This window comes from Nocardia sp. NPDC057663 (assembly GCF_042799895.1).
Taxonomy (GTDB): Bacteria; Actinomycetota; Actinomycetes; order Mycobacteriales; family Mycobacteriaceae; genus Nocardia.
The window spans coordinates 1-113,325 of record NZ_JBHVHX010000006.1 but is presented as its reverse complement, the minus strand read 5'-3'; the positions used below and the strand labels follow the sequence as shown (position 1 = coordinate 113,325).

The window sequence follows — 113,325 nt, the reverse complement described above, 5'->3', positions numbered from 1 at the left end:
GCGATGGCGTGCACCGTGCTCTCCGAAGTGGCCGAACCACTTTCGGGCCCGAGCACACGGCGCCGGAACCCGAAGGCAAGTACCGCGCCGAGGACCGAGCCGATGCCACTGAGCGCCACCGCCACCGCCGAGGCGGCATCGCCTGCCCCGATCAGCGCGATCACCGCCACCGCCGCGGCGGCGCCGATGCCCGCGCACACCGAGGCCACCGTCGCCAGCACCGAGTTCATCGGCACCAGCCACCGCTGTTCGAGCACCCGGGGCAGCGCCGCCGAGACACCGGCCAGCACGAACCGGCTGATTCCCACGGTCGCGAGCGCCAGCAGCAACAGCGGCGTCTCCCCGATCCCCACCGACAGCCCGATCGCGGCCAGGCCGATCAGTACCGCCCTGGCCGCGCTGGCGGTCAGCAGGACGTTGCGCCGATCCCACCGGTCCAGCAGCGCGCCCGCATAGGGCCCGAGCACCGAGTAGGGCAGCAGCAGGACCGCGAAACCGGCGGCGATCGCCAGCGGATCGGTCTCGCGTTCCGGGTTGAACAGGATGGCGCCCGACAGCGCGGCCTGGAACATCCCGTCACCGAACTGGGCCGCGAACCGCAGCAGCGCCAGCCGCGGCATCTGCGGATTCCGCCGGAGCACACCGCGGCTCTCGCGGAGCAAGTTTCGCATCGACATCGGCCGCTCACCTGCCGGATTCGAGCCGTCATGGCGATCAGTCGACACCTCGTGAGGATAGTGGTGCCAGAATTGAGGCGGCGGTACGGGTGCGAGCAGGAGGAACGTCATGTCCACATCGACGACACCGCGGATCGAACTACATCGCGGCGGTGACCGGATGAAGACGCGGATCTCCTGGCTCGATTCCAAGCATTCGTTCTCCTTCGGGGAGCACTACGACCCCGACAACACCCATCACGGCCTGCTGCTGGTGAACAACGAGGACGTGGTGCTGCCCGGTGAGGGCTTCGACACGCACCCGCACCGGGACATGGAGATCGTCACCTGGGTGCTCGGCGGCAGCCTGGTGCACCAGGATTCACTCGGCCACAACGGCATCATCTACCCGGGCCTGGCGCAGCGGATGAGCGCGGGCACCGGGATCATGCACTCGGAGAAGAACGACTCGTGGCGCCTGGACGGCAAGCTTCCCGAGCACGACGAACCGGTGCATTTCGTCCAGATGTGGGTGGTGCCCGACGAGCCGGGCGTCGACCCGGGCTATCAGCAGCTCGAGATCGACGACGAACTGGCGCGCGGCGGCCTGGTGACGGTCGCCTCGGGGCTACCCCGCTACCGCGATCGCACCGCCATCGCGATCAATTCCTCGCACGCCGCCATGCATGTCGCGCGGATGCAGGCCGACAGTCCGGGTGTCACCCTCCCCGATGCCCCCTACCTGCATGTCTTCGTGGCGCGCGGCGAGGTCGACATGGAGGGAATCGGCACCCTGTCCCAGGGTGACGCGGTCCGGTTGACCCGCTCCGGCGGCCAGCTGGTGCGCCCGCACGGCGACGCCGAGGTGCTGGTGTGGGAGATGCACGCGCGCCTGGGCGGGCAGTGACCTCAGGCCGAGCCGGGTTCGGCCAGCAGCACCGCCGACCGCGCGTTGGTGCGGGTGGCGGCGACGATCTGGGCGAAGTCCGGCCGGTAGTCGCCGTCCGGCTCCTGCGTCCAGGTGCGGTAGCCGCTGCGTTCGTCGGAGGGTGAGGGCAGCACGATCTCGCTGCCGGGGAGGGCCACCGAGGCACACACCCGGAACAGCTCGGCGAACAGCACGGTGTCGAGATAGGAATTGTCGGTGGGGCCGGTGAGGAAGGTCCAGCGGCCGGAGCGGGGATGGGCGATGATCGGCCCACAGCGCTGGCCGCGCCCGATCAGCAGGCCGCGCACCCGCTCACCCAGCGTCGACGGCATGACCACGGCGCCGACCGCGCCGATTTCCAGCATGATGCGGCCCATCGAGGAGTCGACCACGCCGTAGAGGCCGTTGTGCTTGCGATAGTGACGACAGCGCGCCAGCGCATCCTGGGTGGCCGAGTATTCCTCGGCCGCGGTATACCCGCCTTTGTCATCAGTGCGCGACGTGCTCATCACGACCTCGTCTCTGTCGACGGTGACTCGATGTAGCTGTGGATTCGCTCGATCGGGGAGGAACTCTGCATCACGAACCGGGTAAAGCGGGAAACTTTTTCATAACGGCCGGTACCAGGGGAAATATGCCGTTCGCAACAGCCTAATGCCGCACAACCACGCTGACAATAGTCAGTAGCTGGCGTGTCGATCGGCGTACGATATTCGCCCATGGCACCCGTTTCACCGACGGCGGCGCGCTGGGAACTGGTGCTGCGCCTGCGTGAACTGCGCGAGCAGCGCGGCTTCGACTCGGCCGGCTTCGCCCGTCGGGTCGGGTTCACCCCTGCCAACTGGTCCCATGTCGAGAAGGGCAGGCGGGTGCTCACCCGCACCACCATCGAACCGGTCCTCGACGTGCTCGACGTCCCCGCCGATGAACGCAGGGAACTGCTCGCCCTGCTCGAGACGAGCAAGCAGCGCGGCTGGTGGTCGACCTCGTCGGCGCTGATCGGTCCCGAGTTGCAGCGCCTCTACGGCATGGAGGCGGGCGCGCTGAGCATCCGCAGTTACGACAGCCTGATCGTGCCCGGCCTGCTCCAGACCGAGGCGTACGCACGTGCCCTGATCAGCGCCGATGTGATGATCCGGCCGGTGCAGGTCGACCAGTTGGTCTCGATCAGGATGCGCCGTCAGCAGCGCCTGCGCGGGCCCGATCCGCTCGAGCTCACCGCGGTCCTCGGGGAGGCCACACTGCGTCAGCAGACGGGCGGCCCCGACGTGCTGCGCGGGCAGCTGCGCCGGCTCGCCGACCTGATGCGCGAACTCGACACCGTCGACGTGCGCGTCATCCCGTTCAGTGCGCCCGAGGGGGCGGTCCTCGGTGGCTCCAGCTTCCATCTGCTCGACTTCGCAAGCGATCAGCTACCTACCTTCGCGTGGGCCGAGAGCGCCGTCTTCGGCGGCCCGGTCGACGACCCCGAACAGGTCCGGGATCTCGGCTTCGCCTACCTGCGCGCCAGGGAGCAATCCCTCTCGCGCACCGAATCTCTGGCCCTGATCAGCGACTATGCGAGCGTGTAAGATTCGGGTCATGTCCACCACCGCTCGTCGCCGCCCGGCCGATCACGGCTGGTTCACCTCGTCGCGCTCCAATAACGGCAACCAATGTGTCGAGGTCCGTTTCGATGGTGACACGGTTCAGATACGTGACAGCAAATTCCGTCGCAATCCGATGAACGTCGGTCTGGACGAGCCCATCATCACCGTCGGCACCGAGCTGTGGACCGCGTTCCTGCACTGCCTGCTGAGCACCCGCCGCCACCCCGACCTGGTCGCCCACGTCGCCGCCGACGGCTCGGCCACCCTCCGCCACGACGATGTCCTGCTCCGTTTCACCGCCGGTGAGTGGGAGGCCTTCGTGGCCGGTGTTCGCGACGACGAGTTCGTCTGCGTCTAGCCCGCCCGCGGCGAGCAGTGTAGGGGCTCGCCGGGGTTCAGGTGGTGATGGTGGCGAGAGGTTCGAGGCCGTAGGTTCGGGCGTAGCCGTTCTCGGTGCCGACGAGGAGGTCGACGACCTCGAAGTAGCGGTCCCAGAACGGGGTTTCGCGCAGTGCGTCGATGAGGAGCTGGTAGGCGTGGTGGTCTTCTGCTTCCCATACCCAGATGTCGGTGACGCGTGCGGAGTAGAACTCGGTGTCGTAGAAGCGTGACCGTACGCCGGTGGTCTTGGCCTCGATGGCCGGCAGGACCTGGGTGGTGAAGGCGTCCACACGTTCCTGGACGGTTAGAGCGAGCCACTCGGGTGTGGTCTTGACGAGTATGAACGCCGTGACCGGTGGTTCGGTTCTTTCAGCGGGCATCAGGGTTCCTCCAAAGGTATAGATGCGCTGGGCAGCATGGGTCCGGGCAACTCAGGAGCGGACAGCGGGCATGAGGGTCTGGGCGCACCACTGCTCGAAGCTGGTGGGGGACGCGGTGTCCGGGGTGCGGGTGACTCCGGCGTCGAGGCCCTGGTCCTTGGCCCGCTTCATGTCGACGACACCCTGGACGAACTCCTCGTCGAGGCCATAGCCGACGAGGGTGGTGTGCAGCTCGTCGAGCGACTGGCGTTCGTAGCGGACCGGACGGCCGAGCTGTTCGGTCATGATGCGAGCCATGTCGTTGGGGGACAGGTCCTGCGGCCCGAGGACGGGGACGCTGTCGGTGCCGGTCCACGAGCGGTCCAGCAGCAGGCCGGCGGCGACGGCGGCGATGTCGGTGACAGCGACGAGGGGGGCTTTGCGGTCGGCGGCGACGACGTCGGTGAACACGCCCTTGTCGCGGATCGAGTCGACCTCTTCCAGGAGGTTCTCGAAGAAGGACGGGTTGGCTAGTGCCCGGTAGGCGACGCCGGTGCCTGCGATGAGGTCGTCCATGGCGAGGGAGGCGGTGACCAGGCCGGCGCGGTCGGCGACCGGGGTACCGCGGCCGAGCGCGGACACTCCGACGACATGGCCGACGCCGTGGGCGGCGAGTGCCTGCACGGCGGGGCGGGTGAAGCCGCTGTAGCCGTCGTGCGGGGTCTGGGAGGCGTCCGGGGGGACGAGCCAGAAGACGGCGTCCGCGCCCTCGAAGGCCCGGTCTAAGACCATGGCGTCTCCATGCGATCCGGTGATCACCTCGACGCGTCCGCGCGCCGCGCCCGGGAGCCGCGCGGGATCGCGCACGATCACCCGCAGTTCCTCACCTGCGGCGGGGGCGGACTCCAGGAGCTCGGAGAGCAGGAGACGGCCGATGTTCCCAGTGGGAGCAGTAATAACGATCATGAAAGCCTCGCGGGTCGTGGTGGATCGGTACACCCGTCATCCTGCGGAGAGCCAGGCGTTGCCACAATGGGAACTTCAGCACTGAATCATTGACTGAAATGGAATAACGCTGGTGAACAGCCCGGATCCGGTCATCGACGCCAATCTCGCCATCGCGCTGGACGCCCTGCTGGCCGAGCACAGCGTCACCCGCGCCGCCGCCCGCCTGCACACGTCGCCCGCCGCCATGAGCCGCACCCTCGCCCGCCTGCGCCGGATCCTCCAAGATCCCCTCCTGGTCCGGGCCGGACAGACCATGGTCCCCACACCGCGTGCCCAGGCCCTGCGCGACGAAGCCGCCGCGGTGGTGCGCAGTCTCGGCGCACTGCTCAGTCCCGGCACTGGCGTCGACCCCGCCGGCCTGAGCAGCACCTTCACCCTCCAGACCGCCGACCTGGTCGGCGCGGCACTGGTCCCCCGGCTGCTGCAACTGGCCCAGCGGGAGGCGCCGGGGGTCTCGTTCCGGCTCCGGGCCGAAGAGCTGGAGGCCGGATCTGCACTCCGCGAGGGCCGGATCGATCTGGAGATCGGAGCCATCGACCACGTAGACCCCGAAACCCGGGTCGAGGAACTGGTCAGTCTGCGCATGGTGGCGGCCGTCCGGCCCGGCCATCACCTCACCGAAGAAACCTTGACCCCGGCCCGGCTCGCTGCCGCCCAACACGTCGTGGTCAGCCGACGCGGCCGGTTCACCGGCCCGCTCGACACCGCACTGGCCGAGCAGAACCTCCAACGGCGGGTCAGCGTCGTCCTCCCCAGCCACCTGGCCGCCATGACCCTCGCCGCCCGCAGCGACATCGTCTGCCTTGTCCCTGCCGCACTCCCCGGTGCCGACCCGTCGCCCCTCACCGACGACGCGACCGCCCTCGGACTGCGCCTCCTCGACATCCCCCTGGCGCTGCCGCCACTGACCCTCAGCATGGCCTGGCACCCGCGACACACAGCCGATGGAGCCCACCACTGGCTCCGCAGCGCCATCCGCCGGACCCTTCGCACGCCCAGGAGCCCAACCACCTCGTCCGACACGCGAGAGCCCTGATCATGCCCTACAAGCGGCCGCACGTGTCGGCGGTTGTCGGCATACTGGAGCGCGTGACTTCCGACCTGAGCAGTCCTTCCGGTATCGACCTGTCCTTCCGCGACCAGGAGGTGCGGGTGCAGGACGATCTGTTCGCGCATGTCAACGGGCAGTGGCTGGCCGGGTACGAGATTCCGGCCGACCGCGCGGTCGACGGCGCGTTCCGGACGTTGTACGACCAGGCCGAGCTCCACGTGCAGGCGATCATCCAGGACAGCGCGGCAGGCGCGTCCGAGGACGCCGATGCCCGCAAGATCGGTGATCTGTACTCGAGCTTCATGGACACCGACACCGTGGCCGCGGCCGGGTTAACCCCTGTCGCCGCCGAGCTGCGCGAGATCGCCGAGATCGACGGCCCGAGCGCGTTCGCCGCGCTGCTCGGCCGGTTGCAGCGCACCGGGGTGCGCGGCGCGCTCGGCTACTACGTCGACACCGACGACAAGGACTCCACCCGCTACCTGGTGCACGCCACCCAGTCGGGGATCGGCCTGCCGGACGAGTCGTACTACCGCTCGGACGAGTTCGCCGAGATCCGCGACGCTTACCAGGCCCATCTCACGAAGATGTTCACCATCGCCGCCGCCGACCCGGCACTGGCCGGGCTGCTGCCCGCCGACCCGGCCGACGCCGCCCGCCGCGTGTTCGAGCTGGAACGCACACTCGCCGCGGGCCATTGGGACGTGGTGCGCCGTCGCGACGCCGAGAAGAGCTACAACCTCACCACTTTCGTCGCGCTCGCCGCCGAGAATCCCGAATTCGATTGGGCCGCCTGGGTCGAGGCAGTCGCCGCCGGACTCGAGCGCGGCGGCGCGGAGCTGTTCGCCGAGCTCGTGGTGCGCCAGCCCGACTACGTGCGCGCCTTCGCGCAGGCGTGGGCCGCTGTACCGCAGGCGGACTGGCAGGACTGGGCGGTCTGGCAGGTGCTGCGAGCCAGGGCGCCGTACCTGACCGAGGACATCGTCGCCGAGAACTTCGACTTCTACGGCCGCGTCCTCACCGGCGCGCCGGAGAACCGGGAGCGCTGGAAGCGCGGTGTGTCGCTGGTGCAGGAGCTGCTCGGCGAGGCGGTCGGCAAACTCTATGTGGCCAAGCACTTTCCGCCACAGGCCAAGGCGCGCATGGTCGAGCTGGTTGCCAATCTGCAGGAGGCCTACCGCCGCAATATCACCGACCTCGAGTGGATGGGTCCCGACACCCGTGCCGCGGCGCTGACCAAGCTGGAGAAGTTCACCCCCAAGATCGGCTACCCCGACACCTGGCGCGACTACTCCGCGGTCGAGGTCGACCCGGCCGACCTGGTCGGCAACTACCGGCGCGGCTACGCCGCCGACCACGACCGTGACCTGGGCAAACTGGGTGGCGAGGTCGACCGCGGCGAATGGTTCATGACCCCGCAGACGGTGAACGCCTACTACAACCCCGGCATGAACGAGATCGTCTTCCCCGCCGCGATCCTGCACCCGCCGTTCTTCGACATGAATGCCGACGACGCGGCCAACTACGGCGGCATCGGCGCGGTGATCGGCCACGAGATCGGCCACGGTTTCGACGATCAGGGCGCCAAGTACGACGGCGACGGCAACATGAAGGACTGGTGGACCGACGCCGACCGCGCCGAGTTCGCCAAGCGCACCAGGGCACTGATCGACCAGTACGACGTGCTCTCCCCCGCCGACCTGGCCGACGAGCACACCGTCAACGGCGAGTTCACGATCGGCGAGAACATCGGTGACCTCGGTGGTCTGTCGATCGCGCTGGCCGCGTACAAGATCTCGCTCGGCGGCGCCGAACCGCCGGTCATCGACGAGCTCACCGGCCTGCAGCGCGTCTTCTACGGCTGGGCACAGGTGTGGCGCACCAAAGCTCGCCCCGAGGAGGCGATCCGCCGCCTCGCCGTCGACCCGCACTCCCCGCCGGAGTTCCGGTGCAACGCGGTCGTGCGCAATATCGACAGCTTCTACGAGGCCTTCGACGTGACGACCGACGACCAGCTCTACCTGGCTCCCGGTGAGCGCGTGACGATCTGGTGACCGCGATGCGCTATCAGCAAGTCGCCGACGACGTCTTCACGATTCGTGGCACCGACGTCAACATGGTCCTGCTGCGCGACGGCCGCGACCTCACCCTGATCGACGCGGGCTGGTACGGCGACGCCCGGATCATCGAGCAGACGATCCGCGACCTCGGGCATCGCCCCGAGGACGTCGTCGCCATCCTGCTCACCCACGCCCACCTCGACCACGTCGGCGCGCTGAACCACCTGTACCACCGCTACGCGATCCCCGCCTACACCAGCGCGACCGAGGTGGCGCACGCCCGCGGCGAATGCCACGAATCCGCCACCCCCCTCGACGTGATCAAGCGCCTCACCGACCGCAACACGATCGCCTGGGCCGCCCGGATCACCGCCGCGGGCGGCCTCCGCAAGAACACCGTCCCCCACATCCAGCCCTTCCCCACCGAAGGCGCACTGGACTTCCCCGGCAACCCCATCCCCATCCCCTGCCCCGGCCACACCTCGGGCCACTCCGCCTTCCACCTGCCCGGCGCAGGCGCCATCGCCACCGGCGACACCCTGGTCACCGCCCACCCCACCTCGAAAATCACAGGCCCCCAGCCACTCCCGAATTTCTTCAACCACGACACCGCGGCCACCATCGCCAGCTATGCGGCGCTGGAATCGGTCCCGGCCGACATCGTGCTCCCCGGTCACGGCCCGGTATGGCGCGACGGTGTGGCCGCCGCGGTGGCGCGGGCGAGGGAAAACCCGGTCCACCAACGGGATTGACCCGCGATCAGCGCACGCGCAGGCGAAAGACACGCCAGTAGATTCCACGCGGAGGCTTATGCGTTGTCGCAACAAACACGACTACGATCGTTATTGATCGCGTTTGGCATAGTTAAAGTATAGTAAGAGGATGGATGCTGTACTTTTCGGGCGCTATTGACCATGAAATGGCCAAAGCACCGCATCGAAGAGCGGGCATGGGCACCACGTCATCGGCAGGGTTCCCGTGACGACCGGACGCTCGAACGGATCGCTGTGGCGATTCCTCCGCGCATCGCCGACCTCGATTGCGACCCGACGGGCAAGGTAGCCCGAGCCCACGAGAACGCGGTGATCGCGGTGGCGAGGCTCGAAGCGGGCCATGGCCAGTACCTCGCACCGTTGGGCGATTTTCTGCTGCGCAGCGAATCCGTCGCATCGTCGAAGATCGAGCACATCGACGCGGGGTGGCGTGCGTTCGGCAAGGCTATCGGTGGCGCCAAGGCCAGCGACGAGGCACGCTCGCAGCTTGCCGCGGTGCAGGCGCTGACAGCAATGGTCGACGCGGCAGGTAGAGGCCCGACCACGGTCGATGATCTGCTGGCTGCCCATCGCCTACTGATGGCTCCGGACTATTACGCGGCCAGGGATTCCGGCCGCTTCCGCGATGTCCAGAACTGGATCGGCGGCAGCGACTACACCCCGATCGACGCGCTGTATGTACCTCCACCACCCGAACTCGTTTCTGAACTCATGGACGATCTGCTCGCCTTCGCGAGCCGCCGCGACCTGCCGGTTCTCGCTCAGGCCGCGATCGCGCACGCCCAGTTCGAGTCGATCCACCCCTTCGTCGACGGCAACGGCCGCATCGGCCGCGCACTCATCAGCGCGATCCTCCGGCACCGTGGCCTGACCAGCCGGGTCACCATACCGATGGCGTCGGTCATGTTGGCGAACACGGCCCGGTATTTCGCCCAGCTGACGGCCTATCGAGCAGGGCGAGCAGACGATTTCGTGGAGTACGTTGCGCTTGCCGCAATGCATTCCAGTGCGGCCGCGGTTGATTCGGCCCTCGCACTGGCAGCGCTGCCACAACGCTGGCGCGACATCGCCCGCCCGAGGTCGGGTTCCTCTGACGAGACCTTGCTGGCCAACCTGCTGGACAACCCGATCCTCAACATCGAAACCGCCCACCGCCTCACCGGCACCACCGAGGCGAGTACCTATCGAGCTCTCGACCGCCTCACCACAGCCGGTGTCCTCGACGTGTTGTCGGAATCCAAGCGCAACCGAGTCTGGGCCGCCACCGACATCCTGGCCGAACTCGACGCCCTCAGCGCGGCAATTGGCAAACGCAGCGCTGAGGCGATTGCCTGAGAGCGCACTCGGTCTCGCCGGACAGCGTGCGCGGCACCGGGATTCGCAGCACGGTGATCGACAGGAAGAATGTCGTCGGACGCAGTTGTTGCAGAAGCGCTTTCGTGAAATTCGGCCACCGGCTCGCGCGCCGTCCATTTCGGCGGCTTCCATCAACGTGCAACACTTCTTGTACCAGACCGAAACTCGGATCGAAGATGAATGGGAAAGCGACCCCGATCGCCGCGCCCGAGATTACGAACTGCGGAAAAATCGCCGATCGAACAACATTGCGCCCGAACAGTTTTCGGTCAAGCAGCAGGGCCTGCGCCAGGCCGAGCGCCAAACTCATCACGACCGCAGCGACGGTGACGATCACCGTGTTGCCGACGACCTTCCACGAATCCTCGCGCTGCCACCATTCGAGGTAGTTGTCGAAACCGATCCCCTGAATATCGGGTGCACAAGGCCGAATACAGCAAAAAGCCGAACAACACGACCGTCATTGATCGTATTGTTCGGCTTTTGTTCAGCGAATCAGTTCCAGTCGCCCAGTCCGTCACCGGAACTCAGGGTGCCGCCCTGGGTGTTGGTGACGATCACCGCGTCGCCGCGGCGTGAGTTCTCCAGGAACCACTTGGCGTTCTCGGTGCTCACGTTCAGGCAGCCGTGGCTGGCGTTGGAGTAGCCCTGCTGGCCCACCGACCACGGCGCGGCGTGCACGAAGATGCCGCTGTTGGAGATGCGGGTCGCGTACTCGACCTCGAGCTTGTAGCCCTCGGGGTCGGTGACCGGCACGCCGTAGGTCGAGGAGTCCATCGTCATCTTCTCGAACCGCTCACCCACGATGTAGGTGCCGTTGGGGGTCTCGTAGCCGCGCTTGCCCAGCGAGGTCGGCATCTCGCGGACGACCTCACCGTTCACCGTCACGGTGATCATCTTGGTGTTGTCGTCGACGCTGGCGATGAACGCGTCGCCGATGCGGAACGCGCTGGTGGTGCCGCCGGCCGCGACGGTCACGTCGGTGTTGGCGGGCCAGAAGTCGGTGGGCTTCCAGCGCACCTGCTTGTCGCCGGTCCAGTAGAAGTGGCCGGGCGCGGACTGGCTCGAGGTGACCTTGATGGCCCGCTCGGCGGCCGCGCGGTCGTCGACCGGCTCCTTGAAGGTGATGATGATCGGCTGCGCGACGCCGACGGTCTCGCCGTCGGCGATATTGATGGTCGGCGGCGCGAACGGCGCCTGGGCGGCGGGCGCGTCCACCGCGGGCCGGCTGGAACCGGAGCCCGGGAAGGTCGGCTCGGCCTGCACGGGGACGGCGATCAGCGCGCCGGTCGCCGCGAACGCCGCCGACAGCAGCAGGCCCCGGCGAAGCCAGCGCGATTGCTGCGTATTTGCCTCGTAGTGCATAGGTTTCTCGTCCATTCCATCTCTCGTTCCGCCTGCGGCGGTGCGAGATCTTCGTGATCGACGCGGAGTCCGCGACGGGTCTCCACGGGGTAACGACGCGGGAAGACCCTGACCGTCCATTCCTACCCGTCCGAGGCGACAACGTGCCAGCCGCGTGGAACGGCGATAACGGAACGGCAACGCTGTGACTCAGGTCACATAACGCGTTGTTATCCATCGGCTCTCGTCAAACGCCACGCTCACACCGGCGAGTCGGAAGCGGTGATGTCGAGTAGGGCGGAAGCACACGCGTGTAAGCCTCAAACACCTGGTGACCGAAATCACGCCATCCGTGTGAAGTGGATCGCTCGATCAGGCGCGATGGCGATATTGCGCGGCACGGTCCGTGGGCGCCTGCCCAGGGCAAGGCCGGGGTCGAGGGACAACCGGACCTCGGTCAAGAGGGTAGCCAGCACGATGCGCAGCTCGTATTCGGCCAGCGTGACGCCGATACAGCGCCGATGCCCGCCACCGAACGGCGCGAACTCGAACGGCGAGACCTTGCGGTCGATGAAGCGGTCGGGGTGGAACAGCCGCGGGGCGGGCCAGGCCGACGGCTGACTGTGCAGCACGCCGACGGCGAGGCCGATCGTCTGCCCGGCGGCCACGTCGACCCCGCACCACCGCCACGGCTCCCTGAGCATGCGCAGCACGATGGGCACCGGGGGATGCAGGCGCAGGGTCTCCTGGCAGACGGCGCCGAGCAGCGGCAGCGCGGCCTGCTCGGCCGGGTCGTCACCCGCGGCCGCCAGTTCGGCGGTGACCCGCGCCAGCAGGCCCGGCTCCCGGTGCAGGTGATAGAGCGCCCAGGTCAGCGTCGTCGCGGTCGTCTCGTGACCGGCGACGAGCAGGGCGCGCAAGTGCTCGCACAGTTCGGTGTCGGTGAGGACGGTGCCGTCGTCGTAGCGGATGCTCAGCAGCAGCCCGAGCAGGTCGTCTGCCGCTGCGCCGCCCGCGCGCCGCCGTCGGGTGATCTCGGCCAGCAGCAGCCGGTCCAGCCGCGTTCGGGCCGCGACGAAACGCTGCCACGGGCCGAAACCGCCCATGCCACGGCGTAATACGGGCGCGACCAGCAACGGCGTGGTGAAAGTGGCGAGGAAATCGGTTATGGCACCGGCGTATTCGGGTTCATGGTCGGTCTCCGTGCCGAACGCGGCGGCCAGGATGACCCGCAGCGTGATGCTGTGTGCCGCGGCGAGCGCGTCGATCCGGCTGCCGATCTGCCAGGAACCCGCAGGGCCGCCATCGATCTCGCGGAGAGTCGCGTCCCTGATCACGTGCGCCAGCGCGCGCACACGCTGGGCGTGCAGGGCGGGCGCGAGCAGCGCGCGGTCGGTGCGATGGCGCTCACCGGAACTCAGAATCAGCGAGGCCCCACCGACCATCGGTTCGATCGGATTGGGCAATGGCGGTTCGACCAGCGCCACCGGCGCGCGGAACAGCTCACGCGCGCCGTCGGCCGTCCCGGTGAACAGCACGGGTGGAAAGCCGGGGAAACCGACCGCGAACGGATCGCCGTGCCGGGCGCGTCGCCGCAGGTAGCCCTCGAAATCCCAGCCCGCTGCCAGCCCGTGCAGCAGCGACCAGCGTGGCGTCGCCGGTGCCGGGCTCAGCGCTGTCATGTCCGGTACTACGGCGCGCACCGGTGGCCGGTTCGAAACGGCTATTCCTGCTCGGCGCGGAATTTGCGGACCGTGCCCTGGGCGATCGCCGACAGTTTGGCCAGCCGCGCGTCGCCGAGCGCGGTGACGGCATTGCCGAGCCGGTTCGTCACGAACGCGATCGACATCCGCAGATCGGGGTCGGCGTAGGCGCCGGAACCGCCGATTCCGTAGTGGCCGAACGCCTGCCGCGGCTGCTGTTTGGTCATCAGCACCGGCCGGTGATAGCCGAGGGTGAAGCGCAGCGGCAGGCCGAGGACGTAGTCGCGGCTGTCGGTCTGCTGGGTCCGGTTGACGGTCTCGATCGTCTCCGGCCGCAGGAACTGGACCGCCGGGTTGCCCCGTCGCGGCGGGTTCTCGGCATCGCCCGCGTAGACGACGCCGCCGTTGGCGAGCGCGCCGTACATCCTGGCCAACGCTCGCGCGGAGAAGACACCGTTCCAGCCGGGCATCACCGCGTCGTGCACGCGCGGGTCGCGGACCAGCTCGTCGAAACTCTCCGGCATGCCCGCCTCGGCCAGCCCGCGCGCGGGCCGCACCCACGACAGCACCGAGGACGCGGTGTTCCAGCGGATCCCCGGCGGCGCCAGGTGCGGGAAGATCTTGGCGATCCGGTGCCGCTGCGCGGCGGGGACCTGGTACCAGAACTCGTCGGTGCCGAGCGGCTCGGCCACTTCGCGCTGGAGTACCTCGGTGAACGGTTCCCCGGTGACCCGCTGCACGATCTCGGCGACCAGCCAGCCGAAGGTGATCGCGTGATAGCCCGAGGTGCGGATCCGGCGTGGATCGGCGGGACTCTCGGCGAGCGCGGTGACCACGGCGCCGTAGTCGAGAATCCCCTCGCGGCCCGGCACCAGCCCGCGCACCCGGTGCAGGCCGGCGCGGTGCGAGAGCACATCGCGCACGGTGATGTCGTGCTTGCCGTGCGCGGCGAACTCCGGCCAGTACTGCGCGACCGGCGCCTCGTAGTCGATGAGCCCGCGCTCGGCCAGCCGGTGCATGACCGTCGCCGCGACGCCCTTGCCGGTGGAGAAGGTGAGCGCGACGTTCTCGCCGTTCCAGCGCTGATTCTTGGCGGCCCAGCCTGCCCAGATGTCGACGACCGGCCTGCCGTCCAGATAGATCGCCAGCGCGCCGCCGCCGCGGTTGGGCTGCGGGAACAATCCGAAGAAATGGTCGGCCAACCGGATGAACCGCGGATCGACCAGCATCTGCCGCGGCGCCGCGAGCGGCCTACCGCCGGGATGTGTCAGGGGCCCGAAATCGCCCGCCGCTGCTGTCACCATCGGGTTCACCTCCTGATGCAGGGTCGGCCGGGGGCCGGAATCCCAAGGGTAGCCCAGTGCCCCGGCCACCGGGATCGAGTCGACGCCGGTGGCTCCGGTGGTGTATTCACAGTAGGTGTTTGCAGACCTGTCCATCGGCCGGCTCGTCGGGGCCGTCGCCATCACGGTGACGGCGTTCATCTCGACCGGATGCGGTGGCACCATCGATGGCCACGCACAACCGGCGATCGACGTCGTTCCCGCCACCGGCACCTCGCCCACCACCAAGCCGGGCAAACCCACCTCGGGTAAACCGACGACGAGCAAACCGTCGCCCACCTCGAGCCGTGGTGGCAGCACCGATTTCCAGGCGAGCATCGGCGATTGCGTCGCGCTCGGCGGCACGGTCGACGACGCCACCATCACCAAGGCGTCCTGCGGCAGCCGCTCGTCGAACTACAAGGTCATCGGTAAGGCCAAGAACAGCAGCGGGTGCGTCGGCGACCGCGACAACTTCTACGCCGAGACCCTCAACGGCATCGAGACCGGCGCGCTGTGCCTCGACATCGACTGGGTGGTCGGCGGCTGCATGGACGTCGGCGGTGACGAACCCAAGCGCATCGACTGTGGCGAAGCCGGTTCCGAGCCGGTCAAGGTCGTCACGATCAAGAACAACACCGACAGCGTCGACGACTGCCCCGACAGCGCCGACTCGGGCTTCAAATACCCCGAGCGCCGCGTCGTGGTCTGCGTGGAGAGTCTGTAACCCGCGCGAAGCGCCTCGGGGGCAGCTAGTTTGGAGAGGTGTCCCCGACCCGGACGGTTCGGCTGAACTCAGCCACGGGGCGGTGGATCCTGCTGGCCACCATCCTGGGCTCCTCGATGGCGTCGCTGGACGCCACCGTCGTCTCGGTCGCGCTGCCGCGCATCGGCGAATCGCTGCACACCGACGTCGCCGGGCTGCAGTGGACGGTCAACGGCTACACCCTCACCCTCGCCTCGTTCATCCTGCTCGGCGGCTCGCTCGGGGACCGGCTCGGCCGTCGGCGCGTCTTCGTCTGGGGGATCATCGGATTCGCGATCACCTCGCTGCTGTGCGCGGTCTCGGTGAACATCGCGATGCTGGTCGTCGCCCGGTTGCTGCAGGGTGTGGCGGGCGCGTTGCTCACGCCGGGCAGCCTCGCGCTGATCTCGGCGTCCATCGATCAGCGCGACCAGGGCAGTGCGATCGGGTTGTGGTCGGGCCTGGGCGGGGTGGCCGGCGCGTTCGGGCCGCTGCTCGGCGGCGGGCTCATCGATCTCGTCGGCTGGCGCGCAATCTTCCTGCTCAATGTGCCGTTGGCGCTGGTCGTGGCGATCGTCGCGCTCCGGTCGGTGCCGGAGAGCCGTGATCCGGACGCCCCGACACGCATCGATGTGCCGGGCGCGGTGATCGTGGCCGTCGCGCTCGGCACGCTCACGCTCGGCTTGATCGACGGCTATCCCGCCCTGGTGGTCGTCGGCGTCGTGGCGCTGGCCGGTTTCGTCGTCGTCGAGCTGCGCAGCCCGAATCCGCTGGTACCGCCGTCGCTGTTCGGTTCGCGCGTGTTCACCGTTGCGAACCTGGTGACCCTGTTCGTCTACGCCGCGCTGGGCGGGGTCTTCTTCCTGCTGGTGTTGCAGTTGCAGCTGGTCGCCGGGTATTCGCCGATGGCGTCGGGTGCCGCGAGTCTGCCGGTCACGCTGCTGATGCTCGTGCTGTCCGCGCCCGCGGGGCGCTGGGCGCAACAGCACGGGCCGCGGATTCCGCTGACGGCCGGTCCGCTGCTGGCCGCGGGCGGTGTCTTCGCGCTGCAACGGGTCGGGCCCGGCGCGAACTACCTCACCGATGTGCTGCCCGGCGTGCTGGTCTTCGGGCTCGGACTGTCGGTCCTGGTCGCGCCGTTGACCGGTGCGGTGCTGGCCGCCGTGCCCGTCGCCGACGCGGGCATCGCGTCCGGGGTGAACAATGCCGTCGCCAGGACCGCCCAGCTGCTCGCCGTCGCCGCGCTGCCCGGGCTGGCCGGTTTGTCGGGCGCCTTCAGCGATCCGGTCGCCTTCGCCGCCGGTTTCGACACCGCGATGCGCTGGTGCGCGGTGCTGCTGCTGATCGGCGCGGTCATCGCGGGTGTGCTGCTGCGGGTGCCCCGCCGCACGCCTGAGCCCGACCGGGTCGACTGCCTGCCGCACTGCGCCGGTGCCGACGGGCCTGCGCTCGCGCCGAATCGGCATTGACCACCACGTGTGCGGCCCGCCTCGCGTCCGAGGGCCGAGACGGAACGGCGAAGCCGCAGTATCGGCCCTCGGACGCGAGGGACAAGGGGGCCGCGAACCCGCGGCGCCGGCCGCCGATTACACCGGGCGGAAGCCTGATCCGACGCCACCGCGGGCATTGATGTCGTTCATGATCGAGTTCATGTTCGTGCCGACCTCGGGACCGAAGCAGGCCACGGCCAGGTAGGCGTTCACCATGCCGACCAGGGTCGATCCGACGACGACCGGTGCGCCGGAATCGCCTTCGACGACACACATCTGCGTCCAGGTCTCGGTATTGGTCTGGAAGACGTCGCCCCAGGTGATGCCGCAGGTGTTGCCGGTGGTCCGGCCTTCCTTACAGACGATCGTCGGGAACTGGGCGGGCCCGCCCACACCCGTGATGGTGACGTTGCCGATCCGGTTGACCGGGGTGATCCGCCCCGGCGTGAACTGGATGACCGCGTAGTCGAGGTCGCTGTTGCTGTAGGCGAACCGGCCGATCTCGCCGAATCCGCGGTCGGACTCGGCGGCGACGGAGGCGCCCGCGTCGCCGCAGTGGCCCGCGGTCAGGCCGACGAGTCTGCCCGCGCCGTCGTAGCCGACGGTGGTGAGAGTGCATTCGAACATACTGTCGATGACGATTCCGGAGCCGCCACCGAGCACCGGCGGGCCGGACTGTGCCTGCGAAGCGCCAGCGCCGGTGCCGAGCAGTGCGGCACCGAGGGCGATGGCGAAGGCAGCGTTGGCCACCTTGGCGAGTGTGGTGAACATGTCCCTCCAGACGTCGGAAGTCCGCACGATATCAATTCGCTCTGGCTATCGTGCCTGTATTCCGTCCCGGGCGCGCCCCGACGCCCCGACACTCCTTTGTCATAGCGGTTATCTATTAAATAAGTGATCGAATGACCAGTTTGAGTTGTTCTTGTGATTCGCTCGGGTATTCGAACGTGCGGTTCGTTATGAATGACAGTTTTCCGCAATATTTATTTGGCGCGACCGCTGGTACTGGGAATCCGTATGGAAAACGACATCTGACGCAATCCTCGCACCGCGACAATTAGGCGCTGTATGGTCCGACCAGGCAGGACTCATAGCTGTTCGCGACAGTGACCTCTGTCTATGACAGCGCTCACATGTCGGTGGTGTGTTCTGCGCTACTCCGTAGTAAGGTGCGTCAAGCAAACAAGTCGTCGGGGTGTAGATGACCTGACGTCGAGAGGGGTATTAGCAGTGCAGTCGACCGAGAGTCCGCCCGCCCGTTCACGAGTCAGCGAAGCTGTCGATCGGACCAAGGGCCTTTGGGACGACCATCCGAAGAAGTCACTCGAGACCTTCGGTCGACAGATCACGATGGGTATCGAAGCGGTCACGGAGCTGATCGTCGCGATCTTCCGCAGGCGCTTCCCCTTCGACGAATTCGTCCGTCAGTGCGCGTTCATGGCAGGCGTCGCCGCCGCGCCGACGCTGCTGGTCGCCATCCCGATCGCCGTGATCGTGTCCATCCAGGTCGGCGCGGTCGCGGGCCAGGTCGGTGCGACCTCGTTCATCGGCGCCGCCAACGGCCTCGGCATCATCCAGCAGGGCGCACCGCTGGTCACCTCGATCATGATCGCCGGTGCGGTCGGCTCGGCGGTCTGCGCCGACCTCGGCTCGCGCACCATCCGCGAAGAGATCGACGCGATGAAGGTCATGGGCGTCGATCCGCTGCGCAGGCTGGTTGCCCCCCGGCTCGGCGCGGCGATGCTCGTCAGCTTCCTGCTGTGCGGTTTCGTCGTCTTCGTCGGCTTCATCACCGGCTACATGTTCAACATCTTCGCCCAGGCGGGTACCCCCGGTTCCTACATGAGCACCTTCGCCTCGTTCGCGGTCACCCGCGACCTCGCGGTGGCACTGCTCAAGTCGGTGATCTTCGGTCTGCTCGCCTCGATCATCGCCTGTGACTGCGGTCTGAACGCCCGTGGCGGCCCCGGTGGCGTCGCCAACGCGGTGAACTCGGCGGTGGTCAGCTCCATGGTGATGCTGCTCGGTGTCAATGTGGCGATCACGCAGATCTACGCCGCAGTCTTTCCCCCACAGGTGGTCTGAGCCATGTCATCAACATACGTACCCCCGCTGCTGCGGCCGCTACGCCAACTCCGGGCGGCGGGCAAAGCTCCGATCGACCTGCTCGCCCGCCTCGGTCACCAGGTCTTCTTCTTCCTGCGGTCCGTCGGCTCGATTCCGCTGGCGTTCAAGCAGTATCCGAAGGAAGTCTGGCGGCTGCTCTCCGACGTCACGTGGGGCAACGGCAACATCGTCGTCGGTGGTGGCACCATCGGCGTCATCCTGATCATCAGCGCCTTCGGCGGCATGACGGTGGCCATCCAGGGCCACACCTCGCTGAACCTGCTCGGCCTGAGCCCGATCACCGGCGCCATCTCGGCCTTCGCCACCACCCGTGAGCTCGGCCCGCTGCTGGCGGCGCTGGCCTTCGCCGCGCAGGCAGGCTGTCGATTCACCGCCCAGCTCGGCGCCATGCGCATCTCCGAGGAGATCGACGCGCTCGACTCGATCGCCATCCGCCCGCTGCCCTACCTGGTCAGCACCCGGATGATGGCGGCGGTCATGGCGATCGTGCCGCTGTACTGCATCGGCCTGGTGATGGCGTACGTGTCCTGCTCGATCACCGTGCAATTGATCGGCGGCACCGCCGCGGGCACCTACTCGCACTACTTCTACCAATTCCTGGTACCGACCGACGTGCTGTACTCACTGCTCAAAGCGGTGGTGTTCGTCATGATCACGACGTTCATCCAGTGCTACTACGGCTTCTTCGCCTCGGGTGGTCCCGAAGGCGTCGGCGTCGCGGCCGGCCGCGCGATCAAGATGTGCATCATCCTGGTCGTGTTCGCCGACCTGTTCATGACATTGGCGATCTGGGGCGTCGAGCCCGGAATCAGGATCTCGGGGTAGGCGCGCGATGATCATCGATCCCAGTGGGCGCGGTCCCACCATGAAACAGCTGTACATCGCCGGAACCTGTGGCGTCATCGTCTTCGCGGTGATCCTCGGCTTCCTGATGGCCAGGTATCAGGGTTATTTCGTGCCCAAGGTCAATGTGGCCGCCAACCTGTCGACCACCGGTGACGGTCTGCCGGCGAAGGCCGACGTCAAGTTCCGCGGCGTGCTCGTCGGCGCGGTCAAGGACGTCGAGATCGTCGACAAGGGCGTGGTGCAGAAGGTGAACATCGAGCTCAAGCCCGAGTTCGCCGGCGACATCCCGGCCAATGTCACCGCGCGCGTCGTGCCGAGCAACCTGTTCGCGGTCACCTCGGTCGAGCTGGTCTTCAACGGCGCGTCCAACCAGTACCTGCACGAGGGCTCGCAGATCCCCGAGGACACCAGCCAGGGCACGATCGCGCTGCAGGACACGCTCACCACGGTGCGCGACATCCTCGACGAGGTCGACCCGGTGCAGCTGGGCCGGGTGCTCGGCACCCTCACCCAGGCGCTCGACGGCAGCGGCCGGGTCCCCGGCTCCACCATCCAGCGCCTCGACCACTGGCTGACCACCGTCGCCGACGCGGGCCCGAACCTGGGCGGCATGCTCGACGACTTCTCGGCCTCGGCGCACGCGCTCAACCAGTCGGCGCCGGAACTGCTCGACGTGCTCGGCAGCTCGGTGCAGACCGCGAACACCATCGCGACCAAGCGCGACCAGCTGATCGCGCTGCTCGCCGGTGCCAGCGCCACCACCGACCGGGTCAACGACCTGTTCGCGGCCAACCCCGATGTCGGCAAGGAGGTCACCACCGGCATGAACGCCACCCTGGGGGCCGTCGCCAACGATCCGGCCTCGATCACCAAGACCTTCGACGTGTTCGGCCCCTCGCTGGCCAAACTGAACACGACGTTCCACGGTGGTCCCTCGGGCAACCAGATGGTGTGGAACGCGGGTCTGACGTTCACGCCCTATCAGCCGAACACCGTCGCGGACTGCCCGCGCTACGGTGACCTGCTCGGCCCGAGCTGCTTCACCGCGCCCGCCCAGGTCAGCCTGCCGCCGCTGCCGGAGAGCGTGCGCCCGCGCGCACTCGACTCGGCCGCCGGACTGCCGCCGCTGGTGGCGATCCCGGGCATGCCCGAGATCCCCGGCCTCACCACCCCGGGCATCGCACCGATGCAGACGGCCAACGGCACCGAGGTGAAGCCGTTCGCCGGCACGCCGCTCGAGGGCCTGGTCCCGTCGATCCAGATTCCGGGTCTGCCCGGTGTGCTCGGTGGCGCGCCTGCCCCGGCCGCCGCGCCCGCCGCGGCGCCGGAACAGCCTGCGACGGCGCCGGCCGGCAAGCCGATCTCCTACCAGGGCGAAGCGGCGATGACTCAACTGCTGGGGCGTAAGCCGACGGCATCCGAATTCCTGCTGCTCGGTCCGATTTTGAAGGGCGGAACCCTGCAAGTGTCCGAAAACGGGGGTGGCGCATGAGCATCCGCAAGCCACTGATCGGGTTCAGTATCTTCGCGCTCGTTTCTCTGCTGGTCATCGTGGTCGTGTGGAACACGCTCGCCCGCACGGTCGACGGAGACACCCGCAAGTACACCGCGATCTTCACCGATGTCCTGGGCCTGCGTCCCGGCGACGATGTCCGCATGGCGGGCGTGCGCGTCGGCAAGGTCGAAAAGATCGAGCTCGACGGCAAGAACGACGCCAAGGTGTCGTTCATCGTGCAGAGCGACCAGACGGTCTTCGACGACACCAAAGCCCTTGTCCGCTACCAGAACCTGATCGGTCAGCGCTACGTCGCGCTGACCCCGGGCAAGGCGCCGAGCCCGAAGGCGCTCGAGAGCGGTTCGGTCATCCCGATCGAACGCACCGAGCCCTCGTTCGATATCTCCGCGCTGCTCAACGGTTTCCAGCCGCTGTTCCAGGCGCTGGAGCCGGCCGAGGTCAACGCCATGTCGGAGACGCTGATCCAGGCGCTGCAGGGTGACGGTGTCTCGCTGTCGTCGTTCATCGTCCAGGCGGCGCAGCTGGCCTCGGATTTCCAGCGTCGGGACGCGATTCTGTCCGACGTGATCACCAACCTGTCCGGTGTGATGGCCGGGTTGGCCAAGCGAGGGGATGAATTGGAGACCCTGGTTACCCAGACCCGGGCGCTGATCGGCGGGCTCTACGAACAGGGACAGTCGCTGCAGGCCTCCACGGTCGTGCTGGCCGACGCGACGACCTCGCTGGTCGGCATGGTCGGCAAGATCCAGCCCAAGCTGGCGGCGGCGCAGAACTCGTCCACCGCGGCGCTGAACCTGCTGCTGGCCAACGGCGCCAAGCTCGACCAGGTCGCGATCGACATGCCGTCGATGCTCGCCGACCTGGGCCGGATGACCTCCGAGGGCACCCACGCCAACGCCTACCTGTGTGGCCTGGACGTGTCGCTCTACGGGGTCCTGTTCCCGCGCGGTCTGTTCAGCCAGATCGGTGGCACCTCCCACTCGGAGGTCTGCCGATGAGCACGCTGAAGAAGGCCTTCCTCGGCAACCGCAACTTCTGGCTCGGTGTGGTCGGCTCGCTGGTCATCGTGCTGCTGCTGGTCGGTTCCACCGTCTACCAGTTCATCGGCCTCGGCAGGCAGTCGATCGAGGCGGAGTTCGTGCAGGCCGCGGGCATCAAGGTCGGCGACAAGGTCGCCGTCTCCGGTGTGCAGGTCGGTACGGTCTCCGGCGCGAAGATCGAGGGCGACCACGTGGTGGTCACCCTCGACGTCGAGAACTCGCTGAAGTTCGGGCCGGATGCGCACGCCGCGATCAAGATGGCCACGCTGCTCGGCGCTCGCTACGTCGACCTGCAGCCGGGTGACGGGTCGGGCCTGAAGGACAAGACCATCCCGCGCAGCAACACCGACGTGCCGTACGACATCGCCGATGTCGTGCAGGTCGGTACCCCGAAGTTCCAGGAACTCGACACCGCGAAGCTGGCCGCCTCGCTCAACACGATCAACAGCCAGCTCGGTGAATCGCCGGAGCTCGTCGCGCAGGCGCTCGACAGCGTCGGTGCGCTGGCCAAGGTCGTCGACCGGCGCAAGGTCGAGGTCGACAGCCTGCTCAAGGACCTCAACCGGGTCACCCAGCTGCTGGCCGACAACCGCAACAGCATCCTGCTGATCATTACCCAGGGCGAGGCCATCGCCAACCGGGTGATGGAACGGCAGAACCTGCTGCGTCAGCTGCTGGACAACATCGCCACGCTGACCCGTCAGCTGGAGGAGATCGGCGTCGAGAACGGTAACCAGTTCGGCGGCACCATCGGTCAGCTCAACACGATGGCCGAGGGTCTGCAGAAGAACAAGGACAATCTCGACAAGCTGCTGCAGATCGGTCAGCCCACGGCGCGCTACTTCAACAACGCGCTCGGCAACGGTAATTACGGCGACGTCTCGCTGCCGTGGTTGTTCCCGGACAACTGGCTGTGCTTCGTTCAGGTGATCCAGGGGTGCGCAGGATGAAACTGACTTCCACATTCCGCGGCGGCAAGACGCTGGCCCGATCCCTGATGATCGGCGCCACCGCACTGACGCTGGGCAGCTGCTCGCTGCTGCCCGGCCAGGTGAACGACGCGCTGGGCATGTCGACCAAGATCACCGCGGACTTCGAGAACATCGCGGGCATGTACGAGGGCAACGAGATCATGGTCCTCGGCCTCGCGGTCGGCAAGGTCGACAAGATCATCCCCAAGGGCACCTACGTCGAGGTCCACATGACCATCGACGGCGGCGTCAAGATCCCGAAAGACGCGATCGCCGCGATCATCTCGCCCTCGATCGTCACCGACCGCCACATCGAGATCTCCCCGCCCTACACCGGCGGCGAGGCGATGAAGTCCGGCCAGCACCTGACCAAGGCCAGCACCAGGACCCCGGTCGAGCTGGACACGATGATCAAGACCATCGACCAGTTCTCCGCCGCGCTCAAGCCCGAACCCGGCCAGGAAGGCCTCGGCCCGCTCTCGGGCCGGGTGCTCTACCCGGTGCTCAACGGCAACGGCCAGAAGATCCGCGAGACCCTCGACGCGCTCTCGAGCGCGCTCAAGGTCGGTGTCGACAACAAGGACGCCATCTCCAACATCATCATCAAGCTCAACGAGCTGACGACGATGCTGGCCGACAACGATCAGTCGGTGCGCGATTTCAGCAACCGGGTGACCGCCATGACCGGGCTGCTGGCCGAACAGGCACCCGGCCTGCAGGCCACCCTGGACCAGCTCAACGCGTTCCTGGCCAACACCAGCACCACCTTCGCCGGACATCAAGACGAGCTGGCCGCCTCGCTGACCGGATTGACCAATGTCACCAACCAGCTGCGCGCCAACTCGGGCGCGATGGTCGAGATCGTCGACATCGTCCCGCTGCTGATGCAGAACATCGACGGCGCGATGAACAAGGAGAAGGGCTTCGTCCGGCTGCACGGGTTGATCGGCACCGCCCTCTCCGGCGAGGTCGTCAGCGTCTTCTGTGAGCGGATCCAGATGAAGTCCGATGGCTGCCGTTCCGGAAACATGCAGGATTTCGGGCCTGACTACGGCCTCACTGCCGCACTGCTCGGACTGACGAAATGACCCTACGTATGACGATGAAAGCCCGCCGCGCGCTCGTCGCCGCGGCCGCGACGGCCACGGTGGCGATCACTTCCGGCTGCAGTTTCACCGTGGAGGATCTGCCGCTGCCCAGGCCGGGTGCCGAAGGCGAGACCTACACGATCCACGCGGTGTTCGACAACGCGCTGAACCTGCCCGATCAGGCCAAGGTGAAGATCGGTGGTTCCGATGTCGGTGTGGTTTCCGACATCTCGACCAAGAACTTCCAGGCCATCGTCGATATGCAGATCAGCACGGACATCCAGCTGCCCAAGGGCAGCACGGCCGAGCTGCGTCAGGCCACTCCCCTCGGTGACGTCTTCGTCGCGCTGTCCAGGCCGAAGAACGACACCAGCGCCGGGGTATCCCTGCAAGACGGTGACACTCTCACCCGCGAGTTCACCTCGGCCGGCGCCACTGTCGAAGAGCTGCTGATCTCGGTGTCGATGCTGTTCAACGGCGGCGGCGTGGCCAGCCTGAGCCGGCTCGGCACCGAGCTCGGCTCGATCCTCAACGGGCAGGGCGGCAATCTGGCGCACCTGATCACCGAGATGACCGGTGTCATCGGCGAATTGAACAACAACAGCGCCAGGGTCGACACGGTGCTCACGGAGTTCAACACCCTGGCCAACACCATCGAGAACAACAAGACCCAGCTGGGTCAGGTGGCCGACACCCTGCCGCAGGCCATCGGCGCCATCGCCGAGAACAACAAGGCGATCGGCGATCTGCTCACCAAGGTGGCCACGGCGAGCGCCGCCCTCGGCGACTACTCCAACACCACCGGTGATCAGCTCTCCGAGCTGCTCACCAATCTGGACAACCTGATGAACGCGCTGGCCGCGACCGGTGACGACTTCGGTTACGTCATGGACCAGCTGCACGCGATCCGCCCCGGCGCGAACCAGACGTTCCAGGGCAAGTCGCTCGCGCCGTACGCGACGCTGACCAACCTCGACATCGGGTTGCTGACCGATCCGGCGAACAGCAAGTTCCCGGATCTCAAGGACGTGAACGATTTCGTCGGCACTTTCATCCAGGTGCTGCAGATCGTTCAGGGCCGAGTGGGAGGCCACCGATGAGCAAGGTGAAGAAGTTCTTCGGTAGCAAGATCCTGCTGGCGAACGCGGCGCTGGTGGTCGTGCTGATCGTCGGCGCGACCTATCTGCTGGTCAATGTCATGCGGGTGAACCCGCTGCGGTCCGAGTACGACGTGACGGTCAACCTGGACCGCTCCGGTGGTCTGCAGCCGGGCAACGACGTTACCCTGCGCGGGCACCGGATCGGCAAGGTCAGCACCGTCGAACTGATCGACCAGGGCCAGGCGATCGCCGTCAAGGCGTCGATCGACAAGAGCTACAAGATCCCGGTCGACACCATGATCCAGGTGGCGGCGCTGTCGGCGGCGGGCGAGCAGTACATCGACTTCCGTCCGCAGACCGATGTCGGCCCGTTCCTCGGCGACGGCGCGGTGATCAAGTTCAACCCCGAGCAGATCAAGACGCCGACCCCGGTGTGGGCCGTGCTCGACGACACCAGCGCGCTGATCGCACAGGTGGACCCGCAGCAGTTCAAGACCATCCTGGCCGAGCTCGACACCGCGCTCGGTGCCGGTCCGGATCAGCTGCGTGGCCTGATCAACGGCGTCAGCCTGGTGGTGGCGGGTCTGGACAACCTGCTGCCGCAGACGGTGAACCTGATCGCGAACCTGCGGGTGATCGCCGAGACCACCTCGCACGCGCAGCCGGATCTGCAGACGCTGACCCGCAACTCGGGCACGCTGCTCACCCAGTTCAACAACGCCAACGCCGAGCTGCAGGGCGTCCTGGACAACGCGCCCGGTCAGTTCGAGACGCTCGGCGCGGTACTGGACAAGACGGCCGATCCGATCAGCAGCCTGGCGGCCAACTTCGTGGCCGTCACCAGGGCGGCGCAGCTGCGCCAGCCCGCGCTGCGGCTGCTGTTCCCGTCGCTCGCGCTGGGTCTGGAGTCGATCGCCATTCCGGCCCACGAGGGCGAGTTCCACACCATCATCGACATCTGGCCGCGTCCGACGTGCTACTACGCGACGGAATACCGGCGCAACGAGGAAGTCCAGGACGGGTCGATCCCGAAGTGGAACTACTGCGTGAACCCGCCCGCCGATCAGCAGATCCGCGGCTCGGCAAACGCGCCGCGACCGAACGTGCCGAACAACGGCGCGCAGATGCCGCCGGGTGTCGATCCGAACGAGCGGACACCCATCCCGGCGAACTGAGTTGATGCCCGGCCCGGACGCGCACGCACCGGACCGGGCATACTCGCTTCAGGAGAGCGTGTGGTCCGGCTCACGGGCCCACGAACGATATCGGTGCGACATATGTGCCGGGAAAGAGCAGGATTGATTCGATGACCAGCGACGACGCCGAGAGCAAGAATGACGCTGCCACGGCGGACAAGCCCGATCTGGCGAAGGCCGATGCGACCGTCAAGGGCGCCGCGGCCACTCCCGAGCAGGACGCGGCCACTGTCAAGGCAGAAACCGTGACCGAGGCAACGCCGGCTCCGGCGCCCGCCTCGACCGGGAAATCGAGCTCCACGGGCTGGATCGCGGCTGGCGTGGCCGGTGTGGTTGCGCTCGGCGCGGCCACCGCGGCCGTGGTGTTCTTCCTGCAGAGCAATGACAAGGCCGACAAGCTCGACGCCATCGCCGATTCGACGAAGGCGGCCTGCGACTACGGCAACATTCTGGCCAACTACGACTACTCGAAGGACCTCGACGGCTATATCGCCTCGATGAAGGCGGGTGCCACCGGCGACTACCTGAAGGAATTCAGCGACGCCAGCGAGGCGCTCAAGGGCGCGATGGTCCAGGCCCAGGTCAAGTCCCGCGGTGAGGATGTGCAGTGCGCGTACATCTCGGGCACCACCGAGGACGTCAAGGCCATGGTCACCATGACCCAGTACCGGACCAACTTCACCCAGACCACCCCGGACCGGATGATGTTCGCCGTCGAGATGACCCTCGAGAAGTCCGACGACGGTAAGTGGCTGGTCAGCAAGCTGGATTCGCCGCTGCTCAAGAACAGCAGCCAGGCGCCCGGTGGCGCTGCCCCCGGTCAGACGGTGCCGACGCAGGCACCCGTGCCCGCGCCTGCTCCGGGCAACTGATCGACGATACGAACGCCTCCGGCGGCAGACTCACTCTGCCGCCGGAGGCGTTTTCGTGCGGACCAACCCCGGTCGTGCCGACCGTCAGAACAGGGTGAGTGTCCCGGACGGCGCTGCCGGCTCGACCGGCTTCCCCGTGGTCCGCGGTCTGGTGGTTTCGGCTTGCGCCGGGCGGGCGGCGGCCTCGCGTGCGGCCGCGCCTGCCAGTGTGTCGGCTTGTTCGTTGAAGTAGTTACCCACGTGCCCGCGGACCCAGCGGAAGCGTACCGGTCCTTCGCGGGTCGTGATGGCACGGTCGATCTGCTTGATGATGTCGACGTTCTTCACCGCGCCGCCGGTGGAGGTGCGCCAGCCGTTGCGCCGCCAACTGGTGATCCATTCCGAGGCGCACTTGATGGCGTAGAGGGAATCGCTCTCGATGAGCATCGGCTCCGAGCCGGGGTGCGCGAGGATGGCCTCCAGCACCGCGCGCAGTTCGGCGATCTGGTTGGTACCGGTGACCGCTCCCCCGCTGTCGGCGGGACCCTGGTGATTCACCCAGGCCCAGCCGATGGCACCACCGGGATTGCGCAGGCAGGACCCGTCGGTGCTCACGATGATCATGACCGCCACCCTAGGCGATGCGGCCGACAAGATCGGTACCGTGGAATGCCTCTATCTCCCTTCGCAACCGCGACTCCGTACGGCGCAGTGCCGATCTCGCGACCGCGTCGACGAGGCCGTGGCACAGGCGGCCGAACACACCGCGTGGTGGTGGATAGTCGGCTTCGGAGGTCAACACCGACCGTTCGTAGCCGAGTGGGTCGAACCGTAGTGTCACGGTTCCGTATACCCGCCCACGCAGGGTATACCCGATCACCGCATTGCGCCGGTATTCGGTGATCTCACAGGTCGAACGCAGCGGGATCGCCCCGAACAAGCGGACTTTCATCGCGAAGGCGGCGCCCAGCCCCCGGTCTGGTTCGCCGGCAGGCTCGATGCCGGCGACGCCGGGCATCCAGTGCGGGATGAAGCGGAAGTTCTCGGCGTAGGCGAAGGCGACGTCGACGGGTGCGCCGACGTCGCACGCATACTTGATGTGGCCCATCGGCCCTCCCTGGTCACGGATGGCCCCAAAATTACTACAAATCTCCTCTTTATTCGCCGGAATCGCGCTCAGAGCTGGTCGACGAGGTATTCCGCGATCGGCATCGCCGAGGTCGCCGCCGGTGACGGCGCGTTGAGGACGTGAATCGAGCGCGGTGTCCGCTCGATCAGGAAGTCGTGCACCAGGGTTCCGTCGCGCAGCACCGCCTGCGCCCTGATCCCCGCGCGATGCGGTAGCAGGTCCGCCGGCGTGAGTTCCGGGCAGTACCTGCGGCATTCGGCGAGATAGCCGCGCTTGAACACCGAATTGCGCAGCTCACGCGCCCCGGTCCGGACGTGGTTGCGGGCCACCCGGTGGAACCCGGGAAAGCTCAGGACGTCGACGGCGTCGCGCACGTCGACGCTGCCCTTGGCGTAGCCCTCCCTGGCCAGCCCGAGCACCGCGTTCGGCCCGACGGTCAGCTCGCCGTCGATGGTCGGGCTCAGGTGGACGCCCAGGAACGGCAGCGCCGGGTCCGGCACCGGATAGATCAGCGTGCGCACCAGGTCGGCCCGGTCGGCGGGCAGCCGGTAGTACTCGCCACGGAAGGGCACGATGCGGAAGTCGGTGCGGATTCCGGCCATTCGCGCCATCCGGTCGGCCTGCAGGCCGGCGCAGACCACCAGCGTGCGCGCAACGGTCGAGCCGGTCGGTCCGGAAACCGTGACGGCGTCGGCTGTTTCGCTGATCGCCTCGATCGGGGTGTCGAGCATGATCCGGCCGCCCATGGCCGTCACCTGGGCAGCCAGTGCGGCGGTGACCTCGGTGTAGTCGATGATGCCGGTGGCCGGCACGAACAGTGCGCCGACACCGGTGATCCTGGGTTCGCGCCGGACCAGCTCCGCCGCGTCGATCGCCTCCACGTCGACACCGTTGGCGATCGACCGCTCGTACAGGTCGAGCATCCGCGCGTGCTCGGCCGAATCGGTGGCCACCAGCAGCTTTCCGCACACCTGGAACGGAATGTCGTTGGCGGCGGCGAACTCCTTGGTCCACTGCGCGCCCGCCCGGCACAGCCGGGCCTTCAAACTGTCCGGCGGGTAATAGATTCCGGAGTGGATGACGCCGCTGTTGTGCCCGGTCTGGTGCGTGCCGAGGGTGGACTCCTTGTCCATCAGCACCAGGCTCGCATCGGGATACTTCGTCAGCAGGCGATGCGCGGTCGCGACGCCGACGATGCCGCCGCCGAGCACGCAGAAGTCGTACACACCGTCCGTGGTGCCGCCAGAACTCACACGTCGACGGTAGTCGGCGCCTCGTCGTCGGGCGACTGCGGTGCGGGCGTCGCGTCCGCGGCCGGTTCGGTGCCGTTGCGCACATCGGTCGACGGCTTCTGCACCCGTTCGACGCGCAGGGTATGGCTGCCGAGACCGGGATCGGACAGGACGAAGACCAGTTCGCCACGGCGGGTGTCGAGTTCGGTGCGCAGCGCGGTGACGCCGGCCGGATCGACCGTCACGCCGAGGTATTTCGACGCCAGGGTGGTCACCAGATTGGTGTCCACCGTGAACGCGATGGTGTCGGTACGCGCGGGCGCGACCTGCGCGCCGACGTAGGCGGTGCCGATCCGCAGCTGTCCGGCGAGCGTCGAATTGTCCGGCGTCGCACCGGCACCGAACTGCTGGGTTGCCACGGTGCGGGTCGCGGTCGGCACGACACGCTCGGTCGACACCGCGAGTTCGACGATATCGCCGGTGAACCGCGGCGAAGAGTCCCCGGCGAGCGGGGGATGATGCCCGTGACCGGGGGTGACGGCAGGCGCCCCGCGGTCGGCCTGCTGCGGCGCGAGTTCGGGCATGTGATTGACGATGTAGGCGCCCGCGGCCACGGTGAGGCAGAGGCTGGCGGCACCGGCGATGACGGTCGCGGACAGGCGCATGATCTGCGCGGGTCGATGTGCGGTCACGATGCGGTCCTTCCTGCGTGTGGGTATACCCGAGGGAACGGGGCCCGCATCGTTGAAAGCCACGCGCTGAATTCCACCGTACGGGGTGCTAGCTGGAGTTAGCACTCTCCGCCGGTGAGATCAGGACCACATCTGGACGTGCGACCTATAAGCGGTAGTCAGCGCGGTGTATCGAGGGCGCGGTTGTTTCTCACACCACTCGGTGGGGTACCCGAAATAAGCAGGCGAGCGTCATTCACGACTGTCACGGTGGTCAAACCCCGGCCAACGAAGTCCGGGGCAGTCGGCACGGATGGCGCTCAGAGACTGACGCTCGCCTGTTCGGGGATGTTTTTCAGGCGAACTGGCCTGCTTCGCGGCCGGATCCGGGGGGACCCGCAAAGGCCTGCGCGATGCCGAGCCAGTGTTCGGCGTCCGGGCCCTCGGTGACCAGGGCGGTGTCGTCGCGATGGCGGCGCTGGGTGGCGACCAGGCAGAAGTCGACGGCCGGACCGGTGACGCGCTGCTTCGCGTCCTCGGGACCCCACGTCCACAGGGTGCCGTCGGGTGCGGTCAGCTCCACCCGGAATTCTTCGGCGGGGCCGGATTCACCGTGGACGGTGTAGGCGAAGTTCCTGGTACGGACGCTGATGTGGGCGACCGTGCGTAGCCGGGCGGTGGGAGTGCGATCGACGCCGAGCGCGTCGGCGACGTCCTGCCCGTGCGCCCAGCTCTCCATGATGCGGGCCGAGATCATCGACGCCGGGCTCATCGGCGGGCCGAACCAGGGCAGCTTGGTGCCAGCGGGCACGGCGGCCAGCGCGGCGATCAGCTCGGCACGGCCCGCGCGCCAGCGCACGAGCAGGTCGGCGGGCGGGGTCTGCGCCACTTCCGCGGCGGCCTCGTCGACGAAGGTGAACATCTTCGGTGCGGCCTCGGTCAGCAGCTTCGTGAAGGTGTCGCCGTCGGTGGCGGCCAGCTTGGACACCTCGTCGGTCCAGGTCAGGTGGGCGATCTGCGTGGTGATGTCCCAGCCGGGCGATGGGGTCGGCGTCTGCCACTGCTTGGGGGTCAGCGGTGCGACCAGGTTTTCCAGATCCGCGCATTCGGCGGCGAAGTCGTCGAGGAGCGCTGCGAGGTCAGCCATCTGTTCCCTTGCCGATCATGGCGCGACCCGGTACGGGTGCGCCTCGTCACCAAGAATCTCAGCGACCCCAGAAAAATGCAAGCATGCGTGCTTGTTATTTGCCGCTACCAGCCGAAGGTGAGGAGGTGGATCGCGCCGACTACGACACCCAGCACACCACCGTGCACGTACAGCAGCCACGCGTCCTGCTCCACCGCGGCATAGAACATCTCCATGAACTCGCCCGGCGTGAGTTTCTGCAGCTTGCGATCGGCGAACTCGTCGATCTTCTTCGCCTGCTCCAGCACGAACTTCTCGTCGTCGACCATCTCCGGCGCGAGGCTCATGCCTGCGCCGGCGCCGGAGATGGCGAGGTTGTCGTACCCTTTTTTCCCGATCGCCGCGCGCACCATGAACGCGGTCGGGCCGAGCTGGTGCTGGATTTCCTCGGCGACGACCCGCTCGATCAACTGCTTGGTCTTGTCGCCGTTCGGCCCGTCGAGCAGCTCGTTGGACAGGTTCTCCACGGTCAGCACCTGGTAGGCCAGGATGTGCGCGAGGTCGGTCGCCGCCTGCGGCTGCCGCTTGGCCAGCAGGGCTTGGCGCCACAGGTACTTGTAGCGCGGCTGCGGGTCGCCCGGCTCGAACACCATCTTGATCGCGATGACGTTCACGATGACGCCGATCGCGGCCGAGGCCAGCAGCACGATCACCCACGTGGGCACCAGTCCCCAGTACGGGATCTGCGAGTGCACGTGCAGGTACAGCGCCAGCACCAGGCCGAACGGCGCGCCGAGCAGGCCGATCCGCGCCATGAACTTCAGTTCCGGCGCGGCGATGGTGGTGGTGAGGTCCTTGAGAATGGTCGGGTTCTTCTCCAGGTACCTGATCACGAAGTTCTTGACGTCGAGCAGCTGGTCGATGTTGTCGCCCAGGCTGGCGAACGCGCGCCGACCCAGCGCGGGCAGCTGCCGGTCGACCCGCTGGTAGACGGCCTGCTTCACCGGCCGCGGCAGCGAGCGCCACAGATCGGGATTCTCCCGGTACATGATCTCGTCGACGATCGGCCGCACCTGGTCGCGGGCCCGTTCGGCGAGATAGTCGCCGATGCCGTCCAGATCGAGTTCATGGATGAAATCGCGCGGGCTGCCGATGCGCATCAGCGCCTTGTCGACGCAGATACTCGCCATTTTCTCGGAGCGGGCGGGGATGAAGCCCTGGAAACCGAGCTTGCGCCCGTCGCCGGAGAAGGTCGGCAGGACCTGGACCCGGCGCGGCAGATACGGGTACAGGACATGCAGCATCGGTACCCGGAAGCCCTTGAAATGCAGCGGCCAGAACAGCATGAGCACGCCGGTCCAGTTGGTGAGCCAGCCCGCCACCGCGCAGAAGATCGGGAAGCTCACCAGCTCGACCACAAATTTCGACTGCCCCGTCAGCTCTTCCCAATCGATGAAGAGTCCGGAGGCCAGTGTGGTCATCGAGGAGCCCCCTAGTGCTGACGCGCGAAGAACGTGAAGAACGTGAGAATAAGGCAATCACATTCTGACCGGTCTCGATGGGGTACGGCGTCGCGACCCCGTTTGCCGAGGCCGCCGGCGGCCGGATCTCCGCGCCCGATGGACCTGGTCACGAGCCCAGTTCGTCGTCTGATCGTGCGGTTAGAGTGACCGGGCAGACAAGTGCTCATGTTCGGAGGGGACCGGTGGTGGAACAGGTATCCGCGATGCAACCCCTCGGCAGCGACGATCCACGCCAGATCGGGGCGTACCGGCTGCTCGGCGTTCTCGGCGCCGGCGGGATGGGCAAGGTGTACCTGGGCCGCAATGCGGGCGGGCGCACCGTCGCGGTGAAGGTGATCCGGCCGGATCTGCTGGGCGACCCCGAGTTCCGGGTCAGGTTCCGCCGGGAGGTGGCCGCCGCGCGCCGGGTCGGCGGGGCGTTCACCGCGCCCGTGCTCGACGCCGATGTCGACGCCGATCCACCATGGCTGGCCACCGGTTACGTTGCCGGTCTCGCGCTTTCGGACGCGGTGGCCCGGTTCGGTCCCTTCGCCGAACCGTCGCTGCTCGCCCTCGGCCACGGGCTGGCCGAAGCGCTCGTCGCGATTCACGGTGCGGGCGTGGTGCATCGCGATCTGAAGCCGTCGAATGTACTGCTGGCCGTCGACGGACCGAAGGTGGTGGACTTCGGTATCGCGCGAGCGGTCGAGGACACCGCGCTCACCACCACCGGAAAGGTCATCGGCTCACCGGGTTTCATGTGCCCGGAGCAGGTCACCGGCGAACCGCTCGGGCCCGCGTGCGATGTGTTCGCGCTCGGTGGTGTGCTGACCTTCGCCGCATCGGGGCACGGCCCGTTCGGCACCGCCGAGATCGTGCAGATGCTGTGGCGGATCGTCTACGAGGAGCCGCGCCTGGCGGGCCTGCCGCCGTCGCTGCGCCCGCTGGTCGCGGCCTGCGTGGCCAAGGACGCCGCGGCCAGACCCACACCGCAGGAAGTCCTGTCCGAGCTCGCCGGAATCGGCAGGCCCGAGCGATCCGGGTGGCTGCCGCCCGCCGTGCTCGAGGAGGTCAGCATGCGAGCGGTGCGCTTGCTCGACCTGGATTCCGGCCCGGCCGACTTCTCAGCCGGCCTCGGCACGCCGGATACCTCGATACCGGACCGGGCTGCCACCGGCTGGCACGCCGGCGCTGTCCTGCCTGCGGCGACCGGCGGGTACTACACGGCGTCCCCTGGCGTTGCCCTGCCTGCGGCGACCACCGGCGGCCATACGCCGCCTCCTGGCGCTCCCCTGCCTGCGGCGAACGTCGGCGGGTACACCCCCGTGCCGTATTCGACTGTCCGCCGGCCGGTCGGCGGAGCCGGTGACCCCACCATGACGCCGACAGCCTGGCACCTGGCGACCCGTCCGGATGCCGTCTCGGGACCGCATCCGATCCTGCCCGAGCGCTCCGCCTCGCGCCGCACCCGTAACCTCCTCGCGGTCGCGGCGGTGACCGTCGCGGCCGCGGTCGCGGCAGGTGCGTTCCTGATCGGCATCCAGCTGCGAGACCAGCCGGATGCCGGCGGTGTGGCCGACACGACGTCGGTCGCCGAGGCCACGGACACGCCGACCGCCACCGGCGCCCCGGCCACCACGGTCCCCAGTGCCTTCGTCGGGAGCTGGCAGGGGCAGGCGTCGGACGGTCCGGTGCGCTTCGCGATCGAGCTGACCATCGGCAACGGCAAGGTCGGGCAGAAGGTGGCCACCGCGTCGAACACCGGCACGATCTCCGGTGAGCGCTGTGAGCGGTCGGAGACCCTGGTCGAAGCCACCACCGACCGCCTCGTCTTCCGGGCGAAGCTGACCGGCAAGAGCGCGCGCGGCTGTGTCGACGAGGGCGCGACCTCGACGGTCACCCTGCGGCCGGACGGCACCCTCGCCTACAGCACGCCGGGCGTACTCGGCGGTAGCATCGCCGGCGTCCTGCGGAAGTCCTGATCGTCGATTGCCGGCCGGTTGCCGGCAACGTACCGGTAGGTCCGAAACGGCGAACCGGACACCCCGCGTGGCCGGTGGTGGTTCACTACCACCACGAGCTTGTTTGGACCCGTGACCAGCACATCTCCCCAGGTGATGCCGATCTCAAATTTTCAGCCGTTGCGATCTGGGTCACTACTATGCCAGACTCTCGTCCCACACTGTGAAGCCGTCCGGTCTCACAATGTCCGGAGAGGGAGTGGGTTGAGCAAGCGGCAAGTGCGTGATGTTGCCACCCTCCCGGCGGTTGCGCGGAAATCAGTCCACGACCAGCGAGAGCGCTGCGGCGGTCAGCAGGTCGACCAGCTCGCCGACCGGCGGGCGCGAGTCGAGCAGCAGCCATTCGTGCGCGACACCGTTGACCGCGCCGGTGATCAGTCCCGTGGTGAGCTGCGCGTCGCCGCGCAGCCGGACGCCCTTGCCTGCCAGCGCGGACTCGATCAGCGCCGACCAGGTGTGGCGCCGCTCCCGGCGATGGTTCTCCATCCGATCGCTGACCCCGACGACCTCGATCAGCGCCACCTGCGCGCGGTACGGGTCGGAACCGAGCGATTCCAGGTAGGCGGCCAGGCCCGCGCGCAGCGCGGACTCCGGGTCGCCGTGCTCGATCACCGCCGCGGCGACCGCGGCCGCCGCGTCGTTCTGGATGCGGTCGTAGGCCGCGATGAGCACGTCCTCGCGTGTCTCGAACTCCTCGTAGAACTGCCGCTTGGACAGCCCGGCCGCCGCGCACACCTCGGCGAGCGAGCACGTGACGTACCCGCGTTCGGCGAAGATTCGCGTCGCTGCTTCCAGGAACCGCTGGCGCCGTTCGGCTTTACGCGCGACGACTGTACGACCCCCATACCGCCTGTCCGCTGTAGTCACCTCTCCAATGTATCTGAAACCCGGGATCACACTTACCTTTCCGGACTGCTCCAACCAATCCCCACAAAGAAGGACGGCTGACCAGTGCTGCGCACCCGAGGCTCGCGGACCGCTTTGTCCGCTCTCGTACTAGCGGTGAGTGCCTCACTCGCCGCACCGGCATCGACCATGGCTGCCCCGCGGCCAGCGGCACAGCCGAGCGTTCCGGCGATCGCGGAGAACGTACCCTCCGAGACGCTGGCCGCGCTGGCACCGTCGATCGTAAGCGCCATCTCCGCCCCGGCCCCCATCGCGGATGGTGCGCAGGGCGCGATCCTGGCCCAGGCGCGCGTGCTGCTCGCCACTCCGGGCATCCCCGCGCAGGTCAAGTCGACGCTCGAGCGGGTCATCACCTTCCTCGACGGTAGTGGTGGCGGTGGCCCCGAGCTCCCGCCGTCGGACGGACCGCGGATCGCGCAGTTCCTCTACCCGACCATCGGCAAGGGCTGCATCGGCCCGACCTCCGATTCCGTCGGCACCGCGCTGGCCGTACCCGGCCCGGCCGAGCTGCCGCCGCCCGGGCCCGCCGCGGGCCAGACCGGTTTCGTCTTCACCGCGCTGGGTACCAAAACGGCTACCGTCGTGCAGAACCCGCCGATGACGGTGCAGTGGGTCAACCTGGACAACCGGCGCACCGGCACCCTGCCGCTCACCACCGCGGCCGGAATCAACCCGGACGGACCGGCCACCCTGTCCGCCATCGCCGACACCGGTTCGGGCCGGGTCGCCGCGGTGATCACCGGTTCGCTCACCACGACCACCGCCGATGGTGACCGGACCTGCTCGTTCGCCCCGACCCTCGGGTTCTTCTCCGTCGCTTGAGCCGACGCCACGTATTGGAGTTTCGATCTATGAAGTTTGCCGTCCCCGGCCTGATCAGCGGTCTGGCCGGCGCGATCCTCGGGGTGATTGCCGTGCTCGGCATCACCGCAGGCGCGCAACAGAATTCGATCCCAGCACCCGAGACCACCGCTGACCCCGGCTCGTCGGTGCTCGGCAACGTGCAGTACGGCAGCCGATGAACAGCGGGCGCAGGATGATCGCCTGCATTCTCGTCGGACTCGGCGCGCTGCTGCTCGCCGCCGCTGTCATGATTCCCACCTACACCGTCGGCAAGGTCGCCAAGACCCCGCTGGATCTGCGGATCACCACGATTGCCAAGAGTGTGCCGGGCGAGGAAAGCCTTGTGCTGGACGCGAAGTCGCTCACCTCGCCGGAGGGCTCGGCCAAGGTCGACAAGAACGTCCCGGTCGTCTCGCAGCGCTTCCTGACCGTCGAGGAGCCGTCGGGCTCCGACGAGATGACGGTCCAGGCCGGCCAGACCCTGCGTCGTGACGACCGCGACGGCGACACCGGCATCCTCACCGCCTCGATCGACCGGGTGACCATCGACCGCGTGACGGGTCAGCCCGTCGACGCCTCGCCCAACAGCTCGCTCGCGGTCACCGTCGACAAGTCGGGCGCCTCGGTGGCCGACGCCCTGACTCGCCAGGGCCTGCAGTACCGCTTCCCGATCGGCACCGAGAAGAAGTCGTACCCCTACTTCGACACCAACGCCCGCTCGACCCGGCCCATCGACTTCGTCGAGGAGGCCGAGATCAACGGCGTGCCGGTCTACCACTTCCGGCAGACCATCCCGGTGACGAACATGAACGACGTGGTTCCCGCCGCGACCAACAAGCTCAGCCTCCCGGCCGCCAAGTGGGGCCTCGAGGGCGACGAGCCGGTCACGATGACCCGCTTCTACACCAACACCCGTGACCTGTGGGTCGAGCCGCGGACCGGCGCGGTCCTCAAGGGCGGCGAGTCCATCCACCTGTACTACGGCCGCAGCGCCAACCAGGTCGACGTCACCGCGCTGAAGGCACACCTCGTCTTCGACGAGGAGACCATCGACGCGCAGATGGCCGTCACCCAGGAGAGCCTCGACAAGCTCGACCTGTTCGGCAAGACCCTGCCGATCATCCTGGGCATCCTCGCCGCGATCCTGCTCATCGCCGGCGCCGTCCTGGGCGTCCTGAGCGGCGGCTCCACCTCGCGCCGCACCTACGACCCGCCCACCGAACAACTCCGCACCTCGAACCTCTGACTCGGTTCCCCTGCACAGCGCGGCCTCTCCGGATCACTCCGGGGAGGCCGCGCTGCTTTCGTCGTTCGCCGTCGGTGAACGACGGCACCGGTAGGAACAAACCACCACCCCCCCGGGTTGAGTCAGCAAAGCTCAACTTTGGAAGGGTCGACATGACTACAGCTCAGAACCTGCCGGTGCTGTTCCTCACCGATCCGATCGTGCTGCCGGGCATGGTCGTGCCCATCGAATTGGACGAATCCGCGCAGGCCGCCATCGACGCCGCGCAGGCCGGGAAGACCGGCGCCGTACTCGTCGCGCCCAGGCTGGACGAGGGGTACGCCTCCTACGGCGTCGTCGCCTCGATCGAGCAGGTCGGGCGGATGCGCGGTGGCGCTCCCGCCGCCGTGCTGAAGGCCGAGCGCAGGGCGCGGATCGGGCACGGCGTGACCGGGCCCGGCGCGGCCCTGTGGGTGGAGGCCGAAGTGGTCGAGGAGGCGGCGCCCGACGAGCGGACCACCGAACTCGCCGCCGAATACAAGAAGCTGGTCGTCGCGGTGCTGCAGCGGCGGGAGGCGTGGCAGATCATCGACATCGTCAACCAGCTCGACAAGCCGGACGCCATCGCCGACACGGCCGGCTACGCGCCGTACCTGTCCGACGAGCAGAAGCGCGAGCTGCTGGAGACCCCGGACGTCGTCGTCCGGCTGACCAAGCAGATCGAGTGGATCAAGGACCACATCGCCGAGGTCGAGGTCACCGACAAGATCTCCGAGGACGTCCGCGACGGCATGGAGAAGAGCCAGCGCGAGTTCCTGCTGCGCCAGCAGCTCAACGCCATCCGCAAGGAACTCGGCGAGGACGAACCCGACGGCGCCGACGACTACCGCACCCGCGTGGAGAACGCCGACCTGCCCGAGAACGTGCGCGCCGAGGCGCTGCGCGAGGTCGGCAGGCTGGAGCGGGCCAGCGATCAGAGCCCGGAATCGGGCTGGATCCGCACCTGGCTCGACACCGTGCTCGACCTGCCGTGGACGGTGAAAACCGAAGACAGCACCGATGTCTCGGCCGCGCGCGCCGTGCTCGACGCCGATCACCACGGCCTGGACGAGGTGAAGGACCGCATGGTCGAGTACCTGGCGGTGCGTGCGCGCCGGGCCTCGCGTGGTCTCGAGGTCGTCGGTGGACGTGGCTCGGGCGCGGTGCTCGTGCTGGTCGGTCCGCCCGGCGTCGGCAAGACCTCGCTGGGTGAGTCCGTCGCGAAGGCGCTGGGCCGCAAGTTCGTTCGCGTCGCCCTCGGCGGCGTGCGCGACGAGGCCGAGATCCGTGGCCACCGCCGCACCTACGTGGGCGCGCTGCCCGGCCGGATCGTGCGCGCGGTGAAGGAGGCGGGTTCGATGAATCCCGTTGTCCTGCTGGACGAGATCGACAAGGTCGGCTCCGACTTCCGCGGTGACCCGGCGGCGGCGCTGCTCGAGGTCCTCGACCCCGCGCAGAACCACACCTTCCGCGACCACTACCTGGACCTGGACCTCGACCTGTCGAACGTGCTGTTCATCGCGACGGCCAATGTCATGGACACCATCCCCGGCCCGCTGCTGGACCGGATGGAGCTCATCACCGTCGACGGCTACACCGAGGCCGACAAGGTGGCCATCGCCCGCGACTTCCTGGTGCCACGGCAGCTGGAACGCAACGCACTGACCGCGCAGGAGGTTTCGATCACCGACGCGGCGTTGCGCGAGATCGCGGCGAACTACACCAGGGAAGCCGGGGTGCGCCAGATGGAGCGCCTGGTCGCCAAGGCATTGCGCAAGGCGGCGACCAAGCTGTCCGTAGCCGGCTCGCCCGCAACCGATTCCGGCGCCGACGTGCTCGACCTCGGTCTCGGCTACGATCCGTCACTCGGCTACGACAGTGCGGCAACGGGTCTGATCGTCGACGTCGACAACCTGACCGACTACCTCGGCCGTCCCCGGTTCACCCCGGACTCGGTGGAACGCACCGCGGTCCCCGGCGTGGCGACCGGTCTGGCGGTCACCGGCGCCGGTGGCGATGTGCTCTACATCGAGGCCAATGCCGCCGAGGGCGAGCGCTCGCTCACCCTCACCGGTCAGCTCGGCGACGTCATGAAGGAGTCGGCGCAGATCGCCCTCACCTACGTGCGCTCGCACCTGGCGGAGATCGGCATCGAACCGAAGGTCCTCGACCGCAATATCCACATCCACTTCCCGGCGGGTGCGGTGCCCAAGGACGGCCCGTCGGCAGGCGTCACCATGGTCACGGCTCTGGTCTCGCTGGCACTGGGCCGCCAGGTCCGCGGTGATGTGGGCATGACCGGCGAGGTCACCCTCAACGGCCGGGTGCTGCCGATCGGCGGCGTGAAGCAGAAGCTGCTCGCGGCCCAGCGAGCCGGTCTGAAGACGGTCTTCATCCCGGCCCGCAACGAACCGGACCTCGACGAGGTCCCGGCGGAAGTACTGGCCGCCCTGGATGTCCGCCCCGTCGCCGACGTGGCCGACATCCTGGCCTACGCCATCGAGCCGATCGCCGAACCGGCGGCCGACAAGCTGGCGTACACGGCCTGACAGAACGCCGAACTGGCGTAATCGTGCATTTCCGAGCCGAATTGCACGATTGCGCCAGTTGTTCTATCGGCTGACCGTCGGCGGCAGCGGGGCCGCGTCCTCGGCGGTGATGATCGGGAGCTGATCGGTCTCGAAGGTGTCCTGGTCCTCGCCGAACTCGTCGTCGAAATCAGCGTCGTCATCGAATTCCGGGTCTTCTTCGGCGTCGGCCGCGGCGGACGGGGCGAGGTCCTTTTCCACGCGCCGGGTCGTTCCCTGGGCCACCGCGCACAGTGTCGGTTCCTCGCCCTCGGTTTCGGCGTAGACGTCGCAGTGGGTGACGGCCTGGCGGCGGGTGGCGCCCAGGACGGTGGCGTGGATGCGCAGGCGCTCGCCCATGGCGGGGCGCAGGTAGGTGATGGTGAAGCCGCCGGTCAGGACGTTGGGGCCGAGGACGGTACCCGCGGCGAAGGTGAGCGCGTTGTCCGCCGCGTAGGCGAGCACCCCACCGTGCACGAAACCGAACTGCTGACCGTGTTCGGGCTGGATCTCGATGACCAGGGTGGCCGCGCCGTCCCCGAATTCCGTGAGTTCGGTGCCGACGAGGCGCGCGAACGGCTGCGCGGCTAGTACCTGGCGGGCCAGGTCGAGATCGAGGGTGGTGGCTTCGGTCGGCATCGGGTGTTCCGTTCTTCGAGCTCGGTCGTGACATCGGTTGGCGCGCTACGGATATTGCCATCCGGCCGGTTCGGCGAGTACCCCAGTGCCGCACCCGTCAGCGCCAGGTTGCGGCGGTTTGTCGGTACCGTGCGGTAATACTTCAACCGTGCCCCAGTGGCTGCTGCATGTCGATCTCGACCAGTTCCAGGCGGCGGTGGAATTCCGGCGTCGCCCTGAGCTGCGCGGACAGCTGGTCATCGTCGGCGGCTCGGGCGATCCCGACCAGCCCCGCAAGGTCGTCACCTGCGCGTCCTACCCGGCCAGGGCCTACGGTGTGCGCGCGGGCATGCCGTTGAAGACGGCGCATCACAAGTGCCCCGACGGTGTGTTCCTGCCGGTGGACATGGCCGCCTACGAGGCCGCCTCCGACGAGATCATGGCGACCCTGGGCCGGGTGGCGGGCGGGGTCGAGGTGTGGGGCATGGACGAGGCGTTCGTCGCCACCGACGGCGATCCGTGGCCCTTGGCCGCCGAGATCCGCAGTGCCGTCGTCGAACTCGGCCTGACCTGCTCGGTCGGCATCGGCGACAACAAGCTCACCGCGAAACTGGCCACCGGTTTCGCCAAGTCGGCGGGCAAGTCCTCCGCCGAGCCCGAGCACGACCCCGGCGCGGCGGCCGGCGTCTTCGAGCTGACCGCGGCCAACTGGACCGAGCTGATGGGCCACCGCCCCACCGACGCGCTGTGGGGTGTCGGCGCCAGGATCGCGCAGCGCCTGGCCGCCCTCGACATCGCCACCGTCGCCGACCTGATGGCCGCCGACCGGCAGCGCCTGGCCGCCGAATTCGGCCCCAACACCGGCCCGTACCTGTGGGTCCTCGGCCACGGCAAGGGCGATACCGAGCTCACGACCACCCCGCGAATCCCGGTGGGCCGCAGCAAGTCCGAGACCTTCCCGCACGATCTCACCGAGCAGGCCGAGATCCGCCGCGAGGTGGCGAGGCTGGCCACCGAGGTCGCCGAGGAGATGATCGAGCACCAGCGGATCAGTACCCGCGTCTCGGTCACCGTCCGCACCAAAACCTTCTACACCCGCAGCAAGCAGCAGAAACTCCCCGAGCCCACCGCCGATATCGCCACCATCGTCGACACCGCCCTGGCCATCATCGACCGATTCGACCTCGACCGCCCCGTCCGCCTGCTCGGCGTCCGCCTCGAACTCCTCCCTCCCGAGCCCTCTTGACCATCTCACGACCACCCCGACTCGTGGACAGCTGATCAACCACGCTGTGGTGGCGGCACCGGCCGAGAGAGCACCGCCACCACAGCGTGGTGATCGCCTGTCCAGGAAGTTTTGGTCTGCCCGTGGGGGTGGTTCGCCTCGTATGCTCTGAGCCATGGATTACTCCGCGATGGTCGCCCGTGAATCCGATGGTGGGATCGTGCTTGCCCGTGAGCAGGTGGGGGACGATTTCCTCGGCAGCGGTGAAGTGACGATCAAGGTCCACTACTCGAGCGCCAATTACAAAGATCTCCTCGCGATCACCCCGCGTGGCGGCGTGGTGCGCAACTACCCGATCGTGCCCGGTATCGATCTCACCGGTGAGGTGGTCGCATCCGAGATCGACGACTTCGCCCCCGGCGATCAGGTGATCGCGCACGGCTACGAGATCGGCGTCGCCCGCAACGGTGGCTTCGCCGAATACGCCAGGGTGCCCGCCGAATGGGTGGTGCGCCTGGACGGCCTCGACACCCGCGACGCCGCCACCATCGGCACCGCGGGCTTCACCGCGGCGATGAGCGTGCAGGCCCTGCTCGACCGCGGCCTCACCCCCGACGACGGCGCGGTCCTGGTCACCGGCGCGACCGGCGGTGTCGGCACCGTCGCCATCGACATCCTCTCCGGCCTCGGTTTCGAGGTCATCGCCTCCACCGGCAAGACCGACGCGGGCGACCTGCTCGCCGAACTCGGCGCCAACGAGGTCATCGGCAGGCTCCCGCTCGACCCGGACGCCAAGCCCCGCCCCCTCAATAAGGCGGTCTGGGCGGCCGCGGTCGACAGTGTCGGCGGCGCGTCGCTGGCCCATGTCCTGAGCTCCATCGGCTACGGCGGCGCGGTCGCGGCGAGCGGCCTCACCGGCGGCGCCGAACTGCCCGCCACCGTGCTGCCCTTCATCCTGCGCGGTGTCAGCCTGCTCGGCATCGACTCGGTCTTCCTGCCGATCGAGAAGCGCCGGGCGCTGTGGTCGGCCCTGGGTAAAGAGCTTCGCCCGCAACATCTCTCGACGATCGAGTCGTTCGCCCCGATCACCGAGGTGGGTGCCGTCCTGCAATCGATCAAGGACGGCACCCACTCCGGTCGCACCGTCATCGGGGTCGCGGGCGAGTTCTGACCGGTCGGCGCTAGACCGCGGTCTTGACCGGGACCGGGTCGTCGGCGAACTGGGTGCGGTAGAGCTCGGCGTAGCGGCCGTCGGCGTTGAGCAGGTCTGCGTGGGTGCCGCGCTCCACGATCCGGCCCTGCTCGAGCACCACGATCTGGTCGGCGGCGCGGATCGTCGAGAGCCGGTGCGCGATCACCAGGGCGGTCCGGCCGTGCAGCGCCTCGGTCAGCGCTTCCTGCACCGCGGCTTCCGAGGTGGAGTCCAGTGAGGCGGTGGCCTCGTCGAGGATCACCACGCGCGGCTGCTTGAGCAGCAGCCGGGCGATGGTCAGGCGTTGCCGTTCGCCACCGGAGAGCCGGTAGCCGCGTTCGCCGACGACGGTGTCGAGGCCGTCGGCGAGCGAGCCGACCAGGTCGCCGAGGCGGGCCCGGCGCACCGCGTCCCACAGCTGCTCCTCGGTCGCTTCCGGTTGTGCCAGCAGCAGATTCGCGCGGATCGTGTCGTGGAACAGGTGCCCGTCCTGGGTGACCAGGCCGACGGTGCGCTGGATCGACTCGGTGGTCAGCTCGCGCACATCGGTGCCGTTGAGCCGGACCGCGCCGGAATCGACGTCGTAGAGCCGCGAAACCAGTTGGGCGATGGTCGACTTGCCCGCGCCCGACGAGCCGACCAGGGCGACCAGCTGGCCGGGTTCGGCCCGCAGCGTCACCTCGTGCAGCACCTCGACGCCACCGCGGGTGTCCAGGGTCGCGACGTCTTCGAGCGAGGCGAGCGACACCTTGTCGGCCGAGGGGTAGCCGAAGTCGACCGCGTCCAGTTCCACCGCCACCGGGCCGTCCGGCACCGGGACCGCGCCGGGTGCGTCCTCGATCAGCGGCTTCAGGTCGAGCACCTCGAACACGCGCTCGAAGCTCACCAGGGCGGACATGATCTCCAGGCGCGCGCTGGCCAGTGCGGTGAGCGGGGTGTAGAGGCGGGTCAGCAGCAGCGACAGCGCGACGACCGAACCGGCGTCGAGGCTGCCCTGCAGCGCGTACCAGCCGCCGAGGCCGTAGACCAGGGCGAGCGCGAGCGCCGAGACCAGCGTGAGCGAGGTGACGAAGGTGGTCTGCAGCATGGCGGTGCGCACGCCGATATCGCGCACCCGGGTGGCCCGCACCGCGAACTCGGACGATTCCTGCATCGGCCTGCCGAACAGCTTGACCAGCGTGGCGCCGGGCGCGGAGAAGCGCTCGGTCATCTGGGTGCTCATGGCGGCATTGAGCTGGGCGGCCTCGCGCTGCATGGCGGCGAGGCGGTTGCCCGCGCGGCGGGCCGGAATGACGAACACGGGCAGCAGCACGAGGGCGAGCAGGGTGATCTGCCAGGAGATGCTGAGCATCACGGCCAGGGTCAGCGCCAGCGTCACCAGGTTGGTGACGACGCCCGACAGCGTGTCGCTGAACGCGCGCTGCGCGCCGATGACATCGCTGTTGAGCCTGCTCACCAGGGCGCCGGTCCTGGTGCGGGTGAAGAACGCGACCGGCATCTTCTGCACGTGATCGAACACGGCGGTACGCAGGTCGAGGATCAGCCCCTCACCGATCCGGGCCGACAGCCAGCGGATGACCACCCCCAGCCCGGCGTCCAGGACTGCGAGCCCGGCGATGGCGAGGGCGAGCAGCACGACGGTTCGTGGCGCCGAACCGCCGACGATGTCGTTGACGACCCGTCCGGCGAGCACCGGCGTCGCCACGCCGAGGATCGCGGCTACCACGCTGAGCAGCAGGAATCCGGAGATCCGGCGCCGGTGCGGGTCGGCGAAGCGGAGGATGCGGCGGGCCGTGGCCAACCTGAACGGCCGATCCTCCTCGGGCGCGTTCATCCGCCGGTACATCTGGCTGTAGGCCACCGATTCGATACTCACTGCCACGCTCCTCTTCGCTCCCCACCCATCGAACTCCTGCCCACCGACACTAAAACCTCAACAAAGGTTGACCGCAAATACTTTCCGTGGGCGGCCGGTTCCGCGCACAGCGAAACCGGGCGGGGAATGCCGCCGGCCGCGCCGAATAGGCTGGTCGGGTGGACGAGATCCGGAGTGCGGAGCGGCTGGCCGATGCCCTGCGTGGCAGGGTCACCTGTGCGGTCGACGCCTCGACGCGCCGGCTGGTGGAGTACTCCTCGGACGCCTCCAACTACCGGGTCCGCCCCGCGATGGTCGTGTTTCCCCGCCGCGATTCCGACGTCGCCGCGACAGTGACCTTCGCCCGCGAACACGGGTTGGCGGTGACCGCGCGCGGCGGGGGTACCTCGGTGGCGGGCAATGCGGTCGGCCCCGGCATCGTGCTCGATTTCAGCAGGCACATGCGGGCCATCCGGTCGGTCGATCCCGAGGCGCGCACGGCGCTGGTACAGCCGGGCGTCGTGCTGTCGGACCTGCAACGACGGCTGCGACCCGACGGCCTGCGCTTCGGCCCCGATCCGTCCACCCAGGACCGCTGCACGCTGGGCGGGATGATCGGCAACAACGCCTGTGGGCCGCACGCGCTGGCCTGGGGACGGACTTCCGATACCGTGCGCTCGCTGCGCGTCATCGACGGGACCGCGACGCAGCGCGTGCTCGGCGCGGATCTCGCAGCGGTCCCAGGCCTTTCCGGCTTCACGACTACCAACCTCGCGGTCTTCCGCACCGAACTGGGCAGGTTCGATCGGCAGGCATCCGGCTACGGGCTGGAACATCTACTGCCGGAACGCGGTACATCGATCGCGAAGGCGTTCGTGGGCACCGAGGGCACCTGTGGACTGCTGCTCGAGGCCGAGATCGAGCTCACGCCATTGCCCGCCGCGACCGTGCTGACCGTGCTCGGCTATCCCGATATCGCCACCGCCGCCGACGATGTCGCCGCGGTGACCCGGTGCGCGCCGATCGCGGTGGAGGGTATCGACGCCGGATTGGTCGACCGGGTCCGCGCCCATCGCGGGACGGTGCCCGAGCTGCCGCGCGGCCGCGGGTGGCTGTTCGTCGAAACCGCGGGAGCGAGTGCCGCCGAGGCACTGGCCGCCGCCGAGCGATTGTGCCGGGAAGCGAACGCCGACGACTACCGGATCGTCACCGATCCCGCTGCCACTGCGGCACTCTGGCGCATCCGTGCCGACGGGGCAGGGTTGGCCGGGCGGACACCGGACGGGAAACCGGCGTGGCCCGGCTGGGAGGACGCCGCTGTCCCGCCCGAGCGGCTGGGCACGTACCTCCGTGAATTCGCCTCGCTCACCGGGGAATACGAGGTCGACGGACTGCTGTACGGCCATATCGGTGACGGCTGCATCCACGTCCGCCTCGACTTCCCGATCGCGGACGCGCCACAACAGTTCCGCTCCTTCCTGTTCGAGGCCGCAGAACTGGTTGTGCGCCACGGTGGCTCGCTGTCGGGCGAACACGGCGACGGGCGAGCTCGATCCGAATTGCTCGAGGTGATGTACTCCCCCGCCGCCCGTGCCGCCTTCGCCGGATTCAAGGCCCTGTTCGACCCCGATGACGTGCTGAACCCAGGAGTGCTGGTCGCGCCGAATCCGGTGGACGCCGATCTGCGAGTGGCTGGGCTCCGGCCGCTGGCCCTGGCAGGCGGCTTCGCCCTGGCCGCCGACTCCGGTGATTTGTCCACAGCTGTGCACAGGTGTGTAGGAATCGGCAAGTGCCGCGCCGACACTCGCGGTTCCGGCGGCTTCATGTGCCCGTCCTACCTGGCGACCGCCGACGAGAAGGACACCACACGCGGCCGGGCCAGGGTGCTCCAGGAAGTAGTCCGCGGCGAACTCGACTGGCGCGCACCGGCAGTCGAGGAATCCCTGGACCTGTGCCTGTCGTGCAAGGCCTGTGCATCGGACTGCCCGGCCGGCGTCGACATGGCGACCTACAAATCCGAAGTCCTGCACCGCCGCTACCGCCATCGCCCACGCCCCCTCGACCACTACGTCCTCGGCCAACTCCCCCGCTGGCTCGTTGCCGCACAACGCTTCCCCCGCCTCGCCAACGCCCTGTCCGCGCGCCCCGCGCTCCGGCGAACGGCCATGCGCGCAGCAGGAATCGATCCACGCCGCGAAGCACCCGCCCTGGCGACCACATCGTTCCGCCGAATCTGGCACGACATCGGCGGCAACAACCGCACCGATCCGGCCGCGATCGCCCTGCAACGCACCCCCCACCGCCACCTCCTGCCGAACCTGCCCCCGGATGCCGCAACGCCTGCCGCCACGACTGCGGATGACACGGCTGCAGGTGACGCAGCCGGAGGCCACGCGGCGGAGGGCGGCGCGGCCGCAGGTGACCCAGCTGTGGGCGGCCAGGCGGCGGGTGACGCAGCGGTTGGCGGCGCGGTAGTGGGTGCGGCGGCCGGTCCGCCGGCCGCTACCTGCGGCGAGGTGATGCTGTGGGTCGACACGTTCACCGACACCTTTGCCCCGGACAACGCCGTGGCCGCGACCCTGCTGCTCGAACAGCTCGGCTATCGCGTCCGCGTCCCGGCGGCTCGCGTCTGCTGCGGACTGACCTGGATCACCACCGGACAGCTCGACGGTGCCCGCACCAGACTGCGCGCCACCCTCGACGCCCTGGCCGCGCACGTGGCGGCGGGTGGCCTGGTCGTCGGTCTCGAACCGTCGTGCACCGCCGCACTGCGCGCCGACCTGCCCGAACTACTCCCGGAAGATCCTCGCGCACCACAGGTCGCCGCCGCCGTGCGCACGCTCGCCGAATTCCTGCTCGAGCATCCCGGCTGGCAGCCGCCACGACGCACCGGCGAGACGGTCGTCGTCCAGCCGCACTGCCACCAGCACGCCGTAGGTGGCTTCGCCGCGGAACGCAGGATCCTGGCCGCGATGGGCGTCACCGTCGACGAGCTCGCCGGGTGCTGCGGGCTGGCCGGCAACTTCGGTATGCAGAAAGGCCACTACGACGTCTCGGTGGCCGTCGCCGAGAACGCGCTGCTCCCGGCCCTGCGCACCGCCCCGCCCGGAGCGATATTCCTGGCGGACGGCTTCTCCTGCCGGACGCAGGCGGCCCAGCTGGCAGGCATCTGCGGCGTGCCCTTGGCGTCGTACCTACTCGGCGACTGACGCGACTCAGCTGTCCGGTGCTGGGCATGCGCTGAGCACTCCCCATCGGGCGCGCACAATGGTCAGGTGCGCGATCAGACCCTCGACCCCGGCCTGTCGACGGCCGGGCTGTCCAGGACCGTCCGGTCGACCAGACCGTTCGATGTCGGGTCGACCGTCGTCCCGCTGCGGCGTGGCGGCGGCGATCCGTGTCACCACATCGGCCCCGACGGCGCGCACTGGCACGCCTCGCGGATGCCGAGCGGCGTGGTCACATACCGGCTCACCCAGGATGGCCGCGACGGGGCGCACGCCCGTGCCTGGGGTCCCGGCGCCGAGGAATTCCTGGCCGGTCTGGACCGGATGCTCTGCCTCGAGGAAGACCTCGCCGACTTCGCTCCCACCCATCCCAAGCTGGTCGAAGCGCATCGCGTGGTGCCCGGCCTGCGCATGCTGCGGACCGGGCTGGTGTTCGAGTCGCTGGTGCCTGCGATCCTCGAGCAGAAGGTACACACGAAGTCGTCGTTCGCGTCCTGGCGGAGCCTGGTGCGCGAGTTCGGGACGACGGCGCCGGGCCCGGCGCCCGCCGGGCTGATGGTCGCTCCCGACGCCGAGACCTGGCGGCGCATCCCGTCGTGGAAGTACCACCGGGCCAATGTCGGGCCGCAGCGCGCGCAGACGATCGTGCGCGCCGCCCGGGTGGCCGACTCGATCGAGCGCACCGCGGACCTGCCGCCCACCGAGGCCGCGCAACGGCTGCGCAGCCTGCCCGGCATCGGTGTCTGGACGGTCGCCGAGACGGCGCAACGGGCCTTCGGTGACGCCGACGCCCTCTCGGTCGGCGACTATCACCTGGCCGCGGTGGTCGGCTGGAGCCTGCTCGGCCACCCGATCGACGACGCGGAGATGATCGAGTACCTCGAACCGCTACGCCCGCACCGCTATCGAGCGGTCCGGCTGCTCGCGCTGAGCGGCCAGGCGCACAAACCGAAGTTCGGGCCGCGCACCCCGCTCACCGATCACCGGCACCGCTAACGGATCGCGCGCTGGTCTAGCACGCATCGCCCCGAGTCCACCAGGGTGTCGCGGGCCCGCCTGCGCACCCGGCACTCGTCGACCGTGCAGTCGAGGTGCAATTGCATTGCGGCATGGGCCTGTTCGGCGTCCATCGGACCGGGATCGGTGCCGCAACCCAGCAGTGCAGCGGCAATATGCATGTTCACATCGCTCAATTGCATGAACCAAGCACAGCACGCAACCGTCCGGCTAACGGTCAGTACACGCCGATCGCGATATTTCGCGCGAATTCCCAGCACAAGATCCAAGGGGGGGTGCAGGATTCCCCATAGTGGACGAAATCTACCGCCAGACCGGGACCTATGGGTCGTGGCGGGTTGCGAACACAGGAGGAGTGGGGCTGTGGCAACGAACGCATCGACCGGAACAGGTGGCACGGCGGCGGGGGTCTCCTCGACGCTGCCGCGCCGCCAGCTCGGCCGCTATCTGCGCGATTGGCGAACCCAGGCGGGCCTGACCATCGCCGAGGCTGCCAAGTTGATGGAATGGGGCGCCAGCACACTGCAGCGCCTCGAAAAAGGTCAGGCCGACCGCATTCGGACGATCGACATCCACGAACTCTGCCGGATCTACGGTATCCCCGACGATCTCGCCGAAGGACTGACCGGTCTCGCACAGCAGGCCGCTGTCAAGAGCTGGTGGCACGCCTACGGCGACCTGATTCCCGAAAACTTCGACATCTATGTGGGTTTGGAGGCATCGGCGCATCGGCTGCGCGCTTATCAGTCCGAATTGGTCCTCGGTCTGTTGCAGACGGCCGACTACGCACGGGCGCTGAATCATCTGGGATATCCCAAGGATTCGGTCGACGAACTCGATCGGCGGGTCGCGCTGCGGCTGCAACGGCAGGCGCTGATCACCCGCAAGCATTCGCCGGCCGAGATCGATGTGGTTCTGCACGAATCGGTATTGCATCGCATCGTCGGTGATGCAAAGGTAATGGCTGCGCAGCTGCGACATCTTGCCGACACGAGTACCCGAAGCAATGTGGCGCTGCGTATCCTGCCGTTTGCCGCCGGTGTTCCACTCGGAGTCTCCACCGGACCTTTCACGGTTCTCGAGTTCGGTACCGACAGCAAGGGGCAACCGGTCGAACCGCCGGTGGTGTATGCCGAAGGCTTCACCGGCGATCTCTACCTGGAACGACGCGCGGATGTCAGAAGGTACGACCGGGCTCACGAGTGCCTCCAGCGTCATGCGCTGGATATTCAACCGAGTAGAGACCTGCTGCGGCGGGTCGCGAAGGAGTATGTGGCATGAGTTTCGATCTCGTCGACGCACATTGGTTCAAGAGCAGGCGCAGCGGCGCGGGCAAGGACTGCGTCGAAGTCGCTTTCCTGTACGGCGGACGCGTCGGCGTCCGCGACAGCAAGAACCCGGCAGGCCCCGCGCTGGTCTTCGACGGGCCCAGCTGGGACGCCTTCACCCGCGGCATCGACAACGGCGCGTTCGCCTGCGCACTGGGCGCACGGTGAACAGCAAGCGCACCATCGACACCACCGGCGCCACCTGGCTGCGGGCGGGCACCGCGGGTGAGGGCAGCAGCGTCGAAGTCGCGATGCTGCCGGACGGCTATGTCGCGCTACGCGACGGTAAAAACCCCGACGGGCCGGTGTTGATCTTCACTCCGAGCGAATGGGTCGCGTTCACCGCAGGTGTGCACGACGGTGAGTTCGATCGTCCTTGATCACGTTTGGATCAAGACACGGCGGGTATCCCCTTGGTTATGGACCGAGGGTTGAAGAAAATGCCACCCCGGTACCGGAGGCTGGCGCCTGAGGACGGGGTGGAGCGCCTGATCGTCATACTGCTTTTCGCGGTGTCGTCGATCGGAATCTATGTGCTCACCGGATCGTTTCTCGCGGCGCTGTTCATCGGATTACTGGTCGGATTAGTCGCGGTAGGGACTGTAGCCGTGTTGTAGGTAGCGGTCGCTGCGGGCTTCGCTTATGCGAAACCCGCAGCGCATCCGCCTACCGCCGGAACAGTTTGTTGCCCAGCCAGACAACCGGGTCGTATTGGCGATCGACGACGCGCTCTTTCAACGGAATCAACGCGTTGTCGGTGATCTTGATGTGTTCCGGGCAGACCTCGGTGCAGCATTTGGTGATATTGCAATAGCTCAGACCCGCGTCCTCCTGCGCCATTTCCCGGCGGTCGGCGGTGTCGAGCGGATGCATCTCCAGTTCGGTGATGCGCATCAGATAGCGCGGCCCGGCGAAGGCCTGCTTGTTGTCCTCGTGATCACGCACCACATGACAGGTGTTCTGGCACAGGAAGCACTCGATGCACTTGCGGAACTCCTGTGAGCGCTCCACATCGACCTGCTTCATCCGGTAGTCGCCCGGCGCGAGTCCCGGTGGTGGCGTGAAAGACGGTATCTCCCTGGCCTTCTCGTAATTGAACGAGACGTCGGTGACGAGGTCCTTGATGATCGGGAAGGTGCGCATCGGTGTCACCGTGATCACCTCGTCCTGGGTGAACGTCGACATTCGGGTCATGCACAGCAGTCCCGGCCTGCCGTTCACCTCCGCCGAACACGAACCACATTTGCCCGCTTTGCAATTCCAGCGCACCGCGAGATCGGGCGCCTGGGTGGCCTGCAGGCGATGGATGATGTCGAGCACCACTTCGCCCTCGTTCACCAGCACCGTGAAGTCCTCGAGACCGCCGCCGTCGACGTCACCGCGCCAGACCCGGAACCGGGCGTCGTATCCCATCGCTACGCCTTTCGCTCGACCGAGCCGGCGGCCGGATGTTCGGCCAATTCCTGCTCGGTGTAGTACTTCTCGAGTTCGCTCAGTTCGAACAGGGCGAGCAGGTCGTCGCGCATCGGCGCCTGATCGGCCGGGGTGACCGTGATCCCTGGCAGCTGCTGTCCCGCCGTGGCGGGGTCGATCGCGCAGACCAGGAGTTTGTTGCGCCAGTCCGGGTTCATGCCGGGGTGGTCGTCGCGGGTGTGCCCGCCGCGACTCTCGGTGCGCAGCAGCGCGGCCTCGGCCACGCAGTCGCTGACCAGCAGCATGTTGGCCAGGTCGAGCGCCAGGTGCCAGCCGGGATTGAACTGCCGCTGCCCTTCCACCGTGACGTTGGCGTATCGGGCGCGTAGTTGCGCCAGCTTCTCGATCGCCTCGCGCACCTCGTGTTCCTTGCGGATGATGCCGACGAGTTCGTTCATCGTCTCCTGCAATTCGGAGTGCAGGGTGTACGGGTTCTCGCCGGGACCTGCCGCGGGTGGATCGAACGGTGCCAGTGCGGTTTTCGCGGCCGCCTCGACATCGGCGTCCGCCGGTGCGGGCCGTTCGGTGAGCTGCTGGACGTAGGCCGACGCGCCGAGCCCGGCCCGCCTGCCGAATACCAGCAGGTCCGACAGCGAGTTGCCGCCGAGCCGGTTCGAACCGTGCATGCCGCCGGAACACTCACCGGCGGCGAACAATCCGGGCACCACGGCGGCGCCGCTGTCGGGGTCGACCTCGATGCCGCCCATCACGTAGTGACAGGTCGGGCCGACCTCCATCGGTTCGGCGGTGATGTCGACGTCGGCCAGCTCCTTGAACTGGTGATGCATCGACGGCAGCCTGCGCACGATCTCCGCGGCGGGCATGCGGGAGGCGATATCCAGGTAGACGCCACCGTGTTCGGTGCCGCGCCCGGCCTTGACCTCCTCGTTGATGGCCCTGGCGACCTCGTCGCGGGGGAGCAGGTCGGGGGTGCGGCGCGCGGAATCGTTGTCGCGCAACCACTGATCGGCCTCGGCCTCGGTCTCGGCGTACTGGCCCTTGAACACCGGCGGGATGTAGTCGAACATGAACCGCTTGCCCTCGGAGTTCTTCAGCACGCCACCGTCACCGCGCACGCCCTCGGTGACCAGGATGCCCTTCACGCTCGGCGGCCAGACCATGCCGGTCGGATGGAACTGCAGGAATTCCATGTTGATCAGCGTCGCGCCCGAGCGCAGCGCCAGCGCGTGCCCGTCGCCGGTGTACTCCCAGGAATTCGAGGTCACCTTGTAGGACTTGCCGATGCCGCCGGTGGCGAGCACGATCGCGGGCGCCTTGAACAGGACCAGTCCGCCCGACTCGCGCCAGTACCCGAAGGCGCCGGCGATGCGGCCGTTGTCGGTGAGCAGTTCGGTGATCGTGCACTCGGCGAAGACCTTGATCCTGGCCTCGTAGTCGCCGGTGGCCGCGTGGTCCTCCTGCTGCAGCGACACGATCTTCTGCTGCATGGTGCGGATCAGTTCCAGACCGGTGCGGTCGCCGACGTGAGCCAGGCGCGGGTAGGTGTGGCCGCCGAAGTTGCGCTGACTGATCCGGCCGTCCGGGGTCCGATCGAACAGCGCGCCATAGGTTTCCAGCTCCCACACCCGGTCCGGAGCTTCCCGCGCGTGCAGTTCGGCCATCCGCCAGTTGTTGAGGAACTTGCCACCACGCATGGTGTCCTTGAAATGGGTCTGCCAGTTGTCCTTCTCGTTGGCATTGCCCATCGAGGCCGCGCAACCGCCCTCGGCCATCACGGTGTGCGCCTTGCCGAACAACGACTTACACACCACCGCGACCGAGAGTCCCTGCTCCCTGGCCTCGATGACGGCACGCAAGCCGGCGCCGCCCGCCCCGATCACCACGACGTCGTAGTCGTGCTGTTCCACTTCTGGCATGTCGATGAAGCTCCTCGAGTCGACGCGAAATCAGTTGACGAACCGCAGGTCCGAAATGGTTTGGCTCGCAACCAACATCACGTAGAAGTCGGTGAGCGCGAGGGTGCCGAGGGTGGTCCAGGCCAGCGCCATGTGGCGGGTGTTGAGCTTGGAGACCTGGGTCCAGAACCAATACCGCACCGGATGCGCGGAGAAGTGCTTGAGCCTGCCGCCTGCGATGTGCCTGCACGAGTGGCACGACAGGGTGTAGGCCCACAGCAGGATGACGTTGACCACCAGCACGATGTTGCCGAGGCCGAAGCCGAAACCGCCTGTCTCGCCGTGGAATGCGGTGATCGCGTCGTAGGTGTTGATCAGCGAGACGACGACCGCGACGTAGAAGAAGTAGCGGTGCGAGTTCTGGATGATCAGGGGCAGCCGCGACTCACCGGTGTAGCGCGCGTGCGGTTCGGCGACGGCGCAGGCGGGCGGGGAGAACCACACCGACCGGTAGTAGGCCTTGCGGTAGTAGTAGCAGGTCAGCCGGAAGCCGAGCAGGAACGGCAGCACGACGAAGCCGAGCGGGATCCACATCGGGAGCTCGCCGAAGGGTGTGCCGAAATGGCTCGAACCCGGTGCGCAGGAGTCGCTCAGGCACGGCGAGTAGAACGGCGTCAGATAGTGGTACTGCGGCACCCAATAGGCCGTGCGCACAAACGATCTGACGGTCGCGTAGCCGACGAAGGCGGCCAGGCCGAGTGCGGTGAGCAAGGGTGGCAGCCACCACCGGTCGGTGCGCAGGGTGCGCGCGGCGATGCGGGCTCTCGTCTTGCTGAAGACGCCCGTCCCGGACGGCGGGGTGGTGGTCGGTGCGGCACTCACGGTGGATGCCTCGCTGATCTAGGCCGTGCGGCGGTTGATCATTCCCCACCGCGATGGATTGTGATGTGGAGCACCATACGCCTGTGTTATCGCCGTCCGAGCCGGGTCTCCCTCAACCGCTCACCACCCACCCCGGTGATCTCTGTCACAGCAATGGCTCCCGCTGGGTGGCGACGGGTCTGGACAGGGGTCGGCGCGGCGACCCTGGGTGGCAGGACCGCCGCGCCGGTGAACAGGTCTTGCTACTTGGTTCTCGGCCGGGAGTGGAAGCCGAGCCCCTCGTCCTGCGCGCCCATCCAGGCGGCCTCGTCGGACTTGCTGTCCGGGACGTAGATCGGTTCGGCCCTGCGTGGGGCGACGACCTCCGGCGGTGGCGCCTGCTCGAACTCCTCGGCATCGATGACGAGCCGCTCGAGGTCGTTCTCCAACCTGCGCACGGTGGCCGCGTCGCCATAGTTGGAGCGCAGTGCGCCGATCGATTGCCGGAGTTGGCCGACCGCGTAGCGCAGTTCCGCGATATCGCTGCGTGTCATCGTTACCTCCTGTGTATATGGCGGGCATACCGACTCGTCGGATCACCTGGCACGCCCGTGAACCCCCGGGCCGCACTGCACCGAGCCGTGTGACTCACCACACAACGTGATCTCCACCACAATAACCGAGCTTTTCGGTTTACGCCCGTAGTTGGCCCGGATTACGCGGTTGCCGTCCGGTAACTACCGGGCTCAGCCCGCAGCGGCGTAGTGCCTGCGGACGCCTCCGGCCGCGCGCTCGACCAGCGTGGCGATCGAGTGGGCGACCTCCTCGGCGCACTCGAGGATGACGCTGTGACCCGCGCCCTCGATCCGCACCAGTTCGGCGCCCGCCAGCTGGGAGGCGAGCACCACCGAGTGCGTGAACGGCACCATCAGGTCGGCCGAGCCGGCCAGCACCAAGGTGGGCAGCGCGCTCAGTCGCGGCAGGGTGTGCGCCTCGTCGAAGGTCAGCAGCGAGCTCAGGAAACCCGACATGGTCAGCAGCGGAGTCTCGTTGAGCACCGCGGTCGCGATCGCGGCGACCCGCGGGTTCACCCGCCTTGTCCCCGCGCTCGCCTCCCGGATCAGCGGCCCGAAGATCCAGCGCGAGAAGCGCTTCGACGCCTGCATCACCCGGGGCGCGTGCACGACGGCCCGCTGCAGCGAGGCGACGGTGTGCCGGTTGAGCAACCTGCCGAGGCCGACCTCGGTGATCCCGCCCGCCGCACCGGCGATCAACCCGATCCCGGCGACGCGCTCGCCGATCGCCGCCGGGAACAGCCGGGCGTAGGCCAGCAGCACCATCGCGCCCATCGAATGACCGACCAGCACGACCGGCCCGGTCGGCGCGACCGCGCGCAGCACGGCGTCGAGGTCGGTCGCCAGCTGGTCGATCGTGTAGGTCGTGTGGTGGGCGTGCCCGGATTCGCCGTGGCCGCGGTGGTCGTAGAACACCATCCTGGTCCCGGCGCCCCAGCGCTGGAGCAGCTGTTCGCGCAGGATCGCCCAGGACCCGGTGTGCAGGCAGTGGCCGTGGACGAAGACGACGGTCAGCGTCGCATCGTCGGCGCCGAAGGTGCGGACCGCGATCGGCACGCCGTCATCGGCGGTGACCGTCGCGCGACGGCCTTCGGAAGCGGCGATGGCGAAGGTATTCGACATGACGGCCTCCTGTGTTGATTGGAGCGCTGGCTCGAACCGCCGCCGACGCGGCGGCCCCTCCTCGGGGTCGGGGCGTGGGGTTGGGTCGGGTACCTGGTGTTTCGAATCAGATTTCCGGGTCGTTAGCTCGTGAATCCTCGCGTTATCCAGCTGATGCGCAACCGAATCCGGACGGGCTCCGGCCGTTATCAAGGAGACTCTTCGGCTTTCTAGCGTTATCGCTAGAAATCTGTAGATCGACCTCGAATGCGGCGACGTGAGGGTTGTATCGAGCTATCTAGGCGAAGGGCTAGATAGCCACAGAGGGCTATACGCTCCGGAGATAGCGGCCGAAGTGGGGGACCGTGAAGCCGATCGTGCCGCGTTCGGCCGAGTAGATCAGGCCCTTCTTGATCAGGCCGTCGCGCGCGGGGGAGACCGAGGCGGGCTTGCGGCCGAGCTCGGCGGCCACCGCCGACGTGGCGACCGGGCCGTCGTCGCCGGCGAGGTCGGCCATCGCGCGCATGTACTCGCGTTCGGCGGGCGTGGCGCGCTCATAGCGGGAACCGAAGAAACCGACCGCCAGTTCCTCCTCGGCCGCGGGCGCGGCCACCTCGACGTCCTCGGCGGAGATCGGGCTCTCCGGGGCCTGATCCCAGGCCGCCTTGCCGTAGGCCTGCACGAAATACGGGTAGCCGTCGGCCTTCTGGTACAGCGAGTCGAGGGCGTCCTCGGTGAACTTCACCTCTTCGCGCTCGGCCGGGGCGATCAGGGCGAGGTCGGCCGCCTCCCGGTCGAGCCGATCGATGCGGTGATAACCGAACAGCCGCTCCGAGTAACTCTTGGACGCCGAGAGCACCGCGGGTAGATGCGGCAGGCCCGCGCCGACGACGATCAGCGGCGCGGCGTCCTGGCTGAGCTCGTGGCAGGCGCCGCAGATCGCGGACACGTCGGCCGGGCCCAGATCCTGCATCTCGTCGATGAAGATGCCGATCCCGACGCCGATGTCGGCCGCCAGTGCCGCGGCCTCCTTGAACAGCTCGATCAGGTCGATCTCGATATCGCCGGAATCGGCGCGCCCGGTCACCGCGGGCACGTCGATGCCGGGCTGCCAGCGTTCGCGCATGCCCTTGTCGGCGGTGGCGCGCAGGGCGAAGGCCTTGAGGATGCCGAGGAAGTCGTCGACGTGCTCGGGATTGCGGTGTGCCATCGCGATCGCGCGCACAGCCATGTGCAGCGCGGACGACAGCGGCCTGCGCAGATCCTGATCCGGCCGCGCCTCGATCTTGCCGGTGCCCCAGCTGCGCGAGACGGCGGCCGAGCGAAGCTGGTTGAGCAGCACGGTCTTTCCCACGCCACGCAAACCGGTGAGCATCACGCTGCGCTCCGGCCTGCCCCTGGCGACGCGCTCGAGCACGATGTCGAAGGCGGCGAGTTGCCTGTCGCGCCCGGCCAATTCGGGTGGACGTTGGCCGGCGCCGGGGGCGTAGGGATTGCGCACGGGGTCCATGCCGGACAACCGTAGCGCGGATCGGCAGGGGAATCTCGGTAACTCTGCGCTGTGTCCTAGATACTGCTATCGAACCAGAGACGAGCGAGCCGATCGAACGGAGTGGCATGGCCGAGGAACCCCAGCGTGACGGGCACGGTGAACGCCAGGTGACCTCGGCGACCGAGTTCCTCGACATCGTGCCGCTGCCGCCCGATGCGCACCTGACCGAGTCGATCCGGGTGTACCTGCGCGCTGTCGTCACCGGGGACGGCGATGACGATCCGCAGGCGTTGCCCGCCCTCGCGCTCGCTCCGTTGCTGATCGCCCTCGGCAGGCTGGAAATTGATCTGGCCGACGCGCGCACGCGCATCGCGGAACTGGAGCGAAGGCTCGGACGTCGCGGTTGATAACGAAACCCCGGGGCGGAGATCGAGCCGTTACGCGTGGCGACACGCCGGGGAAACGCGCCTTGTCCTGCGGATTCGCGGAGGCAGGGAAAACAACTTGCGCGCTTCGCTGGACAGCCTGCATCACAGGCCGTAATCTTCTCGTGACTTAGTGGAGTCTGTCGCTTCGTCAGAGAAACGGCGCCATTGAGTCACCGCCGAACAGTCGTCGCGCCAAGCGATTCCGACGACCAGGTGGTGGAGCAGCAAGATCGGAGACTCGTCTCGGTGGGTAAACACAGCTTGCAGCGGGATTCTCGACTGCCGAATTCCGTCAAGGGTGCACTCGTCCTGGGTGCAGTGGCCGCCACGACCGGTGCGATGCCCGCGATTTCGCAGGCCGCCACGATCAACATTCCCGGCCTCGGTAACTTCGATCTGCCGCCGGAGCTCGAGCAGCCCGCGCAGCAGGTGGAGAAGCAGCTTCAGGCGATGGTCGCCCCGCAGGGCCAGGCCGCTCCGCAGCTGCCGAGCGTCAGCTTCGACAACCCCTTCCAGCAGCAGCAGTCGGCGGGCAACGTCGCGCTCGACGCAGCGCGGACCAAGCTCGGCGCGGTCTACAGCTGGGGTGCCGCCGGCCCCTCGAGCTTCGACTGCTCCGGCCTCGTGCAGTGGGCCTACCGCCAGGCCGGTATCGAACTGCCGCGCACCAGCTTCGAACAGTCGCACGTCGGCGCGCCGGTGTCCTTCGACAACCTGCAGGCCGGTGACATCGTCATCACCAACGGTGGCGGCCACGTCGGTATCTACGCCGGCAACGGTCAGCTGCTGAACGCGGTGCAGTCGGGCACCCCGGTGTCCTACACCCACCTCAGCGCCGACGACGTCGTCACGGCTCGCCGTATCGTCTAAGGGGTGACCCCCGCGGAACAACGCTCCGTCACCCAGGCCCGCGTCGACTCGTGGATCTGGGCGGTGCGCTTGTTCAAAACGCGCTCGGCCGCAGCGGAAGCCTGTCGCGCCGGGCACGTGCGTGTCAACGGTGTGACCGTCAAACCGGCGCAGCAGGTGCGGCTCGGTGACGAGATCAGGATCCGGCACGCGGGCATCGAACGCATCGTCGTCGTGGAGCGGATCATCCACAAGCGCGTCGGACCACCGGTCGCCGCGCAGTGCATGATCGACCGCAGCCCGCCGCCACCGCCGAAGGAAGTCCTCGCGTCCATCCCGCAGCGTGAGCGCGGCGCGGGTAGACCGACCAAACGCGAACGCCGCGAAACGGATCGGCTGATGGGCCGATCCGATTAAACCGGCGCTTTCGCCGCCAACCGGCTCGCCGCCACCGTCGCGATCACGATCGTGCACAGGGTGGCCAGCATGATCGCCGAACCCTCGCCCGGCACCAGCACGCCCAGCTGGCTACCCACCGTCACCGCGGCGACCGGCACCCCGATCTGTGCCGCCGCCAGCGCGCCGTGGGTCAGCGGCTGCCCGATGACCCGCGTCGTGCAGTGCACCACGACCGCGCCGACACCGAGCGCCAGCCCGAGCAGGATGAACTGCGGATGCTCCCCGAGTTCACGCAGATCCAGCCGCGCCCCGAGCCAGACGAAGAACAACGGCGCCAGCAGCCCGTCGCTGATCGCGAACACCTGCTTGGCCACCCGGCGCGGTTCACCTACACCGGCCACCGCCAGCCCGGCCGCGAAACCGCCGAGCATGATCGACACGTGCATCGCGCTCGCCACCCCGCACAGCGTGAACACCAGCACCAGACTCACCCGCAGCTCCAGGGTGAACTTGCGCTCCTCGGACACCTCGTGCACCTGCCGCTGCGCGCCCGTCTTCTGCAGATACCGCAGGATCAGGAACATCACGCCCGCACCGGCGGCCACGACCACCGCTCCGACCGCGGCCCGCGCCGCATTGCCCGGGTCGATCACCAGCGGTAATGCCACGATGCAGGCGGTATCGGCGATGGCGATCTGGGCGGTGAGGGCGAGCACCGGCGGTCCGCTCATCCGCATGGAGTCGATGATCGGCAGCGCTATCGCCGCCGAAGACGACGCCATCAGCACCGCGTAGATCGCGCCGTGGCCGATGCCGAAGGCCTGCGCCACCGCCCAGCCCGCGACCGCCGCGACGACGCCGACCAGCGCGGCCCGCACCACCCCGGCGCCGAGCGCGCCGCGCACGGCGGGATCGCGGACCGGAACATGGGTGCCCGCCGCGAACATCACCAGCGCGAAACCCATATCGGCCAGGAAGACGAAGATCGGGTCCTCGGCGTCGAGGATCCCCAATCCCGTGGTGCCGAAGATGATCCCGGCGATCAGTTCGCCCAGAATGACCGGCAGATGCAGCCGTCGCGGCAGGGCCAGCAGCGGCCCGGCGAGCCCGAGCGCGACGACCAGCGCCAGGGTCGTGAAGGTCAAGGCATCGCGGCGATCTTGGCGGGGATCTCCGCGTTCTCGTCGGCAAAATAGAGCGCGCACACCCGGTGGTAGCCGTCGGCGATCAGCATCGGCACATTCTTGCGGCAGTCACCGCGGACCAGCAGGATCGGCGAGAGCTGCTTGCCCTCGTTGATCTTGAGCAGGTCCTTGCGCACGTGCGGGTTGTCGGGCGTGAGCGCTTCGAGCTGGGAGGCGCGCAGGATGTCCTTCGCCTTCTTCACGACCACCGGTGCGCTGCGGAGTTCGGCGACGATCGCCTCGACCACCGCCGCGTCGCCGAGCAGATCGAGATAGTCGGCGGCGGCCGGATAGTCGTGTTCCTCCGGCGTGGCCTTCCATTGCACCTGGACGATTTGGTCTGCCATCGGATGATCATCCGCCGCTGCCGCCGGAGTTAGCGGGACAGTCGCTGGATGTTGTCGTTTGTTTGCGTGATCGGTATGTGCGCACCCGTCTTCGAAAAGTACGTGGTGGTCGGGTTGTTGGCGATCGCCTACGGTGGCAGCTATGGGTGAGCGCAGGCCGATGTTATCGACGCTTCTTGCCTGCTGTGTCGCTGCTGCCGCCACGGTCCCGCGCCTGCTGTGGCCGCGTCCGGCGAACGCCGCTTTTCTGGCCGAGCTCGAGTCGGCCCCGCTGCCCCCGGCGAGCAACACCGTCGAGCTCACCGCGCTGATCCAGGCCGACCTGACCGCGCCGACGGCGATCGTCGCCGAGGGCGTGCGGACGCTGCGGTCGACACCGCTGACCATGGCGACCTTCCTGATCCGGCACCCGTCGGCCACCTTCCTGGTCGACCCGGCGATCTGCGCGGGCGTGCACGAGCGGGTGCTGCCCGAGCTCCCGTTCCCGGTCCCGCTGCTGGTCGCGCCCGAGCAACCGGTGCACGGCCTGAGCGAGATGCTCGCCGCCAACGAGCTGACCGGCGCCGACATCGACTTCGTGCTGCCGACCCACCTGCACTGGGACCACGTCGCCGGGCTGTACGAGCTGCCCGGCTGGGTGCCGATCCGGGTGCCCGACGTCGAATACCGCTGGGCGATGACCGGATCGCACGCCCCGATCGGTGTCGCGCGTGGCCCGCTGCGCGGCCGTGTCTTCGATCTCTACAACCTCGACGGTCCGCCGGTGCTCACCTTCGCCCGCAGCCACGACCTGTTCGGCGACGGTTCCGTGCTGCTGGTCGACCTGGCCGGACACACACCGGGCAGCGTCGGCGTGCTGCTCGCCGTCGACGACGGGTCGCGGGTACTGCTGGCCGGCGACGCGGTGTGGAGCACCCTGCAGGTCGAGCTGCTGCGGGAGAAGGCGCCGATGCCGGGCGAACTGTTCGACGACGACCGCGACGCCGCCTTCGAGACCGTGCACCGATTGCACGCGCTGCCCGAGGGCATCGAGTTGATCCCGGGACACGACCGCGCCGCCGTCACCGCCCGCGCCGCGCGCTGACGCACCGCGGGCATCGAGCGGTGACCGCAGCACCGTCAGCGCGCGGCGAGCCCGTCCGCGACGCTCGCATACCGCGGCCGCCAGCCCAGTTCCTCGTGTGCCAGCGCACTGGAGATCCGCATCGAGGTATCGGACATGAGCGCGCCGATATAGGGCACAGCCAGCCGGATCATCCACGCGGGCAGCCGGACCGGCCGTGGCGTGCCGTGGCTGCGAGCCACCTCGGTGAAGAACTCGCGCCAGGTGATCGGGGTGTCGTCGGCCAGGTTGTACGCCCGCCCCGGCGTGCCGCGTTCGAGCGCGGCGACCGTCGCGGCGGCGGCATCGTCGACGTGGATCCAGCTGTTCACCCCGCCGGAGCCGAGCGGCCCGACCGGGCTGTGCTTGCGCATCATGTCGGCGAACAGATCGCTGAACGCGCCGGGACCGTAGAACAGTCCGTACCGCAACGCGATTCCGTCGATAGGCGCCGCGAACACCTGATTCTCCCCGGCGACGGTCGCGCGCACGACCTCGTCGGCCACGCCGCCGTTGGTCACGCCGAACTGATCGCGCTCGGTCAGCGGCCGGTCGCCGTGGTCGGAATAGCCGTAGCCGAGGATCAGCGATTGGGTGACGAAACGCCCCGCCCCGACCAGCTCGGCGGCCTCGAGCAGATTGGCGGTGCCGACGGTGCGCAGCAGGCCGGTCGGATCGTCGGCCGGAATCCGGCGCTGCACCTTCGCATTGCGCAGGGCGGTCGCCTCGTGGATCACGGCGTCGGCGGAGACGCCGTCGAGCGCGCGCAGCAGCCCGTCGCGGTCGAGTACGTCGGCGGTGACCGGCTCGGCGCCGAGTTCCCGCACGAGCGGATGGGAATCGGGATTACGCACGATGGCCGACACGTGGTGACCGTTCGCGGTCAGCGCGCGGATCAGGGGACGGCCGATGACGCCGGTGGCGCCTGCGAGCAGAACCTGCATGAGAATTCCTTCCGGGCGAGCGAGTGTTTTCCTGCTTCCTGGACGAGGTACGGCCTTGCGATGTGACGGTCTGTGACGGGCTTCACCTGGCCTGCGACGACCGGGACCTTGCCCGATGTCACGGCAGGTCGACGGCGTGTCGGTGTGTATCGTGCGGCTCATGCGAGTCGACGGTCGGGAGATCCCGGTCACGGGAAGTCTCCTGCAGCCGCTGACCCGGCGGACCAGCGACATCATCCGGGTCGTGCTGGCGGCTATCGGGGTCGGTGTGGTGGTCGCGGCCTCGTTGATCACCAGGCCGGAATGGCTGGCGCTGGAACGGTCGGTGTCCTACATCGTCGACTTCCTCAGCCCGGATCAGTCCACCATGGTCTATCTGGTCTACGGCATGCTCATCCTGGCCCTGCCGTTCGCCATCCTCATCGAACTGGTGGTGCGCAGGCAGTGGAAGCTGCTCGCGGGATACGCCGCCGCCGGTCTGCTCGCGGCGCTGGCGCTCTCGATCACCGGGGCGGGCATCTCGACGCCGAAATGGCATCTGCCGGTGCCGGACCGGTTCGACACCTTCCTGGCGCAGTTCCTCGACGATCCCCGCTGGATCGCCATGCTGGCCGCGATGCTCACCGTCTCCAGCCCGTGGCTGCCGGTGCGGCCGCGGCGCTGGATGTGGTTCCTGCTGTTGATGTTCGCGCCGATCCACCTGGTGGTCAGCTCGGTGGTGCCCGCCAGGGCGATGCTCGGCCTGGTGGTCGGCTGGCTGGTCGGCGCGGTGATCGTGTGGCTGGTCGGCACGCCCGCGCTCGAGGTGCCGCTGGAGGCGGCGGTGCGGGTGCTGGCCCGGCGCGGCTATACCGTGCGGGCCTTCCGGGTCGACCGGCCCGCCGGGCGCGGACCGCTGCTGCTCGCGACCGAGGTCGACGGCCCGGAGTCCGAGCTGGTCGTCGAGATGTACGGCAAGAACCAGCGCAGTTTCGGCGCGGTCAGGCAGCTGTGGCGCTGGATCACCTTCCGGTCCAGCGAAACCGCGCCGCTGCACGGTTCGATGCACCGGGCGGTGGAACATCGGGCGCTGCTCGGCATCGCGATCGGCGACGTCGGTATGGCCGACTGCAGGCAGGTCGCCGTGGCGGGCCTGGACCGCGGCTGGATGCTGTACGCGCACACCGTTCCCCATGGCACCGAGATCCGGAAGCTGTCGGCGCAAGTGCTGCCCGGGGTATGGCGTTCGCTGCTGCGGTTGCACGAGCACCAGATCAGCCTCGGTGATCTGCAGCCGGGCAATGTGCGAGTCCACCAGGGCGACACGCTGTTCGGCGGCTTCGCCGCTGCCGAGTTCGGTGCCTCCGAGGCGCAACGGCAGACCGACATCGCCCAGCTGCTGGTCACGACGACCTCGCTGTACGGCAAACACGAAGCGGTGTCGGCGGCGATCGAGGTGCTCGGTGAGAGCGCTGTCGTCACCGCGGCCAGGCGGCTCACGAAATCGGCCATGCCGACCGGCATCCGCAAGTCGGTGCCCGACTGGACCAAGGTGATGGCCACCGCGCGCGAGGAGATTCGCGAGCAGACCGGGCACGACCGCATCCAGTCCGCGCAGCTCACCCGCTTCACCCGCAACCAGATCATCCAGCTGGTGCTGTTGGTCGCGCTGGTCTACGTGGCCTATCCGTTCTTCAGCCAGGTACCGACCTTCTTCAGTCAGCTGCGCACGCTGAACTGGTGGTGGGCGCTGCTCGGCTTGGTGATCACGGCGCTCACCTACGTCGCCGCCGCTGTCGCGCTCGGCGCGTGCGCGGACTGGGTGATCAAGATGCGCTACCTGTTCCTGGAACAGCTGGCCAACACCTTCGTCGCCACGACGACCCCCGCCGGCGTCGGCGGCCTGGCGCTGAGCGTGCGGTTCCTGCAGCAGACAGGTGGCATGACGACCATGCGCGCCACCGCCGCGGTGGCGCTGCAGCAATCGGTGCAGGTGATCACCCACGTCGTGCTGCTGGTCATCTTCAGCGTGGTGGCGGGCACTTCCACCAATCTCGCCCACATCGTGCCCGATGCGACGGTGCTGTACCTGGCCGCAGGCGTCGGTGTCGGGCTGATCGGCGCGTTCATGTTCGTGCCGAAACTGCGCCGCTGGGTGAATCAATCGGTGCGTCCACAGTTGACGGAAGTCCTCGGCGAACTCGCCGACCTGGCTCGCGACCCGATCCGGTTCTCGCTGATCGTCGGCGGCTGCGGTGCGATCACCCTCGGGAAGGCGTTCGCCCTGTGGGTGAGTGTCGAAGCCTTCGGCGGCGGTACGGATTTCGTCGCCGTCACCATCGTCACCATGATCGGCGGCACGCTCGCCTCGGCCGCGCCGACACCCGGTGGCGTCGGCGCGGTCGAGGCGGCGCTGATCGGTGGTCTCGCGGCCTTCGGCGTGCCCGCCGAGATCGCGGTCCCCGCGGTGCTGCTCTACCGCGTCCTGACCTGCTGGATCCCCGTCGCGCTCGGCTGGCCGATCATGCGCTGGCTGGGCGAGAAGGAGATGATCTGAGCCCGCGCGGCCGGAATCGGTTTGCTGGTGTAGTGAATCATGGTGGCGCGCAACGCTGTCTGATCCACTCCAGGTGCTGCGGCGTGGATGTTTCCGGCGGTTGATCCGTCAACTGCAAGATCGCGGGTGAGTTGCCGGTAGATCGCCGATCAAGCCGGTCGGTTGGTTCTCCGCGATGATCGGCCGTCCGACGTGAACCGTCCCACAGCGACAGCGGGTACGTGCGGGGTGGGGATTCAGCGCATAAACTGTCTGGGACGTAGCCGGATGATGACCGAGAGGTGTTGTTTCGATGGGATCCCGGACGGTGGTCGCCGACGTCGCCGACGAGTTGGCACGCCGGGTAGCCACCGGCGAATACCGGCCCGGCGAGCTGATGCCGTCGGTCCGCCAGGTCGCCGACGAGTTCGGGATGAACCGCGCCACCGCGCAACTCACCCTCGGCAGGCTCGAGTCCTACGGCTTCGTCGAAGCCCGTCGCGGCAAAGGATTCACGATTCGCGACGTCAGGGAAGAGGGCGGGATGGATGTCTACCGGCATCTGTTCCGGTTCTCCGTCACCGCGCCGGACGTCGCCGCCGAGATGTTCACCGACATCGTCGAGGTGGAACGTGGCATCGTGCTGGAGGCACTGCTCGGCTACACCGAGGCGGAGAAGGTGCTCGATCCCGCCGAGCTCGCCGCCGCCGTCGACGAGCTGGAGGCGATGGCCCGTCAGTCCGTGCCCGATCACGTGCGCATCATCGACGCCGAGATCGCCCTCGTGCGCAAGCTGCTGGGTGTCCTCGGGATGAGCATGCAACGCGCCGTGCTGAATTCGGTGGCCGATATGGTCGTCGAGGTGCCGGAGGCGATCGCCGCCTACTTCGCGGTGGCACCGGATCTGCACGTGCTCGTCTGGCGGGCGCTGCTGGCGGTGTGGGATGCCGAGTCGGCGCCGACCGAGGCCCAGCTCGCCCTGTTCGAGGACCTGTTCACGCTGTACCACGAGAAGGTGATCGCCCGCTTCGACGAGCTCGTCGGCGCGACGCCCGTCGAATCCACGGCCGCCACCGCCTGACGAACCGGCTCAGCTGTCTGGGTCGGATTTCGGTGCGGTGTGCTGCTACTTCGACGCTTCGACCGGCGTCGCCTGCGGGCGGGCGCGGCCGGTGGCTACCGGCCGGCGCCCGGCCGGTCAGCCGTTGAGCTTGGTCAGCCGGTCGTAGGCGGTGACGTACTCCTCGACCAGCCGGTTGACCACGTCGGCGCTGCGCTCGATCTTGTTCATCATGCCGACCACCTGGCCGACCGGATTGAAGTTCACGTCCTTGGCGGCCTCGGGGTAGCGGTGTCCGCGCTTCACGCCGTCGAGGGCGACCATCATCTGCAGCGGCATCGGCAGCGGGTCGGGGTTCTCGGTGTCCTCCCACGCGTCGGTCCAGTCGTTGCGCAGCATGCGGCACGGCTTGCCGGTCCAGGAGCGCGAGCGGATGGTGTCGTGGCTGGTGGCCTCGAGGTAGGTGTCCATCTGCGCCGGCGGCACGTTGGCCTCCTCGACGGTCAGCCACAGCGAGCCGGTCCACGCGCCCGCCGCGCCCATCGCCAGCGCGGCCGCGACCTGCGCGCCGTTGCCGATGCCACCGGCGGCCAGCACCGGCGTATCGCCGATCGCCTCGATGACCTGCGGCCACAGCACCAGCGAGGACACCTCGCCGCAGTGCCCGCCGCCCTCGGTGCCCTGGCACACCACGAAGTCCAGCCCGGCCGCCTTGTGGTTCATGGCGTGCTTGACCGAGCCGCAGAGGGCGCCGATCACCCGGCCGGAGTCCTGGATGCGCTTGACGACGTCCTCGGGCGGGGTGCCGAGCGCGTTCGCGACCAGCTTCGCCTTCGGGTGGTTCAGGATCACGTCGACCTGCGGGCCCGCGGTGGTCGCGGTCCAGCCCAGCAGCTCGTTGTGGTGCTCACCGTCGGGCAGCGCGGGCACGCCGTGGTCGGCCAGGATCTTCTGGGCGAAGTCGCGATGGCCCTGCGGAACCATCTGCGCCAGCTGTTTTTCCAGCTGCTCGGGGGTCAGGCCTTCGACGCCCTTGCCCTCGTACTTCGACGGGATGACCAGGTCGACGCCGTAGATGCCGTTGACGTGCTCGTCGAGCCAGGCCAGCTCCACTTCGAGCTGTTCGGCGGTGAAGCCGACGGCGCCGAGCACGCCGAGTCCGCCCGCGTTGCTCACCGCTGCCACGACATCGCGGCAGTGCGTGAAGGCGAAGATGGGGAACTCGATGCCGAGTTGTTCGCAGAATTCGGTACGCATACCGAACTGTAACACGTTCTAGTTTGCCCGATAAGGGCCAATTTCAGACGGCCGCGGCCTCCAGCTCGGTCAGCGCATCCTCCAGGTGATCAAGCAGTCGATGCAGGTCGGGCAGGGTGCGGCGGCAGCCGACCAGTCCGAAATCGAGGTTGTCGCCGTTGGAGGTGAGGGTGATGTTCACGGCTTGGCCGTCCAGCGGGATGGACAGCGGGTAGCTCGCGTCCAGGCGCGAGCCGTTCCAGTACAGCGGCTCACGCGCGCCCGGCACATTCGAGATGACGATGTTGAACGGCGGCGTCGCCATCGAGGCGAAACCGGGCAGCAGCATCGCCGCCATCGGACTCAGCATCACCCCGGCGACCGCGAGCGTCTGGGCGGGCGTCAGCGAGCGGTAGACCTCCTTGTTGCGCCGCGTCGACTCGCTCACCACCCGCAGCCGCTCCAGCGGATCGGCGATATCGGTGCCCAGATTGCACAGCAGCGCCGCGATCTTCACGCCCTGGGTGTCGGTGTCGTCCTCGTCGCGCAGCGACATCGGCACCATCGCGATCATCGGCTTGTCCGGCAGCGCGTCGCGCTCGAGCAGATAGGCGCGCAGCGCGCCCGCCGACATCGCCAGCACCACATCGTTGACGGTGGTGCCGGTCGCTTTCTTCACCTGCTTGACCCGGTCCATCGACCAGGTGCGCACCACGCACTTGCGGGCGCCGCCGATCGGCACGTTGAACAGGGTGCGCGGCGCCTCGAACGGCAGCGTCAGCTGCTGCTGCAGCAAGCCGGTGCGGGTCGCCCGCATCAGCGCGGCGGTCGAGGAACCCGCCGAGCCGAGGTTGCCGAGCAGGCCGTCCAGCCGGGAACGATGCGCGCGCGGCTCCTCGGCGCGCTGCTTGCGCGGCAGGTTCCACGGCGTCTTGATCTCGGTCGCGAACGGGTCGGTGGTGAGCGTGCGCCGCAGTAATCGCTGCGCGGACACACCGTCGATCAGCGAGTGGTGCATCTTCGAGTACAGCGCGAACCGGCCGTCGGCCAGGCCCTCGACGAAGTGCATCTCCCACATCGGGCGGTGCCGGTCGAGCAGGGCGCTGTGCAGCGTCGAGGCGTGATCGAGGAGCTGCTCGATCCGGCCCGGCGCGGGGAGCGCACTGCGCTGCACGTGGTAGTCCAGGTCGACCTCGTCGTCCTGGGTCCAGGCCAGCTGGGGCGCGCCGAGCCAGGTGGCCGGGCGCTTGCGGAAGGTCGGCCGAAAGGTCTTGTCGGCGAGCAAGGCGTCGCGGAACTCGCGCAGATAGTCCGGGCCCGCGTCCTCCGGCGGTTCGAACAGCTGCAGTGAGCCCACATGCATCGGGTGTTCACGGGATTCCGCGAGCAGGAACAGCGCATCCAACGGCGCGATGAACTCCATCACAAATCGCCCCCTGACGAGAGTGGTTCGGTGCAAGTCTTCAGACAATCGACCACGCTGTCGGGTCGGCAACGCGACGCATCGCGTGCCGCCCTCCAAGTTACCCGGGCGTTCGGTGTCGCGTCAGCTGAACGGCCACACCATCCGTCCGCACCCGGCCGCGCTCGGCAGAAACCAGCGGCCTCGGCAGGATTCGGCTGCGGTCAGACCTGGGCGGGCTCGGCCTGCCGGGCCTCGACCACGTCCTCGACGACCTCGACCGCGCGTAGTTCGGCGGTCTGCTCCTCGATCTCCTGCTCGAAAGCCGCGTCCTCGACGGGTGTTTCGTCGACCGGCTCCGCGACCGGCTCGGCCACCGGCGGCGCGGGCGCCGGAACCGGCGGGACCGCAGGGCCTTTCGTAGCGATGTCGATTCCGAGTTCGATCCGGGTCGTCTCCACCAGTGCCCGCTCCTGCTCGGCGGCATGGCGCATCGCCTTCTGCCACAGCGAGGCCATCTCCTCGAGCTCCTCGACCGTGGCCTCCACATCGATGTGCAGCTTCAGCCGCTGCATGGTGATGTGCTGGGCGGCGGTGAGGGTGCGCAGCAGGTCCTCGCACTTGTTCGGAATCCGGCGGTGCGCCACGACCCGCAATCGAGTCAGCATGCCGTTCGGGCGATCCCAGATCACCTTGTGGATCTGCGCGCCGACGCTGTCGATCTCCTCCGGGGTGACGAGATCCCATTCCCCGCAGCTGGTCAGATCGGCGCGCACCGAGGCCGAGGTCTCCAGGATCGAGGCGACCGCGGCGAGCACCGCCTCCCGGCGCCACGCCTCGTGATCGCGCTGGTCACCCACCATGTTCGACAGCTCGACATTGCGCTGTGCGGCGTCGAGTGCCTGCCTGCCGCGCTCGTCGGCCGCCGCGATGCCCTCGCGGTGGGTGCGGTTGTTGGCGATGACACCGACCAGAACTGCGGCGGCGACGACGAGCGAACCGAGGAGTGGGAGCCACTGAGTCACCCGCCGATCATTGCACCGAGGCACCGCACAGTCACCATGATCGGCGCGTTGCCTGGCGATGTCGCACGGAGTGTCGGTGCTGAGAAACGACAATCCCCGGTGGGCAGCGTGGCCCACCGGGGATTGTTCGGTCTCGATCAGTTCGTCGGAGCCGGGGTGGTGGTCGTCGGCTCGACGGTCGTGGTCGGCGCCACCGTGGTGGTGCTCGGTGCGGGCGCCGCCGTGGTGGTCGTCGGCTCGGGCGCCGCGGCCTGGTTCGTCGCCGGTTCCTGAGCCGGCGCGGGCGTCGTGGTCGACGGCGTCGTCGTGGACGGGGCGACCGTCGTGGACGAGGTGGTCGTGGTCGTGCCCGCCTTCGACGTGGTGGTCGGCGACGTCGTCTTGGCGGCGGTCGTCGACTTCGACGTCGTGGTGGTCGGCGCCACCGCGGTGGTGGTCGTGGCCGGCTTCGTCGGCGCTGCCAGCGCGGCGGTCACATCGGCATCGCTCGGCGCCGCCTTGGTGTCCACCGTCTCGCCCGCCTGCGCCTGCTTGGCCAGGTGTGTCAGCCACGCCGCCGCGTACTCGGCCGAGGTCAGCGGCTTGCCGTTGGCGGCGTCGGAGTCACGCCAGTAATCGAAGTGATGACCGGTGCCGTTCGGGCCGAGGGTCAGCTGGTACGGGTCGCTCATCGCCACCGGGATGGTGTTCTGGTTCGTCACGATCAGCCCGACGATCTCGTTGAACACCTTCTGCGGCAGGTACGCCAGCGGCGAGATCTGCTCACCGGCGATGGTGTCGACCTTGGCGGGCGCCTTCGACTCGCCCGGCTTGTAGTCCGGGTCCGACACCTTCAGCAGCACGTCGAGGAAGGTCTCGTCGCTGGCCATCCAGTTCGGGTTCGCGGCGATGTCGGAGAAGGCCGCCATCGCGATCCGGCCGAGGGTGAACGCCATGTCCTGGCCGGTGGCGGGGGTGAGCCCGTCGCGCTGCAGGTCGTCGACGTTGATCTGCCTGCCGACATTGGCGGCCAGCTGCAGCAGGGAGATGTTCTCCGGCGCCGCGCAGGTGAGGTCGCCCTCGGAGCAGAACGAGGCGATCTTGCCGTTGAGCGCACCGAAGCCGCCGCCGGTGGTCACACCCTGGCCCGAGATCGGCTTGGTGCCGTTCTGGTACTTCTGGTCGAAGTTGTCCGGGTTGGCGAACGGGTCCTCGGCGCCGATGAAGGTGCCGTCCCCGGCCTTGCGACCGGCGTCGGCGAACATCACCACGCCGAGCACGTCGTCGGGATCGACGACCGAGTAGCCGTCGGCGGGGTTGTCGTTGCCGATCCCCTCCGCGACGCGGCGCACCACGTCGGCGCCTTCGCTGTAGCCGACGATGGAGAACTTGGTGTCCGGGCAGGCGGCGGAGATCTCGCGCATCACCTGCTGGGTGTTGGCGACGCCCTGGTTGACCGCGTCCTCATAGGTCCGCATGTCCGCCGGGTAGGCGATGTAGATCGCCGCGTACTGGCCCTCCGCCAGGTCGTCACGCGGCGCGTTCACCACCGGGTCGACCCACACGCTGCTGTGATCGCCCGACAGCGCCGCGGGCAGCGGGTTGCCGTTGGCGTCGAGGAGCATCGCCGTGGTCCCCTCGACCGGGGTGTCGTTGCGACCGGCCACCGAGATGGTCACCATCTCGCGGCACTCGGTGACGGAGGTGGTCAGCTGGTAGGTGGGGGACTCGGGCTGCGACGTCACCGCGAACGACGCGGCGACGATGGCCGCGACACCCAGCGCCGCCGGTGCCGCGACAGCCGAAGCGATGCGATGTTTCGCAAGGAACTCGCGCAGATTCATATTCTGATCCCGTTCGAATGACCTACAGGTGGGCAGGCCCCCCGACGGGCCGTTTGTCACGACCTTTGTCGTCCCACCCAGCAAGATCGTTACTGGCGCGAACAGGAATCATTGCCCCTGGTTCCGGGGGCGCCCGGCCTGGCCGCCGGGTCTCACGTACCGGTCCTACCTCCCAGCCCGGAAACATTCGGTGACCGGAACGTCTCCGGGGTGGGCGGATTCTCGGTGGTAGGTCAGCCTATTCCGCTTCCGTTCGTCACCGGATGGTCCGCCATACCCTCGGGCAGCCATTGGGTGTGCGCGAGCGCTTCGAAAACGCAGATCAACAGCAATTTCCGGCCACGCTGTCCGCCGCTGAGCTCGGGTTCGGCAGATGTTTCCTGACCGCGCACGCCGGCCGCGGCGCCGCGCCGTGGTCCCGGCTCGGACAGCATCCAGAACAGTTCCGGCCCCATCAGGGTCGAGCGACCACCGGTCTCGATAAACCAGCGTCCGGAGTATTCGATCATCAGATCCGTGAATGCTTCCGCGTTGCCGATCGCTTCGGTCAGCTGGGTCATCGAACCCGATCGATCCAGGCTGCTCTGAATGATCGAAGCCAATCGGATCGCGAGTTCCCGGAACTGTTCCAAACCTTGGTCCTGCCACACTGTCATCGCCATTTTCTGCTCCCTCGAGTGGTGGTGGGGTGACTGCGAACGTCGAGCGGCGTGCATCGTCAGAAACGTATTCCGGTCGTAGTGAACTGGGGTCCGTCGATGACATCCACGGTCGTCGGCCAGTGCGGCGATCCGACACCGGTGGTCTGCCGTCTGGTGAACAGTGGCCCGGTGTTGTCGAGCGGGTAGACCTTCGGCACCTCCACCTCCACCTCCACCTCGACGGGTGCGACGGTGGGCTCCGGTTCCGTTGCCTCGTCACTATATTCAGCCGAGACCTGCCGGCCGCGTTCCCAGAGCATCAGCGTGAGATGCACGGCGAACAGCATCGTCAACGGCATGCCGGCGTAGATCGCCATCGCCACGACACCGCCACCGATCTCGCTGGCATACTGAATATTTCCGGAAACAGAAATCAAGGTCGAGAAGGCGAACAACACGGTCGCATACCACCAGCCCGCACTCCATTGCCGGAACGAGGCGGTGGCGATGATAGAAGCGACGACCAACCCGTCGATGGCGATCGGCACATTCGCCGCTAGTTCGGGCGGTACCAGATTTCGTATCGATAGATCATGTAAAGCGGCGAAAGACATTTGAAACGAATTGACGGCCACCACTGCCGTAACAATCAGTGATGCGTGCGCAGTCCGGGGTCTGAACGAACTCAACCGGCTGATAAAGCGCCGATGCCCGCGCGACGTGTCCGGTCGCACAGTGTCACCTGCAGGTACCGCAGCTGTGATCGTGGTCATAGCCGGGGAGATTACAGTGGCGACCTCTCGGCAACTCGACCGCCCGGTCCGGGTGTTCGGCTTCGTTCCCCGCCTGCCGAGAGCCGCCCTGGCTATCGCCATTGTCCCAGCGCGGCAGCCTCGTCGCCGTACCTGGCTACCGCTGCCCGGACGCGCGCTGGAGGCCTTCGCTACCGAGGTCCGTTGGTGTTCAGAAAGACGACAGGGCCGCTACCCAGCTCACCGTCGGCATCGAGGGCGAGCGTCGCCGCCATGGCCTTCGCGGTGTAGACGGGCTCGAGAATCAGGCCCGCGTCGGCGGCGAGCGCGTGGGCGCGCTCACCCTGCTCGGTGGGGTGACCGTAGCCCGCACCGAGTTGGTCCTCGACAAGGAGCAGTCGCTCGGGCGCGAGTTCGAGCCGCGGCAGGCGTGCGCCACGCTTGCGCAGCAGAGCCTCGGTCCGCCGCGCGGACCGCAGCAGGGTGGCGGCATCCAGCCTGAGCTGATCGTTGACGACCACGCCGACCACCCTGGTCGGCAAACCCGCGAGCTCGAGCCCGAGCAGCAGCCCGGCCGCGGTCCCACCCGATCCGATCGCGGTGACGATATGCGTCGGTTCCGGCACCACACCCGCGGCGACCTGATCGGCCAGCTCCAACGCAGCCTCGACGTACCCGAGCACACCGACCGTCGACGACCCACCCGCGGGCAGCAGATACGGAAGCTTGCCGCCTGCCGAATGCCTCGCGAGAAGGTAGGGCACAGCGGCGATCGTGCGCGCCTTCGTGTGCGTGAAATGCAGGGTGGCACCGCTACGTTCGAGCCGCTCGAGCTGAGCGCGCACATGCTCGTCGAGCGGCTGATCGACCAGCGCCAGCGCCGTTTTCAGCCCATATTCCCTCGCGTACAACGCAGTAGCGAGCCCCCAGTTCGTCCCCAGCCCACCGACGGTGAAGATCGTCCGCCGCCCCCGCCGCAGCGCATCGGGAATCAGCCACTCGAGCTTGCGAACCTTGTTCCCACCCCACCCACCGTCCCCGAAGACCCCATCGTCCTTGAGCCACAACTCCGCCGTCCCCGCGGAAAGCCCGGAAAGCGGACGCACCGGAGTCGGCCCCGAGCCGAGCCGGTTGTGCGGCACCGTGTTCCGCAACTCTTCGAACCGTTCGTGTAGCAACGCAGTCATGCTCGCCCACTCTTCCCGATCAGCCGCGTAGCATCGGCTGTTCGGTCGATTCACATTTCGGAGGACGCCAGGGCAGTCGAGTTTCCAGGTAACCAGGAAGGTGACCAATGTCCGTTTCTCGGAACGTTCTGGTGTTCGTCTGCACACTGGGTCTGCTGGCGGCGGCATGCTCATCGAACGAGACTGCGCAGGAATCCGGATCGACCACGGGCACACAGGCAGAGGCCATCATGAAGATCGTCGACGACTACATGACCGAGGCGCACCTGAAGTCGGTGATCGTGCGCGTGACGGTCGACGGGAAAGAGATCGTCACCGCGGCCAGGGGCGAATCCATGACGGGCGTGCCCGCCACCACCGCGATGCATTTCCGCAACGGCGCCGTCGCGATCTCCTACGTGTCGACCCTGCTGTTGATCCTGGCCGACGAGCGGACACTGAGCCTCGACGACAAGCTCTCGAAATACCTGCCCGACATTCCCAACGCGGACCGGGTGAATCTTCACCAACTCGCGCAGATGACCTCGGGCTATCACGATTTCGTGCTCGGGAACACGAAATTCGCGGAGATCGCCTACGCGGATCCGTACAAGGCGTGGACCACCCAGGAGCAACTCGCTCTCGCGATCGATGACCCCCTGTGGTTCGAGCCCGGAACCAATTGGGCCTACGCGCACACCAACTACGTACTCCTCGGGTTGGCGCTGGAGAAGGTCACGGGTAAGACGCTCGCGGATGCCCTGCAGGAGAAGGTTCTCGGCCCGCTCGACCTGAAGAACACCGAGCCGAACCTCACGCCCTTCATCCCCGAGCCGGTCCTGCACTCCTTCACCTCGGAACGGCGCGAGTACTTCGAATTGGCGCCCGACGTTCCGTTCTACGAGGAATCGACCTACTGGAATCCGTCGTGGACGCTCAGTCACGGTGCTATCCAGACGAGCGACATCTACGACCTGGAACGAAGTGCCGCCGCCATCGGCAGCGGCGAACTGCTGTCCGAGGAGTCGTACCGGGCGATGACGACGACGGACCTGCGCGGGAAGACGACAACAGTCCCCGGTTGCGTCAACTGCCGGCCGCTCGACGATTTCCAGACCTATGGTCTCGGACTGTGGCTCACCGGCGACTGGTCCTACCAGAACCCGCTGTTCTACGGCGGTGCCGCGGTCAACGCCTACCTGCCGTCGGAGAAGATCGCGATCGCGGTTGCCGTCACCTATCAGCCCCAGGCGTTCAGCGCGACGGGTGGCTACTCGAATGGCGGTGACGCGCTGTTCCGCAAGATCGGTGCCTACCTAGCCCCGAACGACGCCCCGCCGGTCAAGCAGGATGTTCCGCCGCAGGGCGGGTCGTAGCCGATGGCCGACTGGGACGGCGCAGGCTATGCCCACATCAGTGGACTCCAGCGCGCGATGGCGACCGACGCTGTGGAGTCCGTCTCGGTCGCGGGTGCTGAGCACGTGCTCGACGTGGGTTGCGGCGACGGCTATGTGACTCGCCTGATCGCGGCGCGGGTGCCCGGTGGTTCCGTGCTCGGTATCGATCCGTCGCCGCGGATGATCGAGGCCGCCCGCACGGCCGACGACCAGCTCGCGAACGTCGACTTCGGCGTCGGCGATGTCACGACCATGGCCTTCACCCGCGACTTCGACCTCGTGGTCTCGTTCAACGCACTGCACTGGGTTGTCGACCAGGAGACCGCCTATCGGCATATCGCCGCGGCACTCGCACCCAGCGGACGGGTGCTCGTGCAGTATGTCTGCGGCGGGCCTCGCCCGAGCATCGAGAACGTCGCGATGGCGGTCGCCGGTGACGTGCGTTGGTCGGCGGCGTTCACCGGGTTCGCGCGCCCCTACGTGCATATCGAACCCGGCGCGTTGACCTCGATCGCGGCGAGTGCCGGCCTCGGGGTCACCGCGCAATCCGTGACCGACCGGGAATGGGACTTCGGCTCACGCGAGGCCTTCGCCCGGTGGTGCACGGTCGGGTTCGCGGACTGGACCGCCCGTTTGCCCGCCGCCGACGTCCCCGACTTCGTGGACGAGGTCGTCGACCGCTACGAAGCCGTCGTCGGCCGGCCGGGGCTGTTCCGATTCCTGCAGTTGCGCGCCGAGCTGTCGCGGCGGGTATGGAATTCCTGACTCAGCTGGTTCAGGCCAGCAGTTTCGTTTTCGCCGCGGCGAACTCCGCATCCGTCAGCGCGCCTGCCTGATGCAGTTCGCTGAGCTTGGTCAGCTCGGCGACCATATCCACTCCGCCGGCCGGTGGTGGGGGAGCAGGGGGCGGCGGGGCCGCGTAAACCGGCGCCTGTGCCTGCTGGGGCACAGCCTGCTGTTCGGCGTAGGCCTGTTGTTCGGCTGCCCGCCTGCGTGCCCTGCTGTTGACGGCGTTGGAGGTAGCGGTTGCCGTTCCCGCGACGACCGCGGTCCGCGCAACGGTGCCCAGCAGACCCGGTCGGCCGGCGCGACCCATCCGAAGCGGCATGTCGATTCCTCTCTAGGACTTCGCCGCCGCGGCTATCGCGGCGTCGACGGCATCGCGTGGCACCTGAACATGCAGGGTGACTTCGCCCTTCGCCGCGTGGACCGCGGCGGACAAGCGCCTCGCCCAGGTTTCCTCGAAGACCAGCACCAGCGCGGTCGACCCCGGCTGCATCGACGAACGGACCACATCGAGGTCGTCGTCGCTGACCAGGTCGATATCGGCCGCGGTCAACCCGGTCAGTCCGACCTCGGCCAGATCGTCGTCGATCTCGAGTTCGGTCACCGCGCCCGCCAGGTCCATCGACATCACGACCAGGTCGAGCAGCGTCACCCGGCCGTCGCCGACGACCTGGGCAAGCGCGTCGGTGACCGCCGCGTCGACCGCGGTACCGGGGAAAGTGAGCACGAGGAACTCGACCGGACCCAGCATTGGTGTTGATCCCATGGCCGAATCGTGCCCCGATCCAGCGCCACGCGCCTCACCCGAATCGGGTGAACAACGCGGTCCGGTGTCCCTGGTCAGTCGCGCTAGGCGAATCCGTGTAGGACGCCGTCGACGAGGGCGTCGGCGAAGGCGTCGTCGAGGGTTGTCGAGTGCAGTAGCCAGCGTTGGGTCAGGGGGCCGTAGAGCATGTCGATGACGAGGGTGAGGTCGGCGTCGGGGCGTAGTTGACCAGCGTGCTGGGCGCTGCGCAGCCGGGTGAGTATCGCTTGGTGGGTGGGCTGTTGCAGCTTTTCCTGATAGAGCGCGGCCAGGGCGGGGTCGGCGATGATCTCGATCATCAGGGCGCGGATCGGGGCGCTGAACGATGGGTCGGCGAATTCGGCAGTGGTGGCGCGGAGTACCGCTTTCAAGTCCCTGGTCAGGTCGCCGGAGTCCGGTAGTTCGATGCCGGTTCCCTCGGCGCTTTCGCTGGCCGCCAGCAAGGCGTCGAGGACAACGGCGCCTTTGGATTCCCACCATCGGTAGATGGTCTGCTTGCCGACGCCGGCGCGGGCGGCGATCGATTCGATGGTCAATTTCGCGTAGGGGACCTCGCCGAGCAGGTCGCGGGTGGCGTCGAGGATCGCGATGCGAGAGCTCTCGCGACGGCGTGGCTGGGCGGGCGTTCGAGGGGGCATGACACGGATTCTAACAAGACGACACGTCTCGTCTTGACAAGTTGGCGGGCTTGATGCAGAGTTCTATCCATCAACGAGACGCAACGTCTCGTTCCAGAAGGGGGAGTGCTCATGACCCGCGCACATACCGGCACAGTCGATCCGGCCTGAGCAACCACTCCACGATCCTCCGCAAGGACTTCCGCGCGGTCGCCGAGGCCGTCCGCGAAACGGTCGTACGGGCACCCGCAGCGCGCTGACGGCCCGCCGCGGCTCCGTTCACCGAGTTGGGGTCTGCTGACCGATGCTGAAGAGTTGCTCATCCACACGAAAGGAATTTCCGTTGCCCAGAACCTGGTTCATCACCGGCGCCAATCGCGGTCTCGGCCGCGCGTTCACCGTCGCGGCCCTGGCCGCGGGCGACACCGTCGTCGCGACCGCTCGCGACCCGCACACCATGTCCGACCTCGCCGACGCACGACTCACGGTGCTGCCCCTCGACGTACGTGACCGCGATCAGGTATTCGCCACGGTGGCTAAGGCATTCGATGTCACCGGCCGCATCGACGTTCTCGTCAACAACGCCGGCTACGGACTCGTCGGCGCGCTCGAGGAACTGACCGAAACCCAGATCCGCGACCAGATGGACACCAACTTCTATGGCGCCCTGTGGGTTTCCCAGGCCGCGCTCCCGTATCTGCGCGCGCAGGCGTCCGGCCACATCGTGCAGATCTCGACCGTCGGCGCGGTCGGCTCACTGCCGCTGTTCAGCATGTACAACGCCAGTAAGTGGGCCCTCGAAGGGTTCAGCGCCTCCCTCGCCGACGAACTGCGCCCCTTCGGCATCAAGGTCACCCTCGCCCAGATGGGCGGGTTCGACACCGACTGGGCCAAGTCGAGCATGAAGTTCGCCGACGGCATCCCGGCGTATTCCGCGGTCCGCGAAGCCATTCTCGGCATGCCGGACTACCCGGACATGTCGGCTCTGGCCCCGGCTGCCGATGACACCGCGACCGAACCAGCAGCCGACAACGAATGGGTCGAAGCCGCACCGGAAGTCGCCGCCGCAGGCCTGCTGGCCCTCGTCGACGACCCGAACCCGCCGCTGCGCAAGATCATCGGACCCGGCGCGCAGCAGATGGTCGCCATGGCCCTCGACGCCCGCCGCCAGGACTACATCACCGACCCCGAATTCACCTGGCCCGCCTGACCGTGCGAGGCCGCTGCACGAATGGCGGATAGGCATGCTGGAACGTCTCGAACTGGAGGCTTTTCTCACCCTCGCCGAAGAATTGCACTTCGGCAGGACGGCGCAGCGGCTCCGCGTGACGACGAGTCGGATCAGCCAGACGATTCAGAAGCTGGAGCGCCGCATAGGCGCACCATTGTTCGAGCGCAACAGCCGCATCGTGCGGCTCACACCGCTCGGCAAGCAGCTGCGCGACGAGCTGCGGCCCGCCTATGACCAGATCTCGGCCAGCGTCATCGCGGCGAGCCGTGGCCGTTGCGTCGAACAGGCCATCACGGTGGGGTTCTCCGCGCCGTGGTGCGGGAATCTGGTCGTGCGGGCGGCGGATGCCTTCCGGATCCGCTATCCGAACGCCGTTGTCGAAATCGAGGAGATCCAGCTGGTCGACCCGCTCGGCCGCATGCGTTCGGGCGCAGTGGATCTGCAGCTCACCGAATTCCCGATCGTCGAACCGGATATCACCACGGGTTCGATCATGTTCTCCGAACCGCGTGGACTGATGGTGCCCGAAGGGCATTCGTTCGCGGTGCGGGAATCGGTGTCGATGGAGGATCTGGCCGACGCGACACTGGTCACCATCGCCGACGAACGCGTTCCGCGCTACTGGATGGACTACTACTTTCCGCGGCGGACGCCATCGGGGCGGCCGATACCACAGGGTCCCGCTACGAACTTCTGGCCCGAGGTGCTGGTTCACGTCAGTCAGGGCATCGGTGTCAGTACCGTCGCGCTACGGGCCGAAGACTTCTATACCCGGCCGCACCTGGTCTTCGTGCCCTTCCACGACGCGCCCCCGATCGACTACGGCCTCCTGTGGCCCGCCGCGGGAAAGAACCTGCTCGTGCAGCCGTTCCTGGAGACAATCGCCGAGGCCGCCGGATCACAGTGACGGGCATGCGCGCGCTCATCGTTGAATGTCGCTTAGCGATGCGTTGTCGAAATACCGCTTGTCCGGCGGCTTTCGGGTGGCGATGCTGAGCGGACATCCACTCAGCATCCGAAAGGTTGTCCATGCGCAAGATCATCGAATCCACCTTCGTCACGACCGACGGGGTTGTCGGCGAGCCACACGAGTGGGGTGGGCCGTACTGGGATGCCGAGCACAGCGAGTACGCGTCCGAGCTGCTGTTCGCCTCCGATGCGCTCCTGCTCGGCCGGGAAACCTATGCGGGATTCGCGCAGGTGTGGCCTACTCGCCCCGCAGATGATCCGTATGCGGCCCGGATCAACGCCATGCCCAAATATGTCGCGTCCCGCACCCTCGCGCAGCAGGACGCGACCTGGAATGCCACTGTCCTGCAAGGAGATATCGTCGACGCGGTGCGCGCTCTCAAGGCGGAGGACGGCCGTGACATTCTCAAGTTCGGCACGGGGTCGCTGTCGCACGCGTTGCTCGACGCCAAACTGGTCGACGAATACCACTTCTGGATCTTCCCGGCTATCGCGGGCGCGGGTGAGCGGCTCTTCGAGGGCTACGCGAACCTCACCCACCTCGAATTGCTCGGGACGACTACCTTCAAATCCGGCATCGTCGTGCACCGTCTGGCCCCGCGCTGATATCAGCGCCGCTTTCCCATCGCAGGAGGAATTGTGACACGTGAACTGGTCTACACGGGCTTCATGTCGCTCGACGGCGTAGTGGACTCGCCGGGCGGCAAGGAGGAAGGGCACCGCAGCGGCGGCTGGGTGATGGACACCGAATTCATCCCCGAGGCCTTCTCGCTCAAGGGTGAAGAACTCGCCGACACGACCGCACTGATGTTCGGCCGGCGCAGCTACGAGGCGTTCGCCCCGTTCTGGCGCGACTCCGCGGATCACGCCGCGTACAAGGAGCTTCCCAAGTACGTGGTCTCGACCAGCCTCACCGACGACGCCCTGATCGAGGGATGGGGTCCGATCACGATCCTGCGATCGATCGACGACATCGCCGCGCTGAAGCACACCGAGGGTGGTGCCATCTTCATCCACGGCAGCGCCGAGCTGGCCCGGCGCCTGTCGGACGCCGATCTGATCGACCGGTACAACCTGCTCGTGTTCCCGGTGCTGCTCGGCGCGGGCAAGAGCCTGTTCAGCAGGGCCGACCGGGACAAGCAGCAGCTGCGCCTGCGAGATTCCGCGACGTACTCCAACGGAGTGGCCAAGCTCGTCTACGACGTCGTGCGCTGAGCAGGATCGAGGCCCTTCGTAGCCTGACCTGCCTCAGGATGACAGACCTGGGGCCTGCGGACTTCATCCCAACATTCTGGAAACCACAGGTTCCAGTCTCGGCGTCCCAACATTATTCGCGTCTGTCCCAACACCACCGCTGTCGGTGACTGCCAGCGACGTATCGTCGACGGCCACCATTCCATGCCTGGCACGCTAATCATTGTCGCGCGCCGACATGGCGGTCCCGCTGATCAGGCCGCCGCGACCGCCACCAGCCGAGACGCGATCCAAGCCCCTCAAACTCAGTCCGGCAGTTTCTCCAACGCACGGACAGCCGCCTTGCGTACGGACGGCGCCCGATCCTGGACGAATGGCTCGATCAGTCGGCGAACGCCGGAGGCTTTCATTTGAACCAACGCCTTGATAGCGCTACCACGCGCAATAGTGTCCAGATACCGCACCGCGACATCGCGGGACTCCGGAGTCTTCACCTTGCCCAGGTATTCGACCAGGGCGTATATGGCAGTACCCGCTGGCAATTCATCGAGCAACGCCACTAATTGGTCGAAGTGTTTCGGTCCAGCGATGAGGCGCAGACCCTCACAAGCCCAGGTCTGCATCCGTTCGGGGATCGGTGGTTCGCGGCGTACCTGCGCGATCAGGAGATCGATCGCTTCCTGGTTGCCCCGGGCTGCCGGATCGATGAGATTTCTGATCAACCCTGAGCGGATCGCCGAGCGGTGCTCGGTCTCGGGTCCAGGTATCCGTTCATCCAGGTTCGCCAACCAGTCGATGAAGATCGGAATCCCCTGCGGAATCGTCGCCGGCCCGTTGGCCAGATCGCCCAGCGTGTAGCAGGGCACCCCCACCGCGGCGAGGTCTTCCATGATGCGCCGGTCGAACCCCCGCTCGCCGTGCTTGTACCGAGCCGGCAGGTTGACCATCCACTCGGTGCCGCCACCCGCGCTCCCGAACGGCATCCGCGCGTATTCGATGTTCATTATGAGGTCGGCTCGCCGCGGCGGGGAATATCGCCCCTGCCCCGATTCACGCGTACCGCCTGATAGCGGCATCACCGCAGCAGGATCGCGAGCACGTCCGGTGCGGTGAATCGGCGGCCGTATGACGTATCTCCGTGTTGGCGAAGAACTCCTGCCTCGATCAGCTGTCCCACGAGGGCGTTGGCGCGCGTGTAAGTCACCTCGAGGTGACGTTCAACGTTGCGCACAGTGAAGATCGGCTGCGCGAGGGCGAAGTCGACCAGGCGCATGGCGTTTTCGGCACGCAATCCGGCCGCGCGAACCTTCTGTTTGAGGCTCTGCTGCACTCGCAGCAAGTCGGTGAGCTGGGTCGCGGTCGTGGTCGCCGCCGAGGCGACACCATCGGAGAAGAATTTGATCCAGCCATCCCAATCGCCGGTCTGGCTGACCGCGAGGAGTCGGTCATAGTACTCGGCACGCCGCGCTTCGAACCATGGAGAGACTGTCAATGTCGGTTCCGACAGGACGCCGTACTGGTGGAGCTGCAGGACTATGAGGAGGCGACCGATGCGGCCGTTGCCGTCGTTGAACGGATGCAGGGTTTCGAACTGATAGTGCGCCATCCCGGCCATGACGAGGGGATCGATCTCGTCGTTGGGTTGGGTGACCCAACCGATGAAGTCACGAACCTTGGCTTCGAAGTCGATACCGGGTGGCGGTGGGATGAAGCGAGCATCATCGACTCGAGCGCCGGCATGGCGGCCGATCACGACCTGCGAGGTACGTAATCGCCCAGCTTGCTCGGTATCCGAGGTCGTGCTTCGGACGAGGATTCGCTGCAGGGACTCCAATAGCCCCACAGTGAGAGGCCGACCATCCTCAATCCATCGAAACGCATGCTCGGCGGCAAAGACGTAGTTGAACACCTCGCGCACAGCCGCGTCGTCGGGTTGTTCGGCAGTGTCGACTCCGAGCACGTCTTCCAGCGGTGCGAACGTTCCCTCGAGTGCCGACGTGCTCTGGGCCTCTTGCCGAAGGGTCGGTTGTCGGAGCAGTGCCGGGTTGGGGAGTTGGCGAGCGGAGGCATCGAGGGCAGCGAGCGCGGCTCGGGCCCGGGCGATGGCGTTGAAAGTCGGGACGCTCAACTCTGGGGTGTCGTCCGGCAAGCTGTTGGGCACGAAGGCGACATGTGACCACGCGCCCCATCGCGGGTCGGTCCCACCGATCGGCACAAGGACACCCGTTGGGCTGTTAGCGAACATTTCAGAGCGCATAATGCAAGCTTACCGTTGTTTTACTTACATTTGATGTGGACATGCTCGTCGAAATGTAAGCCACTGGGTGGCTGCTGCTGGCTGACGTCAGCCGCGGGCCATGTCCACAAACCGGCTCAGGTGCAGCTGGTGGGCGACGGTGATAGTGGCGGTGGGGCCGTTACGGTGCTTGCCGACGATGAGGTCGGCTTCGCCACCGCGTGGGTCGTCGCGTTCGAAGGCGTCGGGGCGGTGCAGCAGGATGACCATGTCGGCGTCCTGTTCCAGCGATCCACTTTCGCGAAGGTCGGAGACCATGGGCCTCTTGTCCGTTCGCTGTTCCGGACCACGGTTCAGCTGCGAGATCGCGATCACCGGAACTTCAAGTTCCTTGGCGAGCAGCTTGAGGTGTCGGGAGAATTCCGAGACTTCCTGCTGCCGGGATTCGACCTTCTTGCCGGAGCTCATCAGCTGGAGGTAGTCCACCACGACGAGCTTCAGATCATGGCGTTGCTTGAGCCGCCGTGCCTTGGCACGAATCTCCATCATGGTCAGGTTCGGGGAGTCGTCGACGAACAGCGGCGCTTCGCTGATCTCGCTCATCCGCCGTGCGAGTTTGGTCCAGTCGTCGTCGCTCATCCGACCGGAGCGCATGTCACCGAGTTTGATCTTCGCCTCGGCAGAGAGCAGACGCATGACGATCTCGGTGCGACTCATCTCGAGGGAGAAGATGACGCTCGCCATGCCGTGCTTGATCGAGCAACTCCGCATGAAGTCCATGCCGAGCGTCGAGTTGTGGGTGGGCACCAGGGAACGGCCTGCCAAGTACATGTGGTCGGAATTGTCGACCTCCACGCAGCGGACCGGCAGCGGATCGATCTTGCGCACGTCGACGATCTGGCGTGCTTCGGAACGGGCGGTGCGTGGCACGGCGTGCGCGAAGTGATCGCGGGGTGTGCGCAGGCTGTGCGCGATCTCCCCGGTGGTGCGTACTACTGGATGTGGCGCGAGCGTCGGGGCCAGTGTCGTCCACTGGTGTTCTTCGTCGGCGATGAGCACCGTGCCGTCGGAGAACTCGACCTCGTAGCAGGGCCGGTCGGTCATGACTTCGGTGGTCGCCACGACACGGGTCGCACGCCCGTCAGGTCCGAGTAGTTCGTCGCCGACCTGAATCTCACCCATCGTGGTCCAGCCGCGAGGCGTCGGCAGCGGGGTGTCCAGCGCCAGCGCCTTACCCACACCAGGTCGAGCCGCGACGATGATCATCTGCCCTGCGTGCAGGCCGTTGGTGAGTTCGTCGAGTTCGGTGAAGCCGGTGGGGACGCCCAGGGAGATGCCGCCGCGGGAGGCGATGGAGTCGATTTCGTCCATGGTGGGCTGGAGGAGTTCTTCCAGCGGGGTGAAGTCTTCGGTGGTGCGGCGCTCGGTGACCTCGTAGATCTCGGCCTGGGCGCGGTCGACTACCTCGGCGACGTCCTGGCCGTCGGCGCCCGCGTAGCCGAACTGGACGATGCGGGTGCCCGCTTCGACCAGCCGGCGCAGGATGGCCTTCTCGGCGACGATCTCGGCGTAGAAGCCGGCGTTGGCGGCCGTCGGGACGGTCTGGGTGAGGGTGACCAGGTAGGGCGGGCCGCCGATGCGCTTGAGTTCGCCGCGGCGGTCGAGACCGGCGGCGACGGTGACGGGGTCGGCGGGTTCGCCGCGGCCGTACAGGTCGAGGATGGTGTCGTAGACGGCCTGGTGGGCGGGGCGGTAGAAGTCGCCGGGGCGCAGCACCTCGACCACGTCAGCGATGGCGTCCTTGCTCAGCAGCATGCCGCCGAGGACGGACTGCTCCGCGGCCATGTCGTGCGGAGGCTGGCGGCCGAAGTCCTCGCCGGGGGGTTCGGGCGGGAAGTCGGTATGCGCGCGGTCACCGGTGGTAGTCACCAGAATCGACCGTCCTCTCTGCCCGCCAAGACCGGGGTTTCACATCGATGAACTCGTTGTACTCCCGGGCACCGACACGGATGTCAGCAATCGGTCGCCTGCGTGATTCCCGGGGTCGCGCGCAGGGCAATGCGACGAACCTAGGCGACGTTTCCGGGCGCCGCCAACCCGATATGTGCACACAACTGTGGATAACTTGGGGGTAGTTCACCCAGTGTTGTGCAGCTCCTGTGGACAACGTGGGGAAAACCCAGGTCGGTGCGGTGGAACGCCCTGCTAGGCCCCGTTTTACCCAACTATCCACCTGTGGATGAAAGAAGTTCCGGCGTGTCGGTCAAGGTGAACGGCCGGGCGTGTTGGGTAAACAGCGATGGTGCACGGTATGACTGGAGTCACAAATCTGTCGGTCGGTTTCCGCAGTCATCCACAGGCTGAATAACCGGAGGTCAGCGAATTGCCGACCGTCGGCCGCCTGTAGTGACCTGCACAGGGTCGATCGTCGGCTATCATCCAGTTATCGCGATTTCCACCGTAAAAAGGCAACGAGAAACCACCCCCGTGCCGAACACGGGGGTGGTTCTCAGCGAACTCAGTTCGCGGCAACCTCGAGGTTGAACTTGGCAGCCACATCGGGGTGCAGGTGCACCACGATGCCGTGCTTGCCGGTCGCCTTGATGTGCGACTTCGGCAGCTCGATGCTGCGCTTGTCCACCACGGGGCCACCGGCAGCCTTGATGGCGGCGGCGACATCGGCGGTGGTGACCGAACCGAACAGCTTGCCGCTGTCGGCGGTCTTCACGGCCAGCGAGACCGCGGCGAGGCCCTCGATGGCCTGCTTCAGCTCGTTGGCGTGATCGAGGTCGCGCACCTTACGGGCGTCCTGCGCCCGGCGGATGCCCTCGACCTGCTTCTGGGCGCCACGGGTGGCCACGATGGCCAGACCGCGGGGCAGCAGGTAGTTGCGGCCGTAGCCGTCCTTGACCTCGACGAGATCGCCCGGGGCACCGAGGTTGTCGACATCAGCGGTGAGGATGAGCTTCATCTGTCTGACTCCCTTTCTCAGCGAGCGGTCGACACGTAAGGCAGCAGGGCCACCTCACGCGAGTTCTTGACGGCGACAGCGATATCACGCTGGTGCTGGACGCAGTTGCCGGTGACGCGGCGGGCGCGGATCTTGCCGCGATCGCTGACGTACTTACGCAGCAGCGTGGTGTCCTTGTAATCGATATTGACGATTCCGGACTTGCTCTCCTTGCAGAAAGTGCAAGCCTTCTTCTTCAGCACCTTTTCGCGCGCGGGCGCTTTAGGCATGGTCTTCTCTCCGTACTATGAGTGCCGTTCCTCAGAACGGCGGTTCGTCATCCATGCGGCCGCCGCCCCCGAAGGAGCCGGCCGCGGGCGCGCTACCCCACGGATCGTCGTTGCCGGCGTTACCGCCGCCCGACTGTCCGCCGCCACTGTTGGCGCTGTAGCCGCCTGCGCTTGCACCACCACCGGCATTGCCGGAACCGCCACCGAAGCCACCGCCTCCGCCGCCGCGACCGGCCTTGGAGACCTTGGCAGTCGCGTAGCGCAGCGAGGGGCCGACCTCGTCGACCTCGAGTTCGACGACCGTGCGCTTCTCACCCTCGCGGGTTTCGTAGGAGCGCTGCTTGAGCCGTCCGCTCACGATCACGCGAGCGCCTCGGGTCAGGCTCTCGGCGACGTTCTCCGCTGCTTCACGCCAGATGTTGCAGCGCAGGAACAGGGCCTCGCCGTCTTTCCATTCGTTCGAATTGCGATCGAACACGCGGGGAGTCGAAGCGACGGTGAAATTCGCCACCGCTGCGCCCGCGGGCGTGAAACGAAGCTCCGGGTCTGCCGTCAAGTTTCCGATGACGGTGATGACCGTGTCGCCTGCCATGGGGGTTCCTCCTGCTCGGGGTGCAGTCCGCGTCTCGCTGTCGCGCTAGAGCCTAAAGATAGGCACCGACGAAAACGAGAGTTCGCTCTGCGGACTACTTGTCGTTGCGCAGAACCTTGGTGCGCAGCACCGTCTCGTTCAGGCCCAGCTGGCGATCGAGCTCGCTCACGGTGGCCGGGGTCGCGGTCAGTTCGACGACCGCGTAGATGCCTTCGGCCTGCTTGGCGATCTCGTAGGCGAGCCGGCGGCGGCCCCAGATGTCGACCTTGTCGACCTTGCCGCCCTCGGTCTTGACGACGTTGAGCAGGTTATCCAGGGACTGCCCGACGATGCGCTCGTCCAGGCTGGGGTCGAGGATGACCATCACTTCATAATGACGCACGGACCAATCACCTCCTGTGGACTAGGAAACGGCCATGGACTTTCCATGGCAGGAGGGTTCGTTGCGTCAGCAACCCGGTAAGGCTACATGAGCGGGCCCTGAGCAGCGAAATCGATCTTCTGAGCGGGTGTGCTCCGGGATCGCCGCGGCGCCGCATAATGTGGTCGGCATGACCACAGCCGACCCGCAACAGCGCGCAGCACGTGGCGCCGCGCGGGCTACGGCGCTGACGTTCCTGGTCGTGCTGTTGTGCGCGCTCACCCTCGCGATGGCCTACGCGAACAAGGCGCGGTGCGCGGGCGGCGCGATCGATGAATCCGGTCGCAGCCAGGTATTCGATGTCCGCAAGGATTCGGATGTCTGCTATTCGGATATCCAGTTCCTCTGGATCGGCCGCGATATCGACAATCACGTCTTCCCGTATATCGACGGCGGGATCACCGAGGAGGGCGCGCTCACCGGCGGCGCGGTGGAGTATCCGGTGCTCAGCGGCGTGCTCATGTGGGCGGGCGCGATCGGGGTGTCCAACGACGCGGACTTCCTGTGGCATTCGGCGCTGCTGCTCACGCCGTTCGCGCTGCTGACGGCGTGGATGCTGGCCCGGCTGGCAGGCCCGGCCGCGTTGCTGTGGGCGATCGGCCCGCCGCTGGTGCTCTACGCCTTCCACAACTGGGAACTGCCGGTCGTGTGTACCGCGGTGGCCGCGGTCGCTGTGATGTCCATACCGACCGGCCTGTCGATACGTACCCGCGGGATCATCGCCGCGGTGCTGCTCGGCATCGGGTTCTGCTTCAAGCTCTACCCGGGGATCTTCCTGCTGCCGCTCGCGGTCTACATCCTCACCGAGGGCGCGCCCCGGGACGCGCGGCGAGTGCGTGATCTGGACGTGGCGGGCGCGGCGCAGGCACTGCTGGCGGCGATGGGCACGGTGGCGGCGGTGAATCTGCCGTTCGTGGTGGCGGGCGTCGATGGCTGGCGGGCCTCGATCACCTTCCAGCAGCTGCGCCAGGCCGACATCACCACGAACTCGATCTGGTACTGGGGACATCAGCTGATCTTCGGTCGCGACGCCGAGACGACAACCACCTGGCACGACATGGTCGCCGCCGCCTCGCCCGCGCTGATCCTGGCGTCCTTCGTGCTGGCGATGTGGCTCGGCTGGCGGCGCTGGACGCCGGCCTCGCCCTTCCCGTGGGTGGGTGTGAGCGGCGCGATGCTGTGCGGATTCATGCTTTTCCACAAGGTCCACTCACCGCAGTACACCCTGTGGATAATTCCGTTCCTGGTGCTGCTGCGGGTGCCGTGGTCGCTGGTCGCGGCGTATCTGGTGGCCGACGCGGCGGTGGGGATCGGCGTCTTCCGGTACTTCTACGCGATGGGCGCCGGCGAGGGCGTCGAGCTGATGGAGGGGATCGTCCAGTTCGGTGTGTGGCTGCGTACCGCCCTGCTCATCGTGCTGTTCTTCCTGTTCCTGCGGGCCGGGCTGCGCGGTGCGGGCCGGGCCGGATCGGCCGCCGCACTCGCCGATCGACGCGACCTTCAGCCGGTCGCCTGAGAAACGACAGCGGCGGCGAATCCCGGTCCGGGACTCGCCGCCGCCGCGCATTCGGCCAACGTGGCGCCGATCAGCTGACCGGTGCGGTTTCCTTGGACTCGTCCACCGCGTCGGGCTCGTCCTTGCGGTTGCGCATGATGCTCGAGATGAACGCCGCGCCGATGAACGCCACACCGACGAGACCGGTGATCAGCTCGTCGACGTGCACGCCGATCGAGATCAGCAGGATCGCCGCCAGCGCGCCGATCGCCCAGTGCGCGCCGTGCTCGAGGTACACGTACTCCGAGAGCGTGCCCTGGCGGACCAGGTACACCGTGATCGACCGGACGAACATCGCACCGATGAAGCCGAGGCCCAGCGCGATGATGATCGGGTCGGAGGTGATCGCGAACGCGCCGATCACGCCGTCGAAGGAGAACGACGCGTCGAGCACCTCGAGGTACAGGAACAGGAAGAACGCGGCCTTACCGGTCGCCTGCACCAGACCCGACGGGCCCGACTTTTCCAGTTCCTCGGTGTGGAACATCGAGCCGAGGCCGTCGACCGCGATGTAGACGATCATGCCGAGCAGACCCGCGACCAGCACGGTCGACCGGTCCTCTTCCTTGGCCAGGAACTCGGCGGTGAGGATCAGGCCGATGCCCGCCACGACCACCGACAGCATGTCGAGCTTGCCCGCCCTGGCCAGCGGCTTCTCCAGCCAGCTCAGCCAGGTGATCTCGCGCTCTTCGAAGATGAAGTTCAGGAACAGCAGCGCGAGGAACATACCGCCGAACGCCGCGATCTGCGGGTGCGCGTCGGTCAGCAGGGTCTCGTAGCTGGGGCTGCCGTCGGGGAAGTACGCGGCGTCGTTCGGAGGCGGGTTGAGCGCCAGGTCGAACGCCTCGATCGGACCGAGCCCGGCGGTGATCCACACGATGGCCAGCGGGAACACCAGGCGCATGCCGAACACGGCGATGACGACACCGATGGTCAGGAAGATCCGCTGCCAGAACTCGCTCATCCGCTGCAGGACGGTGGCGTTGATGACGGCGTTGTCGAACGACAGCGACACCTCGAGAATGCCGAGGATCGCGCACAGTGCGAGGGCGGTCGGGCCTCCGTAGAGGAAGGCGACGACCAGCGACAGCACCGTGACGGCGACGGACAGGCCGAATATGCGCGTAATCACGCGGAGGGACCTTTCTGTGTCACACGGACAGGGGGCCCGGTCAGTCGAGCCCCCTGTTCGCGATGGTGACTAGACGTTGACGCCGTAGTCGCGGGCGATACCGGCGAGGCCGGATGCGTAGCCCTGCCCGATGGCACGGAACTTCCATTCGGCACCGTTGCGGTACAGCTCGCCGAAGACCATAGCGGTCTCGGTCGAGGCGTCCTCGGACAGGTCGTAGCGGGCGAGCTCGGTGCCGTTGGCCCGGTCGACGACGCGGATGTAGGCGTTGCGCACCTGGCCGAACGACTGCGAGCGGGTCTCCGCGTCGTAGATCGAGACGGGGAAGAAGATGCTCTCGATGGTCGGCGGGGTGTTGGCCAGGTCGACGTTGATGACCTCGTCGTCGCCCTCGCCCTCGCCGGTGGTGTTGTCGCCGGCGTGCTCGATGGCGCCTTCGGGGGACTTCAGGTTGTTGAAGAACACGAAGTGCTTGTCCGAGACGACCTTCTTGTCGGCGCCGGTCGCGATCGCGCTGGCGTCGAGGTCGAAGTCGGTGCCGGTGGTGGTGCGCACGTCCCAGCCGAGGCCGACCGCGACCGCGGTCAGGTTCGGAGCCTCTTTGGTCAGCGAGACATTGCCGCCCTTGGACAGACTGACACCCATGCGGGAATCCCTTCGGTTAGTCCGGTGTGTCGTTTCCCAGCATGTCCGAATCGCCGGGTACCGCTACGACAGTAATAGGTTTCGCGGAACTTGCGTAGGAACGAGCAGCAGCCCTGGTGAACGGGGGGAATCTCCTACCATCGGGGCAGTGCGTGGTCGGGTCGCCGCGCGGTTCGGAAAGGGGACGTGCCGGTGACACCTCGCAGACGCGGATGGTTCAGATCGGGGGCCGATCATGAGTGGATCAGTGGAGCCAGGGCGGCCACGTCGTCCGCTTTCCTCGATATGGATCATCGGCAGACGGCAGCGGAGGCGGGTGCGGTGGCCAGCGACCAGGTCTTCCCCGACCGCCGGGTCGGCGCGGTCTGGGAGCCGGTGCGCGCGCGGTGCTACGCCGCGGCGGGCGCGTATCTGAGCTTCACCGACGAGCTCGACACCGCCGAAGCCGCGGGCGCCCCGATCGCGGACGGGCCTGCCAGGGCCGAGGCGCTGGTGCGCCAGCTCAACGACGCGGCGCGCGGGGTCGACGAGTTCTATCACGCCCATCGCGCCGGCCTGGAGGAGGCGGCGCGCGTGCGGTCGGCGGTGCCGCAGCTGCTGGCGCATGTGCGGGCCGAGGCCGAGCGGGTGCTCGCCGCCGCGGCGTCGTCGGGCTACGCGAAGTACCCCTCGATCGAGGCAGGTGTAAGGCGGCTGAATGAGGATCTGATCACAGCGTCCTCGGTCGATCCGCAGACCTCCGTCGCCGCCGCGCGCACGGCCGCGGCGGGGGTACAGCAGGCGACGGCGGAATTGTCGGATGCGTTGGCGCAGGCCCCTTCTCGCGCCTCGGCGGCGGCGAAGGCGATCGCGTCGGTGACGACCCGGCTGGCCGCGGTCCGCAACCGCGCGAGTGGGCTCGGCCCGGCCTACTCGGCGCTGTTGCGCGAGTTCAACGCTGCGAGTTCGGCGGACTTGACCAACAATGAGCGGGAAAGCCGGCGCGGCATCGACGCCGCGGACGCGGCGCTGGTGGGCGCGCGTGTCGCGGCTGCCGATCACGACCCGGAGACCGCCCTTGAATTGACCGCCACCGCGCGCCAGCATCTCGCCGAGGCCGAGCAGTTGGTCGACGCCGTCACCCGGCGCCTCGAACTGTTGCGCGAGGTGCGTGCCGACCCCGATGCGCACGCCCGCACCGTACGATTCCGGCTGCGGGACGCGCAGATGCTCGCGGTCGACCGAGGCCTGGTCGGCGAGTGGGGGTCGGTACTCGACGCCCAAGCCGAACGCCTAGACCGCATCAATTCCGGACTGACGGGTCGTCATCCAGACTATTGGGCATATGTTTCCGAACTGGACACCGTCGCGGCGTTCATCGCCGGAGTGGTCGAACGCATGAGAAAACACGTAGGAACCGACAGGACTTAGGAACGCACAGAACATGATGACAGCGGGGTACGCGGTCGCGCCGGAGATCTGCCTGCGTAAGCAGGTGCCGCTACGCCACTTCCGGCAATTGCACGGGCCAAGCGCCCGTGAGCTGTTCCACATCGAACCGGAACCGATCGTCGACGCCGGCGACCGGGAACTGCTGGCGACCGCGCTCGGCGCGACGCTGTATGTGCCCGCGACCCGCGCCGACCTGGCCGCCACGATCCGCAGACGCGCGGCACGCGGCGTGTGCTCGATGGTGATCGACCTCGAGGACGCCGTCGCCGACCACCAGGTGGAGGCGGCCAAGGCGCACGCCGTCGCGACGCTGGATCTGCTCGCCCGCAGCGAGGATCCGAACCCGATGCTGTTCATCCGGGTGCGTGACCCGCAGACCGTCAGCGAGCTGGTCGACCAGCTCGGGCCGGGCGCCGACGTGCTCACCGGCTTCGTCTTCCCCAAGTTCGACGCCGTCACCGGGCCCGCCTACCTGGCCGCGCTCGCTGACGCGCGGCGCAGGCTGGATCGCCCGGTCTACGGCATGCCGGTGCTCGAGTCGGCGAGCCTGGTGCATCGCCAGACCCGCGACGAGCAGCTCTCGCGCATCGCCGAGCTGCTCGCTGAACACCGCGACCAGCTGCTCGCGGTGCGGATCGGCGCCACCGACATGTGCTCGACCTTCGGCATCCGCCGGGACCGCGATCTCACGATCTACGACGTGCGCGTCGTCGCCGACGTGATCGCCGACATCGTCAACTACCTCGGCCGCGCCGACGGCACCGGTTTCATCATCACCGGGCCGGTGTGGGAGTACTTCGCCGACCACGAGCGGATGTTCCGGCCGCTGCTGCGGACCGCGCCGTTCGAGGAGTCCGACGCGGTGCCGTTCCGTCAGTACCTGGTCAGCCGGGACCTGGACGGGCTGCTGCGCGAGATCACCCTCGACCGTGCCAACGGCATCCAGGGCAAGACGGTGATCCACCCCTCGCACGTGGCCGCCGTGCACGCGCTGTCGGTGGTGACCCACGAGGAGTACGCCGACGCGCTGCACATCATGGAGGCCGACGTCGGCGGCGTCGCTGCCTCGGAATACCGCAACAAGATGAACGAGATGCGCCCGCACCGCAGTTGGGCCCGCCAGACGCTGGTCCGGGCTCGTGCGTTCGGGGTCGCGAACAAGGGAGTGTCCTTCGTGGATTTGCTGACAGCGATGATCGCCGAATGAGCGTGTTCGGACTCGATCTCGAAATACCGTGGGCGACAGAGAATCTGGGTATCGAACTGCGGCACGGTGCGTCGTTCGCCGCGTCGGCCGCCGAGGACGCGCTGCCGGGTGAGCTCTCGATCGCCGCGCTGGTCCAGCCGGGTTTGCGGCGCAATCCGCGCCGGGCGCACCTGCTGGTGTCGACCGTGCTCGGCAAGCACCTGCCCACCGATCCGCGGATCGTGATCGGCGCGGGCAACCGGCTGGGCGACCTGGTGCGTGAGGTCCTCGGTGAGCGTGAACCTGTCGTGCTCGGATTCGCCGAGACCGCAACGGGTTTGGGCCACTGCGTGGCCGCGCGTATCGGTGCGGGCTGCTACCTGCACTCGACGCGCCGCCAGGTCGAGAGCGCCACCACCCTGACCGGGTTCGAGGAGGGGCATTCGCACGCCACCTCGCACCTGCTGCAACCCGCGCCTGCCGACATCTTCGTCAACGATCTGCCGCTGGTGCTGGTCGACGACGAGATCTCCACCGGTGACACCGCCATCGACGCGGTCCGCGCGCTGCATGCGTTCGCGCCCCGTTCGCACTATGTGCTCGCCTCGCTGGTCGACATGCGTACCGCCGCCGACCGGGCGAAGTTCGAGGCCTTCGCCGCCGAACTCGGCGCGCGCATCGATACCGTCTGCCTGGCTTCCGGGCGTACCGAGCTGCCCGACGGCTTGATCGAGGCGGTCACGGCGATGCCGGAACCGGAGCTCAATCCGATGGCGGCACAGCGTGGTTCGTTCGGCCGGATCGAATTGACCTGGCCCGCCGACGTTCCCGAAGGCGGCAGGCACGGCATTCTGAACTCCGATGTCGCGGCGTTCGATATCGCGCTGAAGGCCGCCACCGACGAGGTGCACTCGCGCCTCGATGCCGAGTTCGCCGGTCGTCCCGTGATCGTGCTCGGTCACGAGGAACTGATGTACCTGCCGCTGCGGCTCGCTGCCGAGCTGGCGGAATCGGGGACACCCACCCGCTTCCAGACGACCACGCGCTCACCGGCTTACGTACTCGACGAGCCGGGCTACCCGCTGCGCCGTGGCTTCCGCTTCCACGCACCCGAGCCGGACGCGACTGCTCAGCGCTACCTGTACAACGCGCAGTGGACCGACGGCGAGACGGCGCCGGTGCTGCTGGTCGTCATCGACCCGCCCGCCGACACCGACGAACTCGTTTCCCCCGATGGTCTGGTCGACGTGCTCACCGCTTCGGGCGCCGACGTGCTGATCGCGGTGCTTCCCGGCGCGGATCCGCGCACCCTGCACGCGGATCGCACCGACGAGGCCGATCCCGGCCGCACCTATCCCCAGGCATTGCACGGCCCCGACTTCGGTTCCTATGCGGCTGACGAGGTGTCGTGGCTGCTGAAGGATCTCTCCGGCGCCGATCTGGAAGCCGATGTCGCCGAGCGTGAGCGGCGGATCCAGGCCGGCGTCGCCCACTACGCCGAGTCGCTGCCGGTCGAGTATCAGCCGGATGCCGAGTACCGGGAACTGTTCGACCGCGTGCTGGCCGACAGCGCGGACCGGCTGGCGCTGGCCGTGGCCACGGTGGCCGAGCTCGTTGTCGCCGAACGTGGCGAGGACATCGTGCTGGTCTCGCTGGCCAGGGCGGGTACACCGGTCGGCGTGCTCATGCGGCGCTGGCTGCGCAGCGGTGTGGGCAGGCCCAGCCTGACCGTGCCGCACTACGCGGTGTCGATCGTGCGTGATCGCGGCATCGATGCGGTGGCGCTGGACTACCTCGCGCACCACCACGATCCGTCCACGATCGTGTTCGTCGACGGCTGGACCGGCAAGGGGGCTATCACCCGCGAGCTCACCGAGGCGCTCGACGCCTATCACGCCGCCGGTGGCGCCCGGTTCAACGACGAGCTGGTCGTGCTCGCCGATCCCGGCAACTCCGTGCGCACCTACGGCACCCGCGACGACTTCCTGATCGCGTCCGCGTGCCTGAATTCCACGGTGTCCGGGCTGGTCTCGCGCACCGTCCTCAACGACACCCTGATCGGACCCGGTGAGTTCCACGGCGCCAAGTTCTACCGTGAGCTCGCCGACGCCGATGTCTCGAACCAGCTGCTCGACGCGGTGACGGCCGCCTTCGAGGGCATCCGCGATCAGGTCCCCGCCGCGGTCGCCGCGATCCGGGACTCCGATCGCACCCCCGACTGGTCGGGCTGGGCGTCGGTGGAGCGGGTGCGCGCCGAATATGGTGTCGCGACAGTGAATTTCGTGAAGCCGGGCGTCGGCGAGACCACCCGCGTACTGCTGCGCCGGGTACCGTGGCGGGTGCTGGTCCGGGAGGCCGATGCTCCTGAACACGCGCACATCCGCCTGCTCGCCGCGGCGCGCAATGTCCCGGTGGAAGTGGTCCCCGACCTGGCCTACTCCTGCATGGGCCTGATCAAGGAGCTGGATCAGTGACCGCCGACGCGCTGTTCGCCACCGATCTCGACCGCACGATGATCTTCTCGCGCAATGGCTTCGGCGGTGCCGACGCGGTGGCCAAGCAGTGTGTGGAGTACTACGAGGGCGAGCCGCTGTCGTACATGACCACGATCGCGGTGGAACGGCTCGGTGCGCTCGCCGCCCTCGCGCCGGTGGTCCCGACGACGACCCGCACGATCGAACAGTTCCAGCGGATCGATCTGCCCGGCGCGCCGTGGCGCTACGCCGTCACCAGCAATGGCGGCAACATCCTGGTCGACGGCCTGCCCGATCCGACCTGGCGCACCGCGATCGACGATCAGGTGCGCGCCACCGGCGCCACCCTCGCCGAGGTCGGGGCCGAATGGCGGTCCCGCATCGATGATTCCTGGGTCACCAAGTACCGGGAGGCTGACGACCTGTTCTGCTACTTGGTCGTCCGGCCCGACGCGGTCCCGGAGGGTTTCCTCGCCGAATGGGACGCGTGGTGTCGCACGCAGGGCTGGTCGGCCTCGCAGCAGGGTCGCAAGATCTACACGATGCCCGACGCGGTCTGCAAGAGCCTGGCCGTCGCCGAAGTCCGCCGCCGGCTGGTGGAATCCGGTGAATTGTCCGAGGACGCAGAGCTTTTCACCGCGGGCGACGGTGCGCTGGACGCCCCGATGCTGACCGCGGCCGATGCGGCGATCCGTCCCCGGCACGGTGAACTCGAGGAGCTGAACTTCACCAGCCCCAACCTCACCGTCACCGAGTCGGCCGGCATCCTCGCGGGGGTGGAGATCCTGGAGTGGTTCCACGACGCCCTCGAGCGCGCCGCGCTGACTGTGGGCGACGCAGCCTGAGCACCGAAAACCCGGGTGCCGCAGGTGCACCCGGGTTGTCGGAATCAAGGCTGTGGGAACAATCCCTTCGCCAGCACCGGCCATGAAGTCTTGAGATCGTCCTGCCAGTAGCCCCACGAGTGGGTACCGGTATCGCGGTAGACGAAGGTGCCGGGAATGCCGAGCTGGTCCAGCCGCGCCTGCAGATTGTGCGAGGACACGAAGATCGCGCCCTCGATCAGCGCGCCGAGGGCGACGGTCTTGGGCGTATCGGCCGGCTTCTCCATCCGGAACGGCCCGCCGGGCTGATCGTGAATGCCCGGGATACCGGTACCGGTGGAGACGAAAAGATGGGTACCGCGCAGCTTTTCGGCATTGACCAGCGGATCGTTGGCCGCCCACAGCGGCCCGCCGACCGGACCCCACATGTTCTCGGCATCACCGCCGCCGTACAGCTCGACGGTCAGCTTCACCGCCTGCTGTCCCGCCGGATCGCTGACCTGGGTGAGCCCGCTGTAGACCGCCGCACTGCGGAACAGGCCCGGCTTGGCGATCGCCAGGTTCAGCACGGGGATGCCCGACATCGACAGGCCCGCAATGGCATTGACACCGTTGGTGCCCAGCGCCGCGTCGATGAGCGGCGGCAGCTCCTCGGCGATATAGGTCTGCCACTTGTTCACGCCGAGCACCGGGTCCGGTTTGATCCAGTCGGTGTAGAACGTCCACGCGCCGCCGATGATCTGGACGACATTGACGTCCTTGTTGGACAGGAAGTCCAGCGCGTCGGTACGCAGCTGCCAGGAGGCGCGGTCCACCCCGCCGCCCGCGCCGTTGAGCAGGTACAGCGCCGGTTTCGGGGTAGCGGTGTCGGCCGGGCGCTGGACGTCGACCGGGAAGGTCTGGTTCATCGCGGCGGAATGCACGTACAGGCGCAGATGCCGCGCGTCGGTGACCTCCATCCGCTCGATGAAGGACCCGTCCGGCGAGGTCACGGAGCCGAGGGTGACGCCAGGCGCGCCGGTGGGCGCCGCGGCAACGGGGGTGCCGGAAATGATCGACGCGGTGACGGCGTACAGTGCCGCCGCCACGACCCGTCGAATGTTGCGACGCTGCACTGCGCCCACTCCTCTGATCGAGCTACCGCCGACTCGTTCTCTCGGCGGCCCTCACCGTAACGGCAGCCCCTCGCCCGCCGTCAGTTTTTGGCTCGTACTCGTTTCAGAATTTTCCCGCCCGTCCGGAGTGCGTGAGCTCGTCGGCTCAGTAGTGCTGCTGCTGACCGGCGAGCTGCTGCTGGACGACCCCTTGGATCCGTTGCAGACCACCCACGGTGATACCGCTCTGCAGCTGGCCTTCGATGGTCCTGACCAGGGCGTTGTCGCTCATGACCTTCTCGCTCGACTGGATCAGCACGGTGCCTGCGCCGGTGAAGTCGAACTGGCGCTCCTCGCCCGAGTTGGCACCCATCCTGGCCGCACCGGCCGCCAGGAAGCTGCCGATCCAGCCCTGGTCGTAGTGGTGGCTGGGGGAGGGGCAGTCGGCCCAGCCGACCAGCGCCTCGGGATCAACGCGCAGTGGGGGCTCGGCGAAGATGACCGGGCCGTTGGAGGAGGCGAGGAACTTGCCGGTGCCGATCAGGGTGAGGAAGCCGGGCACGATCGACTGCTTGAGCGCCAGGCCCGGCTCGAAGGCGAGCAGGTTGGCGCCGCGGATGGTGAGGTTGCCGTCCTCGAGATCGTAGGAATTGATGTCGTAGCCGCGGTCGCCGATGATCAGCTTGCCGTGGCCTTCGGCGACCACGTAGTCACCCGCGAACAGCGGCGCCGAGAACTGGCTGCTCACCATGTGCATGAGGTTGCCCTGCAGGCCGTGGGTGAGCATCTGGAACTGGATCTGGCCGTAGTAGGCGATCATCGCGCCCTTGCGCATGAACCACGGGCCGGTCAGGTCGATGCAGTAGGCGTAGCTGTTGCCCGGGATGTTGTCGCTGGCACCGAGATTCATCGGGGAGAGGATTTGGCTCATCGACTCACAACTTCTCTTCTGAGGCCTGCACGTACACGACACCCTGTCCGTGGCAATGCAGTTGCATCGCCTCGCCGGCGCCGCGGCCGACCGCGTCGCGCCAGCTCATCGCCGCCTTGAGTTCGGTCTGCACATTGCCGTACGCGGCGACGAACGCCTGTGGGTCGACGACCACCGGATTCGGCCCGCCCACTTGCAGTTCCAGGAAACCGCCGTGCGCGAGCAGCACCGCGGAACCCTGTCCGCTGAGCTGGGTGGTGAACATGCCCTGCCCGGTCGCGACACCGGCGGCCGCACCGCGCAGCGCGCCCATCAGGCCGCCACCGCCGCCGCCACCACCGGAACTGGCCACCGAGACGACCGAGGCCTGCAGACCACCGGTGTTGGCCAGCAGGCGCGAGGCCTCGGCGCGCAGCACCGCGCCGGGCTGCACGTGCACCACGTGCACCTCGAGCCCGGCGAGTCCGTAATGGACGACGCCGTTTCCGCGCGCCAGCATGGTGCGCTCGTGCTCGCCCGCCATCATGGCGCCCGCCATCCGCATCAGACCGCCGCCGCCCATCCCGGGCCCCGCGCCGGGAATCTGGTGCGGCGCGAACGCGACCTGGCCCTGGTAGAACAGCATCGCGCCGGTCCGGGCGACGACGCCGCCCGCCTGCCCGACGTCGACCTTGACGACCTTGCCGTTGACCTTCTCGAACATCGCCGCTTCCTACCGTTCCGCCGGCTGGATCAGCACGACACCCTGGCCGTCCCACCGCAGTGAGAACGCCTCGCCCGCGTCCTGGCCGACCATCGTGCGCCAGGAGACGTCGGTGACGAAGGACTGGTTGAGGTTGCCGCGGGCCGCGACGAACGCGTCCGGATCCACGATCAGCGGATATTGCGGCGAGACCTCGAGATGGATCAGCGGGCCACCGGCCGACAGCAGCGCCACCTGGCCCTGCCCGCTGACGGTGGTGGTGAACAGGCCACTGCCCGCCGACATCCCGCCGACACCGGCGAACCGCACATCGGTGCGCAGATTGCCCGCGAAGGCGAGCAGCTGCTGCGACTCGACCTGCAACGTCTCGTTGTTCAGGTCGACCACGGTGACGTTCTGGCCGTTCACCGCGAAGAACACGCGACCGTTGCCGGTGCATTCCATCAGCGACAGCTTCTCGCCGGTGGCGCGGCGCTTGAGGCCGGACAGCACGCCCTCGCCGCCGCCGAACCCGGCCGATTTGAACTGCACATTGCCTTCGTAGGCGACCATCGAGCCGGAGATCGCGCGGATACTCGTCCCCGCGAGATGGGCCTCGATCACCTTCTTCGATTGTTCTAACAGCTGCGCCATGACGGCCCTGGGGTCCCCTCTGGACAGGCGGGTGGAATGCCCGACACCTACTGCGTGGTCACCCTAACCGATCGATCGGGCACGCGCGGTGGCTGCGGAGCGCGGACGCTCGCGCTCGCTTTCTCGTAGAGTGGCAGACGACCGCACCGACAAGCGAAGGGTCGAACTTGTCTGCAACACTCGCCAAGGGCCAGAACGGTCCACTGGCCGTCAGTGACGTGGTGATCTCGCTTCAGCTCACAGCACCGGCCGATCTGTCCGCGCTGCTGGTGACCGAGCAGGGCAAGGTCCGCACCGATGCCGACTTCGTCTTCTACAACCAGCCGAGTGGACCCGGCGTCGATCTGCGCCCCGGGCCTGCGGGCCAGCCTGCGTCCCTGGCGGTTTCGCTGCCCGCGGTACCCGGCGACATCGACCAGATCCGCGCCGTGATCACCCTCGACGACGCGACGAGCAACTTCGGCCGGTCCGCACCGCCGACCGCGATCGTCTCCGACGCCGCCGGTAATCGGCTGTTCGAGTACCGGATCGACGGGCTGAACGCCGAGTCGATCGTGATCGCGCTCGAGCTGTACCGCAGGCAGGGCAGCTGGAAGGTCCGCGCCGTCGGCCAGGGCTACGCCGGTGGGTTCGCCGCGCTGGTCACCGATCACGGTGTGCAGGTGGATGATTCGCCCGCACCCGCCGCTGCCCCGCAGCAGGCGCCGCCGCCCGTGCCCCAGCAGGCGCCGCCCGCGTACCCGGCGCAGTCCGCGCCGAGCTACCCGCAGCAGCCCGCGCCCGCCTACGCGCCGCCCGGCGGTGGCTACCCGCCGCCCCCCGGCCCGGCTCAGCAGCCGCCCGCCGCCGGTTACCCGCCGCCGCCCGGTCCCGGCCCCGGTTACCCGCCGCCCGCGCAGGCTGCCCCGCCGCAGCCTGCCGGTGAGGTCAGCCTGAGCAAGGACCGCCCGGTCAGCCTGCAGAAGGGGCAGCGGGTCACCCTCCGCAAGGAGGGCGGCGCCGCGCTCACCTTCGTCAAGATGGGCCTGGGCTGGGACCCGGTGCGCACCCGCGGCATGTTCGGCAACCGCACGGTCGACATCGACCTGGACGCCTCGGTCTGCCTGTTCGCCGACCACAATCTCGTCGACGTGGCCTACTACGGTCAGCTGTCCTCCAAGGACGGCTCGGTGCGCCACCAGGGCGACAACCTGACCGGTGAGGGCGAGGGCGACGACGAGATGATCCTCGTTGATCTGACCAGGATCCCCGCGCACATCTCCGCGCTGCTGTTCATCGTCACCTCCTACAAGGGGCACACCTTCGAACAGGTGCAGAACGCGTTCTGCCGCTTGATCGATGGCACGACCAACGGCGAACTCGCGCGCTACACCCTCGCCGGCGGCATGCCGTTCACGGCGATGGCGATGGCCAAGGTGTACCGGGTCGGCGGCGACTGGAAGATGCAGGCGCTGGGCGAGGGCTTCCATGCCAAGCATCCCGGCGAGGCGGTGCCCCAGCTGGGCCGCTTCCTCGGCACCGATTAGGCACGAACAGAGCAGGCTGACAACGTGATTCACCTGAAGGCGGGCCAGAACACCGCGCTGACCGCCGACACCGTGCGTTTCACCGCACAGACCACCGGCACCGCCGACCTCGGGGCGCTGGTGGTCGGCGAGGATCTGCGGGTCCGCGACGAGCACGATCATGTGTGCGCGTCGCGGCCCGCCGCTCCGGGCGTCACCTTCGCCGGCGGCGCGGTGGATATCGCACTGCCGCAGGTCAGGTCGGACGCGCATGCCGTGCTGCTGTTCGTCACCGCCGGGCATGTGCTCGGCACCGTCACCGCGACGCTGGCCGGGAACGGCACGCCCATCGCCGAATTCGTGATCTCGCCCAGCGCGGGGGAGAGCGCGCTGATCTGCTTCGAGGTGTACCGCCGCGGTGGTGGCTGGAAGCTGCGCGCGCTCGGCCAGGGGTACGACGGCGGGGCGGCGCAGTTGCTGCCGGCCCACGGCGTGCCCGCCCCCGCGGCACCGCAGGCCACCGCGCCGACCGAGACGATCGCGCGGCCCGCCGGTGCGCCGGGCATCCCGCTCGAGGTCGAGCACGGTCTGCAGCGGATGTGGATGATCTTCGAGGACGCCGCCCGTTCCGCGGCCGCGCTGGTCTCGGCCCGCGACTACGCCGCCAAACGACTGGATCAGGAACTCTCCGACGCGGTCTCGAACCCCGCGACCCGCAACACCCCGGCCGCCGACGCCGCCCGCGCCGAGGCGCAACGCCGCCACGACGAGCTGGTCGGCCTGGCCGACTCGGACCATCGCCGCGACAGCGACCACCTGGGTCGCGAGATCGCCGAAGCCGACTCCGTCATGCCCGCCGCGCTCGCCTCCTGGCTCGCCCCGGCCTGGACCACGAAAGCCGCACGCAGCGACGGCATCCGGCTCGGCGAGCTGTACGCGCTCGACCGCGGCGAGCTGCGCGTGCCGTATTGCGTTCCGGTACCGCTGAATCGGCCGCTGTGGGTCGACACCGAGTCCAGCTCCGCCGCGTCCCGGGTGGTCGGCGCGCTGGTCGCCCGGCTGGTCGCGGCCCTGCCGGACAAGCCGACCCGGGTCGACCTGATCGACCTCACCGGCGGCCTGCGCGGGCTCGCCGCTCCGCTCGCCCCGCTGCTCGCCGGTCCGGTCATCGCCGACCACGCCGACATCCCGGCTCGCCTCGGCGCACTGGCGCACGCGGCCGAGCTCGCCGACATCGCTTACAACAGTGGGCAGGCCGTCCCACCGTCCGAGCACCGGATCCTGGTCGCCGCCGACTTCCCGCACGGCTACCAGGCCACCGATGTGGTGCACCTGGGTCAGCTGATGGTGCGCGGCGATCTGATCGGGCTGTCCCTGGTGGTCGTCGGCAGCGGCGGCGTCGACTTCGGCGACGGCCCGCTGTCGCTGCTGTCCCAGTCGTGCAGGCACCTGCCCACCATGCCTGGCACCCCGCTGTTCGATCCGTGGACCGGCAACGCCTGGGAACTCGATCTCGACATGCTCCCGGCCGAACCCGAGCTCCAGGCCCGCTACCTGCGAATGTAGCGCTCAGTCCACCATCGACGGGGGCCGCGTGCTCGTGCAGGCCTGCTTGGGGCGCAGGAATTGCGGCAGCCACGGCAGGAGCGGGTCGGGTGCGCGGTCGAGGATTCCGCCCGCCGGATCGTCGACGTAGTCGCGGCGCACCAGATCGTCCTGGGGACGCAGGATCTCGTGGACGACCAGGGCGCACAGGCCGAGGACGGCGAGATCGCGCAGCACGACGGTGCCGGTGAACCACTGCTCGGGCAGGCCCTTGGCGTCCTCGCCGAGGTAGTAGTACATGCGCGGTACCCAGACCAGCGCGTCGATCGTCATCCAGGCCAGCAGGATTCGCCGGTGCGGCAGCGCGAGCACCGCCAGCGGCACCAGCCACAGCGAGTACTGCGGGCTCCACACCTTGTTCGTCAGCAGGAACGCGGCGACGACCAGGAAGCACAGCTGCGCCACGCGCGGCCGCCGCGCCGCGGTCAGCGCCAGGTAGGCGATGCCGGCGCAGGCGGCCAGGAACAACAGCAGCGAGACCGTGTTCAGCACGGTCGGCGGCTGGCCGTGTTCGAGCGGCCCGTCGAAGCCGCCCCACCCGGTGAACGAGGTGATCACGTTGTAGATCGAATCCGGATCGGCGTGGCGGGTGGTGTTGAGCCGGAAGAACTCTCGCCAGCCGTCGGGGTACAGCACGGCGATCGGCAGGTTCACCGCGATCCAGGTGCCCGCCGCGGCGAGCACGGCGAGGGTGGCCGCGCCGAGCGGGCGCAGCGCGAAGAACTGTGTCCTGGCAGGAGTCTCGCGCAGCCAGGTGCGGGCGGTGTCGAGGCTGTCGATGTCACGCAACCGCAGACCCGCCCGCGCGGCGGGTAGCCGCTGCATCGGATCGGCGCGCAGGCACAGCACCAGAATCGGTCCGAGCAGCAGCAGCGGATACAGCTTCGCCGCGCCGCCGAGACCGAGCAGCACACCGGCGAGCACCGGTTTGCGCCGTGCCCAGGCCAGCAGGCCGGTGGCCGCGAAAGCCGTTGCCAGCGCGTCGAAATTGGTGAAGGCGTGCACGATCACCAAAGGCGACACCGCGATCAGCGCCGCGTCCCAGACGCGCCGCCCGGCTAGTCGCGAGGACGCCCACACGGTGATCAGCCAGCCCACCGACAGGCCGAGCGCGACGACATTGAAATACACGACCACCGACAGCGCGCCGGGCAGCGGCAGGTGATCCCAGACATTGCCGATCTGCATCGCCGCGTACTGATACAGGCCCGAAAGCACCGGATACTCCATGTATCTGGTCTCGGTGCCGCCGTCGGGGGTCGACTCGGTCCAGGACTTCTTGTACGGGAAGGCGCCCTCGTTGAGCCGTTCCGCGCCGTAGAGCGGCACCGTGTCGGAGTAGCACATGGCCACGTACTGGCGGCCGTTGTTCCAGTCCAGCATGAGACCGCCCGCGCCGTCGCCGGTCTGCTGGATGCAGCCCGCCTTCGCGGACCAGCCGAGCGCGAGGAACACCACGGTGAAGGCGAACATCACCCGCAGCGGCGTCCAGAACCGCACCCGGCCGATCAGCGCGTGATCGCCGACCGGGCCGCCGATCACCGTCGACAGCTGCGCGGTCAGCGAATCGTTGCGGCTGGGCTTATCTCGCGCATCGATCGACCGCAGGTCGGGAGCCAGCTGGGCGGGCGCGACGTACTGCACTCCGCGGCCCGGCCGGGTACCACTCGACGCCGGCTGGTCCGCGAGTTGCTGATCGGTCACGACATCCGAGGCTACCGGTGGCTACCGGGATCTGGTCGGTGTGGTTCCCCCGCCACTCTCGTTGTCGTTGTCCGCACCGCCCGTGCCGGGCCTCGTGCGGTTGCCGTTGCCATTGCTGTTGGTCGGCGGCGAGCCGTCCGCGGGCGCGGTCGGCTGACCCGGCAGCGGGCCGGTCGTCGTCTCCGGCGTCTGCTGCGACGGCTGCTGTCCGGCGGGCTGCTGCACGCCGGGCACCGGGATCCGGATGCCGGGGAAGACCTCGACCTGCGAGGGCACGATCACCGGCGGGGCGAAGGTCGGCGCAGTGGTCGACGGCGCGGTGTAGGGCGCCGACCATTCCGGCACACCGGCCTGGCCCTTGATCGGGGCGGGCTTGGGGAACGCCTCGTTCGACGTGCCGGACAGCGCGCCGTCCATCGTCGCCTTCCAGATGTCGGAGGGCAGACCGGAACCGTAGATGCTGCCGCCGCCGTAGTTGCGCAGCGGATCACCCTGCTCGGTGCCGACCCACACCGCGGTCGACAGCGACGGGGTGTAGCCGACCATCCAGGCGTCGCGGTTGTTGCCGGTGTCGCCGAGCTGGTGGGTACCGGTCTTGGCGGCCGACTCCCGGCCGCCGGCCAGGTTGTGGTTGCGCGAGTAGGCCGCGATCGGCTTCATCGCCGCGGTGACGTTGTCGGCCACCGCCGCGCTCACCCGCTGCTCGCCAGCGGGCTCGCCGCGATCGAGCAGCACCTGACCGTCGGCGGTCACGACCCGCTGCACGAAGTGCGGGGCGTGGTACATGCCGGAGGCGGCCAGGGTGGCGTAGGCCGAGGCCATGTCCAGCGGTCGCGACTGGTACTGGCCGAGGATGACGCCGTTGTTCGGGCCCGCGCCGTTCGGCTCGGTCAGGGTGGCGCCGATGCCGGGCAGCTCCTCGGGGATACCGAGCTTGTGGCCCATGTCGGCGACCTTCTGCGGACCGTTCTGCATGTCCAGCTGCATGCGGTAGAAGCTGGTGTTCAGCGACCGCTTGAGCGCCTCGGCAATGGTGCACATGCCGCAGGACTCGCCCTCGACATTGCCGATCTTGATGCCGTTGACGGTGATCGGCGAGCTGTCGTACAGCTGCGAGAGCGGGATGCCCAGCTCGAGGTTCGCGGCCAGGCCGATCACCTTGAACGAGGAGCCCGTCGGCAGACCCGCGTTGGCGAAGTCGAAGCCCTGGCCGTCCTCACCGCCGTAGTAGGCGCGCACCGCGCCGCTGCGCGGGTCGACCGAGACCACCGCGGTCCGCAGGTTCTCCGGCTCGCCCTCCAGCTTGGACTGCGCGGCGTTGACCGCGGCCTCCTGCGCCTTCGGGTCGATCGTGGTGGTGATCTGCAGGCCTTCGGTGTTGAGCTGCTGCTCGCTGATGCCCGCCTTGGACAGCTCCTCGAGCACCTGGTTCTTCACCAGGCCCTCCGGGCCCGAGTCCAGGCTCTTGTCGCCCAGCGACGCGAGCGTGACCACCTGCGGGTACTGCATCGACTGACGTTCGGTCGCGGGCAGGTTGTTGCCGCTGACCATGCCGTCGAGCACGTAGCCCCAGCGTGTTCTTGCGCCTTCGGGGTTCTTCTCCGGGTCCAGCATCGAGGGCAGCTGGATGGTGGCGGCGAGGACGGCGCCCTCGGCCACGGTCAGCTCCTGCACCGGCTTGCCGAAGTAGGACTTCGCCGCGGCATCGATGCCGTACGCGCCACGACCGAAGTAGATCGTGTTCAGGTACGCGGCCAGGATGTCTTCCTTGCTCCACTGGCGCGCCATCTTGGCCGAGATCACCAGCTCGTGCATCTTGCGCTGCATCGACCGCTCGTCACCGACCAGCGCGTTCTTCACGTACTGCTGGGTGATCGTGGAACCACCACCGGCGCTTTCCTTGCCGAGGACGTTGTCGCGGGCGGCGCGCGCGAAGCCCGACACCGAGAAGCCCGGGTTGGTGTAGAAGTCGCGGTCCTCGGCGGCGATCACGGCATTGCGCACATGCGGCGGGATCTGATCGATCGAGACCTCGGTGCGGTTGCCCTCCGGCGGGACCACCTTGCTCAGCACGGTGGAGCCGTCGCTGGCGAAGATCGTCGCGACCTGATTGGTCTCCAGATCGCCCGGCTTCGGCACCGAGACCGCCGTGTAGGCGACCAGGAACACCGCGCTCGGCACGACGATGGCCAGGGCCATCAGCACGTACATGGTCCGGCGAATGGCCCGCCACGGCACTTTCCGCACCGAACCACCCCTACCGGAACCGTCGTCGCCACCGCCACCGTCGCGGCGGTTACGCGGTCCGGTCGGCGGCGGCGTGCCACCCGCACCGGTGGCCCTGCGCTCACCGGTCGTCGGACCGCCGGGACGGCGACCGGCGCCGGGGCGCGCGGCGGCGGGCGACGGACCGGTCCTGGGGCGGTTCACGTCGTCGGCGCCGCGGACGGGCCTGCCCGCGTCGGGGTGGCTCGCCCGCACCGTCTCGTCACGCCCCGGGCGCGGAAGCTTCTGGGTGGCGCCTGCGGCGGGCGGCACGGCGCGACCCGGCTGGGCCGGCCTGCCCTGCGGCGGCCTGCCCTGACCCGGCGCTGCCGGTCCACCCTGCGGACCGGCAGGTCGCTGGGGTGGCGGACCAGGCCGACGTGGCGGCATGCCACCCGGCGGCGGACTCTGCCGATTCGGCGGCGGCCCACCCTGCGGACCACGTCCACCGGGCACCGGGCCACGTCCGCCCTGCGGGCCGGGGCCCGCGGGCGGCATCGGCCGACGCGGCGGCGGGGCCGGTCGGTCACCCGGCTGCGGAGGGAGACCCGGCTGTGAACCCCGAGCCGGACGGCCGCCGTGCGGATCATCGCCGAAGGGGGAGGACTCGTAGGGCGAACTCACTGACCAGATCTCCATAACTCGTAAGGTTCAACCGGCACACGACATCCGCGCCGGACAACCGGCGCGGATACCTTGCACCCCGAACAGCGGCGCATCATGCGGTGGCCACCATCACCCGGCGGCTCCATCATTCGGCCGCAGAGCGCCGCCCCGCTCGCGAACTCGTCCGGCGGCGGACCGGCGCGGGCGCCGAGCCGAGCACATACGATTGCACCAGGTGGTTCCAGCTGCACGAACGGCACACCTCGACGACGTGTACCGAGAATTCCTCGTTCGACTCTGCCATCCTGACCAGCTCCTCGGGCGTCCGCGCGGAACCGGCCACCTGGCCGAGCCCGTCGCCGTACACCCACGAAACCAAGGTCAGCTGCTCTTTCCGGCAGATCGGGCAGGTGACTTCGCTGCCCCGGCCATGGAACTTGGCGGCCCGGAGCAGGTACGGATTCGCGTCGCACACTTCGGCGACACCGACCCGGCCCGCGTAGACGTCAGCGAGCAGCGACCTGCGCCGGAGCGCATAGTCGACCACCTGCCGCTGAATTCGCACGATCACCAGAGTAGCTGGGATTGAATCCCGGTGCCGGTGGCACCGCTTGTTCCGTGGTCTCGCCGTAAACTGCCGATACCGGGGTCGGCCCGGGTATTTCCGCAGGTGAGGCGCGCCGCAAGATGGCAGATTCCGGGCGGGCTCGCAGAGCCTCCGATACCGTGACGAGGGCGCGTGATATCGATCGCGCACAGGTGTCGACCGTGCTTGACGCGGCCTATGCCGAGGGCCAGCTGGGGGCGCAGGAGTACCACGACCGGATGGATCGCGCCGGTACCGCGCGCACCCTGGGCGAACTGGAACGATTGACCGCAGACCTGCAGTCACCGGCTGTTTTCGGTGGTCAGCCGCCCGCCGAGCGAAAGCGCTTCGGCCGCAAGCACTCCGGCGAGTACCCCGCGCGGACCAGGGCGCGCGACGCCGACCGGGCCCGCACCACAGCGGCACTCGACGCCGCCCGCGCCGACGGCCAGCTCGACGCCGAGGAGCACGCGGCGTTCACCGAATCAGCCGACAAGGACGCGCTGGCCGCGGCCTTGGCCACCGCGGTCGCGACCGTGCGCGTACCCGGAGGCAAGGTCGCCCACGTTTCGATCGAAAACGACCACTGGTTGCGACAACCGGCGATCGGCATCTCCGTCACCAACGAGGCGACCCAGTCCGGGCGCCTGTACCTGGCGCTGTCCGGAGAAGTGCTGAAGACCAGCCCGTTCGAAGGATGACCAAGGCGATGAAGAATCCCGCCGCCGCGAAGAACCTGCGCGCCCGCGACACCGACCGGGCCGACGTCTGCGCCCTGCTCGACGCCGCCCTGGCCGACGGCCAGCTCACCGCACGCGAACACGAGAAGCGGACCGCGACCGCCATGCAGGCGGAGACCTTCGGCGCGCTCGACCGCCTCGTCGACGACCTCCAGATCCCCGGCGACCTCGCCGCCACCCCCGTCGCCCGCGGCATCCCGCGCGCGCCGCGGCGCTGGTGGATGCCGGTCGGCGCGATCGTGCTCGCCGGTCTGCTCGGCGCCGGCGCGGGTCTGCTCGGCCGCACCGTGGGCGACGCCGCGTTCGGCGAACCGCTGCCCGACCTCACCACCGGCAACGGCTTCGCCCACTTCCTCGCCGACTACCGCGCGAAATACGGTTCGACCGAAGTCGACGAGCTGACGTTGTACCCGGACTACGCCATCGTCGAACGCAAGGCCGACAAGCCCGGCAAGCAGGACGAACAGATCTACCGCGGCTCCTTCAAGGCCTGGGGTTCGCAGGGTTCGCGCACCCCGGACACCAAATCTTTCGACTTGGCAGGCGTCGACCTTGCCGCTACGCCCGCCTCATGTCCGGCGCCCCGGTGACCACCAAGGTTCCCGGCGGCTGGGTCTCCCATGTGCTGGTCAGATTCGAGCCCGGCGGCGGCAAGGATGCCGAGCCCGAGATCAGCATCTACGTCAAGAACGACGCCGAGGTGAGCGGATACCTGAAGATCCGCCTCAACGGCGAACCGATCGCGGTGAACCCCGCCTAGCCCAGGCCCATCCGCACCCGTCCAAACTGGGCCGCCCCGCTGCCAGCTCTTATCCCGCGCATTTAGGACTACCTTCAGTCGGACTCAACCGTCCGCATTCGCCCACTCGAGCACCACATCGCGGACGGGCAGCTGCCCTAGGTCCCGAAGTTTTACATAGAGCTCCTCGGCGCCGAGATGAATCCATTCATCATGCTTACCCAATTCCCACACCAGATCACCGAGCTGATCACTCGATTGAGTCGCCGGAACATCTCGCAGCACAATAGATTCACGAATTCCTAGGGCATCATATACTCGCCGGAGCGCTCCTGCAGCCAGCCACCTGATCTCACCATATCGATACGGGATACCCGTTATGCACGGCGACCTATCGTCGAGCAAAGCCTCAATATATGGAATTATACGAGCTTCGGGATACGGCGACCGCTTGAGCGTCCGCAGAGTAATGACTACATCATGTTTCGAACCCTTGAATGCATCGACAAAGTAGTCAAACTCCTCGTCCCGTTGCGCTTGCGAATTGCTCATATTCATTTTCTAATTGCTTCCAATCTGCGGGTGATATTTCTATCTCCAGCTGCCTATCCGGAGGAATCTCGCGCGTGTAGGAGTTCGCTCTGGCTGAGCTGGGTTCCGTGCGGCAGTCCAGCCCGAAGGGCACTACTCGCTAAAAGGCTCCTCGTCGTCTCCCGGTGGGTACAGCCTGTCGATGAGCAGATCTACATCGGTGGGATCGAGGCGGATAGGCCGGTAGTTGAGATTTCGGATATTCTCCAAGAATTCCAGCGGTGGCTCAACGCGATGTACCTTGACATAATCCGACCACGCCAATGGCCACACCCACCGTCCATCGGTCATCTCGCCCAGGCGGACGTACCCACCGCCTTCCTTGAGGAAGCCGTCGCCGGAATGGCCTGGGGAGAGGACCAGTGGCTCGCAAAGTTCTAAGAATGACGCGACGCGATCCGCCGTAAGGCCTCCCGGGATCAGTTCGACGACACTCGCGGATTGGCCAATCCTTCGAGGAGTTGACAAGCTAATCATTTGCAAGACTTGCTTTCAGTTTGTTGAGTCTGACCGCAATATGGGCCCGGCTCGCGTAGCCCCGCTTTGTCAGGCGCATCGCACACCACGCGAGTACCCGGCGACTGTTCGCCGGGTACTCGCCCAACTCGGGATCAGCATTCCCTGTTTGCCTCAGAACTTCCAGTTCATGACCTGACGCTGCGTCACGGTACTCAGGAACCGCACATGATCGACCGCGTTAACAACCTCCATTCCGCGGGGAGTAAAAGAACCACCCAAGCCGACCGCCGGAACGCATCCATACATCGTGGACGCATCAAGCCCGCCCAGCCGTTTACGCACGCGCCGAAACATCGGCTTGTCATCGTCCCCGTCCTCGTCCCACAGTTCCAGCAGTTCTGCATCAGTGTCAATTGCCACGAGAATCTGAAGCTTGACGTCCAGTTCATCGGCCATATTACCCGATTGATCGATGGGCACTATGAACCCGTTTTGTGGGTCAATTGTCAAGCTTCTGCCGGTCCTATTTCCCCACATCGTCAGCTTGCCGAAAGCTGTTCGAGTAAACGGAATCCAGTCATCGTGGAACGGCAACTTCAGTCCAGAGATCCATTCATCGACAGCGGGCTGCCATTCTTCTGGATTGCACAGCCAGAGCAGTCCCTCTGCGTATCCAGAAAAACCCACTGTTCGCCATATGTCTAGCAGCAATTCGGGAACTCGCCCCGCGTATCCATCGATTGCGCTATTTTCAGCGGCCACTGTCGCGTATGGTGAACCAAGGCTGGAAATTGCTTGTTCTAGACCAACGCTATTCAAGGGTTCAATCTCCATTCAACATTCGTCAACCCATGGCCCTTGCCTGCATTTACCGGGCCTTGGGCATACGGTCGAACCGATCGCCGTGTACAACACCTAGTTGTACTGACCACGGACGTTGGTGACGGCGTGGCGAGCTGACATGACGAAGACCTC

Annotated in this window: 107 protein-coding genes and 2 pseudogenes (1 of these 109 only partly in view); 53 read left to right on the top strand and 56 right to left on the bottom strand. The window is 67.7% G+C overall.

All coding sequences use genetic code 11. From position 1 onward, the window contains the following. Window positions 1-671, bottom strand: partial view of an MFS transporter gene (locus tag ACFVAV_RS16090; RefSeq protein WP_379035938.1) — the 5' portion only. Its footprint begins 643 nt before the window's first position; only the first 671 of its 1,314 coding nucleotides appear in the window; its start codon is at window positions 669-671; the stop codon falls past the left edge of the window. A gap of 115 nt (window positions 672-786) precedes the next feature. Here ACFVAV_RS16090 and ACFVAV_RS16085 point away from each other — a divergent pair, with 115 nt between their 5' ends. Then, entirely contained in the window at window positions 787-1,563 is a 777-nt protein-coding gene (locus tag ACFVAV_RS16085) for a pirin family protein (protein WP_379035575.1), read from the top strand. A 2-nt stretch (window positions 1,564-1,565) separates the two neighbouring features. Here the strand turns inward: ACFVAV_RS16085 and ACFVAV_RS16080 are convergent, their stop codons facing one another. Further along, window positions 1,566-2,093: a hypothetical protein gene (locus ACFVAV_RS16080; protein ID WP_379035573.1), complete on the bottom strand. Its 528-nt coding sequence runs from the start codon at window positions 2,091-2,093 to the stop codon at window positions 1,566-1,568. Window positions 2,094-2,303: 210 nt separating this feature from the next. On the opposite strand from ACFVAV_RS16080, the gene ACFVAV_RS16075 reads away from it, so the two are divergent. Together ACFVAV_RS16075 and ACFVAV_RS16070 are read left to right on the top strand one after the other, a co-directional pair. Continuing rightward, window positions 2,304-3,155 (top strand): helix-turn-helix domain-containing protein, encoded by an 852-nt coding sequence (locus tag ACFVAV_RS16075; protein WP_379035571.1) that lies wholly within the window; start codon window positions 2,304-2,306, stop codon window positions 3,153-3,155. 10 nt (window positions 3,156-3,165) lie between these two features. Beyond that, entirely contained in the window at window positions 3,166-3,531 is a 366-nt protein-coding gene (locus ACFVAV_RS16070) for a DUF397 domain-containing protein (protein WP_379035569.1), read from the top strand. Between the two features lie 37 nt (window positions 3,532-3,568). Here the strand turns inward: ACFVAV_RS16070 and ACFVAV_RS16065 are convergent, their stop codons facing one another. Continuing rightward, entirely contained in the window at window positions 3,569-3,934 is a 366-nt protein-coding gene (locus ACFVAV_RS16065; protein WP_379035567.1) for a darcynin family protein, read from the bottom strand. A 51-nt stretch (window positions 3,935-3,985) separates the two neighbouring features. Continuing rightward, window positions 3,986-4,879, bottom strand: a complete 894-nt coding sequence (locus ACFVAV_RS16060) for an NAD(P)H-binding protein (RefSeq protein WP_379035565.1) — start codon at window positions 4,877-4,879, stop codon at window positions 3,986-3,988. Between the two features lie 112 nt (window positions 4,880-4,991). On the opposite strand from ACFVAV_RS16060, the gene ACFVAV_RS16055 reads away from it, so the two are divergent. The 4 genes from ACFVAV_RS16055 to ACFVAV_RS16040 all read left to right on the top strand — a co-directional run bounded on the left by ACFVAV_RS16055 (window position 4,992) and on the right by ACFVAV_RS16040 (window position 10,140). After that, on the top strand, window positions 4,992-5,957 hold the full coding sequence (locus ACFVAV_RS16055) for a LysR family transcriptional regulator (protein ID WP_379035562.1): 966 nt from the start codon (window positions 4,992-4,994) through the stop codon (window positions 5,955-5,957). A gap of 53 nt (window positions 5,958-6,010) precedes the next feature. Continuing rightward, window positions 6,011-8,026, top strand: a complete 2,016-nt coding sequence (locus ACFVAV_RS16050; RefSeq protein WP_379035560.1) for a M13 family metallopeptidase — start codon at window positions 6,011-6,013, stop codon at window positions 8,024-8,026. Window positions 8,027-8,031: 5 nt separating this feature from the next. Then, window positions 8,032-8,784 (top strand): MBL fold metallo-hydrolase, encoded by a 753-nt coding sequence (locus tag ACFVAV_RS16045; protein WP_379035558.1) that lies wholly within the window; start codon window positions 8,032-8,034, stop codon window positions 8,782-8,784. A gap of 162 nt (window positions 8,785-8,946) precedes the next feature. Next, complete coding sequence (locus ACFVAV_RS16040) at window positions 8,947-10,140, top strand: Fic family protein (RefSeq protein ID WP_379035556.1); 1,194 nt, start codon at window positions 8,947-8,949, stop codon at window positions 10,138-10,140. A gap of 46 nt (window positions 10,141-10,186) precedes the next feature. On the opposite strand, the pseudogene ACFVAV_RS16035 reads toward ACFVAV_RS16040, so the two are convergent. From ACFVAV_RS16035 to ACFVAV_RS16020, 4 genes and pseudogenes are all read right to left on the bottom strand, one after another. Then, window positions 10,187-10,564, bottom strand: a pseudogene (locus ACFVAV_RS16035) (sugar ABC transporter permease); the annotation flags it as partial. 92 nt (window positions 10,565-10,656) lie between these two features. Further along, window positions 10,657-11,541, bottom strand: a complete 885-nt coding sequence (locus tag ACFVAV_RS16030; RefSeq protein WP_379035554.1) for a L,D-transpeptidase — start codon at window positions 11,539-11,541, stop codon at window positions 10,657-10,659. Window positions 11,542-11,846: 305 nt separating this feature from the next. Beyond that, on the bottom strand, window positions 11,847-13,187 hold the full coding sequence (locus ACFVAV_RS16025) for a cytochrome P450 (RefSeq protein ID WP_379035552.1): 1,341 nt from the start codon (window positions 13,185-13,187) through the stop codon (window positions 11,847-11,849). Between the two features lie 41 nt (window positions 13,188-13,228). Beyond that, window positions 13,229-14,437, bottom strand: coding sequence for a serine hydrolase domain-containing protein (locus ACFVAV_RS16020; RefSeq protein ID WP_379035937.1), 1,209 nt, complete (start codon window positions 14,435-14,437; stop codon window positions 13,229-13,231). Between the two features lie 190 nt (window positions 14,438-14,627). Here ACFVAV_RS16020 and ACFVAV_RS16015 point away from each other — a divergent pair, with 190 nt between their 5' ends. Together ACFVAV_RS16015 and ACFVAV_RS16010 are read left to right on the top strand one after the other, a co-directional pair. Next, window positions 14,628-15,257, top strand: coding sequence for a hypothetical protein (locus tag ACFVAV_RS16015; RefSeq protein WP_379035549.1), 630 nt, complete (start codon window positions 14,628-14,630; stop codon window positions 15,255-15,257). A gap of 38 nt (window positions 15,258-15,295) precedes the next feature. Next, the gene (locus ACFVAV_RS16010) at window positions 15,296-16,744 is read left to right on the top strand and encodes an MFS transporter (protein WP_379035547.1); all 1,449 of its coding nucleotides are present in this window, start codon (window positions 15,296-15,298) and stop codon (window positions 16,742-16,744) included. Between the two features lie 117 nt (window positions 16,745-16,861). Here the strand turns inward: ACFVAV_RS16010 and ACFVAV_RS16005 are convergent, their stop codons facing one another. After that, window positions 16,862-17,536 carry a S1 family peptidase gene (locus ACFVAV_RS16005; RefSeq protein WP_379035545.1) on the bottom strand — a complete coding sequence of 225 codons (675 nt, stop codon included), beginning with the start codon at window positions 17,534-17,536 and terminating at the stop codon, window positions 16,862-16,864. Window positions 17,537-17,995: 459 nt separating this feature from the next. On the opposite strand from ACFVAV_RS16005, the gene ACFVAV_RS16000 reads away from it, so the two are divergent. From ACFVAV_RS16000 to ACFVAV_RS15960, 9 genes are all read left to right on the top strand, one after another. Beyond that, window positions 17,996-18,850: an MlaE family ABC transporter permease gene (locus ACFVAV_RS16000; protein WP_379035543.1), complete on the top strand. Its 855-nt coding sequence runs from the start codon at window positions 17,996-17,998 to the stop codon at window positions 18,848-18,850. A gap of 3 nt (window positions 18,851-18,853) precedes the next feature. Continuing rightward, a complete protein-coding gene (locus ACFVAV_RS15995; protein ID WP_379035541.1) occupies window positions 18,854-19,717 on the top strand; it encodes an MlaE family ABC transporter permease in 864 nt (287 codons plus the stop codon). A gap of 7 nt (window positions 19,718-19,724) precedes the next feature. Further along, window positions 19,725-21,230: an MlaD family protein gene (locus ACFVAV_RS15990; protein ID WP_379035539.1), complete on the top strand. Its 1,506-nt coding sequence runs from the start codon at window positions 19,725-19,727 to the stop codon at window positions 21,228-21,230. After that, complete coding sequence (locus tag ACFVAV_RS15985; RefSeq protein ID WP_379035537.1) at window positions 21,227-22,252, top strand: MCE family protein; 1,026 nt, start codon at window positions 21,227-21,229, stop codon at window positions 22,250-22,252. Before ACFVAV_RS15990 ends, ACFVAV_RS15985 begins: the two co-directional genes overlap by 4 nt. Next, window positions 22,249-23,244: an MCE family protein gene (locus tag ACFVAV_RS15980; RefSeq protein WP_379035535.1), complete on the top strand. Its 996-nt coding sequence runs from the start codon at window positions 22,249-22,251 to the stop codon at window positions 23,242-23,244. Before ACFVAV_RS15985 ends, ACFVAV_RS15980 begins: the two co-directional genes overlap by 4 nt. Beyond that, complete coding sequence (locus ACFVAV_RS15975) at window positions 23,241-24,353, top strand: MCE family protein (protein WP_379035533.1); 1,113 nt, start codon at window positions 23,241-23,243, stop codon at window positions 24,351-24,353. The genes ACFVAV_RS15980 and ACFVAV_RS15975 overlap by 4 nt, the downstream gene beginning before the upstream one ends. 8 nt (window positions 24,354-24,361) lie before the next feature. Beyond that, entirely contained in the window at window positions 24,362-25,453 is a 1,092-nt protein-coding gene (locus tag ACFVAV_RS15970; protein WP_379035531.1) for an MCE family protein, read from the top strand. Then, window positions 25,450-26,628, top strand: a complete 1,179-nt coding sequence (locus tag ACFVAV_RS15965; protein WP_379035528.1) for an MlaD family protein — start codon at window positions 25,450-25,452, stop codon at window positions 26,626-26,628. The genes ACFVAV_RS15970 and ACFVAV_RS15965 overlap by 4 nt, the downstream gene beginning before the upstream one ends. Before the next feature lie 131 nt (window positions 26,629-26,759). Beyond that, complete coding sequence (locus tag ACFVAV_RS15960; protein ID WP_379035526.1) at window positions 26,760-27,521, top strand: hypothetical protein; 762 nt, start codon at window positions 26,760-26,762, stop codon at window positions 27,519-27,521. A gap of 84 nt (window positions 27,522-27,605) precedes the next feature. Here the strand turns inward: ACFVAV_RS15960 and ACFVAV_RS15955 are convergent, their stop codons facing one another. The 6 genes from ACFVAV_RS15955 to ACFVAV_RS15930 form a co-directional block, all read right to left on the bottom strand. Beyond that, entirely contained in the window at window positions 27,606-28,124 is a 519-nt protein-coding gene (locus ACFVAV_RS15955) for a ribonuclease H (RefSeq protein ID WP_379035524.1), read from the bottom strand. Between the two features lie 10 nt (window positions 28,125-28,134). Beyond that, on the bottom strand, window positions 28,135-28,608 hold the full coding sequence (locus ACFVAV_RS15950) for an SRPBCC family protein (protein ID WP_379035522.1): 474 nt from the start codon (window positions 28,606-28,608) through the stop codon (window positions 28,135-28,137). Window positions 28,609-28,676: 68 nt separating this feature from the next. Further along, window positions 28,677-29,882: an L-2-hydroxyglutarate oxidase gene (lhgO, locus tag ACFVAV_RS15945; RefSeq protein WP_379035520.1), complete on the bottom strand. Its 1,206-nt coding sequence runs from the start codon at window positions 29,880-29,882 to the stop codon at window positions 28,677-28,679. Continuing rightward, a complete protein-coding gene (locus tag ACFVAV_RS15940) occupies window positions 29,879-30,553 on the bottom strand; it encodes a hypothetical protein (protein ID WP_379035518.1) in 675 nt (224 codons plus the stop codon). Before ACFVAV_RS15940 ends, lhgO begins: the two co-directional genes overlap by 4 nt. 334 nt (window positions 30,554-30,887) lie before the next feature. After that, window positions 30,888-31,679, bottom strand: a complete 792-nt coding sequence (locus tag ACFVAV_RS15935) for a TIGR03084 family metal-binding protein (protein WP_379035516.1) — start codon at window positions 31,677-31,679, stop codon at window positions 30,888-30,890. A gap of 104 nt (window positions 31,680-31,783) precedes the next feature. Next, on the bottom strand, window positions 31,784-33,139 hold the full coding sequence (locus ACFVAV_RS15930) for a hypothetical protein (protein WP_379035513.1): 1,356 nt from the start codon (window positions 33,137-33,139) through the stop codon (window positions 31,784-31,786). Between the two features lie 245 nt (window positions 33,140-33,384). Here ACFVAV_RS15930 and ACFVAV_RS15925 point away from each other — a divergent pair, with 245 nt between their 5' ends. Continuing rightward, window positions 33,385-35,142 (top strand): protein kinase, encoded by a 1,758-nt coding sequence (locus ACFVAV_RS15925; RefSeq protein ID WP_379035511.1) that lies wholly within the window; start codon window positions 33,385-33,387, stop codon window positions 35,140-35,142. A 297-nt stretch (window positions 35,143-35,439) separates the two neighbouring features. Here the strand turns inward: ACFVAV_RS15925 and ACFVAV_RS15920 are convergent, their stop codons facing one another. After that, window positions 35,440-36,048, bottom strand: a complete 609-nt coding sequence (locus ACFVAV_RS15920; RefSeq protein WP_379035509.1) for a TetR/AcrR family transcriptional regulator — start codon at window positions 36,046-36,048, stop codon at window positions 35,440-35,442. Window positions 36,049-36,132: 84 nt separating this feature from the next. Here ACFVAV_RS15920 and ACFVAV_RS15915 point away from each other — a divergent pair, with 84 nt between their 5' ends. The 4 genes from ACFVAV_RS15915 (at window position 36,133) to lon (ending at window position 40,743) form a co-directional block, all read left to right on the top strand. Further along, window positions 36,133-36,909 carry a hypothetical protein gene (locus tag ACFVAV_RS15915; protein WP_379035507.1) on the top strand — a complete coding sequence of 259 codons (777 nt, stop codon included), beginning with the start codon at window positions 36,133-36,135 and terminating at the stop codon, window positions 36,907-36,909. A gap of 29 nt (window positions 36,910-36,938) precedes the next feature. Further along, the gene (locus ACFVAV_RS15910; protein ID WP_189031615.1) at window positions 36,939-37,109 is read left to right on the top strand and encodes a DUF2613 domain-containing protein; all 171 of its coding nucleotides are present in this window, start codon (window positions 36,939-36,941) and stop codon (window positions 37,107-37,109) included. Beyond that, window positions 37,106-38,176, top strand: coding sequence for a DUF3068 domain-containing protein (locus ACFVAV_RS15905; RefSeq protein WP_379035505.1), 1,071 nt, complete (start codon window positions 37,106-37,108; stop codon window positions 38,174-38,176). The genes ACFVAV_RS15910 and ACFVAV_RS15905 overlap by 4 nt, the downstream gene beginning before the upstream one ends. 152 nt (window positions 38,177-38,328) lie before the next feature. Further along, window positions 38,329-40,743, top strand: coding sequence for an endopeptidase La (gene lon / locus ACFVAV_RS15900; protein WP_379035503.1), 2,415 nt, complete (start codon window positions 38,329-38,331; stop codon window positions 40,741-40,743). 228 nt (window positions 40,744-40,971) lie between these two features. Here the strand turns inward: lon and ACFVAV_RS15895 are convergent. Further along, window positions 40,972-41,400 (bottom strand): annotated as a pseudogene (locus ACFVAV_RS15895) (PaaI family thioesterase); the annotation flags it as partial. 148 nt (window positions 41,401-41,548) lie between these two features. Between ACFVAV_RS15895 and ACFVAV_RS15890 the strand changes: the two are divergent. Both ACFVAV_RS15890 and ACFVAV_RS15885 read left to right on the top strand, forming a co-directional pair. Beyond that, window positions 41,549-42,625, top strand: a complete 1,077-nt coding sequence (locus tag ACFVAV_RS15890; RefSeq protein WP_379035501.1) for a DNA polymerase IV — start codon at window positions 41,549-41,551, stop codon at window positions 42,623-42,625. A 154-nt stretch (window positions 42,626-42,779) separates the two neighbouring features. After that, the gene (locus tag ACFVAV_RS15885; RefSeq protein WP_379035498.1) at window positions 42,780-43,775 is read left to right on the top strand and encodes an acryloyl-CoA reductase; all 996 of its coding nucleotides are present in this window, start codon (window positions 42,780-42,782) and stop codon (window positions 43,773-43,775) included. A gap of 10 nt (window positions 43,776-43,785) precedes the next feature. Here the strand turns inward: ACFVAV_RS15885 and ACFVAV_RS15880 are convergent, their stop codons facing one another. Further along, window positions 43,786-45,672, bottom strand: coding sequence for an ABC transporter ATP-binding protein (locus ACFVAV_RS15880; RefSeq protein ID WP_379035496.1), 1,887 nt, complete (start codon window positions 45,670-45,672; stop codon window positions 43,786-43,788). Window positions 45,673-45,830: 158 nt separating this feature from the next. Here ACFVAV_RS15880 and ACFVAV_RS15875 point away from each other — a divergent pair, with 158 nt between their 5' ends. Continuing rightward, complete coding sequence (locus ACFVAV_RS15875; protein WP_379035494.1) at window positions 45,831-48,860, top strand: FAD-binding and (Fe-S)-binding domain-containing protein; 3,030 nt, start codon at window positions 45,831-45,833, stop codon at window positions 48,858-48,860. 66 nt (window positions 48,861-48,926) lie between these two features. Next, entirely contained in the window at window positions 48,927-49,874 is a 948-nt protein-coding gene (locus ACFVAV_RS15870; protein ID WP_379035492.1) for a DNA-3-methyladenine glycosylase family protein, read from the top strand. Here the strand turns inward: ACFVAV_RS15870 and ACFVAV_RS15865 are convergent. Next, on the bottom strand, window positions 49,871-50,077 hold the full coding sequence (locus ACFVAV_RS15865) for a hypothetical protein (protein WP_378851934.1): 207 nt from the start codon (window positions 50,075-50,077) through the stop codon (window positions 49,871-49,873). The genes ACFVAV_RS15870 and ACFVAV_RS15865 overlap by 4 nt on opposite strands. Before the next feature lie 181 nt (window positions 50,078-50,258). Here ACFVAV_RS15865 and ACFVAV_RS15860 point away from each other — a divergent pair, with 181 nt between their 5' ends. The 4 genes from ACFVAV_RS15860 (at window position 50,259) to ACFVAV_RS15845 (ending at window position 51,840) form a co-directional block, all read left to right on the top strand. Beyond that, window positions 50,259-51,176 (top strand): helix-turn-helix transcriptional regulator, encoded by a 918-nt coding sequence (locus tag ACFVAV_RS15860; RefSeq protein ID WP_229740033.1) that lies wholly within the window; start codon window positions 50,259-50,261, stop codon window positions 51,174-51,176. Then, window positions 51,173-51,391 carry a DUF397 domain-containing protein gene (locus tag ACFVAV_RS15855; RefSeq protein WP_379035490.1) on the top strand — a complete coding sequence of 73 codons (219 nt, stop codon included), beginning with the start codon at window positions 51,173-51,175 and terminating at the stop codon, window positions 51,389-51,391. Before ACFVAV_RS15860 ends, ACFVAV_RS15855 begins: the two co-directional genes overlap by 4 nt. Continuing rightward, window positions 51,388-51,603, top strand: coding sequence for a DUF397 domain-containing protein (locus tag ACFVAV_RS15850; RefSeq protein WP_379035488.1), 216 nt, complete (start codon window positions 51,388-51,390; stop codon window positions 51,601-51,603). Before ACFVAV_RS15855 ends, ACFVAV_RS15850 begins: the two co-directional genes overlap by 4 nt. A 99-nt stretch (window positions 51,604-51,702) precedes the next feature. Next, window positions 51,703-51,840, top strand: coding sequence for a hypothetical protein (locus tag ACFVAV_RS15845; protein ID WP_379035486.1), 138 nt, complete (start codon window positions 51,703-51,705; stop codon window positions 51,838-51,840). Between the two features lie 49 nt (window positions 51,841-51,889). Here ACFVAV_RS15845 and ACFVAV_RS15840 read toward each other — a convergent pair whose 3' ends face one another. The 6 genes from ACFVAV_RS15840 to ACFVAV_RS15815 all read right to left on the bottom strand — a co-directional run bounded on the left by ACFVAV_RS15840 (window position 51,890) and on the right by ACFVAV_RS15815 (window position 58,599). After that, window positions 51,890-52,636 carry a succinate dehydrogenase/fumarate reductase iron-sulfur subunit gene (locus ACFVAV_RS15840; protein WP_379035484.1) on the bottom strand — a complete coding sequence of 249 codons (747 nt, stop codon included), beginning with the start codon at window positions 52,634-52,636 and terminating at the stop codon, window positions 51,890-51,892. Between the two features lie 2 nt (window positions 52,637-52,638). Then, the gene (locus tag ACFVAV_RS15835; protein WP_379035482.1) at window positions 52,639-54,573 is read right to left on the bottom strand and encodes a fumarate reductase/succinate dehydrogenase flavoprotein subunit; all 1,935 of its coding nucleotides are present in this window, start codon (window positions 54,571-54,573) and stop codon (window positions 52,639-52,641) included. Between the two features lie 30 nt (window positions 54,574-54,603). Then, window positions 54,604-55,434 (bottom strand): hypothetical protein, encoded by an 831-nt coding sequence (locus ACFVAV_RS15830; protein ID WP_379035480.1) that lies wholly within the window; start codon window positions 55,432-55,434, stop codon window positions 54,604-54,606. 242 nt (window positions 55,435-55,676) lie between these two features. After that, the gene (locus tag ACFVAV_RS15825; RefSeq protein WP_379035478.1) at window positions 55,677-55,967 is read right to left on the bottom strand and encodes a hypothetical protein; all 291 of its coding nucleotides are present in this window, start codon (window positions 55,965-55,967) and stop codon (window positions 55,677-55,679) included. A gap of 192 nt (window positions 55,968-56,159) precedes the next feature. After that, window positions 56,160-57,110: an alpha/beta fold hydrolase gene (locus ACFVAV_RS15820; RefSeq protein WP_379035476.1), complete on the bottom strand. Its 951-nt coding sequence runs from the start codon at window positions 57,108-57,110 to the stop codon at window positions 56,160-56,162. Window positions 57,111-57,417: 307 nt separating this feature from the next. Beyond that, window positions 57,418-58,599 carry an AAA family ATPase gene (locus ACFVAV_RS15815; protein ID WP_379035474.1) on the bottom strand — a complete coding sequence of 394 codons (1,182 nt, stop codon included), beginning with the start codon at window positions 58,597-58,599 and terminating at the stop codon, window positions 57,418-57,420. Between the two features lie 107 nt (window positions 58,600-58,706). On the opposite strand from ACFVAV_RS15815, the gene ACFVAV_RS15810 reads away from it, so the two are divergent. From ACFVAV_RS15810 to ACFVAV_RS15800, 3 genes are all read left to right on the top strand, one after another. Beyond that, window positions 58,707-58,988 carry a hypothetical protein gene (locus ACFVAV_RS15810; RefSeq protein ID WP_379035472.1) on the top strand — a complete coding sequence of 94 codons (282 nt, stop codon included), beginning with the start codon at window positions 58,707-58,709 and terminating at the stop codon, window positions 58,986-58,988. Between the two features lie 360 nt (window positions 58,989-59,348). Next, window positions 59,349-59,879, top strand: a complete 531-nt coding sequence (locus tag ACFVAV_RS15805; protein WP_379035936.1) for a C40 family peptidase — start codon at window positions 59,349-59,351, stop codon at window positions 59,877-59,879. 3 nt (window positions 59,880-59,882) lie between these two features. Continuing rightward, window positions 59,883-60,275, top strand: coding sequence for an RNA-binding S4 domain-containing protein (locus ACFVAV_RS15800; RefSeq protein WP_379035470.1), 393 nt, complete (start codon window positions 59,883-59,885; stop codon window positions 60,273-60,275). Here ACFVAV_RS15800 and ACFVAV_RS15795 read toward each other — a convergent pair. Continuing rightward, window positions 60,272-61,402, bottom strand: coding sequence for a cation:proton antiporter (locus ACFVAV_RS15795; RefSeq protein ID WP_379035468.1), 1,131 nt, complete (start codon window positions 61,400-61,402; stop codon window positions 60,272-60,274). The genes ACFVAV_RS15800 and ACFVAV_RS15795 overlap by 4 nt on opposite strands. Beyond that, complete coding sequence (locus tag ACFVAV_RS15790; RefSeq protein ID WP_379035466.1) at window positions 61,399-61,788, bottom strand: hypothetical protein; 390 nt, start codon at window positions 61,786-61,788, stop codon at window positions 61,399-61,401. Before ACFVAV_RS15790 ends, ACFVAV_RS15795 begins: the two co-directional genes overlap by 4 nt. A 142-nt stretch (window positions 61,789-61,930) precedes the next feature. Between ACFVAV_RS15790 and ACFVAV_RS15785 the strand changes: the two genes are divergently transcribed. Beyond that, window positions 61,931-62,872 carry an MBL fold metallo-hydrolase gene (locus ACFVAV_RS15785; protein WP_379035464.1) on the top strand — a complete coding sequence of 314 codons (942 nt, stop codon included), beginning with the start codon at window positions 61,931-61,933 and terminating at the stop codon, window positions 62,870-62,872. Between the two features lie 35 nt (window positions 62,873-62,907). Here ACFVAV_RS15785 and ACFVAV_RS15780 read toward each other — a convergent pair whose 3' ends face one another. Then, window positions 62,908-63,834, bottom strand: a complete 927-nt coding sequence (locus ACFVAV_RS15780) for an NAD-dependent epimerase/dehydratase family protein (RefSeq protein ID WP_379035462.1) — start codon at window positions 63,832-63,834, stop codon at window positions 62,908-62,910. Window positions 63,835-63,994: 160 nt separating this feature from the next. Here ACFVAV_RS15780 and ACFVAV_RS15775 point away from each other — a divergent pair, with 160 nt between their 5' ends. Together ACFVAV_RS15775 and ACFVAV_RS15770 are read left to right on the top strand one after the other, a co-directional pair. Then, on the top strand, window positions 63,995-66,370 hold the full coding sequence (locus tag ACFVAV_RS15775; protein ID WP_379035460.1) for a flippase-like domain-containing protein: 2,376 nt from the start codon (window positions 63,995-63,997) through the stop codon (window positions 66,368-66,370). Window positions 66,371-66,662: 292 nt separating this feature from the next. Then, on the top strand, window positions 66,663-67,430 hold the full coding sequence (locus ACFVAV_RS15770) for a GntR family transcriptional regulator (protein WP_379035458.1): 768 nt from the start codon (window positions 66,663-66,665) through the stop codon (window positions 67,428-67,430). 117 nt (window positions 67,431-67,547) lie between these two features. On the opposite strand, the gene ACFVAV_RS15765 is transcribed toward ACFVAV_RS15770, so the two are convergent. The 7 genes from ACFVAV_RS15765 to ACFVAV_RS15735 all read right to left on the bottom strand — a co-directional run bounded on the left by ACFVAV_RS15765 (window position 67,548) and on the right by ACFVAV_RS15735 (window position 75,475). Beyond that, window positions 67,548-68,666 (bottom strand): NAD(P)H-dependent flavin oxidoreductase, encoded by a 1,119-nt coding sequence (locus ACFVAV_RS15765; RefSeq protein WP_379035456.1) that lies wholly within the window; start codon window positions 68,664-68,666, stop codon window positions 67,548-67,550. Window positions 68,667-68,709: 43 nt separating this feature from the next. Next, window positions 68,710-70,068 carry a wax ester/triacylglycerol synthase family O-acyltransferase gene (locus ACFVAV_RS15760; RefSeq protein ID WP_379035454.1) on the bottom strand — a complete coding sequence of 453 codons (1,359 nt, stop codon included), beginning with the start codon at window positions 70,066-70,068 and terminating at the stop codon, window positions 68,710-68,712. 203 nt (window positions 70,069-70,271) lie between these two features. Further along, window positions 70,272-71,072 carry a hypothetical protein gene (locus ACFVAV_RS15755; RefSeq protein ID WP_379035451.1) on the bottom strand — a complete coding sequence of 267 codons (801 nt, stop codon included), beginning with the start codon at window positions 71,070-71,072 and terminating at the stop codon, window positions 70,272-70,274. A 137-nt stretch (window positions 71,073-71,209) separates the two neighbouring features. Continuing rightward, window positions 71,210-72,895, bottom strand: coding sequence for a cutinase family protein (locus ACFVAV_RS15750; RefSeq protein ID WP_379035449.1), 1,686 nt, complete (start codon window positions 72,893-72,895; stop codon window positions 71,210-71,212). A gap of 233 nt (window positions 72,896-73,128) precedes the next feature. After that, the gene (locus tag ACFVAV_RS15745) at window positions 73,129-73,557 is read right to left on the bottom strand and encodes a hypothetical protein (RefSeq protein ID WP_379035447.1); all 429 of its coding nucleotides are present in this window, start codon (window positions 73,555-73,557) and stop codon (window positions 73,129-73,131) included. Between the two features lie 56 nt (window positions 73,558-73,613). Beyond that, on the bottom strand, window positions 73,614-74,309 hold the full coding sequence (locus tag ACFVAV_RS15740) for a DUF2637 domain-containing protein (protein WP_379035445.1): 696 nt from the start codon (window positions 74,307-74,309) through the stop codon (window positions 73,614-73,616). 170 nt (window positions 74,310-74,479) lie between these two features. After that, window positions 74,480-75,475: a 1-aminocyclopropane-1-carboxylate deaminase/D-cysteine desulfhydrase gene (locus tag ACFVAV_RS15735; RefSeq protein ID WP_379035443.1), complete on the bottom strand. Its 996-nt coding sequence runs from the start codon at window positions 75,473-75,475 to the stop codon at window positions 74,480-74,482. Between the two features lie 107 nt (window positions 75,476-75,582). Between ACFVAV_RS15735 and ACFVAV_RS15730 the strand changes: the two genes are divergently transcribed. Together ACFVAV_RS15730 and ACFVAV_RS15725 are read left to right on the top strand one after the other, a co-directional pair. Beyond that, window positions 75,583-76,830 carry a serine hydrolase domain-containing protein gene (locus ACFVAV_RS15730; protein WP_379035441.1) on the top strand — a complete coding sequence of 416 codons (1,248 nt, stop codon included), beginning with the start codon at window positions 75,583-75,585 and terminating at the stop codon, window positions 76,828-76,830. 3 nt (window positions 76,831-76,833) lie between these two features. Beyond that, window positions 76,834-77,616, top strand: a complete 783-nt coding sequence (locus tag ACFVAV_RS15725; RefSeq protein WP_379035439.1) for a class I SAM-dependent methyltransferase — start codon at window positions 76,834-76,836, stop codon at window positions 77,614-77,616. A 10-nt stretch (window positions 77,617-77,626) separates the two neighbouring features. Here the strand turns inward: ACFVAV_RS15725 and ACFVAV_RS15720 are convergent, their stop codons facing one another. The 3 genes from ACFVAV_RS15720 to ACFVAV_RS15710 all read right to left on the bottom strand — a co-directional run bounded on the left by ACFVAV_RS15720 (window position 77,627) and on the right by ACFVAV_RS15710 (window position 79,080). Then, window positions 77,627-77,959 carry an SHOCT domain-containing protein gene (locus ACFVAV_RS15720; protein WP_379035436.1) on the bottom strand — a complete coding sequence of 111 codons (333 nt, stop codon included), beginning with the start codon at window positions 77,957-77,959 and terminating at the stop codon, window positions 77,627-77,629. Between the two features lie 12 nt (window positions 77,960-77,971). Next, window positions 77,972-78,403: a DUF6325 family protein gene (locus ACFVAV_RS15715; RefSeq protein ID WP_379035434.1), complete on the bottom strand. Its 432-nt coding sequence runs from the start codon at window positions 78,401-78,403 to the stop codon at window positions 77,972-77,974. 83 nt (window positions 78,404-78,486) lie between these two features. Beyond that, window positions 78,487-79,080: a TetR/AcrR family transcriptional regulator gene (locus tag ACFVAV_RS15710; protein WP_379035432.1), complete on the bottom strand. Its 594-nt coding sequence runs from the start codon at window positions 79,078-79,080 to the stop codon at window positions 78,487-78,489. A 322-nt stretch (window positions 79,081-79,402) separates the two neighbouring features. On the opposite strand from ACFVAV_RS15710, the gene ACFVAV_RS15705 reads away from it, so the two are divergent. From ACFVAV_RS15705 to ACFVAV_RS15690, 4 genes are all read left to right on the top strand, one after another. After that, window positions 79,403-80,269, top strand: coding sequence for an SDR family NAD(P)-dependent oxidoreductase (locus ACFVAV_RS15705; RefSeq protein WP_379035430.1), 867 nt, complete (start codon window positions 79,403-79,405; stop codon window positions 80,267-80,269). A gap of 34 nt (window positions 80,270-80,303) precedes the next feature. After that, on the top strand, window positions 80,304-81,197 hold the full coding sequence (locus tag ACFVAV_RS15700) for a LysR family transcriptional regulator (RefSeq protein WP_379035428.1): 894 nt from the start codon (window positions 80,304-80,306) through the stop codon (window positions 81,195-81,197). A 122-nt stretch (window positions 81,198-81,319) separates the two neighbouring features. Then, on the top strand, window positions 81,320-81,865 hold the full coding sequence (locus ACFVAV_RS15695; protein ID WP_379035426.1) for a dihydrofolate reductase family protein: 546 nt from the start codon (window positions 81,320-81,322) through the stop codon (window positions 81,863-81,865). Between the two features lie 33 nt (window positions 81,866-81,898). Then, entirely contained in the window at window positions 81,899-82,474 is a 576-nt protein-coding gene (locus ACFVAV_RS15690) for a dihydrofolate reductase family protein (RefSeq protein ID WP_379035424.1), read from the top strand. Window positions 82,475-82,758: 284 nt separating this feature from the next. Here the strand turns inward: ACFVAV_RS15690 and ACFVAV_RS15685 are convergent, their stop codons facing one another. The 7 genes from ACFVAV_RS15685 to rpsF all read right to left on the bottom strand — a co-directional run bounded on the left by ACFVAV_RS15685 (window position 82,759) and on the right by rpsF (window position 88,903). Further along, on the bottom strand, window positions 82,759-83,457 hold the full coding sequence (locus ACFVAV_RS15685; RefSeq protein WP_379035422.1) for a HEAT repeat domain-containing protein: 699 nt from the start codon (window positions 83,455-83,457) through the stop codon (window positions 82,759-82,761). Window positions 83,458-83,528: 71 nt separating this feature from the next. Continuing rightward, window positions 83,529-84,710 (bottom strand): Fic family protein, encoded by a 1,182-nt coding sequence (locus tag ACFVAV_RS15680; RefSeq protein WP_379035419.1) that lies wholly within the window; start codon window positions 84,708-84,710, stop codon window positions 83,529-83,531. 87 nt (window positions 84,711-84,797) lie between these two features. Next, on the bottom strand, window positions 84,798-86,534 hold the full coding sequence (dnaB, locus tag ACFVAV_RS15675) for a replicative DNA helicase (RefSeq protein WP_379035935.1): 1,737 nt from the start codon (window positions 86,532-86,534) through the stop codon (window positions 84,798-84,800). Between the two features lie 673 nt (window positions 86,535-87,207). Next, window positions 87,208-87,660 carry a 50S ribosomal protein L9 gene (rplI, locus tag ACFVAV_RS15670; RefSeq protein WP_365045223.1) on the bottom strand — a complete coding sequence of 151 codons (453 nt, stop codon included), beginning with the start codon at window positions 87,658-87,660 and terminating at the stop codon, window positions 87,208-87,210. Window positions 87,661-87,677: 17 nt separating this feature from the next. Continuing rightward, window positions 87,678-87,929 (bottom strand): 30S ribosomal protein S18, encoded by a 252-nt coding sequence (gene rpsR / locus ACFVAV_RS15665; protein ID WP_019050001.1) that lies wholly within the window; start codon window positions 87,927-87,929, stop codon window positions 87,678-87,680. Window positions 87,930-87,960: 31 nt separating this feature from the next. Continuing rightward, window positions 87,961-88,521: a single-stranded DNA-binding protein gene (locus ACFVAV_RS15660; protein ID WP_379035417.1), complete on the bottom strand. Its 561-nt coding sequence runs from the start codon at window positions 88,519-88,521 to the stop codon at window positions 87,961-87,963. A 94-nt stretch (window positions 88,522-88,615) separates the two neighbouring features. Continuing rightward, window positions 88,616-88,903 carry a 30S ribosomal protein S6 gene (gene rpsF, locus ACFVAV_RS15655; RefSeq protein WP_022565973.1) on the bottom strand — a complete coding sequence of 96 codons (288 nt, stop codon included), beginning with the start codon at window positions 88,901-88,903 and terminating at the stop codon, window positions 88,616-88,618. A 169-nt stretch (window positions 88,904-89,072) separates the two neighbouring features. Between rpsF and ACFVAV_RS15650 the strand changes: the two genes are divergently transcribed. Further along, on the top strand, window positions 89,073-90,458 hold the full coding sequence (locus tag ACFVAV_RS15650; protein ID WP_379035415.1) for a glycosyltransferase family 87 protein: 1,386 nt from the start codon (window positions 89,073-89,075) through the stop codon (window positions 90,456-90,458). 70 nt (window positions 90,459-90,528) lie between these two features. Here the strand turns inward: ACFVAV_RS15650 and ACFVAV_RS15645 are convergent, their stop codons facing one another. Both ACFVAV_RS15645 and ACFVAV_RS15640 read right to left on the bottom strand, forming a co-directional pair. Next, the gene (locus ACFVAV_RS15645) at window positions 90,529-91,629 is read right to left on the bottom strand and encodes a DUF475 domain-containing protein (RefSeq protein ID WP_379035413.1); all 1,101 of its coding nucleotides are present in this window, start codon (window positions 91,627-91,629) and stop codon (window positions 90,529-90,531) included. A gap of 69 nt (window positions 91,630-91,698) precedes the next feature. Then, window positions 91,699-92,274 carry a TerD family protein gene (locus ACFVAV_RS15640; protein ID WP_019049996.1) on the bottom strand — a complete coding sequence of 192 codons (576 nt, stop codon included), beginning with the start codon at window positions 92,272-92,274 and terminating at the stop codon, window positions 91,699-91,701. A gap of 321 nt (window positions 92,275-92,595) precedes the next feature. Between ACFVAV_RS15640 and ACFVAV_RS15635 the strand changes: the two genes are divergently transcribed. From ACFVAV_RS15635 to ACFVAV_RS15620, 4 genes are read left to right on the top strand one after another with little or no spacing between them, the layout of a single operon-like run. Further along, window positions 92,596-93,684 carry a hypothetical protein gene (locus ACFVAV_RS15635; RefSeq protein WP_379035410.1) on the top strand — a complete coding sequence of 363 codons (1,089 nt, stop codon included), beginning with the start codon at window positions 92,596-92,598 and terminating at the stop codon, window positions 93,682-93,684. A gap of 16 nt (window positions 93,685-93,700) precedes the next feature. Further along, on the top strand, window positions 93,701-94,912 hold the full coding sequence (locus ACFVAV_RS15630) for an HpcH/HpaI aldolase/citrate lyase family protein (protein ID WP_379035934.1): 1,212 nt from the start codon (window positions 93,701-93,703) through the stop codon (window positions 94,910-94,912). Beyond that, window positions 94,909-97,365: a phosphoribosyltransferase gene (locus tag ACFVAV_RS15625; protein ID WP_379035408.1), complete on the top strand. Its 2,457-nt coding sequence runs from the start codon at window positions 94,909-94,911 to the stop codon at window positions 97,363-97,365. Before ACFVAV_RS15630 ends, ACFVAV_RS15625 begins: the two co-directional genes overlap by 4 nt. Before the next feature lie 38 nt (window positions 97,366-97,403). Continuing rightward, complete coding sequence (locus ACFVAV_RS15620) at window positions 97,404-98,210, top strand: HAD family hydrolase (protein ID WP_379035933.1); 807 nt, start codon at window positions 97,404-97,406, stop codon at window positions 98,208-98,210. A gap of 44 nt (window positions 98,211-98,254) precedes the next feature. On the opposite strand, the gene ACFVAV_RS15615 is transcribed toward ACFVAV_RS15620, so the two are convergent. The 4 genes from ACFVAV_RS15615 to ACFVAV_RS15600 all read right to left on the bottom strand — a co-directional run bounded on the left by ACFVAV_RS15615 (window position 98,255) and on the right by ACFVAV_RS15600 (window position 101,550). Next, complete coding sequence (locus ACFVAV_RS15615) at window positions 98,255-99,304, bottom strand: alpha/beta hydrolase (RefSeq protein WP_379035406.1); 1,050 nt, start codon at window positions 99,302-99,304, stop codon at window positions 98,255-98,257. 145 nt (window positions 99,305-99,449) lie between these two features. After that, complete coding sequence (locus ACFVAV_RS15610; RefSeq protein WP_379035404.1) at window positions 99,450-100,214, bottom strand: AIM24 family protein; 765 nt, start codon at window positions 100,212-100,214, stop codon at window positions 99,450-99,452. A 4-nt stretch (window positions 100,215-100,218) separates the two neighbouring features. Next, window positions 100,219-100,917: an AIM24 family protein gene (locus ACFVAV_RS15605; protein WP_379035399.1), complete on the bottom strand. Its 699-nt coding sequence runs from the start codon at window positions 100,915-100,917 to the stop codon at window positions 100,219-100,221. Window positions 100,918-100,926: 9 nt separating this feature from the next. Further along, window positions 100,927-101,550 (bottom strand): AIM24 family protein, encoded by a 624-nt coding sequence (locus ACFVAV_RS15600; RefSeq protein WP_379035397.1) that lies wholly within the window; start codon window positions 101,548-101,550, stop codon window positions 100,927-100,929. Window positions 101,551-101,717: 167 nt separating this feature from the next. On the opposite strand from ACFVAV_RS15600, the gene ACFVAV_RS15595 reads away from it, so the two are divergent. Both ACFVAV_RS15595 and ACFVAV_RS15590 read left to right on the top strand, forming a co-directional pair. After that, window positions 101,718-103,076: a TerD family protein gene (locus tag ACFVAV_RS15595; protein ID WP_379035395.1), complete on the top strand. Its 1,359-nt coding sequence runs from the start codon at window positions 101,718-101,720 to the stop codon at window positions 103,074-103,076. A 24-nt stretch (window positions 103,077-103,100) separates the two neighbouring features. Next, window positions 103,101-104,621: a TerD family protein gene (locus tag ACFVAV_RS15590; protein WP_379035393.1), complete on the top strand. Its 1,521-nt coding sequence runs from the start codon at window positions 103,101-103,103 to the stop codon at window positions 104,619-104,621. Between the two features lie 3 nt (window positions 104,622-104,624). Here ACFVAV_RS15590 and ACFVAV_RS15585 read toward each other — a convergent pair whose 3' ends face one another. From ACFVAV_RS15585 to ACFVAV_RS15575, 3 genes are all read right to left on the bottom strand, one after another. Further along, a complete protein-coding gene (locus ACFVAV_RS15585) occupies window positions 104,625-106,304 on the bottom strand; it encodes a glycosyltransferase family 87 protein (RefSeq protein WP_379035932.1) in 1,680 nt (559 codons plus the stop codon). 81 nt (window positions 106,305-106,385) lie between these two features. After that, window positions 106,386-109,019, bottom strand: coding sequence for a transglycosylase domain-containing protein (locus ACFVAV_RS15580; RefSeq protein ID WP_379035391.1), 2,634 nt, complete (start codon window positions 109,017-109,019; stop codon window positions 106,386-106,388). 361 nt (window positions 109,020-109,380) lie between these two features. Beyond that, window positions 109,381-109,800 carry a DUF5318 domain-containing protein gene (locus ACFVAV_RS15575; protein WP_379035389.1) on the bottom strand — a complete coding sequence of 140 codons (420 nt, stop codon included), beginning with the start codon at window positions 109,798-109,800 and terminating at the stop codon, window positions 109,381-109,383. Between the two features lie 161 nt (window positions 109,801-109,961). On the opposite strand from ACFVAV_RS15575, the gene ACFVAV_RS15570 reads away from it, so the two are divergent. From ACFVAV_RS15570 to ACFVAV_RS15560, 3 genes are read left to right on the top strand one after another with little or no spacing between them, the layout of a single operon-like run. Beyond that, a complete protein-coding gene (locus tag ACFVAV_RS15570) occupies window positions 109,962-110,522 on the top strand; it encodes a DUF1707 domain-containing protein (protein WP_379035387.1) in 561 nt (186 codons plus the stop codon). A gap of 8 nt (window positions 110,523-110,530) precedes the next feature. Continuing rightward, the gene (locus ACFVAV_RS15565; RefSeq protein ID WP_379035384.1) at window positions 110,531-111,151 is read left to right on the top strand and encodes a DUF1707 domain-containing protein; all 621 of its coding nucleotides are present in this window, start codon (window positions 110,531-110,533) and stop codon (window positions 111,149-111,151) included. Beyond that, window positions 111,133-111,321: a hypothetical protein gene (locus ACFVAV_RS15560; RefSeq protein ID WP_379035382.1), complete on the top strand. Its 189-nt coding sequence runs from the start codon at window positions 111,133-111,135 to the stop codon at window positions 111,319-111,321. Before ACFVAV_RS15565 ends, ACFVAV_RS15560 begins: the two co-directional genes overlap by 19 nt. An 84-nt stretch (window positions 111,322-111,405) precedes the next feature. On the opposite strand, the gene ACFVAV_RS15555 is transcribed toward ACFVAV_RS15560, so the two are convergent. Beyond that, complete coding sequence (locus ACFVAV_RS15555; RefSeq protein ID WP_379035379.1) at window positions 111,406-111,852, bottom strand: hypothetical protein; 447 nt, start codon at window positions 111,850-111,852, stop codon at window positions 111,406-111,408. Window positions 111,853-112,521: 669 nt separating this feature from the next. Continuing rightward, on the bottom strand, window positions 112,522-113,184 hold the full coding sequence (locus ACFVAV_RS15550) for a GAD-like domain-containing protein (RefSeq protein ID WP_379035377.1): 663 nt from the start codon (window positions 113,182-113,184) through the stop codon (window positions 112,522-112,524). Between the last annotated feature and the right edge of the window lie 141 nt (window positions 113,185-113,325).

Coding starts and splice junctions, on each gene's coding strand:
- ACFVAV_RS15620 (WP_379035933.1), top strand. CDS start 97,404: ATGATCTTCTCGCGCAATGGCTTCGGCGGTGCCGACGCGGTGGCCAAG.
- ACFVAV_RS15810 (WP_379035472.1), top strand. CDS start 58,707: ATGGCCGAGGAACCCCAGCGTGACGGGCACGGTGAACGCCAGGTGACC.
- ACFVAV_RS15650 (WP_379035415.1), top strand. CDS start 89,073: ATGACCACAGCCGACCCGCAACAGCGCGCAGCACGTGGCGCCGCGCGG.
- dnaB (WP_379035935.1), bottom strand. CDS start 86,534: ATGGCCGCGGAGCAGTCCGTCCTCGGCGGCATGCTGCTGAGCAAGGAC.
- ACFVAV_RS15950 (WP_379035522.1), bottom strand. CDS start 28,608: ATGGGCCACATCAAGTATGCGTGCGACGTCGGCGCACCCGTCGACGTC.
- ACFVAV_RS15840 (WP_379035484.1), bottom strand. CDS start 52,636: ATGGGATACGACGCCCGGTTCCGGGTCTGGCGCGGTGACGTCGACGGC.
- ACFVAV_RS15630 (WP_379035934.1), top strand. CDS start 93,701: ATGACAGCGGGGTACGCGGTCGCGCCGGAGATCTGCCTGCGTAAGCAG.
- ACFVAV_RS15930 (WP_379035513.1), bottom strand. CDS start 33,139: ATGACCACACTGGCCTCCGGACTCTTCATCGATTGGGAAGAGCTGACG.
- ACFVAV_RS16005 (WP_379035545.1), bottom strand. CDS start 17,536: ATGTTCACCACACTCGCCAAGGTGGCCAACGCTGCCTTCGCCATCGCC.
- ACFVAV_RS16030 (WP_379035554.1), bottom strand. CDS start 11,541: ATGGACGAGAAACCTATGCACTACGAGGCAAATACGCAGCAATCGCGC.
- ACFVAV_RS15745 (WP_379035447.1), bottom strand. CDS start 73,557: ATGGCGATGACAGTGTGGCAGGACCAAGGTTTGGAACAGTTCCGGGAA.
- ACFVAV_RS15905 (WP_379035505.1), top strand. CDS start 37,106: ATGAACAGCGGGCGCAGGATGATCGCCTGCATTCTCGTCGGACTCGGC.
- ACFVAV_RS15720 (WP_379035436.1), bottom strand. CDS start 77,959: ATGCCGCTTCGGATGGGTCGCGCCGGCCGACCGGGTCTGCTGGGCACC.
- ACFVAV_RS15780 (WP_379035462.1), bottom strand. CDS start 63,834: ATGCAGGTTCTGCTCGCAGGCGCCACCGGCGTCATCGGCCGTCCCCTG.
- ACFVAV_RS15710 (WP_379035432.1), bottom strand. CDS start 79,080: ATGCCCCCTCGAACGCCCGCCCAGCCACGCCGTCGCGAGAGCTCTCGC.
- ACFVAV_RS15610 (WP_379035404.1), bottom strand. CDS start 100,214: ATGAGCCAAATCCTCTCCCCGATGAATCTCGGTGCCAGCGACAACATC.
- ACFVAV_RS15765 (WP_379035456.1), bottom strand. CDS start 68,666: ATGCGTACCGAATTCTGCGAACAACTCGGCATCGAGTTCCCCATCTTC.
- rpsR (WP_019050001.1), bottom strand. CDS start 87,929: ATGCCTAAAGCGCCCGCGCGCGAAAAGGTGCTGAAGAAGAAGGCTTGC.
- ACFVAV_RS15770 (WP_379035458.1), top strand. CDS start 66,663: ATGGGATCCCGGACGGTGGTCGCCGACGTCGCCGACGAGTTGGCACGC.
- ACFVAV_RS15975 (WP_379035533.1), top strand. CDS start 23,241: ATGAAACTGACTTCCACATTCCGCGGCGGCAAGACGCTGGCCCGATCC.
- ACFVAV_RS15910 (WP_189031615.1), top strand. CDS start 36,939: ATGAAGTTTGCCGTCCCCGGCCTGATCAGCGGTCTGGCCGGCGCGATC.
- ACFVAV_RS16080 (WP_379035573.1), bottom strand. CDS start 2,093: ATGAGCACGTCGCGCACTGATGACAAAGGCGGGTATACCGCGGCCGAG.
- ACFVAV_RS16085 (WP_379035575.1), top strand. CDS start 787: ATGTCCACATCGACGACACCGCGGATCGAACTACATCGCGGCGGTGAC.
- ACFVAV_RS15965 (WP_379035528.1), top strand. CDS start 25,450: ATGAGCAAGGTGAAGAAGTTCTTCGGTAGCAAGATCCTGCTGGCGAAC.
- ACFVAV_RS15565 (WP_379035384.1), top strand. CDS start 110,531: ATGAAGAATCCCGCCGCCGCGAAGAACCTGCGCGCCCGCGACACCGAC.
- ACFVAV_RS16045 (WP_379035558.1), top strand. CDS start 8,032: ATGCGCTATCAGCAAGTCGCCGACGACGTCTTCACGATTCGTGGCACC.
- ACFVAV_RS15550 (WP_379035377.1), bottom strand. CDS start 113,184: ATGGAGATTGAACCCTTGAATAGCGTTGGTCTAGAACAAGCAATTTCC.
- ACFVAV_RS15790 (WP_379035466.1), bottom strand. CDS start 61,788: ATGGCAGACCAAATCGTCCAGGTGCAATGGAAGGCCACGCCGGAGGAA.
- ACFVAV_RS15775 (WP_379035460.1), top strand. CDS start 63,995: ATGCGAGTCGACGGTCGGGAGATCCCGGTCACGGGAAGTCTCCTGCAG.
- ACFVAV_RS15760 (WP_379035454.1), bottom strand. CDS start 70,068: ATGGAGTTCATCGCGCCGTTGGATGCGCTGTTCCTGCTCGCGGAATCC.
- ACFVAV_RS15640 (WP_019049996.1), bottom strand. CDS start 92,274: ATGGGTGTCAGTCTGTCCAAGGGCGGCAATGTCTCGCTGACCAAAGAG.
- ACFVAV_RS16020 (WP_379035937.1), bottom strand. CDS start 14,437: ATGCTGGTCGATCCGCGGTTCATCCGGTTGGCCGACCATTTCTTCGGA.
- ACFVAV_RS16075 (WP_379035571.1), top strand. CDS start 2,304: ATGGCACCCGTTTCACCGACGGCGGCGCGCTGGGAACTGGTGCTGCGC.
- ACFVAV_RS15625 (WP_379035408.1), top strand. CDS start 94,909: ATGAGCGTGTTCGGACTCGATCTCGAAATACCGTGGGCGACAGAGAAT.
- ACFVAV_RS16060 (WP_379035565.1), bottom strand. CDS start 4,879: ATGATCGTTATTACTGCTCCCACTGGGAACATCGGCCGTCTCCTGCTC.
- ACFVAV_RS16025 (WP_379035552.1), bottom strand. CDS start 13,187: ATGACAGCGCTGAGCCCGGCACCGGCGACGCCACGCTGGTCGCTGCTG.
- ACFVAV_RS15730 (WP_379035441.1), top strand. CDS start 75,583: ATGTCCGTTTCTCGGAACGTTCTGGTGTTCGTCTGCACACTGGGTCTG.
- ACFVAV_RS15600 (WP_379035397.1), bottom strand. CDS start 101,550: ATGGCGCAGCTGTTAGAACAATCGAAGAAGGTGATCGAGGCCCATCTC.
- ACFVAV_RS15990 (WP_379035539.1), top strand. CDS start 19,725: ATGATCATCGATCCCAGTGGGCGCGGTCCCACCATGAAACAGCTGTAC.
- ACFVAV_RS15820 (WP_379035476.1), bottom strand. CDS start 57,110: ATGTCGAATACCTTCGCCATCGCCGCTTCCGAAGGCCGTCGCGCGACG.
- ACFVAV_RS15825 (WP_379035478.1), bottom strand. CDS start 55,967: ATGACACGCAGCGATATCGCGGAACTGCGCTACGCGGTCGGCCAACTC.
- ACFVAV_RS15555 (WP_379035379.1), bottom strand. CDS start 111,852: ATGAGCAATTCGCAAGCGCAACGGGACGAGGAGTTTGACTACTTTGTC.
- ACFVAV_RS15580 (WP_379035391.1), bottom strand. CDS start 109,019: ATGCCGCCACGTCGGCCTGGTCCGCCACCCCAGCGACCTGCCGGTCCG.
- ACFVAV_RS15700 (WP_379035428.1), top strand. CDS start 80,304: ATGCTGGAACGTCTCGAACTGGAGGCTTTTCTCACCCTCGCCGAAGAA.
- ACFVAV_RS15925 (WP_379035511.1), top strand. CDS start 33,385: ATGCAACCCCTCGGCAGCGACGATCCACGCCAGATCGGGGCGTACCGG.
- ACFVAV_RS16040 (WP_379035556.1), top strand. CDS start 8,947: ATGAAATGGCCAAAGCACCGCATCGAAGAGCGGGCATGGGCACCACGT.
- ACFVAV_RS15725 (WP_379035439.1), top strand. CDS start 76,834: ATGGCCGACTGGGACGGCGCAGGCTATGCCCACATCAGTGGACTCCAG.
- ACFVAV_RS15695 (WP_379035426.1), top strand. CDS start 81,320: ATGCGCAAGATCATCGAATCCACCTTCGTCACGACCGACGGGGTTGTC.
- lon (WP_379035503.1), top strand. CDS start 38,329: ATGACTACAGCTCAGAACCTGCCGGTGCTGTTCCTCACCGATCCGATC.
- ACFVAV_RS15835 (WP_379035482.1), bottom strand. CDS start 54,573: ATGCCAGAAGTGGAACAGCACGACTACGACGTCGTGGTGATCGGGGCG.
- ACFVAV_RS15560 (WP_379035382.1), top strand. CDS start 111,133: ATGTCCGGCGCCCCGGTGACCACCAAGGTTCCCGGCGGCTGGGTCTCC.
- ACFVAV_RS15605 (WP_379035399.1), bottom strand. CDS start 100,917: ATGTTCGAGAAGGTCAACGGCAAGGTCGTCAAGGTCGACGTCGGGCAG.
- rplI (WP_365045223.1), bottom strand. CDS start 87,660: ATGAAGCTCATCCTCACCGCTGATGTCGACAACCTCGGTGCCCCGGGC.
- ACFVAV_RS16070 (WP_379035569.1), top strand. CDS start 3,166: ATGTCCACCACCGCTCGTCGCCGCCCGGCCGATCACGGCTGGTTCACC.
- ACFVAV_RS15865 (WP_378851934.1), bottom strand. CDS start 50,077: ATGCAATTGAGCGATGTGAACATGCATATTGCCGCTGCACTGCTGGGT.
- ACFVAV_RS15885 (WP_379035498.1), top strand. CDS start 42,780: ATGGATTACTCCGCGATGGTCGCCCGTGAATCCGATGGTGGGATCGTG.
- ACFVAV_RS15960 (WP_379035526.1), top strand. CDS start 26,760: ATGACCAGCGACGACGCCGAGAGCAAGAATGACGCTGCCACGGCGGAC.
- ACFVAV_RS16065 (WP_379035567.1), bottom strand. CDS start 3,934: ATGCCCGCTGAAAGAACCGAACCACCGGTCACGGCGTTCATACTCGTC.
- ACFVAV_RS15805 (WP_379035936.1), top strand. CDS start 59,349: ATGCCCGCGATTTCGCAGGCCGCCACGATCAACATTCCCGGCCTCGGT.
- ACFVAV_RS15680 (WP_379035419.1), bottom strand. CDS start 84,710: ATGCGCTCTGAAATGTTCGCTAACAGCCCAACGGGTGTCCTTGTGCCG.
- ACFVAV_RS15735 (WP_379035443.1), bottom strand. CDS start 75,475: ATGACTGCGTTGCTACACGAACGGTTCGAAGAGTTGCGGAACACGGTG.
- ACFVAV_RS15715 (WP_379035434.1), bottom strand. CDS start 78,403: ATGGGATCAACACCAATGCTGGGTCCGGTCGAGTTCCTCGTGCTCACT.
- ACFVAV_RS15935 (WP_379035516.1), bottom strand. CDS start 31,679: ATGGCTGACCTCGCAGCGCTCCTCGACGACTTCGCCGCCGAATGCGCG.
- ACFVAV_RS15785 (WP_379035464.1), top strand. CDS start 61,931: ATGGGTGAGCGCAGGCCGATGTTATCGACGCTTCTTGCCTGCTGTGTC.
- ACFVAV_RS15995 (WP_379035541.1), top strand. CDS start 18,854: ATGTCATCAACATACGTACCCCCGCTGCTGCGGCCGCTACGCCAACTC.
- ACFVAV_RS15740 (WP_379035445.1), bottom strand. CDS start 74,309: ATGACCACGATCACAGCTGCGGTACCTGCAGGTGACACTGTGCGACCG.
- ACFVAV_RS15750 (WP_379035449.1), bottom strand. CDS start 72,895: ATGAATCTGCGCGAGTTCCTTGCGAAACATCGCATCGCTTCGGCTGTC.
- ACFVAV_RS15985 (WP_379035537.1), top strand. CDS start 21,227: ATGAGCATCCGCAAGCCACTGATCGGGTTCAGTATCTTCGCGCTCGTT.
- ACFVAV_RS15660 (WP_379035417.1), bottom strand. CDS start 88,521: ATGGCAGGCGACACGGTCATCACCGTCATCGGAAACTTGACGGCAGAC.
- ACFVAV_RS15685 (WP_379035422.1), bottom strand. CDS start 83,457: ATGAACATCGAATACGCGCGGATGCCGTTCGGGAGCGCGGGTGGCGGC.
- ACFVAV_RS15955 (WP_379035524.1), bottom strand. CDS start 28,124: ATGATCATCGTGAGCACCGACGGGTCCTGCCTGCGCAATCCCGGTGGT.
- ACFVAV_RS15815 (WP_379035474.1), bottom strand. CDS start 58,599: ATGGACCCCGTGCGCAATCCCTACGCCCCCGGCGCCGGCCAACGTCCA.
- ACFVAV_RS15980 (WP_379035535.1), top strand. CDS start 22,249: ATGAGCACGCTGAAGAAGGCCTTCCTCGGCAACCGCAACTTCTGGCTC.
- ACFVAV_RS15855 (WP_379035490.1), top strand. CDS start 51,173: ATGAGTTTCGATCTCGTCGACGCACATTGGTTCAAGAGCAGGCGCAGC.
- ACFVAV_RS15970 (WP_379035531.1), top strand. CDS start 24,362: ATGACGATGAAAGCCCGCCGCGCGCTCGTCGCCGCGGCCGCGACGGCC.